This is a genomic window from Nocardia sp. NPDC006044, assembly GCF_042871115.1.
Taxonomy (GTDB): domain Bacteria; phylum Actinomycetota; class Actinomycetes; order Mycobacteriales; family Mycobacteriaceae; genus Nocardia.
The window spans coordinates 232,859-346,899 of record NZ_JBIAID010000003.1 but is presented as its reverse complement, the minus strand read 5'-3'; the positions used below and the strand labels follow the sequence as shown (position 1 = coordinate 346,899).

Here is a 114,041-nt window from a genome sequence, read left to right as displayed (position 1 = left end):
CGCCATCGGCGAACGGCAGATGTTGCCGGTACAGACGAACGACACATGCAGCTCACCCACGACAGCCATTCTGGCCGGTCCACCTACGGGCTCGCCACGTAGGGTGTGATCTCGTGCCCGAGGACACCGTCGATCCCGCGAAACTGCGCCACCACGGCGACGTGGACGCCCGCCCCGGCATGCTCGATTTCGCGGTGAACGTGCAGGGCAGCGCCCCGCCGGACTGGTTGCGGCAACGACTCGCGGCCCGGCTGGACACCCTCGGCCGATACCCCAGCGCCGAGGAGGATCACACCGCCCGCCGCGCCGTCGCGGCACGCCACGGCCGCCGCCCGGACGAAGTTCTCCTGCTGGCCGGCGCCGCCGAGGGCTTTGCCATGCTGCCTCGGCTCGCACCCCGCCTGGCCGCGGTGATCCATCCGTCCTTTACCGAACCGGAACTCGCGCTGCGCGAGGCAGGCGTAGCGGTGCGCAGGGTGCTGCTCGAACCGCCGTACACCGTCGACCCGGCCGCGATCCCCGCCGACGCCGATTTGGTCGTGCTCGGCAACCCGACCAACCCCACCTCGGTCCTGCACCCCGCCGAAACCATCCACGCGCTGCGCGCACCAGGGCGGATCATCGTCGTGGACGAGGCCTTCGCCGACGCGGTCCCCGGCGAACCCGAATCGCTGGCTGGTTCCACCGCCCCGGACCTACTGGTCCTGCGCAGCCTCACCAAAACCTGGGCCCTCGCCGGACTCCGCTGCGGCTACTTCCTCGGCGCCCCGGAACTCCTGGCCCGCCTGAATCACGGCCGTCCCCACTGGCCCCTCGGCACCCTGCAATTAGAGGCGATCACCGCCACCGCCGAACCCGCCGCTGTCGCGGAGGAACAGCGGCGCGCTCAGGTCATCGCCGCCGAACGTCACGCGATGATCGATCGGCTCACCGAACTCGGCGTGCAGGTCCACACTCCAGCCGAGGCCCCATTCCTGCTAATGCACGTCCCTGACGGTGCACTACTCCGAAAACACCTCGCGGACAAGGGCATCGCTGTCCGTCGCGCCGACACGTTCCCCGGCCTCGGACCCAACCACCTGCGAGTGGCGGTGCGCGGCGCCGCCGAAGTGGAGCAACTGGTAACCGCGATTCGAACGGCAGCGTTGTGGTAATCGGAACAGAGGGTGTGACGCGAATTCTGGATGCTGTATCGCGCTCGGGAAAATCGTTGCGGCAGTGTGTAACTGGAACAGAGAAGGGTGGACGATGACGGCGCTGGCGGATCTGATCGAGGTGCTCGACGCGGCTTACCCGCCGAAACTGGCCGAATCGTGGGACTCGGTCGGGTTGGTCGCGGGCGATCCGGGTGACGAGGTCACCCGCGTGCTGTTCGCGGTCGACGCGACGGCCGGCGTCGTCGACGAGGCGATCGATTGGCGGGCACAGGCTTTGGTGGTGCATCACCCGCTGCTGTTGCGCGGGGTCGACACGGTGGCCGCGGATACGCCGAAAGGCGCACTGCTGCACCGGCTTATCCGTTCCGGCTGTGCGTTGTTCACCGCGCACACCAATGCGGACTCCGCCGACCCCGGTGTCTCCGACGCGCTCGCCGCCGCACTCGGCCTCACCGTCATCGACCCACTCGATGCGAAACCCGAGCCCGCCGTGGATAACTGGGTGGTGCAGGTGCCGCCTGCGCATACCGAAGCGGTACTGAACGCGTTGTTCATGGCAGGCGCGGGCGGCAGCGGCGACTATCGTGATTGCGCGCTGCGGGTAGCCGCCAAGAGCCAATTCCGGCCGATGTCGGAAGCGAAGCCCGCGATCGGCGTGGTCGGTGAACTCCAGCAGGTCGACGAGGACCGGCTCGAGCTGGTTGCCCCGCCCGCCGCGCGCGCCACCATCCTCTCCGCCCTGCGCGCCGCCCACCCTTATGAGGATCCCGCCTACCACATCACCGAACGCGCCCTGCTGTCCTCGTCGGTCGGCATCGGCCGGGTCGGCATTTTGGCGGAGCCGGAATCGTTGCGCGCCTTCACCGATCGAGTTGCCCTCGCCCTGCCGCCCACCGCGTGGGGTGTCCGCGCCGCCGGCGACCCGGACCGCTCCGTCTACACGGTCGCAGTCTGCGGTGGTGCGGGCGATTCCTACTTGGACGCGGCGAGCCGCCGCGGCGTCGACGCCTACGTCACCGCGGACCTGCGCCACCACCCGGTCGACGAACACCTCCGCAAGGGCGGCCCGGCCCTCGTCGACGCCGCCCACTGGGCCACCGAATTCCCCTGGTGCGCACAGGCGGAAGGCGTAGTCCAAGCCGCCCTGCCCGATCTGGAGACCCGCGTCTCGACCCAGCGAACCGACCCGTGGACGGTCAGCGCGCGGAACTGACCGGGCCAAGTGCTGCCTCGCTGCGAGCCGCGAATCCATCCTGCCGCTTCTGAAGCGGCCGGGCATCCCATCCCGCCGCTGCTGAAGGCGGCCCGGCATCCTGCCCGCTGCCGCTGAAGCCTGATCAGACGAATGGCTGGCCGCTGCCGCCAGACATCCGGCCTCACTGGGTGCTGAGTCGCCGCCCCGGGTGCTGCCGAACATTTCGCGCGACCACTGCTGACGCTGGACGGTCCTAATGGCTGCCCAACTGCCGCTGGACATGTCGCTCGGTGCCGATCAATCCACCAGCCGAGCGTTCCTGCTGCCGACCAGGCCAACAGTCGCTTGGCGCAGCTCCTGCCGACAAGACCTATAGTCGTGCGCGTCCTGCTACTGGATGTCCCCAACGGGCTTGCCCGCGCGACCAACTCAATAGTTGCGCGGTGGCTGCCCCTGCCAGGACGGATCTGCGGGCTGCTGCATCCCCTGCATCTGCTGGGCCTGCGCTCGCCCGAGCAACTCGGTGACCTGCTGCTGCGCGAGATTCGACTCGACCCCGCACCAGGTGCACTGCAATGAATGCTTGGTGCTCAACGGGATCAGCGGGATGAAGAACAGCGTGAACTTGGTGACCAGCTTGTGCAGTGTGTGCGCGGCCGGATTCCCGCAATTCCCGCACACCAAGGTGAGTGCGGCCAGCCGCGTGACGTACCGGCGCCAACCCCAGATCAACATGCAAAACCCCCGAAGAATCGAACTGTGACGCAGCTGACCATACCGCGCTACGGCGTGTCGTGGCGTGTCTGCCGGATTGGTCTGTGCGCAGGGCGGTTTCCGCGAGTCGACCGCCGTTCCGGGGGTACAACTACCGCATGAATTTCCCGGTGAACTTCGGCATCGTTCAGGTCGGATTGATCCTGATCCTTCTGGTCGGCGTCGCGCTGCTCCTGTCCGGCCTGCTGCGGGCGCGCCGGGTCGGGATGCGAGCGCTGGTCGCGCGTGGCGGCAGCGGACTGGTACTGCTGCTCGTCGCGGTGCTGCTGCTGTGGCTGGCCACGCTGTTGCAGACCTATCTCGGATTGACCGGTGAAATCAAGGCGGCGCACGTGGTGGCCAAGCAGGTGCCGGGCCAAGAGCATCTGCTCGACGTCGACCTCACCCTCTACGGCGACGACCAGCACGATGACCAGCACCTGAAGTACCAGGTCGAGGGCGACATGTGGGTATTGCAGTCGGGCATCGTCGAGCTGGAACCCTGGGTGAACGCGCTCGGCTTCCACTCCGGCTACAAGATCACCCGGCTGTACGGCCAGCGCCTCGACGGCGTCTCGCCCACCCAGCATCAGATCTTCCTCAACGACGGAGACCAGGACTTCTTCAACGACATGCGGGAGGGTCGCTGGTGGACCGAGCCGTTCGTGCGCTCCGCCTACGGCAACGCGGTGATCGCCGTCCCCGGCGAATACGACGTCTTCGTCTCCAGGGACGCGATCAAGACCCGCGCGCCCGCGTGACCCGGGCCCGCGCGTAGCCGCGACATTGCCCGCGATCGGGGCCACGCCCGGACAACCGCCTCGGCCGCACCGAATGGTGCGGCGTCGGTCAGCGGCGCGGGGTCGGCGGGGTACGGTTGAACACCGACCCATCCACAGCGTCCAGGAGTTTGTCCGCGTTGAATGTTGACCCACCGATCCAGGCCAAGCTGCTTCAGCTCGCCGCTGTCGACGCCGAGCTGACGCGGATCGCGCACCGCCGCACCGTGCTGCCCGAACAGCAGGAGGTGGCCCGGCTGGAGGCCGAGCGCAACGCGCACAAGGACGCCGCCGTCGCCGTGCAGATCATGCTGGACGACCTCGATCGCGACATCCGCAAGCTGGAGGGCGAGGTCGACGCCGTCCGTAAGCGCGAGGAGCGCGACAAGGGCATGCTGACCGCCGGATCGGTGAACGCCAAACAGCTTTCGGAGATCCAGCACGAACTCGGCAGCCTGGAGCGCAGGCGCTCGGTGCTCGAGGACGAGCTGCTCGAGGTGATGGAGAAGCGGGAGGCCTCGGCCGACGACTACCAGCACGCGGGCGCCCGGCTGGACAAGACCGAGCAGGAACTGGCCGACGCGCTGACCCAGCGGAACGAGGCCCTGGCCGATCTCGAGGTGGCGCAGGGCCGGTGCGACGCCGACCGGTCGAAGCTGATTTCGCTGTTCCCGGCCGACCTGATGGCGATCTACGACCGGCAGCGCGCCCAGCACGGTGTCGGCGCGGCGCTGTTGCAGGCCCGCCGGTGCGGCGCGTGCCGGATCGAGCTGGATCGCGGCGAGATCGCCAGGATCGCGAAAACCGCTCCCGAGCTGGTCGTGCGCTGCCCGGAGTGCGGGGCGATCCTGGTGCGCACCAAGGAATCGGGGCTGTGATCGGGACCCCGCGGTGACCGAACGCGAGGTGATCGTCGAGGCCGACGGCGGTTCGCGCGGCAATCCGGGACCGGCGGGCTACGGTTCCGTCGTCTTCGCCGCCGACCATGTGCGGGTGCTCGCGGAACGGCGGGAGTACATCGGTATCGCGACCAACAATGTCGCCGAATACCGCGGGCTCATCGCCGGTTTGGAGGCGGCGGCCGAACTCGGCGCCGAGATCGTCGCGGTGCGGATGGATTCCAAGCTGGTCGTCGAGCAGATGTCCGGCCGCTGGAAGGTCAAGCACGCGGCCATGATTCCGCTCGCCGACCGGGCCCGCCGGCTCGTCGCCGGGTTCGAACGGGTGAGTTTCACCTGGATTCCACGCGCCGAGAACTCGCATGCCGATCGTCTCGCGAACGAGGCAATGGACGACGCCACCCTGGTCGACGAGGTGCGCACCGCCCGCGAGGCCGAAAAGCCCGCACCGGCAGCGGATCCGGTCATCTCGGCCGTCGCCGCGCAACCCGCGCCTGGCTGGACCGGCGCCACCGGTCGCCCGACCCGGCTGCTGCTCCTGCGCCACGGTCAGACCGAACTCTCTGTGCAGCGCCGCTATTCGGGCCGCGGCAATCCGCCGCTGACCGAACTCGGCCGCGAGCAGGCCGCGCGTGCGGCGAAAATGCTTGCCGCCAAGGGGGATATCACCGCCGTGCTGACCTCGCCGCTGAGCCGGGCGCGCGACACCGCCGAGGCCGCTGCCACGGCGCTGGGTGCGCCGCTCACCGTGCTGGACGGCTTGATCGAGACCGACTTCGGGGACTGGGAGGGGCTCAGCTTCCGCGAGGCCGCCGAGCGCGATCCGGAACTGCACGGTCGCTGGCTCGGTGACCCCGCGCTGCCCGCGCCGGGCGGGGAGAGCTTCGACCAGGTCCGTGAGCGGGTGGACGCGGTCCGGCGTGACCTGGTCGGGCTGTATCCGGGCGCGAACCTGGTGGTGGTCAGCCATGTGACGCCGATCAAGACGCTGTTGCAACTGGCGCTGGGGGTCGGGCCGTCGCTGCTGTACCGGCTGCATCTGGATCTGGCGTCGCTGTCGATCGCGGAGTTCTATCCGGACGGCGGCTCGTCGGTGCGTCTGGTGAACGACACTTCCTACCTGTAGTCGCTGGGCGAATTGCCCATTGTCTCAACGTGTTCGGGCTGTGCCATGCGCTCGACCATTGGGGTTCACTCGCCCGTCGCCGCATGCTCGGCAATGGTCATCCCGGTGTGCCAGCCTCCTGCCGAGGATGAGGTGGTCGTGCCTCGCGAGCTCCGGTCGGCCTGGTGATTTCCGTCCTGATTCGCGGTGCGGCGGTTGCGCAGCGTATAACAGTTGAGTCTCGTCGGCCGGGCAATTCGGCCGCAGCTGGGGTTGGGTGAGAGTGAAAGTCAGTTCGGGCGAACGTTTTTCAGAGCCGATCTGCCATCGTGTGGCTCGGGTCTCACTCGGGGATCAATTGTGGTGCGGCGCACAGGTCTGTTGCGGACCCGCCCGCCGCACGTCAATGCTGAGTTAGCCAGCAGATAACCAGCGTCGATGAAATTCCTCTGCGCAGGCGAATCCGTTTGCTGATCCGGCGACCGCTGAGTGTCTCGGGGGCGGTTCCCTCCCCGGTCCTGGCGAGCCAGGCAGTCAGTGCCGTGCTCGCTTTTTCGAAAAGGAGAGAAGTGACAACAAGATTCAGGTCGATGGCGCTCGCGACGGCGGCCCTCGCATCCGTGGTGGTCGGCGCCGCCGGCACCGCGTCGGCAGCGCCGACCGCCGTGCTCGGCGGCAGCTCCGGCATCGCCTTCGAGAACAACTCCGTGTGCTCGCTGACCACGATCGGTCACGACAGCGCGGGCAGGCTCGTCGGCATTACCGCAGGTCACTGCGCACCCACCGGCTCCCGGCTGGTGTCCGAGCGCACGCCGGAGGCCGGCGTGCTCGGCAAGGTCGCCTTCTCCGATGACGGCAACACCCTGGACTACGCGGTGCTGGAACTCGATCCGGCGAAGATCACCCCGGTGCGTACCGTCGGCCCCACCACCATCGCGGGCGTCGCCGACGCGCCCGGCGCCGGCGCCACCGTGTGTTCCAGCGGCCGCACCACCGGCACCGACTGCGGCGTCGTGTGGGGTGAGCTCGAGGGCACCAGCATCAACCAATACTGCTCGAAGCCAGGCGATTCCGGTGGTCCGGTGGTCGTCGGCGATCGGCTGGTCGGAATGAACCAGGGCCGGCTCACCGGCATTGGGCCGATCGGCTTCGACGTGCCGTGCACCACGGCCGCCAACCCGCTGCACTCGCCCGCGTTCTTCCAGCCGATCGTGGTGATCCTCGCCGCGATCAACGCCCAGGGTGGCGTCGGGGCCGGCTTCCAGCCCATCTAGCCGGATCGGGGATTCGCCGCGGCCGCCAGCTCACGCAGGGCGGCCGCGGTGAATTCGTCCAGCGGGTAGAACAATTCGATTGCCAGCTCGGAGAGGGTGACGTCGGCGGGTGCGCCGAAGGTGGCCATCGTGCTGAACATCGACATCTCGCCCACGGGGGTGCGGACGCGAATCGGGACTTCGAACGGGCTCGGTTGCGCGGCTCCGGTTTTCGATTCGCCCGGGGGATCGGGTAGTAGCGGATAGCGGCTCACCTCGTCGTAGAGCGCCGTCAGCTGTGCGTCGCCGCCGGCGCTGACCTGCCGGACCAGGCGCTCCAGGAACAACTCTCGGACCTGGATCGGATTCGCCAGCCGCGCGGCCAAGCCCTCCGGATGTAGCACCAGCCGACACACATTCGGTTGTGGCAGCAGCAGATGTTCCGGTATGCCGTGCATCAGCACACCCATCGCCGCATTGCCGGTGACCACATTCCACAGCCGGTCGACGACCACCGCCGGGTACGGCTCATGTGCGGTCAGCATCGTCTCCAGCGCGCTTCGCACCGGGGTCAGGTTCGTGTCGTCGAGACTGCTCTCCCGGTAGGCCGGTGCGTAGTCGGCGGCCAGCAGCAGCGTATTGCGGTCGCGCAGTGGGACTTCCAGCGCTTCGCACAGGCGCAGCACCATCGCGCGACTCGGTTTGGCGCGACCCGTTTCCAGGTACGACAGATGCCGGGCCGAGGTATCCGCCAGCAATGCCAGGTCGAGTTGGCTGAGCCTGCGCCGTTGCCGCCACTCGCGCAGCAGCAGGCCGGCTTGCGAACGGGTTGCCAGTCGAGGTTGTGCCACCTGAGCAGGCTAGTCACCGGTCGTATCGCGCGGCCATGACCTCCGAGGTTATTGAGACGCTCACCTCACGTCGGCAAGGTTGGGTTCCGGGAGCCGATCGGCCCCGACCAGAGATCAGGAGCTGGATATGAGCACGACCTTCCCACCTGCGCTGAGCACCGATTTCCTGCGCACCGCGCTGCGGGTCGACGGCTGGAGCACCGGCGCCTTCGGCATCGTCATGCTGGCCGGTGCCGCGGTCCTGCGTGATCCCCTCGGCCTGCCCACGGCCTGGTCGATTCCGTTCGGCGTCGCCATGCTCGGTGGGGCGCTCGCCCTGTTGCTCATCGCGGGTGCACCGCAGATCCCGTTCGGCCAGGCGTGCGCGGTCGTCGCGGTGAACGCGTTGTCGGCGGTGGGGATGGTCGTGCTCGCACTGTCCGGACTGATCGACCTGACCGGACTCGGTGTCGCGTTCCTGTTCATCGGTGCGGCGGTGGTCGCGACCTTCGCCGCGATCGAGTTCAGTGGGCTACGTGCCATTGCCAAAACCGTTTGCGCTGGAAGAGGACCGGCAAGTACAAAATTTGGGTGAACATCTCGACTATCGACCTGCGGCAGTTGACCGCCGACGAGTGGGAAGTGTTCCGGCGGGTCCGGTTACGGGCGCTGGCCGATACCCCGCAGTTCTTCGGGTCGACGCTGGCCGAGGCGCAGGCGCGCACCGAGGCGGATTGGCGGGCGGCGCTGGTCGATCGGGCGCAGTTCGTGGCCAGCGCCGGGGGAGTCGAGCTCGGCACGGTCGCGGGTATGCCGGATTCCAAACGTGATGGTGTGCACCTGATTTCGATGTGGGTCGCGCCGGAGGCGCGGGGCACCGGGGTGTCGGACCTGCTGGTGCGCGCGGTCCTCGGCTGGGCCAGGGCGGGCGGGCACACGGTGGTCCGGCTGCAGTTCGCCGACGGGAACATCGCGGCCGAACGGCTATATCTGCGGCACGGATTCGTGCGCACCGGGGTGAGCGGGTTCGTCCGGCCGGGCGAGCCGCGACTGGAATACGAGATGGTGCACCACCTGTAGCGCGGCGAGTTTGCCTGCCCGGCACCCGGGTATCCGCTCCCCGATCGGGAGGTGACGGGCATGCCGAAGCAGGCCGCGGCGCGGCGCGTACGCCGCTTGGTCGATTGGTCGAAGGGGCCGTCGGTGCTGCGCTGGCGGTCCTGGTGGGGTGTGCTGCGGCGGACCGTCACGGAGTTCCTGGACGACAACCTCATGGATTGGGCTGCGGCACTTACCTATTACAGCGTGCTGTCGATCTTCCCCGGGCTCATCGTGCTCACCGCGATACTGGGTGCGCTCGGCTCGTCCGCCACCCAGTCGCTGGTCGACACCATTCGGGAGATCGGACCCGGCAGTGGCACAGCGTTTCTCGTCGATGCGATCGACCAGCTGCACGGGTCTCCGCAACTGGCCGGTCCGTTCGCGATCATCGGTCTCTGCACCGCGTTGTGGACCGCCTCGGGATACATCGGCGCATTCATGCGCGCCGCCAACGCCATCTACGACATCGAAGAGGGGCGGCCGATCTGGAAGACCGTCCCGGTGCGTGTCGGCTTGACCGCGACGATGGTGGTGCTGCTTGCGTTGTGCGCCATCGGTGTTGTGGCCACGGGCTCGATCGCCGAGCGCCTCGGACGGTGGATCGGTGTCGGGTCGGCCGGTGTGATGGTGTGGGACATCGCGAAATGGCCGGTGCTCGCGGTGCTGGTCAGTTTGGCGTTCGCGCTGCTGTACTGGGCCGCGCCGAACGCGCAGCAGCCCGGCTTCCGCTGGCTGAGTCCGGGCAGTGTGCTCGCCGTGCTGTTGTGGATCATCGCGTCCGCCGGATTCGCCGTCTACGTAGCCAATTTCGGCTCCTACAACAAGGTCTACGGATCGCTCGGCGGCGTCGCCGTCTTCCTGGTGTGGCTGTGGATCTCCAACGTCGCGGTTCTGCTCGGCGCGGAATTCGACGCCGAACTAGCGCGCGGGCGGCGCATCGAACAAGGGTGGCCGGCGGACGAGGAACCGTTCCTGCCGCCCCGCGACACTCGTTGGATGTCCGATGAGGAAGCCGAAAAGCACAGTGGTGCTGAAGAAGACGCGGCCGCGGCACCGGCCGACGACTCCGCGGACAGGAGGAAACGATGAATCAGACCGAGCATCCGGAGCGCGACAGATTCCACGAGGTAGCTGACGCGGCCAGGGAAAAGGCGACCGAAGCCGAACATCGCGCGGAGGAGAAGGCCGCGGAAATGCGCCGGATCGCCGAGGAAAAGGCGGCCGAAGTCGTGCACCGGGCGGAGGCGAAAGCCGCGGAGGAATCCCGGAACGCGGCGACCACCGAGGATCAGCGCACGGCCGACGAAAAGACCGCGGCGGCAAGGGAGAAGGCCGCCGAGTCGATCCGCGCGGCCGTCGAACGCACCGATGAGGTGACCGCGAACGCTCGCGCCGCCACCGAACGAGTCGCTGATCCGGCGGAATCCGTTGCGGGACAACTGGGCTCACTGGTCGCCGCGGCGCGCCGCCGACCAGTGCCCGCCGCCGCGGTCGCCGCACTGGGTGGGTTCGTGTTGTGGCGATTGTTGCATCGCCGCTGACTCCGCGTCGGCTACCTGCTGGTGGCGGCAAGCTGACGGCGGAACCAGGCGGTCAGTTCGGCGTCTGCCGCGCGCGCCTGCGGTGACTGGGGTGCGGGCTCGAGGCCGGGCTCGTCGGCGAGAGGGTGTGCCAGGCCGGGGATGGCCAGCAGTTCGGCGCCGGCGCCTACCGCGGCGACGAGGTCGGAGGCGTCGGTGCGTAGTGCCGGGTGATCCAGTTCGCCGCTGATGACCAGCAAGGGCGCGCGGCCGGTGATCGCACCTGCTTTGGCGACGAAGTCCAGGTTGTCGACGGCCCGCTCGGATTCGGCGTCGTACGGGTACGGGCCCGGGAACAGGTCGACGACCGACCGCATTCGGACGGCGGCGTTGAGGATGGCGGCGGCGAAGATCGGGGTGTCGGTTTCGGCGAGGACGCGCAGAGCCACCGCACCGCCCAACGAGGCGCCGAGTATCCCGATCGGGCCGTCGGCTATCGGGAACTGCTCACGAATCGATGCCAGCGCGGCCGGGAACTCCTCGGCCGCCTGCCGGACGAACGGGGCCAAGTACAGCATCAGCGGGTCCTTGGTGGCCAGCTCCACCACGGCGTCCGTGCTGCCGTCGACCATGCGCGCTCCGCACATCGGCATGCCGAGATGCACCCGCCACGCGGGCACGTCGTGCATCGGCAGCGCGGCGGCGAACGCGGCGTCCGTGCGCGGCGCGTCCAGCATGTGCCAGGTGATGATCAACGGCGCGGGCCCGTCGACTGCCGGTGGCAAAGCCGTGAACGGTACGCCGGCCGCGGTGCCTGTGATCGGTGACTGCATGGGGCTAACCGTAGGTGTGTGCCGGCGTTCCGGGAATCGGTTGCGCTACCAGCGAAATCGCCGCTGTTTGCTTGCATATTCGGCGCGCATCACCCTCGGTGAGTCCCTTGGTGATGCCCGGCCAGGCGAGCGGGCTGTGCAGCGAACGCATCACCCCGCTCAGCGCGTCGTTGTAGTCAAGTCGGCCGTGGCGGTCGGCTGCTCGATTGCCTCGTCGCGGGGTCTCTCGCAGGTTCGGAAGCACGGGGTAGACGGTGAGGTGGACATTGGTGGGATTCAGGGGAGGGCGGTGTCGAGCTTCGCGAGGAAGCGGGGGAAGTGGGGGTCGGAGTCCGGGACGGCGAATTTGTCTATGTCCCACCAGTGTTGGGTGCTGAATTCGCGGGGGTCGAGGGGATAGGGGCGGGCTCGGGTGCCGTGGATGAGGTACCAGAGGCTGACGTCTTCGTGGCTGTCGGCGCCGTTGGTGGTGGTGATGGTGAGGAAGAAGGGGTCGGGGCCGGTGACGGTGAATTCGGGGTCGATGCCGATTTCCTCGGTTGCCTCGCGGCGCGCCGCTTCGAGCGGGCGTTCGCCGGGGTCGATGTGGCCGCCGGTCGGTAGCCACAGTCCGGCGAGGCGGTGGTGACCCAGGAGTACCGCTCGGGCATCCGGGTCCACGAGCACGACGTAGGCGACCAGATGCCGTGGTGGCGTTGCCGGTTTGACGCGGCGATACACGTCATCGGTGGATGCCAGCCAGGACAGGGCCTCGTCGATGTGTTCTTGTTCGAGGGCATCGAAGGGCACGATGCCGCTCACGATCTCGGCGACGACAGCAGTCGCAGGGTTCATAGCCGGGGACTGTAGCGGCGGGCACCGACATTGATGCGGTGACGGCGTGCCGCGCTCGTCGTGACTACGGCACCGATCGACGCCCTGCTGGGTTGTCCTCGATTGATCTGTCCGGCCGGAAGCATCGACTAACTCTCGCGACGACACGCAGGCATCGCTGGTCATCGGAGCGCCGCGAAAGAATTCGTGCGCCGCCACCGGGCACGGGGACGACGGTAAAGGGCTCAGTCGAGGACGACGGGGCGAAGCCGGGTCGTGTACATCCCCGCACGATCGAGAGCGTCGACGGCGGCGTCGAGTTCGATCACGGCCTCCTCGAACACTTCTCGGGCACCGGCCACACAGTAGGCAGGTGTGGTGAGCGCGCCGATCCCTTCGGTGTCGATGAGCAGCCCCGAGGTCCGCAGCGCGCCGTATCCCTCGGCGAGTTCGCTCACGCCGCGCCGCAGTTCGCGCAACTGGTCGAGCAGGTAAGCCCGCCGGGCTTCCAGGATCAGTGGATCGATCATCGCGGCTCCTCGATTCCAGCGAGTTTCCCGACAATCTACGTGCGCCGGGAACACCCTGCCGCACACCTGTTCCGACTGCCGCACCCACGACAGCGGAATGCGAAACGCTATTCGGCGAGCTGGCCCACTCGCTGACGTGCCACCCCGAGCAACGTAGCCACGTCGATATCTGGAACATCCTCGCGCCGAAGCTCTTTCACGAGTGCGACCTGCTCGGCCTTGAGTTCGCTCGACAAGCGATCTACCTGTATCCGAAGCGCGGCAATGCGTTCGGTACGTGGCTGAATGTCGCGTGCGCCGCCGAAATCGTCGACGATCAACGACGTGTCGACCTGAGAGAGGGGAACGTCGAGTTTGGCGGCGATGATGGTCCGCGCTTCGTATCCGACGTCGGTCAAATGACGTGCCTGCCCGCAGGGATCGTCTCCGTAGACATCGGGGATGATGATCTCCCACCAGCGGCCGACCCGATATGCGTGCACCTCGTAGTTGATTGCCTTGCTCATACTTCCTCCTCCGGGCAATCGCAGGATGCCATGGCTTTCCTGATGGTGCGGACGACGCCCGGCGAGATCGACGGGTATCCGTCGGGCACGCTGACATCGTGTTTGCCGCCACGGCAACCGTAAATGGTGTGGCTACCAGCACCATCGCGCAACCGGGACCAGCCCTCGGCCTTGAGACCCTTGAGGACTTTCCGGGTCGGCTGCTCCGCGATCACAGCGAAATGCTAGCAGAGTAGCCAAAAAAATGGCAAGCATGCTAGCGGTATCGGCGGCTCGGTTCTGGCGGCCTACGGGCGGAGGATGGAGACCAGGAATTCGGTTTGGTCCCAGACGGCCTTTTCGAAGACGTCGTCGAAGTAGATGTCGAAATGGCCTGCTTGGTAGCGCTTTACGACGGCGTGCTTGGTGCGTTCGGCGGCGCGGAGGGCGGACTTGACCGGGGTGATGGAGTCGTTGTCGCACAGCGCGTAGAGGACGGGCATCTTGAGCGACTTCGCGCGTTTGCCGGGGGAGTCGAACAGGGCCGAGAAGGCTACGCGGGCAGCGACCTTCGGCTTGTAGTGCTCGCTTTCCTCGGCCAGCCTGCCGTTGCCCTCGGGGACGTCGGCCGCGCTCATCAGGGCGGCGGAGCGTTTGCGTCCGGCCAGCCGGATGCCGACGTGCTTGCGCCGCAGCGGACCGATGAGCAGGTCGGTGGCGGCGATGGCGGTCACCTTGGTCATGCTGATCGGGCCCTTGGCCATCGCGCAGGACCAGCCGCTGGTGAACGGCACCTGCGCGACGACCGCGGCCAGGTAGTCGTCGTGCGGGGCGACGGCGAGCACGTGCCCGCCGCTGAACGAGGTGCCCCACAACGCGATCCGGGTCGCGTCGATGCCGCGGATGGTGCGCGCGTAGGCGATGGCGGACTGCCAGTCCTCGCGCTGGCGCCCGATCCGGATCACCTGCCGCGGCTCCCCCTGGCTCGCGCCGAAATGCCGGTAGTCGAACACCAGGACCGCCATGCCCGCGGCGGCGAAACGCCGCGCGTACCGGTCGAGTCCCATCTCCCGATTCGCCCCTAGGCCGTGCCCCATGATGACGAGCGGACGGGGCTTGGGCGCACCATCCGGACGGTAGAGCCAGGCGGCGCACTGCTCGCTTCCGGACGGGAAGCCGACCTCGACACGTTCCATGGCACCCAACCGTACTGTGTTGGCGGGGGTCGCACCCTGGTGGCGTGGGTGGCGACCAGTACTCTGGTACGGCGGACGAGTTGGCCGGGCGACCGCGGCATCGGGAACGGGCACGAATGTGCCGCCGCCCGGCGTCGAGGAAAGTCCGGACTCCACAGAGCAGGGCGGTTGCTAACGGCAACCCGGGGCAACCCGCGGGACAGTGCCACAGAGAACAGACCGCCCACGACCCTCGGGTCGTGTGGTGAGGGTGAAACGGTGCGGTAAGAGCGCACCAGCGCCCCGGGTGACCGGGGCGGCTAGGTAAACCCCGCCCGGAGCAAGGTCAAAGGTCGCACCGTTCGCGGTGCGGCTGCGCAGGTGTTCGAGGGCTGCTCGCCCGAGCCTGCGGGTGGACCGCTCGAGGCACCCGGCAACGGTGTGTCCAGATGGATGGTCGCCCCCCGGTGCGAACCGGGGACAGGATCCGGCTTACAGGCCAACTCGTCCGCCCGTCGGGGCTCTTCCGGCGAACTCCGGATTAACAGCCGAGATCCAGTCTGTGGCCGAATGATTGGGACAACCGGGACGCAGCGGATACCAGTACATTGTCGGTCGAGGTTTTGTGCGGTGTGCCCGATTCGGGGCCGCCGCGGGATCGACTGCTAGGAGATCGTCATCAACGTTCACACCATGCTGCGTCGCGCGGGGGTCCTCGCGTCGGCGGCCGCTCTGGCCACCGTTGCCTGTGCCGGTGCGGCCGCCGCGGAGCCGACCACCACCACCCCGGCCAAGCCCCCAACGACCAACGTCGACATCACCGGCGCCGAATTGAGCGGCGGCGGTGTGAACGTCTCGGTGGCCTACAAGTGCGAGGCGCCCGGCAAGACGGTGACGCTGCAAGTGTTCGTCCGCAGCACGGGGGAGGGCGCGCAGCAGACGATCGGTGCGACGACCAAGGCCACCTGCAATACCGAACGTCAGACCGTGTCCGTCACGGCAGGCAAGATCCCGGATGCCGAGCCGTTCACTCCTGCGGCGGGCGAAACCGTCAGGGTGTTCAGCACTTTGGTGTCGGGCGACAATCAGCAGAGTTTGGAGAGCGGCACCGCCGTCAAGCGGCTGACGCTGAAATAGTGGCAGTCTGATCTTCTGCCGCAATCGGTTCCGCGGTGCCATCATGGAGGTAGCCGCGGGGCCGGTGCGCCCAGGCGCCCGCTCCTGCTGCATGCGGGCGCGCTCAGGGGCCAGGCATGGACCTACTCGCTGTTCTCGGAAGCATATTAGGGGTGGGCGCGATCGCCGGCGGCGTGCTGACCGCCGCCGGCGCGCGGGTGGTCGCACAGTACGAGAAGGGGTTGATCTTCCGGTTCGGCCGGGTGGTCGCCACCCGGGAACCGGGGTTGCGCCTGCTGATTCCGTTCGTCGACCGGATGCGCAAGGTGTCGACGCAGATCGTCACCATGCCGGTGCCCGCGCAAGAGGGCATCACCAGGGACAACGTGACGGTGCGGGTGGACGCCGTCGTCTACTTCCGGGTGTACGACCCGGTGCTCGCGGTGGTGGAGGTGCAGAACTACCTGTTCGCCGTCGGGCAGGTGGCGCAGACGTCGCTGCGCTCGATCATCGGCAAGAGCGACCTGGACAGCCTGCTGTCCAATCGCGAGGAGCTGAACAAGGGCCTCGAGCTGATGATCGACAGCCCGGCGCTCGGCTGGGGCGTACACATCGATCGGGTAGAGATCAAGGATGTGGCACTGCCGGATTCGCTGAAACGCTCGATGTCGCGCCAGGCCGAGGCCGAACGCGAACGCCGCGCCAGGGTGATCTCCGCCGAGGGCGAGTTGCAGGCCTCGAAGATGCTGGCGCAGGCGGGCGCGCAGATGTCGGAGTCGCCGGCCGCGTTGCAGTTGCGACTGCTGGAGACCGTGGTTCAGGTTGCGGCGGAGAAGAATTCGACGCTGGTGCTGCCGTTCCCGGTGGAGTTGCTGCGTTTTCTCGAGCGCGCGACACCGGCGGCGGCGACCAATCCGCTACCGCCGCAACAGCAGTCGGCGCCCGCCGATCCGCTGCCGGTCGCACCCGCGGCGATACCCGCACCTGACGGACCTGCGGCGACTGGGGCACCCAATGGGCCTGCGGCGGTCGGCGCGTCGGGTGGGCCTGCGGCGGTGGGCGGGCCGAACGAGCCCGCGGCGGTGAGCCGACCGAACGGACCCGCGGCGGTTGACGAGCCCGATGAGCCCGCGTCGATTCCCGTGAGCCCGGGGCAACGCCAACTCGATCCGCCGGACGAATCGCCGGCGACGACGGAAAACGGCACACGCGCGTAACTCCACCGGCGTATACCGATACGGGTACCGCCGACACCGTTTTCGGCGCCGTACCACCCGCACCGGCAGCTCAACGTTAGGACCGGACCGATGTCCGTGCTCATCCCCGTCATCGCCATCATCAGCATGATCACCATCGGCTACCTGCTGAAGTACCTGCCCGACTATCTGCCGTGGCTGAAGGAGCGCTGACTCAGCACATCATCTTGGCCATCTGGTAGATGGCCCGCGCCTCCTCGGGAGTGGCCTCGACCTTGCCGGAGGACCGCTTGACGATGCTCTTGACGACATCGTCCTCGGACTTGTTCGCCTTGATCTCCTTGCAGGTGTCGCTGAGGATGGTGGCGATCTTCGCGTCGTCCTTGCCGTCGGCCAGTTTCGGGAACGCGCCGCGGAAGCTGACGACGAACGCGCCCGCCTTCACGTTGTCGACAACTTGCGCGTCACCGCTGGACGCCGCCGTGGGAGCCGAGGAGGAGGGGGTGGCACTGCTTGCCTTGTCGTCCCCGCAGCCGGTGAGCAGCAGGGCGACGAGGGTGGCGCTGGCCGCGATAGCGGCGGTAGTTCTGATCACGGAGCGGGATGCTAGCGGTCCCGGACGAAAGTCGCCTCCCGTCCGGTGAACGGGAGGCGACGTCTTGTGGCGCAAGACTTGTGGGTCAGACCGGCGCGATGACGAAGACCTGGGCCCAATACGCTGCCTGGTCTGCTCCGATGAGCGGCAACAGGTAGTCGTACAGAATCGATGACATAGTCGTGGAACTCCCAATTGTCGACGTACAGGACGTTTCGAAAAGTGCGGTCGAAGTGTGAGACCCGCTACGGCGGCCCACGTTAGCAGCCACGTCGCGGCCATGTCGGGGTGGTGAACTCGCCGGGCGTATCTGCCGGTAACTAGCCGGACCGTGATCGACGTCATAAAGTAGTGCGCGTTGGCACGGCCCGTTGCTTGGCCGCAACGAGCCCTTCACACTTCGAATGCGGGAAAGCAGGTCTCAACTCTATGCGGATTGTTCGCTCACTGGTCGCCGGCGCGTTGATCGCCGGGGCTGCTTCGGTTTTCGCCATGATGGGCGCTGGCTCCGCCAGTGCCGTAGCGGTGACGCCGCTGCCGGGTGGGGTGCAGGTCGACCTCAGCCCGGCTGACACGGTCTGGGTTGCCCAGAACCGTTTCGGACAGACTCTCGGTGGTCTGCCGCACCCTTCGGCGGCTTCGTTCGGTGAGGCGTTGGACGCGGCGGCCGCGGTGTCGGCCGCGGTTCCGGGCGGACATGTCACCTTTACCGTGTACGGCCCGCTCGATTCGTTGAACGGCACCATGCTGGCGCTGCAGTAGGTCTGGCGCCCCAGCGTGGAATTGCATCAGCGGATCGTCTCGGCGCCGGTAGATTTCGGCGCCATTCGTTCCGAATTCGGCCTGGCCTCGGCGTATCCCGCCGAGGCCACCGCGGAAGCCCGCGACGCGTCCGACGCGTTCGCGGGCGACCGGGCCGATCGCACCGACATCCCGTTCGTGACGATCGACCCGCCCGGGGCCATGGATCTGGACCAGGCTCTGCATCTCGAACGCACCGGCAGCGGCTACCTGCTGCACTACGCCATCGCCGATGTCGGTGCGGTGATCGATCCACACGGCGCGCTGGCCAAGGAGTCGAGCGCGCGGGGGCAAACCTTCTATCTACCCGACGGCACCGTGCCGCTGCACCCGCCGGTGCTGTCGGAGGGCACCGCGAGCCTGCTGCCCGAGCAGACCAGGCCGGCCGCGCTGTGGACCATCGAGCTGGACGAAAAGGCTGAGCCACAACGGTTTTCGGTCGAGCGAGCGCTGGTTCGTTCGCGGGCCAGGCTCGACTACGCGGGCGTGCAGGCCGACGCCGACGCGGGACGACTGCACCCTTCGATCGCGGCCCTGCCGGAATTCGGCACGCGGCGCATCGAGGCCGGGCTGCTGCGCGGCGCGATCGGGCTGCGCCTGCCCGCGCAGAGCATTGTTCGCGACGATCAGTCGGACGGGCATTGGCGGCTGATCGTCGAACCGCGCACGGCCGCGGACGATTGGAACGAGCAGGTTTCACTGCTGACCGGAATGTGCGCGGCGCGGATCATGATCGATGCGGGAGCGCCGGCATTATTGCGCACCATGCCGCCGCCCGCCGAGTCGGCGATAGCGTCCATGCATCGCACCGCAGCCGCGTTGGGCGTCGAGTGGCCCGCGGAGTTGTCGGTCGGGCAGATGTTGGCTCGGCTGGATCCGAATACCCCTGCCGCGCTTGTGCTCATGTCGGAGGCGACCAGCCTGCTGCGCGGGGCGTCCTACACCGTGGTGGACGGGGACACCCAGGTCACCACGCCGGAAAGTCTGCAGCACAGTGCGATTCGGGCACCGTACGCCCACGTCACCGCACCGCTGCGGCGATTGAGCGATCGATTCAGCATCGAGATCTGTCTGGCGCGTTGCGCGGGAACCGAAGTGCCGCAATGGGTTGTGGACGGGTTGGCCGAAACGGCCGACAGCATGCGCCGCAGCGACTCGATAGCGAACAAGGTCGAACGCTCCTGCATCGACCTCACCGAATCCACGCTGCTCGCCGAACGAGCGGGCACCGAGTTCGACGCGGTGGTCGTCCGCGAAGCCAACGGCAACCGAGCCGCGGAAATCTTCATCGCCGACCCACCGGTGCTGGGTCCATGCGTGGGCGAACCACCCGAAGGCGCGGCAGTGCGAGTCCGCCTGCTCTCCGCCGACCCCACCACCCGCAAGATCAGCTTCGCCTACCCCGCCGCACCCGACCTCGCGCCGCCGAACACCCACCCCGCCGGGTCCTGACTCACCAACCGCGCTGAGCACCGGCCGCCGTGCCGACGGTCATGCCCATCAGCCGACCGCGCCAGAGCCGAGTTCACAGTCGCACACCCTTCGCGCGGCACCTGATCCGCGCACAACCCCGATGGCCGTGATGCAACGCACCCGCACTACTTCTGCTTTCCCGCACCGAGAATTGCGTGCGAATTTCGGTGCGAGAAATCAAGAGTGGTGCGGGTGCTGTGACAGCGCCCCTGCTGCGTCAGGGTAGCGGCGGGGACCTAGCAGGCAGCGACACCTTCGCCGCCGGAGCCAAGCCATTGGCCCCGCAGCCGCACACCTCCTGATTCCCCGCACACGAATTCGCATGTCATTCCATGTGCGAGAAATCAACAGGTATGCAGCTACGCACAAATACACGCATCCCGCCGGACCGAAACCCGCCACGCGGATCGAGTCGAGTCAAAGGGTCGCTAGATGATCTTCAACAGCGACCTTTTGACTCGACTCGATGCGAGAACGACCTTTTGACTCGACTCGATGGGTGCGCATGTCCCTTCGACAACTCGATGAGCGAAGTGACCTGACTGGACCCGACCAGCAGTGAACGGCCCCTCGCTGTGCCGTGGTGGCTGAGTTGGCTTCTCGCCCTCTCGTTTCCCAAGCCTCTTTGAACCGGACCACAACCCGATGACCACGCTGGAACTCCCGCGTTGCCCATACCAACTGCGTAAGTAAGTCGGGGACCCCACCTGACGCGCTCAGCACTATCGATCATCTCTGGGAGCAGGTGTACCTGACTCGCCAGGCAGACCCCCGGCATGTCCCAACACAACCTGACGAGGAAAACTGAAGACCTACCCAGGTTTTCACTGAAGTAGTGCTGAGCACGTCGCCTGCCGTACCCGGCTTTAGGCGCATGTCGATCACGCGGCGTCGAGTTCCAGCGTGGTCATCTGGCTGTGGTTGCGTCACAAACACTTCGGATACGAGTGGGCCGGTCAGCGGCGGTTTCTGGGGCGTTCAGAGTGACCCGCACGGTGAACCCGCCTGCGAAGGCGGTCCGGGAGTCGGTCACCTCGAGGATCCGCGCTGCCTCTCGGGAGCGGCGCTGAGAAGAAGACCGTGGATTCGTGGGGAGGGTGCGGGTTGTGGGCCGGGTGTATTCCGGGAGTGGTGTATCTGTTCGGGCGGGGCGCCTGAGTCTGTAAACCTTTGGGGGCAAGGGGGACTCACTCACCCGCACTACTTCTGCTTTCCCGCACCGAGAATTGCGTGCGAATTTCGGTGCGAGAAATCAGGAGGGGTGCGGCTATTCGCCGGACAAGGCGGCGGCCGCGTCGGGGTAGCGGGTCAGGGCTTGGCGGGCGGCGGTGTCTTCGGCGCCGGCCAGGATTCGGTAGAGGGTTGTGTCTTCGCCTGCGGCGCCGGCGTCCGCGGCGATGCCGTAGATGGCGTGCTGGGATTCGACGGCGTCGCGGTGGTCGCCGAGGACGGTTTGCAGTCGTTTGGCGCGGCCGCCGAGGTCGGTGGCGGCGGTGCCGAGGACGGCTTCGGCGGCTTCGCACGAGTAGCGTAAACGCTTGGCGCTCTTGCGAATATCGTGCAGCAGTTCGACGCGTTCGGCGGGCGTGACGGTGGGTTCCCGCTCGATCAGCTCCAGCACGCGCTCGCGGTCGCGTTCCAGGACGACGCCGAAGAACTCCGCGGCAGGCACTTCGGCGCGTGCGGAACGCAGCGGCGGTTCGGTGCGCCACTCGGTGAGTTCATCCCGCAGCTCGCGGTAGCGCCCACTGTCCAGCGCGAGCAGCACATCCGCGTGTGCCGCGGCGTACTTGCCGTTCTCCGCCGTGACCAACCGCGCGGTCGCCGATTCGAGATCGTCGGCCGAATGCTCGCCCTGCGCGCCATGTTTCGTCAGCAACGTCTCGAACCGTTCCGCCCGCACCTCGGCATCCCTGGCGACGCCCAGCACACCGGCCAGCCACTTGAGCTCATCGCCCATCGTCCTGGCCGGTGTCCGTTCGAACAGCCCGCGATAAGAGCGCAGCACGCTGCGCAACCTGCGGGTGGCCACGCGCATCTGATGGATCGAATCCGGTTCGTCCGCGCGCACTTCGGGTTCGGCGGCCAGCAGCCGGTCCACATTGTCGCCGAGTGCCGCGACGATGGCCCTGCCTGCGGTGGCCGTCATGGTTACCCCGCCTTCGCGAATCTATCGGTGGCTTCTATCAAATGATGCGTGATGCCGGGCTCGAAGGAGGCATGTCCGGCGTCTTCGACGATGTGCAGCTCCGAAGCCGGCAACGCCTTGTGCAGATCCCAGGCGCTCACCGCGGGACAGACGATGTCGTGGCGGCCCTGCACGATGACCGTCGGAATGTGCGCGATGGTGTCGGCGTCGCGCAGCAGCTGCCCCTCGTCGAGGAAGGCGTGATTGCGGAAGTAGTGGTTCTCGATCCGCGCGAAGGCGAGCGCGAACCGGGGATCGGCGGATTCGGCGACCCGATCCGGTTGCGGCAGCAGCGAACTCGTCGCGCCCTCCCAGGTGGACCAGGCGATGGCGGCCCGCAGCGCGACCTGCTCGTCGGCGGAGTGCAGCAGCCGGTGATAGACCTCGACCAGGTCTTCGTCGCGCTCGGCCTCCGGTACCGGCGCGAGGTACTTCTCCCACTCGTCGGGGTACACGTAGCCGGCGGCGCCGTTGTAATACCAGTCGATTTCCTTGCGGCGCAACAGGAAAATGCCGCGCAGCACCAGCTCGGTCACCCGGTCCGGGTAGGTCTCGGCGTAGGCGAGCGCGAGGGTCGAGCCCCACGAGCCGCCGAACACCTGCCAGCGCTCGATGCCGAGATGGGTACGCAGCGCCTCGATGTCGGCGATCAGATGCTGGGTGGTGTTGGTCGCCAGGTCCGGGTTGTCGGCGAGGTGCGGGGTGGAGCGCCCGCAGCCGCGCTGATCGAGCAGCACGATCCGGTAGGCCGCCGGGTCGAAGAACCGCCGCTGCGCCGGTGAGGTGCCGCCGCCCGGACCGCCGTGCAGGAAGACCACCGGCTTGCCGTCCGGGTTGCCGCTGACCTCCCAGTACATCGCCTGGCCGTCACCGACGTCGAGCAGACCGGAGTCGTAGGCCTCGATCTCCGGGTACAGCGTCCGCAGCTGTGCCTCGCTCATCAGAACGCCAGACCCGAGGCGAGGTCGGGGAGCTCGAGTGCCTGGATCGCCTCTTTCTGCACGTCCGGGCAGCTCTTGGTGGTCAGCCGGTCGACGATCGGCTTGTCGGCGAGCACCGCGCCGTTGATGCCGCCGTTGCGCAGCGCCCACTCGTGCACCAGGGCATTGAGCCCGATCCGGCCGAGCGTGGGCCCCTGCACCCGCCAGTTCGACAGTTCGGGCTTGATCATGTCGCAGAGCTGGGCGGCCGCGGCATCGGAGATCTCCGGGGTGGTGCCGGGCTTGGGCGTGCCCGCGGTGCCGCCGGGCTTGGTGGTCGCCGTCGCCGACCCCGTTGTCGAGCTCGAGCTCCCGGTCGGCGCCGGGTTCGACGAGCCTCCGCATGCGGTCAGTGCTGCGGCGGCGAAAACGCCCGCCAGCAGCAGGGTGCTGCGTGAAATCCAACGGCTGTGCGGCATCGGTACCTCTGCTTCTTGATCGCGAATGTCCGCATCGAGTCTGCCATTGATTCGCCGTCGTGGCCCGGAGTGTGTGGCGCTCACACCCCCGTTCGCGGCTATCGGAATGTGACGCGCAGCTCGTCCAGCAGTGCTTCGACGAAACGGGCGAAGCGGGGAATCGACGTGTCGACGGTTCGCCACGGATTGAGCGCGATCAACGGGGCGAGACGTTCGGCGAGGGTGATCTCGGCGGCGGAGACCTGCCATTGCGCGAAGTAGTCCGCGCGACGCGGGCTGTGCAGGATGCGGTGGGACAGGAACGGGTGGGTGATCACGGCGTCGCCCCAGTCGAACAGCCGGCCGGTGCCGGGCGTCGCGCCGGCGAAGACGTTGCCGGGGTGGACGTCGTTGTGCTCGATGGTGAGCCTGCCGTACTCGGCCAGTTCGGCGGCGGCCTCCTCGATGCGGTGACCGAGGCCGGGCATGCGTGCTTCGAAATGCCGGTAGACCGTGATCAGCCGGCTGGGCGGAAGGTACGGGGTGCCGGTGGCGATCAGCGCGTCGATGTCCGGCGCGACGGACTGCTGTAGTTCGGCGTAGGAGCGGAACAGGCCGGCCCATTCGGCATCGGTATCGCGGGCGGTTTCGCCGCCGTGCGGGCTGAGTAACCACCCATGATCCGCCTGCACCGCAAGGGGTTCCAGGACGCTGCCGGGCCGGAGCCGGGCGAGCAGCTGAATCAGCGGGCCCTCGTGGGCGAAGGCGCGGGCATTGGCCTTGGCCCAGACCGGGCCGGTCTCGGTCGGCAGCCGGACGATCAGCGACCAGGCGCGGCGGCGAGTCACCGTCGGCGCGCCGGTCACCTCTATCTCGTGTGCCTTGAGCACACCCGACGCCCAGTCGATCAGCGGTTCGGGTGGCTGGCCGAGCAGTGCGGCTGGTGCGTGCACTGCTCGGCCGTTCATCGTTACTCCACTAGAAGCTGTGTTCTGGCCCCGGGTAGGTGCCCCGGGCTACCTCTTCAGCGTAGGCCGCCGCGGCGGTGCGCAGTTCATCGCCGACATTGCCGAACCGCTTGACGAACTTCGCGGTCTTGCCGCTGGTGTAGCCGGCCATGTCCTGCCAGACCAGCACCTGCGCGTCGGTTTCCACGCCGGCGCCGATGCCGACGGTCGGGATGGTCAGCTTGCGGGTCGCCTGCGCGGCCACCTCCGCCGGAACCATCTCCATGACAACGGCGAACGCGCCGGCTTCCTGCACCGCGATGGCGTCCGCGATGAGCTGCTCGGCACCGTCGCCGCGACCCTGCACGCGGAACCCACCGAGGGTGTTGACGCTCTGCGGGGTGAACCCGATGTGCGCCATCACCGGAATGCCGGCCGAGGTGATCAGCGCGATCTGCTCGGCGACCCGCTCACCGCCCTCGAACTTCACCGCCTGCGCCTGGCCCTCCTTCATGAACCGGGTCGCGGTGGCCAGTGCCTGCTGCGGCGAGGTCTCGTAGCTGCCGAACGGCAGGTCGGCCACCACCAGCGCGTGCGGTGCGCCGCGGACCACGCCGCGAACCAGCGGGATGAGCTCGTCCGCGGTGATCGGCACGGTGGTGTCGTAGCCGTAGACCACGTTGGCCGCGGAATCACCGACCAGCAGCACCGGGATGCCTGCTTCTTCGAACAGCCGGGCCGAGGAATAGTCGTACGCGGTGAGCATGGCCCAGCGCTGACCGTCGGCCTTCATCTGCTGCAGATGGTGCACCCTGGTCTTGCGCATAGCCTTCTTGGGCTGGGCGGGTGCCGCACCGTAAGCAGGGGTTTCCGAATCGGATACGGACATCTTCGTCCCTTTCGTCTGGTGTCTCCTCGGGGCCCATCCGGGTCCCCGGGTTCGTCTGACGAAATCCAGTGTGCAGCAGTTGGCAGGCCGGATTAAGAGCTTCGCCCGATGCGATTGATCACATCGGCGCGGCGCCGGTCCGTCGCCGGCGCACAAAGGAGTCCGGACCGCGCGCTCGGCTCAGCCGCGCCGACCGGGCTCTGACCGGTGCGTTGTGCCCGCCGTGGCGACGAGCTGCCACTATCAGTGGATGGCTTTGGTTCGGAGTGGGCGCGGCGGTGCGCTGATGGTGGCGGTGCTGGCGCTGGTGGCGGCGGGGTGCACGATCAACGGTCATCCGACGGGGCCGATGCCCGCGGCGCCCGCCGCGTTGACGAAGTTCTACTCGCAGACCGTGGAGTGGGGCGGCTGCTCCGGATTCGGTTCGCCGGACGATCGCTTCGCGCCCAACGCGCAGTGCGCGCGGATCACCGTGCCGGTCGACTACGCCAACCCGGACGGGCCGACCGCGCAGATCGCCGTCTCCCGGATCAAGGCGACCGGCCAGCGCATCGGCTCGCTGCTGATGAACCCCGGCGGCCCGGGGGAGTCCGGCCTGACCATGTCCTCGCTCGGCAACAAGACCCCGCTGGCCCAGCGCTTCGACCGGGTCGGCTTCGACCCGCGCGGCGTCGGCTCCTCGACCCCGGCCATCGTCTGCGAGACCGCGAAGGAGCAGGACGCCGAGCGCGCCGAACCGCAGAAGGACAACACGCCCGAGGGCATCGCGGCCGCGGAGAACGAGAACAGGCAGTACGCGGACCGCTGCACCGAACGCACCGGCCAGGAGTTCCTGGCCCATGTCGGCACCCGCGAGGTGGTGCAGGACCTGGACGTGATGCGGGCGGCGCTCGGCGACGCGAAGCTCAGCTACCTCGGTTATTCGTACGGCACCAAGATCGGATCGGCGTATGCCGAGAAGTTCCCGGACCACGTGCGCGCCCTGGTGCTCGACGGCGCCATCGACTCCTCGCAGGACCCGGTGCAGGAGTCGCTGCGCCAGGCGGCCGGCTTCCAGAAGGTGTTCGACGCCTACGCCGCGGACTGCACGAACAAGCCGGACTGCCCGCTCGGCACGGACAAGACGCAGACCGTGCAGCGGTTCCGCGCGCTGGTGAATCCGCTGTGGGACAAGACCGTACCGACCACCGACCCGCGCGGGCTCAATTACGGTGACGCGCTCACCGGCGTGCGCCAAGCCCTCTACACCAACGATCTGTGGCCGGTGCTCACCCTCGGCCTGTCCGAGTTGCGCGACGGCCGCGGCGACACCCTGCTGCAATTGGCCGACCTCTACGACGGCCGCCGCGACGACGGCACCTACAGCAACACCACCGACGCGTTCAACGCCATTCGCTGCGTGGACGATCCGCGGATCAGCGACCGCGGCATCACCGGCAAGCAGGACGCCGAATACCGCAAGGCGGCCCCGTTCCTCGACGACGGCCGCGGCACCGGCGCGGCCCCGCTGGACCAGTGCACGGTCTGGCCGGTGCCGAACACCAGTGAGCCGCACCGGATCACGGTGACCGGGCTGCCGAAGGTGGTGGTCGTCTCGACCACCGAGGACCCGGCGACCCCATACCAGGCCGGCGTGGACCTGGCGACGCAACTGGGCGCCTCGTTGCTGACCTACAAGGGCAACCGGCACACCATCGCGCTGTCGGGTGGATCGTCGTGTGTGGACGAGGCGGTGATCGACTACCTGGTCGACCTGGCCGACCCGGAGCCGGGCCTCACCTGTTGAGCCGACGGGCGGTGATGTCTTTTTCGCACAACAAGGTCAGCACACTCAGCGTGTATGTAACACGGATTTAACGCCGGGTGCTTACTCTCGCGGACATGGATCGCCAGAAGGAATTCGTGCTGCGGACGCTCGAAGAGCGGGATATCCGCTTCGTGCGGCTCTGGTTCACCGACGTGTTGGGCTACCTGAAGTCCGTTGCCATCGCTCCCGCCGAGCTAGAGGGCGCTTTCGAGGAGGGCATCGGGTTCGACGGCTCGGCCATCGAAGGCTTCGCCAGGGTGTCGGAGGCCGACATGGTCGCCCGCCCGGATCCATCCACCTTCCAGGTGCTGCCGTGGGCGACCAGCAAGGGCCACCAGCACTCCGCGCGGATGTTCTGCGACATCACCATGCCCGACGGCTCGCCGTCCTGGGCCGACCCGCGGCACGTGCTGCGCCGTCAGCTGAACAAGGCCGCCGATGTCGGCTTCAGCTGCTACGTGCACCCGGAGATCGAGTTCTTCCTGCTGGAGAACGGCCCGGTGGACGGCTCGCAGCCGATCCCGGCCGACTCCGGCGGCTTCTTCGACCAGGCCGTGCACGATTCCGCGCCGAACTTCCGCAGGCACGCGATCGACGCGCTGGAGTCGATGGGCATCTCGGTCGAGTTCAGCCATCACGAGGGCGCGCCCGGCCAGCAGGAGATCGACCTGCGCTACGCCGACGCGCTGTCCATGGCCGACAACGTGATGACCTTCCGCTACCTGATCAAGGAAGTCGGCATCGACGAGGGCGTGCGCGCGACGTTCATGCCCAAGCCGTTCGCCCAGTACCCGGGCTCGGCGATGCACACGCACATGAGCCTGTTCGAAGGCGAGGCCAACGCGTTCCACGATCCGGACGACCCGATCAACCTGTCCGGCACCGCGCGCGCGTTCATCGCCGGCATCCTGGAGCACGCGCCGGAGATCAGCGCGATCACCAACCAATGGGTGAACTCCTACAAGCGGCTCATCCACGGCGGCGAGGCGCCGACCGCGGCCTCGTGGGGCCGGTCGAACCGGTCCGCGCTGGTCCGGGTGCCGATGTACACGCCGAACAAGTCCTCCTCGCGCCGCGTCGAGATCCGCAGCCCAGATTCGGCCTGCAACCCCTACCTGACCTTCGCCGTGCTGCTCGCGGCCGGCCTGCGGGGCATCGAGAAGGGGTACACGCTGCCGCCGGAGGCCGAGGACGACGTGTGGTCGCTGACCGTCGCCGAGCGCCGCGCCATGGGCTTCCGCGAGCTGCCCGGAACGCTGGACGAGGCGTTGCAGGCGATGGAGCGCTCCGAGCTGGTCGCCGAGACGCTCGGCGAGCACGTGTTCGACTTCTTCCTGCGCAACAAGCGCCGGGAGTGGGCGGACTACCGCAGCCAGGTCACGCCGTACGAGCTCAAGGAATACCTCGGTCTGTAGAACAAGGCGCGTTTCTGCAACCGAACGTATGTCCAGGTGGGGGCGAGTCGTTGGCATCGAACCTGTAATTTGAGACCCATGGTCCGCCCACCGACTGCCCGCTCCGCGGTCCCCGGCGTCGGTCGGCTCGGTCTGCTCGAGCCCACCGCCGCCGCCTCGCTGCACGAATTGGGCTGGGACAACGTCGAAAGTATTCCGCTGCTGTGGGCGCTGTCCCGCGCGCCCGACGCCGATCTGGCGTTGAACACGCTGGTCAAGCTGCGTGAGCGGATGGAAAGCGATTGGGCAGCACTGGATTCGGCGATCCGCGCGGAAACGGCGTTGCGCGGCAGGCTGTTCGCGCTGCTCGGCTCGTCCAGTGCGTTCGCCGACCACTTGGTCGTCGATCCGGCGGCCTGGCAGATCCTGCGCCGCAAGGAGCTACCGACCCGGGACGAACTGATCGCCGACCTGCTCGATGCGGTGCACGCGGTGCCGGAGGACGGGCCGCCCGCGCCGGACACGGCGTCGCCGGGCGCCTCCGTGAGCCGGGCGACAAACGGGCTCCTGTTCCGGGCCGGTGAGTCCGGGCCGGAGGTGGTCGCGTTGCTGCGCAAGCGGTATCGCGATCAGTTGATGCTGCTGGCCGCGCTCGATTTGGCCGCGACCGTCGAGAACGAACCGGTACTGGCGTACCAGGTGGTCGGCCGCCATCTGACCGCGCTGGCCGACGCCGCGCTGACCGCGGCCCTGTCCGTGGCGGTGGCCAGGGTCTGCAAGGACGGCCCGGTGCCGGTGCGGCTCGCGGTGATCGCCATGGGCAAGAGCGGCGCGTGCGAGCTGAACTACGTCAGCGATGTCGACGTCGTGTTCGTCGCCGAGCCCGCCGACGCCACCGCGACCCGGCTGGCGGCCGAGATGATGAGCGTCGCCAGCGCGGCCTATTTCGAGGTGGACGCGGCGCTGCGGCCGGAGGGCAAGGCGGGCGCGCTGGTGCGCACGCTGGATTCGCACGTCGCCTATTACAAGCGCTGGGCGCGGACCTGGGAGTTCCAGGCGCTGCTGAAGAACCGGCCGATGACCGGCGACCTCGAGCTCGGCGAGGAGTACAAGGCCGCGTTGATGCCGATGGTGTGGACCGCCTCCGAGCGTCCCGACTTCGTCGCCGACGTGCAGGCCATGCGCCGCCGGGTGGAGGACCTGGTCCCCGCCGACATGCGCGAGCGGGAACTGAAACTCGGGCACGGCAGCCTGCGCGACGTCGAATTCGCCGTCCAGCTCCTGCAATTGGTGCACGGCCGGGTGGACGAGTCGCTGCACGTGCAGGGCACCGTCGAGGCGTTGACGGCGTTGGCCGCGGGCGGTTACATCGGCCGCGACGACGCCGCGAATCTCACTGCGTCGTACGAGTTTCTGCGTTTGCTCGAACATCGGCTGCAACTGCAACGGTTGCGCCGCACGCACACCCTGCCCGCCGCGGACGACGAAGAGGGCATGCGCTGGCTGGCTCGCGCCGCGCACATCCGCCCCGATGGCAGGCAGGACGCGGTCGGCGTGCTCGGCAACGAGATACGCCGGAATGCCGTGCGGGTGCGGCGATTACACGCCAAGCTGTTCTATCGTCCGCTGCTCGAATCGGTGGTCAAACTGGAGCCGGACGCGCTGCGGCTCAGCCCCGAGGCGGCGGTCCGGCAGCTGGCCGCGCTCGGCTATCAGGCGCCCGAACACGCGCTCAGCCACCTCAAGGCGCTCACCGGCGGGGTGTCGCGCAAGGGCCGGATCCAGGCGCTGCTGCTGCCCACCCTGCTCGAATGGCTCGGCGAGACACCGAATCCCGACGCCGGCCTGCTCGCCTATCGGCGGGTGTCGGAGGGGCTCGGCGATCAGACCTGGTTCCTGCGCGAACTGCGCGACGAGGGGGCGATCGCGCAACGGCTGATGATCGTGCTCGGCTCCTCGGAGTATCTGCCGGATCTGCTGATCAACGCGCCGGACACCATTCGGATGTACGCCGACGGGCCCGGCGGTCCGCTGTTGCTCAGTCCGCAGCCGGAAGACGTCGCGCGCGGGATCATGACGGCCGCCGCACGGTATGACGATCCGAAACGCGCTGTGGCGGCGGCTCGTTCGTTGCGCAGGCACGAACTGGCCCGGGTCGCCTCGGCGGATCTGCTCGGGATGCTCGAGGTCAAACAGGTCTGCCGGGCGCTGTCCTCGGTGTGGGTCGCGGTGCTGGAAGCGTCACTGGCGGCGGTGATCCGGGCGAGCGAGGCGGAAATGGGCGCGCCCGCGCCCGCCGACTTCGCGGTGATCGGGATGGGCAGGCTCGGCGGGCACGAGCTCGGGTACGGGTCCGACGCGGACGTCCTGTTCGTCTGCGATCCGCGTCCCGGCGAGGACGAGACCAAGGCCGTGAAGTGGGCCAACAGCGTCGCCGACAGGGTGCAGAAGCTGCTCGGCGCACCCAGCACCGACCCGCCGCTGCTGGTGGACGCCGGGCTGCGGCCCGAGGGGCGCAACGGTGCGCTGGTCCGCACCCTGGCGGCGTACGCGGCCTACTACCAGCAGTGGGCGCAGCCGTGGGAGGTGCAGGCGCTGCTGCGGGCGCACCAGGTCGCGGGCGATCAGCAGCTCGGACTGCGCTTCCTGCACGTCATCGACAAGGTGCGTTATCCGGAGGGCGGCGTCTCGAACGAGGCGGTGCGGGAGATCCGCCGGATCAAGGCCCGCATCGACGCGGAACGACTACCGCGCAACGCCAATCCGGCGACGCACACCAAACTGGGGCGCGGTGGTCTCGCCGACATCGAGTGGACGGTGCAGCTGATGCAGTTGCGCTACGCGCACGATGTTCCCGGGTTGCACAACACCTCGACGCTGGAATCGCTCACCGTCATCGAGGAGACCAAGCTGCTCGACGCGGCCGATGTCGCGTTGCTCCGCGACGCGTGGCTCACCGCGACCAAGGCGCGCAACGCGCTGGTGCTGGTTCGCGGGAAGCCGACCGATCAGCTGCCCGGTCCGGGGTTGCTGCTGTCCGCGGTGGCGCGGGTGGCGGGGTGGCCCAACGACGACGGCAGCGAGTTCCTCGATCACTACATGCGGGTGACCCGGCGGGCGAAGGCTGTGGTGGAGCGGGTGTTCGGCCAGTAGCACCCGCCCTAGAGGTTGGGGCCGATGGCCAGCCGGCTGATGGTTGTGTCGACGGGCAATTCGAGCACGAAGGTGACCGCATCGGCGACGCGGCGGGGCGGGATGAGCCACGGCTTGTTGTGGCCGTCTTCGGCCGACATGCCCGCGTTCACATAGAGATTCGTGTCCATGCCGCCGGGGAAGATCGTGGTCACCCGCAGTGGAGTGCCTTTGGCTACGCCTTCGATAGCTTTCGAGTACCCGGTCAGTGCGCCTTTTGTTGCGGCATAGACTCTTTCGCGGGCGCCCGTTCCGGTATGGAGCGGATCTCCGGCGGAGGAGTTGATGAAGACGATCTGACCGGTTTCCCGGCACAGGAGGCCCTGTTTTAGGACGGCATCGGTGATATTGATCGTTCCGTTGACATTGACCGCGATAGCCAGCGACGCGCGACCGGGGTCGGCCGCCTCGATGGCGTCGTTGGTGAATACTCCGGCATTGTTCACCAAAGCCGAGATACCGCCGGAATTCCCGGCGGCGATCATGGTGAGCGTGGCCGCGATCTGCTCACGATCAGCGATATCGCAGACGAACGTCGCGCACTGCTGTTCGCCCAGTTCGCGTCGGGCGTGCCGAAGCGCGACCGCATCGATATCGAGCAGGATTACCGAGGCGCCGCGCTGAACGCAACTGCGGGCGATTTCCAGCCCCAGGCCCTGAGCCCCTCCGGTGATGACGACGCGCCTGGACATCAGCGATCCCATGGGCTCATTCCCTCCACACAGCGGTGTGCGACGAGAATCAATCGTGGCACAGGAACTAGGTCGATGGCGCGGGCTCGACCAGTAAACCTGTTCGCTCGGCGCGCTTTTCACCCCACTCGTAGAGCGCGGTGAGGGCGGGGACCAGGGTCCAGCCCTCGTCGGTCAGGTCGTATTCGACCTGGGGCGGCACCGTGTCGAAGACCGTGCGGCGCACCAGGCCGTCCGCTTCCAGCTCGCGTAACTGCTGGACGAGCATCTTCTCGCTGGTTGTCGGCATCAGCCGGCGCAGCTCGCCGTAGCGCCGCACGCCTTCCTTGAGGTGGGCGAGGATCACCGGCTTCCACTTGCCGCCGATCAGGTCGACGGTCACCTCCACCGCGCAGTGGTAGCGCTTCTCCGGCATTGCTGGCCTTTCGGGTACTCACCAAAAAGTGCGTTCTTGTAACACTGTAATCATCGCGATTCCATGGACGGGACCACCGCATTCCTACCGCAGACATGGAGCCCGAATTCCTATGAAGGTCATCGTTTTCGACCGTTTCAAGCCCGGCGTGACCTTGGAGACCATCAACCCGTATCTGCCCGAGGAGGTCGCCAATGTGTGGCGGCTGTGGAAAGCGGGCATCGTGCGGGAGAACTACGCGCGCGCCGACGAGCCGGGCGTGGTGATCGTGTTCGAGGTGGACAGCGTCGAAGAGGCGCAGAAGTACGTCGCCGACTTCCCGCTCACCAAGGCCGGCTACCTGGAGTGGACCTATGTTCCCGTGCAGGCCCCGTTGCCGCTGGAGGCGCTGATGGATCCGCAGGTCGACGTCGCCGAGCCCTACGACCGGACCAAGTGAGGTCGCGCCCATGCGAAACGCCTTCGGCCTGAGCATTCCGCAAACGGTGGCCGACGCCTGCGATCCGACGCGGATGGCGTTGCTGATCTACGACATGCAGGTCGGCATCGTCGGCCAGATCCCGGATGGGGACACCATCGTGAAGCGGTGTGTTCAGCTGCGAGATGCCGCTCGGGCCAACGGCTTCCGTATCTTCTACACCCGGCACGTGTCGTTGCCGATCGCCGCGTCCGGCGTCTCGCAACTGCGCACCGCCATGCAATGGCAGCGAGTGGACGACCTGGACGAACTGCACGCCAGCTTCCCGCAGGGCTCGCCGCAGTACCAGCTCACGCCGGAGCTGACCCCCAGCGCCGACGAGGTGGTGTTCGACAAGATCACCATGTCCGCCTTCGCGGCCACTCCGCTGGATATCGCGTTGCGCGACTGCGGAATCGACTCCTACGCCATCGCGGGCATCGCCATGGAGGTCGGCATCGAACCGACGGTCCGGCACAGCCTCGACCTCGGCTACCTGCCGATCACGGTCACCGACGCGTGCGGCGCGGGCCATCCGGCGGCAGCCCAAAGATCGCACGCCACTTTGGAATTCGCCGGCGGCTCGCTGATGACCGAGACCGAGGCGCTGATCGATCTGATGAACCGGGGCTGACTTTCCCTGGCGCACAGGCACCCCGCCCGGGCAGGCGCGGGGACGAGGGATGTGCCTGTGCGTCAGGAGATCACCCGTCGGTGAGTTCCCGGAACCGGTCGACGAATGCGCGAATCGCACGGCGATCCTCATCGATCTCGGGGCGGTGACCGTGCTCGACGGTCACCGTCACCACGCTGCCGGCGCGCAGCCTCAGCACGTCCGAACAGGTCGGCAGCAGCGGCGCGTTGACGCTGCGCCCATTGCTGCTGACCGTGATCCGCGAGGTGTACCCCAGCATTGCCAGCAGGAGTTCTTCGGCATTGTCGGCGCTGAGCGGGCCTGCGACGCGGAACTCTTCGACGTACATCGGCCCTCCTCGGACGTTTGCGCCTCATTCTAGGCGGCGGAATCAATGGCAGCTGCTGGTCAACCGCTCTCGGTCAGTCCGGCAGCGCTGCCAACTGACTGCGCGCTGCCGACCGCGTTGGTGGCAGAGTCGCCGCCGCTCGACCTACCCCGTGCCACCCTTCGCACGGGCAGCGTCTACCGCTGCCTTCTCGGCCGCGTTGGCGGCGATGCGTTTGCGCACCAGCGACGAAACTTCGTCGCGCGTGCTGTCTGCGTCCAGATCATCGGAGGTGTCCGGTTCTTCCGGCGCACCGGACAGAGCGCAGTTGCCCAAGTGCGCGAGTGCTCTGGCTCAGCCTTCGGCACTGCCTACAGCGGTAATCCGCCGGACTGGCAGGCGACGGATATTCGGACCCGCCTTGGATGGACGAAAGCATGGACTGCCGCTCGAATGGCCGAATGACAGTGCGGACTGCCGATCTGCGCGCTGTCGCCGGGAACTCCACGGTCGGCGCACAACCTCTCCACATTCGCCGCATAGGGTCGGGGTATGCCGAAATGGTTGGAGCGAATAGCGCTCGGGGTGGGCTGGTGTGCGCTGGTGGCGGGGGTCGCCGGTGTCGTGCTGCACTTCGGGGCTTGGCAAAGCCGGACGCTGGTGCTGGCGCAGTCGGGGGCGTCGTATCTGATGATCGGTGCGTTGGTCGGGTTGGTGATCTTTCTGATCGCACGTGGCTGGCGCAGTGCGGGTGTGGCCGGGGTGCTGGTGGGGGTGGTGCTGTGGACGCTGGTGCCCGCGTTCGTCCCGGAGAGCAGGGCGGCGAGCGGGCCCGAGGTCATGGTGATGCAGTCCAATCTGCTGTTCGGGCAGGCGGACGTCGACGCGGTGGTGCGGGCGGTGCGGGATGACCGCATCGATGTGCTCACCGTGGACGAGCTGACGAACTCGGCGGTCGACCGCCTGGCCGCCGCGCGACTGGGCGAGCAACTGCCGTACTCCTACCTCCAGCCGACCGCCGATGGTGGCGGCGGCACCGGCATTTACAGCCGATACCCGTTGCGCGACACCAAGAAATACGACGGCTTCGTGCTGAATCAGGTGTCCGCGATCATGGATCACCCTGCGCGCGGGCCGATCACGGTGTTCGCCTTCCATCCGATCCCGCCCCCGTTCAACTTCGCCGACTGGCTGGTGGAGATGCCCAGAATCCGCGAAATCCTCGACGCGCAAACGGGTCCCGTGCTCGTCGGCGCGGACTTCAACGCGACTCGCGATCACGCGGCGTATCGCGATCTGCTGCACGGCCGGTTCGAGTCGGCCGCCGATCAGGTCGGCGCCGGCCTGCTGCCGACGTTCCCGAACGACCGGTCCTGGGGGCCGATCATCGGCATCGACCACATCCTGCTGGCCGATGCCACCGCCCAAGAGGTGCGCACGCTGAGTGTTCCCGGCTCCGATCACCGCGCGTTGATCGCCAGGGTGCGGTTGAATTGATCTCGCAGGCACGGTCCGCACCGGTCACTGCGCGTAATCCTCGGCCGAGGGTGATGCGTGCGCGGCGAATCCGGCGATTACCGTGTGAACGCTCGGCGCGCGGGTAGGGCGCTGGGTGTTGGTACTCGGAGAGGCCCGTGAATGGTGAATAGACAACGGTTGCGGCTCGGTGCGGTCATCGTGCTCGTCCTGTTCAGCGCGGGGCTGGCCGGGTGTGACAAGGGCGCGCAGCCTGCGCCGAATGCCAAGCCGCCGAGCACTGAGACCGTCTGGGAGGTGGCCGGATCGATGACGGCCAACGGGCCGAACGGACCGCGCAAGGGGGTGCCGGACGCCCCGCTCACCGCGGTCAACGGGGACGGCGGCAAGTACGACAAGCTTGCGCTCAACGCGATCGCCGATCTCCAGGAGTACTGGAGCGCGACCTACCCCAAGGTCTTTCCCGGCACGTTCACGCCGGTCTCGGTCTTCGCGTCCTGGGACGCGAAGGCACCCAAGCAGCAGGCGATCGAGTTCTGCGGCGAGTCCACTTATCACGTGGTGAACGCCGCCTATTGCAGCCTCGACCACACCATCGGCTGGGATCGCGGCGTGCTGCTGCCCGCGGTGGTGGAGAAGTTCGGCGAGATGGCCGTGGTGATGGTGCTCGCGCACGAGTACGGTCACGCCATTCAGGGGCAGGCCAGGCTCGCGGGTATGCGGACGCCGACGCTGGTGCTCGAGCAGCAGGCCGACTGTCTGGCCGGCGTGTTCTTACACCATGTGGCGGAGGGGAATTCGGCCCATTTCACCTTGAACACCACCGACGGGCTCAACTCCGTGCTCGGGGCGACGGTGGCGATTCGCGATCAAGATCCGAGCGATCCGCGCAACGCGCACGGCTCGGCGTTCGAGCGGGTGACGGCGGTGCAGATCGGCTATTCCGATGGCGCGCAAGGGTGTAAGTCGATCACCACGCAGCAGATCGCGCAGCGCCGCGGCACGCTGCCCATATCGTTCGAGCCCGGTGAGGAATTCGCTCAGCTTCCGGTGAACACCGAGTCACTGAACAGCGTGGGCCAGGCCCTGACCAAGATCTTCCCGACCGGCCGGAAGCCGAGGTTCGACTACTCCGGTGTGGTGAAGAACTGCTCGAATGTCACCGCGACCGAACCGGTTTCGTATTGCCCCGGCACGAACACGATCGGCACCGATGTGCCGGAGCTGGCCAAGCGCGGCGCACCGATGAAGGGTCGCGAGGACCCGCTCTCGGCGGTGGTGAACGGCGACTACAACGCCTTCGTCATCTTCGTGTCGCGGTATGTCCTCGCGGTGCAGAACGAGCGCAAGCTCGCCCTGACCGGCGCCGAGACCGCGGGCCTGCGCACCGCGTGCCTGTCCGGCGTGGTGACGACCAAGCTGAGCGAGCCGGGCAGCGACCCGCGCCTGTCCGCGGGTGACCTGGACGAAGCCGTCTCCGAACTGCTCGCCGACGGCCTGGCCGCCAGTGACGTGAACGGCAAGGTGGTGCCGAGCGGGTACCAGCGCGTCGAGGCGTTCCGCACCGGCGTGCTCGAGGGCGAGCAGGCCTGCCTGTCCCGCTACAAGTAGGTCGCTACACCGGCAGCGACCGCAGGGAGGTGAGCGTGGTCGCCAGCGCGCGGGCGGCCTCGGCCCCCTTGGTCACGAAGTGCTCGGTGAAGTACGTGACGTGCTCGCTGTGCTCGTGGAAATGGTGCGGGGTCAGCACGACCGAGAACACCGGCACGTCGGTGTCCAGCTGCACCCGCATCAGGCCGTCGATCACCGCGGACGCGACGAAATCGTGCCGGTAGATGCCGCCGTCCACGACCAGTGCGGCCGCGACGACCGCCGCGTACTTGCCCGAGCGGGCGAGCCGCTGCGCGTGCAGCGGGATCTCGAACGCGCCGGGCACGTCGAAGACCTCGACGGTCGCCGGGTCGTAGCCGAGGTCGGCGTACTCGGCGGTGAAGCCCTCGTAGGCCTTGCCGACGATGGAGCTGTGCCAGCTGGCGCGAATGAACGCGACGGATCCGGTGGTTCCCATCCCCGGATCTTACTTGTCGGTAACGTGCGTTTCCAGCCAGTCCACCACGTCGCCGAGCACCTTGTCCTGCTCCGGTTCGTTGAAGATCTCGTGGTAGAGGCCGTCGTAGCGGATCGCGGTGAGATCCTTCGAGCCCGCACCCCGCTCGATGAGGTCGGTGCTCGACGGTGCGGCGAGGGCGTCGGCGGTGCCGTGCAGGACCAGCACCGGGACGGTGAGCCTGGACAGGCGGCCCTTGACCAGGACGGAGGTGTCGAGGATCTCGGTGGCGGTGCGGGCGGGGAGTTTGCCCCGGTACACCAGGGGGTCGTTGTCGTAGGCGCGCCGCACCTCGGGATCGCGGCTGATGTGCGTGGAATCCAGTTGCAGCACACCGAGATTCGGAGTGATCCTGGTCAGTACCGGGGCGAGCGCGCGCTGGACGGCGTTGCCCGCGGAGATGTCCAGCGGCGGGGCGGAGAGCACGATGCCGGTGACGTCGATCGGGGCGCGGGTGGCCAGGTGCAGCACGATGAGGCTGCCCATCGAGTGGCCGATCAGGAAGCGGGGGATGCCGGGGTATTCGCGGGTCGCGATGTCGAGCATGGCGGACACGTTGTCGGCGGCGCCGTCCATCGAATCGATGTTGGCCTTGTGTCCTGCGGATTTGCCGTGGCCGATGTGGTCGAGCGCGTAGACGGCGAAACCCGCGGCGGCAAGGCGCCGGCCGACGTGGACATAGCGGCCGGAGTGTTCGGCGACACCGTGCACGAGGACGATGACCGCACGCGCCGCCGACTCGGGAAGCCATGCACGCCAAGCGATCCCGCTGCCCGTGCCGTCGAATCGGCCGGTATCGGTGCGGATTTGCGCGGCGTTGACCGTCGGCGATTCGACGGTGTCCGCCTGCGGTGCGGCGTTCGGCTCCGGCTCGGTGCCGCTGGGCTGCGGGCCGCCGTTGTCGTCGGGGCTCGGCTCGGTGACCGGGTGCGGCTCAGCGCTTCCGGTGGGCTGAGCGGCGGCGGATGACTCGCCGCTGTCTGTCTCGGCAGTGGTGACCTGCGGCGCGGAGCCGCCATCTGCGCCGGGTCGCGCGGTGCTGTCGGCCGAGGGCGCGGCGCTGCTGGTTTCGGCGGCGGTGGCCTGCGGCTCGGGACTTCCGGTGGCCTCGGGCTCGGCGGTCATGCATCGGCTCCTGACGTCTGCGGCACGGTGGCGGGCGACTGCGCGAACTGGGCGATCAGCCGCCGGTTGAATTCGATGAGTCGAGTGTAGTTGAGCCGGGAGAGGCGCTCGTCGGTTCCGTGGATCGTGGCCAAATCGCGTTCGCCGAGCACGATCGGGGCGAAGTTGCAGCGGGTGGCGGCGAGGTCGTCATAGTGCCTGGAGTCGGTGGCGCCGGGCACGATGCCGGTGGTGACGAGGACGCCGGGCACGATGGCGCGGGCGATGTCCGCGACGAGTTCGAAGGCGGGACCGGGGGTGAGATTCGCCGTCGGCTCCGAGGACATGCCTTCCGCGTCGATGTGAACACCCTTGTCCCGCACTACTTTCCGGCAGTGTTCCAGCACGGATCGCACCGAATCGCCGGGCAGGATGCGGAAGTTGACGGCGGCCTCGGCGTGCTGGGGGAGCACGTTGGACTTCACGCCGCCATGGATCACGGTGGGGGCGGTGGTGGTTCGCACCAGCGCCTCGGTGTGCGGGCGCAGTGCCATCACCCGGGTGATCAGCGGTGCGGCGAAACGGGCGGCGCCGAGCAGGTGGCGGCGCGACGCGGGCATCGCCTGACGCAACCGGGACAGCATGTCGGCGGTGATGGGGGTCAGGCGGAGCGGCATCGGGGTGTCCTGGATGCGGCTCACCGCGCGAGCGATCCGGCCGACCGCGGTCTGCCTGCCCGGCATGGACGAATGGCCACCCACCGCGGTCACCGACAGGTGCACTGTCGCATAACCCTTTTCGCCGACCATGAGGTTGGCGACCGGCTGGTCGACGCCGTCGGCGACGCCCTCGGTGATCATGCCGCCCTCGTCGAGCAGCAGGTCGGCGTGCACCCCGAGCTGGCGGAGGCGCTCGGCCATGTGCATCGCGCCGGTGTCGCCGAACACCTCCTCGTCATGTCCGAAGGCGAGGAAGATGGTGCGGCGCGGGCGAATTCCCTCGGCTAGGGCGGCCTCGACCGCCTCCAGGATCGCCAGCACCCGGCTCTTGTCGTCTATTGCGCCACGGCCCCAGATGAATTCGTCGTCGACCACGCCCGCGAAGGGCGGGTGGGTCCAGCGGTGCGGGTCGTCGGCCGGGACCACGTCTTGGTGCGCGAGCAGGATCGCGGCGACCCCGTCCGGCTCGATGCCTTGCCACCGGTAGAGCCTGCTGTAGCCGAATCGCTCCAGCTCGAGCTCCGCGTGCACCCGCGGAAAGGATTGCTCGAGGTGTGCCGAGAGTTCCGCGAACGCCGGATCGTCGACCTCACCCCTGGTGTCGGTGGACACCGTGGCACAGCGTAATGCGACGGCAAGGCGCTCGGCGGTGCGGTCGTCGACGGGTTCGGTCATCGGTGCTCGGCGCGGTTCGGCAAATTCATGGACACCTCTGCATTGTCCAGCATGCCGGGGGCGACCGGTATGGTCTTCTCGTTTCGCCACTTCACGATGCCCTCGGTGACGCCGCCCGGCAGGTCCGGCGTGCGGGGCGCGGTCAGCAGCGGGAGTTCGAGGCGTGCCTCGGTGACGGTGACCGGGGCGAAGGCGGGGGTGTGCGACCACACGTCGTCGACGACGTCGGTGACGCGCACGCCGATCCGGTGTCCGGCGGCGATCGGCCAATCCTGGGCGAGCAGGCGGACTTCGGCGGTGTCGCCGGTGATCGGGGCGATGCCGCGGGTGATGACGGTGGCCTGCCGGCCGGGGGTGATGTCGTAGAGCTCGACTGCGACTGTGGCGTTGGTAGGTCCGGTTACCTTCAGCGATACCGACGGCAGGCCGGCCAGGTGCTGGTCCTGGGTCAATGGTGCGGAGACGGACCAGAATTCGCGATCCGGTCCGGGCAGCAGGCCGCGGTCGGTGTAGCCGCCGGGGCGCAGCTCGACCGGGACTCGGGCGGCATCGGCGGGCGGCCAGGCGGTTTCGGCGCGCCAGCGACCGTCGAACTGGCCCACCGTGATTCGCGGTCCCGGCACCTGGACGTCGCGGCCCGCGACGTGCCTGTCGAAGAAGGCGAGCAGTTCGGTGTCGAACTGCGGTGTGTCGCATTTGTCGTGGCAGGTGCGGTGTCCCCACTGGCCGAACCACGCCTTGTGCTCACCGGGTCCCAGACCGTTCCACAGATCGAAGACGCGGTAGGGGCGGGTGTTGTAGTCGACGAAACCCTGGCCGAGGAACAGCGGAATCGTGTTGCCGCGCAAGCGGGGAATCAGGTCGCGGTCGCGCCAGAAGGGGGAGTTGCCGTCATGGTTGGTCATGTCGGCGAGGTACTGCTGGTAGCACTGGATCGGCAATTGTGCCGCGTCGGCGCGATATTCGGGCGAATCGTCCGGGCGGCCCGGAGTCGACGCGATCAGCAGGTGCTCCAGGCCCGCGAAATCGGCTGGGCGCACACCGCTCTCGGTGATCGGCTTGCCGGAGAACTTCCACGAGACACCCTGCATGTACAGGTAGGAGTACGGGTCGACCACCGGCTCGAACGACGCGACCGCCGCCAGCCCCTTCGGCTTGGTCGCCAAGCCCATCAGGCCGGTCCAGGCCTCGTAGGAGACGCCGAACATGCCGACCTTGCCCGTGGACCACGGCTGGTTCGCGGACCATTCGACCGCGGTCGCGACATCCGATCGTTCGCCCGGTCCGCCGAAATCCGGGCAGCCGGAGGAGCCGCCGAAGCCGCGCAGGTCGACGATGACGTAGGTGTAGCCCGCCTTCAGGAACATGTCCGCTTGCAGGTTGTCGGTGGACGGGCCGCCGTTCAACCGTGGTTCGCTCAGATACGCGAGGTGTGCGCGGTACGGGCTGACCGTGAGGATCACCGGGGTGCGCACGTCGTCGGCCAGGCCCTCCGGCCGCAGGACGTCGGCGTGCAGCCGCGTGCCGTCCGGGGCATCGATGAACGCCTGCCTCCACTGGAACGGCACCCCGAGCGGCTCCGCCGCAGCGCTCACCGGAGTAAGCACGGCCAGCAACAGCAACAGCAACAGTCCGCACAGGACCCGCAGCACGACGGTTCGTTCGCTCACCATAGGACTATCGAGTGTGCCCGGACGACCGTCCAGCCCATGGAACCGGGGTGGGCTGTTGCCGAGGGTGACTGGTGTCGAGCAGGCCGGTGGGTCGAGTGCGCTCGCCGAGTTGATGTGGTCTCGCGTTCGGCGCGGACAGCGGATTGCCTGGGGGATGTCGACGTGCAGTCGGCGGCCGGCAAGGCAAGAGCCGGGCTTTGCGCCGGGCGGCCTGCCGGAGGTGTTGCCGAGCCGCCGGGCGGATGCCATCCGGTGTTCACTCCCGCCCGCGAGCATGGACGGTATGCCGGAGGCCGTCGACACGCTTGGCACCGCGTCCGTGGATGTGCTCGCGGTGGGGACGATCTCGCTCGCGCTGTTCGCCGCGCTCCTGTTCGCGGTCTCCGCCGCGTTGCAGCAGGGGGCGGCGCGAGCGGCTGCGACCGAAGCGGCGCAGGGGCGGTTCCTGGTCATCGTCGGGATCGCTCGCCGGCTGATCACCGATCGGCGCTGGTTGGCCGGGCAGGGTGCGAACGTGGCCGGGTTCGTGGTGCACGCGGTCGCGCTGCGGCTCGGGGCGATCGCGGTGGTGCAGGCGCTGCTCGTGGTGCAGTTACTGTTCGCGTTGCCGTTCGCGGCGGCTCGGCGGAAACGGGCGCTGCTCCGGCGGGATTGGGCGGGGACGGTTTTCGTGTGCGGCGGGCTGATCCTGCTCGTCGGGCAGAGCGCGCCCGGGCACGCGGAGGTGCGACCGCAGATGCTGCCCGGCGTCGGCGCGGGGGTATTCGCCGCGATCGTCACGTTGATCGCCGTGTCCCGGCTGACCCGCTCGCCACAACTGCGCTCGGCTCTGGTCGCGGTCGCGGCAGGATGCTGCTTCTCGACCACCGCGGTGCTGGTGGTGATCGCCACATCGGCCCTACCCCACCCGAGCTGGGCATTGCTCGGCATCCCGATCTCCACCGTCCTCGGCGGCCTCCTCACCCAAGAGGCCTACGCCCGAGGCTCCCTGCCCACCGCACTCACCGCCATGACCATCACCGACCCCGTCCTCAGCTACACCGCCGGTCTGACCCTCTTCGCCGTAACCATCCACCCCCACCCCGCCCTGCTTGCCCTGGCCGCCGCCTCGGTGATCACCGGAATCGCCCTACTCGCCAATTCCCCCACCCTGCACGACGAACTGGACGGCTCTCCCGCGAAACCGCCTGTACTCGAGGCTGTTCCGTAGTGCTGGTCGGCGGGCTCTCGATCAGCTTCCGGTCTGCCCCGACGTCCACGGACCGGGTGGTGCCCGGATAGCGCTGAGCACGCCGCATGCCGTACCCGTTATTCCGCATCCGAAGGTGCCGAAGGTGATGTTCTCGACCGGGATGATCAGTAGCGGCACAACTGGCCGACTCCACCAACACCGCCGCGGCCGACGAGACGCCCGGCCGCTGGCGCGAGGCGAATAGTCCATGAGGCGTTGGTTTTCGACGAAAAGACCGGCTGTCCTCGCGTCACAAGCGTTCCGAGTCAGGCGAGAATGGGCTCAGAGAGTCTCGTCGCCAGGACTTGCTCATCCAGCCCCTGTCCACGCCCTGCACCAGCAACAACCAGCCACCCCGATCGTTGCCGAACTGCCCTGCCCGACTTGACGTACGAAGTGTGCTCGTCACGCACGCTGCAACCTACGTCAAGAGGATGGTTCGTACGTCATGTGAGCTCATTGGCCGGCTTCGTGGTTGAGGCATGGTGGCGGCCTTGAGGTTTGCTGAGCGAAGTGGCTTACTTCTTGGACGGGGGGGGGGGGGAATCCCTACTTGCGTTTGGGATTTGTATCCGCATAAGGGTGCAGATCCCGAGAGGTAGTGCGGGTGTTGCGGGTGGTCTCGGGTTCGCGGTCAGGGGGACGCGATGGGGGTGTCGCCGCCGCTGTGTTCGGTCTGCCGTGGGGTCAGGCGGTGCGGGCGGGGGTGTCGTAGTCGGCGTAGAGGGCGAGCATGCCGGCGACTGTGGCGGACCAGGGGAAACGTTCGGCGGCTGCGCGGGCGGCTTGGCGGCGTTGGGGAGGGGGGACGGTGAGGAGGTCGCGGACGCCTGCGGCGAGGCCGTGGGGGGAGCCGTCGGAGACGATGCCGGAGCCGGGGGCGTCGACCAGTTCGCCGGCGGCGCCGGCGGCGGGGACTACGACGGGGGTGCCGCAGGCGAGGGATTCGAGGACGGCCAGGCCGAAAGTTTCCGCGGGGGAAGGGAAAACCGCGATGTCGGCCTCGGCTATGCGGGTGGCCATGGTGGTGCGGTCGGTGAGGTGGCCGTGGAAGGTGACCGGGAGGCCGGCGGCGAGGCGTTCGAGGCGGGGGCGTAGTGGGCCGTCGCCGATGACGGACAGTTCGCAATGTAGGCCGGATTCGACCAGGACGCGCACCGCCTCGATGGCGAGTTCGGCGCGCTTCTCCTTGGACAGTCTGCTCACCAGTACCAGTCGGACAGGTTCGTCTGCGGCCCAGGGGTTTTCGCCTGCGGACTCGATCGGGTGGAAGGTCGTCAGATCGACGCCCAGTGGAACGCGCCGCACGTTGTCCGCACCGATGCGGGCGAACTCCGCCTTCGCGAAACTCGAAGTCACCACGACCTTTTCGGCCCGCACGCAGAGACGGCGGTTGGCCAGGTCGGCGGCCGTCGTCAGGGGGAAGCCCGGTGGAACGCGCGTGCGCAGGATCGCATCGATGCGTTCATGCGAGAACAACACGAGCGGTACCCCCGCTCCCCGCGCCCACGGCGCCAACCACCGCACACTCAACTTGTCACTGCACTCCAGCACATCCGGCCGCAGCCGATCGAGCACCGTCCGCGTCCGCCGCGCCGTCAGCACGTGGTACCCGCCCGCCCCGAACTTAGGGCTGTGCACCGTAATTCGCCGCCCGGACCCGGTCAGCTCATCCCCATCCGCGGGCCCGGGAACCACCAGCACCCGACTGTGTCCCGCCGCCAAATACCCCCGCCCGACCTCGTCCAGGCAGGTCCGCAGTCCACCGGACGCCGGTGTGTAGAAGTTCGCGATCTGCACGATGCGCACTAGCGGACCACCAATCCGGCCGGGTCGGGGCAGGCAATTGTCTGAGCTGGGAGATCCCGAACGATGCTGCGCCAGTTGACTGCTCGCATTCGTCGGTCGCCGTTCCGGCGGGTGCGGGTGGGTGTTCCGCTGCCCACATCGAGGTTTGGGTTGTGTCTGTTGGGTGTTGGGGCTGGTTGTGCGGTCTGGCGGGTGGGGGAGGGTGTTTTGCTGCCCACGTAGAGGTTTGGGTTGTGTCTGTTGGGTGTTGGGGCTGCTTGTGTGGTCTGGCGGGTGGGGGAGGGTGTTTTGCTAATCGCGTTGTGATCTGGGTTGTGTCCGTTGGTAGTTCGAGCCAGTTGGCAGTCCGTCGGGGATGCTGATCTCGAGCGCCGGACCGCAAGGGAGGCGACGTGTGCGCCGTCGAGCAAGCTCGCGCGATGGCAGGCGATCGGCGGCGCGGTCGTGGCGTAGCGGTTGATTGTTCGCATCACTTCACCGCTGATTCGACGAGGTCGGCGTAGGTGGTGGCCTGTGCGCCGGCTTGCAGGGCTGCTTCGATGGCGCGGAGGGTGGCTTCGCGGAGGCCGGGGTGGCGGAGGTCGTCGGGGTGCAGGGCGAGGCGGACGAGGCCGCCGCGGACCGCGTTGCGGCGGGCCAGGGTTTCCAGCATGGCGGCGCCGAAGCGTTCGGACCAGCCGCCGCCGGGGCGGTGCGAGAGGGCGAATCCGCGATGACGGCGACCGGTCCGGAGATCTTTCGCGCCGAAATGGTCGGTGGTGTGGGAGAAGCCTGCCGCGCGCAGTGCGCGTTCCGCGGCGGGCGAGGCCAGCCAGCCCGGCGGGGTGAAACCTGTTGTCGACAGCCCGGATTCGGCCATCACCTGCTGGGCGGCGCGCAACTTCTCGGTCGCCTTGCCGACGTCGAGCGCCGCGAATTCCGCGGCACCGCGCGCCACCGCCCGGCCGAGCGCGCGCCGCGGCCACCCACCCTCGGGTCCGGCCCGATGCGACCACCCGTGCACCATGATCTCGTCTCCACCGGCACGGCGTTCCCGCAGGAAACTCGCATAGTCCGGCTGCCCGGCCAGCGACGCACCCCGCCACGGCCCGGGAATCACCAGCAGTGACACCGGAATCCCGAACCCGTCGGCATCAGCACACCAACGCGCCGTCTCAGCCGCACTCGCCGGTGCGACGTCATGGACGCTCACCACCAACCGCGCACACACGCACCGCAAACTAACACCGCCCCATGACCACCAGCTGAACAGCACGATGCCACCACCCAACGGATAGGCACCGCCCCACCAGAACACCACCCCCGTCCCCGCTTCAGTTCCGGCCGGCGCCCTGCCAGCCAGGTCAGCCCCGCCCACACCCGCCAGTCAAGCGAGCGGGAGGCCGCCGGACCCTGCTCGCGATTGGGTGCTGTCATGTCCCGTCCGATGTGTGGCTATTCGCCGGACGGGACATCACCGGGGCCCTGCGTGCGATGGGGCGCCGTCATGTCCCGTTCGGTGCATGACTGTTCGTCGGGCGGGACGTCGCCGGGGCTCTGCGTGCGATTGGGTGTTGTCATGTCCCGTTTGGTGTGTGGCTGTTCGTCGGGTGGAATGTCGCCGGGGTCCTGCGTGCGATTGGGTGCTGTCATGTCCCGTCCGATGTGTGGGCCATTCGTCGGGCGGGACGCCACCGCGCCCTACTCGTGATCGCTGCCGTCATGTTCCGTGGTGCGCGGCAGGGCTGGCTGTTGGGCGGCCCAGTGCTTGTGCTGGGTGGAGCGCGGGCTCATGATTAGGCGGCGGGCGATGTTTGCGCTGGCGTGGTGCCGCCAACCTCACTGCCACAACGCGATTCGGTGGTAAGAATCGGCTCGAGCAACCCGACTCACGGCAGCGCGTTTCAACCTGAGTGCCATCGAGCGAGACAGCACGGCGAGTTCACTTGCGATTGGTCACGATTACGCCCCGTTAGGTGTGAGGCCGTTCGCCGGACGGGACGTCACCGGGGCTTCATTCGCGGTTGGTCACGATTACGCCCCGTTCGGTGTGTGGCTATTCGCCGGGCGGGACGTCACCGCGTCTTCATTTGCGATTCGCCACCGCCACGTCCCGTTCGGTGTCACTGCTCATCGGGTGGGACGTCACTGCGTGCTCGCGATTCGGCGGGGTCGTGGCTCGTTCGGCGAAGTCCGGCGGGAGCATGATGTTGCGCCATTTTTCGTGGGGCGGTCAGGTTCCGTCGGGGCTGGTCAGGGTTGGAGCAGGCCGATCTGGTTGCCGTCGGGGTCGGTTATGGTGGCGATCAGTTTGCCGTTGCCTACGTCGGTGGGGGGTTGGGTGATGGTGGCGCCCGCGGCTACGAGGGTGGTGAGGTGGGTGTGGAGGTCGGTGACGTGCCAGTAGCCGATGGGGGCGGTCATGCCTTTCCCGGTGTGGCCGTTGGGGTCCAGGGCGATGTCTTGGCCGGCGATCCGGTAGCCGACGTAGTGCGGGGTGTCGATGGTGGGTTCGGCGTGAAGGAGGGCGTTGAACAGGGTTTTCGCCTTGACGAGGTCGGTGACGGGGTAGACGATGGTGTGCAGTCCAGCGGTCATGATGTGCTCCTTGTCGGCTCGATCCGGTGTGGCCCGGTTCGTTTGCTTGACCGGAGCTATCGAAGGAATGTGACAGATGGACGCGAATTTTCTGGCCGCGCGGTTCGAGGAGCAGCGGGCGCACCTGCACGGGGTGGCGTATCGGATCCTCGGTACCGGCGCGGAAGCCGACGACGCGGTTCAGGAGGCCTGGCTGCGCCTGAGCCGTTCGGATGCCGACGAGATCGATAATCTCGGCGGCTGGCTCACCACGGTGGTGGCGCGGGTGTGTTTGAACATGCTGCAGTCGCGCAAAACCCGCCGTGAGGAGCCGCTGGACGACCACGAACCGGCCGAACTCGTCACCGGCCCGGAACACGAAGCGGTGCTGGGCGATTCGATCGGCCTGGCGCTGCTGGTGGTGCTCGACACGCTCACCCCGGCCGAGCGGCTCGCGTTCGTGCTGCACGACATGTTCGCGGTGCCGTTCGACGAGATCGCCCCGATCGTCGGCAAAACGTCCGCCGCCGCACGGCAATTGGCGAGCCGGGCCCGCCGCCGGGTACAGGGCGCGCGAGCCGGCGCCGACCGAGATCGGCAGCGCGAAGTCGTCGAGGCGTTCCTCGCCGCCTCCCGCGGCGGCGACTTCGGCGCGCTGCTGACCCTGCTCGACCCGGAGGTGGTGCTCCGCGTGGATGCCGCCGCCATCGCCACCGGCGCGATCGGCGCCCTCGGCGCGGACGCGGTCGCCCAGACCTTCTCCGGTCGCGCGCAAGCCGCGCGGCTCGCGTTCATCGACGGTCGCGCGGGCGCGGTCTGGTCGGTGGGCGGCACACCCCGGGTGGTCTTCGAGTTCACCGTGTCCAACGGCCGGATCGTCGCCATCGACCTCCTCGCCGACACCGACACCCTCGATCAGCTGGAACTGGAGATCCGAAGTCGGCAGAACTGACGACACCTCGTCACATTTCTGCCGACCAGCCGGTCAAGGGAGGTGACGGCGCACGGGATCGCGCCCTGGGATCAGCTAGGAGCAGGAAAGATGGGCAACGCACGATCGATCGGATATTGGGCCACTACCGGGGCGGTGGTTTTCGTGCTGGCGACCGGGGGTGTCGCCGATTTGATCCAGCGCGGGGGTACCGCGGACGGCATGGTGGAGCTGGGGTACCCGACGTATGTCATGGGCATTCTAGGGTTTTGGAAGGTGCTGGGCGCCACGGCGATTGCCGTTCCGCGGTTTCCGCTGGTGAAGGAATGGGCGTATGCGGGAGCGTTTTTCGATCTGACGGGTGGGCTGGTTTCGCACGTCGCGCATGGATCAGGGGTGAATCACCTGTTCTATACCGGGTTTTTCGCGTTGTGCGTGGTGGTTTCATGGGCGCTGCGCCCGGCCGGCCGCAAGCTCGCGGTGCCGGTGTTCCGCGATTACGGCCGCGCACCGGAGTTCGAGAAATCGCCGAACCCGAGGGCGTCGGCGACGGTGTGAAAAGCCGGAGAATGGCCCGCGTTCCAGCGAACGACGGGCCATTCGTTTTGGCTATGGACATTGCGAAGTATCAGGAGCTCCAACAGGATTCACCTGGTGTCCGAGGCGGGGCGGCGTATGATCGGGCCAGTGCGAGCGCCCGGGGGAAGAATGAACGAGCCGGTGACCGCGGACTGGGAACAGTTCGTTCGAGCACTGGCGCAATGTCTGTCCGAGCTACCTTCGCGGGCCACGTTGATCATCGCGGCACCCGGCAATCGGTACGTCCAGTTCATGCAGTACGACATCAAATTGTCCGCGGAACTGGCCGGTGATCATTATCTGACCGAGCCCATTCCCGATGCCGCAGCGCAGGAGTTGCGCGATCTCGGCTGGAATGAGCCGATGCTGCGCCGCGAGGTGGACAACTGGACCAGGACGATGTTCTGGCCGATCTCCCCGCGCAGCCTGATCGAGTTCGCCCGCTCGGTCGCGATCGGATTCCGGGACGCGCTCGGTGTCGCCACGCCGGTGGAATTGCGGGCAATGGGCTGGACCGAGGCGTCCGGTGATTTGGATCTCACCGTGCTCGGATCGATGGCCAGGCGCGGTTGGAATTGACGCCGCCGCGACGGCGATAACCGCCGCCGAGGTAGGCGTGGCGAAACTCGCACGACATGGGCACTATCCTGAGTGGCATGGCAGCAGGTAAGCCCACCAAGGAAGCGAAGGCCGCGGCGAAAGCGGCCCGCAAGCAGCAGTCGAAAGAGCGCAGGCAGCAGCTCTGGCAGGCGTTCCAGATGCAGCGCAAGGAAGACAAGCTGCTGCTGCCGTTGATGATCGGCGCCTTGCTCGGCATCACCGCCGTCTTCCTGGTCATCGGCCTGATCTTCGGTCTGACCTGGTTCCTCGTCCCGCTCGGCGTGGTACTCGGCGCGCTGGCCGCGTTCATCATCTTCGGCCGGCGGGTGCAGAAGAGCGTTTACGGCAAGGCCGAGGGCCAGGCCGGCGCCGCGGCCTGGGTGCTGGACAACCTGCAGGGCAAGTGGCGGGTGTCCAACGGCATCGCCGCGACCACCCAGCTCGACGCGGTGCATCGGGTGATCGGCCTGCCCGGCGTCGTGCTGGTCGCCGAAGGCTCACCGCAGCGGGTGAAATCGCTGCTCGCGCAGGAGAAGAAGCGCACCGCCCGGCTCATCGGCGACACCCCGATCTACGACGTCGTCATCGGCAACGACGAAGGCCAGGTGCCGTTGAAGGAGTTGCAGCGTTACCTGACCAAGCTGCCGCGCAACATCGACGCCAAGCGCATGGACCTGATCGAAGGGCGGCTGACCGCCCTCAGCTCGCGCACCGGCCCGGCGCTGCCCAAGGGCCCGATGCCCGCGGGCGCCAAGATGCGCGGCGTGCAGCGCACCATTCGCCGGCGCTGAGTCAGACCTTCCCGAAAGGCCCGTGTCCGTGGGACGCGGGCCTTTCGCGTGTCCATTCCAGCGTAGGTCTGACCCTGGCGTCACCGGTCGGCAGGAGGAATCGGACAGCCGCACACCTTCTGGCAAACGCACGCGTGTCAGTGCGGCAAGTCGCCGTGCTGGAGATCAGACGTTTTGCGGTTGCGGGGGAGACTTCAAGATCAGGGGGAATTGGTGCGGTTCGCTACTCGGCGGATACCTGCACCAGTTCCCGGTGATCATGCTTTGACGAGCCAGAGGATGCGGTCGTAGGCGAGGGCGTGGTAGACGACCAGGACGATGGCGGAGATGAGTGCCCACTTGGGGAGGCTTGCCGCCCAGAGTGCGGCGGCACCGCCACCGAGGACCGCGAGTTCGACGACCAACCGAACCGGTCCAGGCACCGAAACCGGCGCTTCCCCGCTGCGACTCGGATCGCCCGGCACCGCGAACGTCCCCCACACGGCCGCCGCGACCAGCGGTAACAGTACTACCAGGAGAAACTTCCACGGCGAATCGAAGGCTCGCCAGCCATAGACACCGAAGGAAGCGATAGCGACGAGCTCGAGCAGAAACCGGATCGCGAGCATGGCCGGATTGAGTGACACCGCCGGAGCGTAACCGGCTGAGTCGGGCAGTGTTCGCCGTCAGACGCTTTCCCGCGGTTCGCGCATGGGTTCGGCCAGGTGCCGTCGGGCCGGCGTGCGAGGGTGCGGCCGAAATCCGTGACACGCGGCCGCCCGGAGTCAGCGTGCGTGCTGGAGTCAGCGGGAGTGGACGAGCGCCGTTCCGGTCGCTCGGTCGTGCATCCCGCGCCCATCGGAATCGGTGAACAGCGCGGGCACGACGAACACCAGCAGCGCCTGCCGGGCGAGCGCGCGGACGAAACCGACGGTCACCGGCGCATCGATCCGGACCGTCCGCAACCGCAGGAAGTACTGCCCGGGCGTGAACCCGAACAACGTCACCGCCGCCACCCCGATCACGAACCAGATCAGCAACGTCAGACTCGACGCCGACCCGCCGCGCATGATCAGCGCCGCGATGCCGAGCGCGATCAACCAGTCCACGAACAGCGCGGCGATCCGCCGGGCCATCCCGGACAACGATCCCGCACCGGACTTCGGCAGCCCCAGCTGTTCGCCGGGGAACTCGGAGGTTGCCGGATCGCCCGCACCCTCCGAAGGGCCGGAGAGCCACGATCCCGTCATGCGTGCCATGCCTCCCACAATATGCGGCACCGACCGGCCGCCCGGCACCGCATAAGGGGAGTTCACGTCAGCGCACAGTGGTACGGATGGCAGGATTAGCATGCTGTTCGAGCCCGGGTGGGCCTAGTCACCCGGCCAGCCGTACGTGTAACACTGGCGAAACACAGACTTGACTGCCGGGAAACACCGCGTCCATACCGTCTGGACGCGACGAACCCATGCAATCGACACTCGCTGGGAACCGATCCGTAAGGAGAACAAGTGACGTTCAGCACGGCCGACGAGGTCATCAAATTCCTCGCTGACGAAGAGGTCGAATATGTCGACATCCGCTTCAGCGACCTTCCCGGCGTTCAGCAGCACTTCTCGATCCCGGCGAAGGCCTTCACGACCGACCTCGCAGAGGAAGGGCTAGCGTTCGACGGCTCCTCCGTCCGTGGCTTCCAGTCGATCGACGAGTCGGACATGCTCCTGCTGCCCGACTTCAGCACCGCGCGCCTGGACCCGTTCCGCGCCGCCAAGACGCTGAACCTCAACTTCTTCGTGCACGACCCGTTCACCCGCGAGGCCTACAGCCGCGACCCGCGCAACATCGCGCGCAAGGCCGAGGAGTACCTGCGCTCGACCGGCATCGCCGACACCGCGTACTTCGGCGCCGAGGCGGAGTTCTACATCTTCGACTCGATCAGCTACCAGTCGAAGATGAACGGCGCCTTCTACGAGATCGATTCGGTCTCGGGCTCCTGGAACACCGGTTCGCGGACGAACCCGGACGGCACCCCGAACCTCGGCTACAAGGTTCGCAACAAGGGTGGTTACTTCCCGGTCGCCCCGTACGACCACTACGTCGACCTGCGCGACAAGATCTCGACCAACCTGCAGAACGCGGGCTTCGAGCTCGAGCGCGGCCACCACGAGGTCGGCACCGCCGGTCAGGCCGAGATCAACTACAAGTTCGGCACGCTGCTCGGCGCGGCCGACGACCTGCAGCTGTTCAAGTACATCGTGAAGAACACCGCGTGGCAGGAAGGCAAGTCCGTCACGTTCATGCCGAAGCCGCTCTTCGGTGACAACGGCTCGGGCATGCACGTGCACCAGTCGCTGTGGAAGGACGGCAAGCCGCTGTTCCACGACGAGGCCGGCTACGGTGGCCTGTCGGATCTGGCCCGGCACTACATCGGCGGCATCCTGCACCACGCGCCGTCGCTGCTCGCGTTCACCAACCCGACGGTGAACTCCTACCACCGCCTGGTTCCGGGCTACGAGGCGCCGATCAACCTGGTGTACTCGCAGCGCAACCGGTCCGCGGCCGTGCGTATCCCGGTGACCGGGAACAACCCGAAGGCCAAGCGCATCGAGTTCCGCGCGCCGGACTCCTCGGGCAACCCGTACCTGGCCTTCGCCGCCATGATGATGGCCGGCCTGGACGGCATCAAGAACAAGATCGAGCCGCTGGCCCCGGTCGACAAGGACCTCTACGAGCTCCCGCCGGAGGAGGCCAAGAACATCCCGCAGGCCCCCACCAGCCTGGCCACGGTCATCGATCGCCTCGAGCAGGATCACGACTACCTGACCGAAGGCAACGTCTTCACCGACGACCTGATCGAGACCTGGATCAGCATCAAGCGCGAGCAGGAGATCGCCCCGGTCAACCTGCGCCCGCACCCCTACGAGTTCGAGCTGTACTACGACGTGTAAGTCGTTCGTACACCGAGTCGTTCGGCAACGGCCCATCCGCATCCGCGGGTGGGCCGTTGCCCGTTGCGGGGCGGTCAGTCGCGAAACTGCCACTACAGCAACTTCGTTTCGCAAGGCCTCGGGAGCGGATGCGCGGCAACTCGGCGATTGCGTAACTTCTCGACAAGACGATGACTTTCAGGCCCCGGTTGTCCGTCCTACACCGGGATAACGGACTACGCTCGTGGTTGTGACTGTGAACGCGTCAGAGGAAGGTCGATGCGAATTCTGCCGCGAGCAGTCAGGCGTGGCCCGTCGTGCTGAGATTGATGCTCACCTGGGTTCCACGAGTCGGATAACCCAGGTACATGGAATAACGGTATTTCCCTCGGTCTCCCCACTAGCACCCGGTCACCTTCTGTTAGCACCTGTTCGTCATGTCCGATCTACCAAAGAGTGCGTGCCAGCCGAAGTTCGGGCAGTATCGGCGGCCCTTGATTGGACGAGGAGCCTGCTCGCAGATCGCGACGCTATCGTCTCCTTCGAGCATGGGGTCGGCGCAACGAGCTCAGCTGGATGTGGAATCGTTCATGCACATATTCACGTACTTCCGTTGCCCTCGGAAGTGCGCGTCAGAACACTCCGCCGATTGATGGCTTCCTTGACCCTACTGGCTCGAGGTACCCGCGAAGAGGTATGCGCAGCGTTACGGCCGGGACAGTCTTACCTAATGTTCGGCGAGGTTGACGACCAGGTCGCGTTCGATGGCGAGAACGTTTCCAGTCAGCTAGTGCGGAAGATTGCATGCGAGCACCTCGGTCAATCTTGGGATTGGCGCCTTTTCGATCGTTGGGCTCAGTTTGATGAGTCCTTGCGTATCTTGAACGTTGGGATCCATAGTGTTTGATGCGCCAAGACTTCACGATCACTCGCTCAACGAGGCAGATCGCGCGGTTCTGGTGGCCTGCGCGCGCGATCGGAGGCAGAACTGTATTCACGTAAAACCGCTCGGTCGCTTCGGATACACACAGGCGCGACTCTTCGATGCTCGATTCGACTCGGATGGAATCGGCGCGCCGTACGTTATCAAAATTGACTCATCAGCAAATATCGAGCGAGAGTTCGATGCCTTGACCAGTGCGGCGAGGTATTTCCATGACGCCCTTGCGTTTTATAGCGCGCCAGAGCCGGAGAACGGAAAAGCGGCCATAATATACCGCCTCTTCGCGCGATCGGACGGAAATATCAAAGAGCTGCGGGAAGAGTATGTTCATAAGGACACGAACGATGATGACCTCTGTCGGTCGGTGGAAATGCTGTACTCGGCGTTTACTGCCGCTCACCGACCGAAGCTGTGTAGGAAAAAGTTGAAAGTAGAATATATCAGATATCTGCGAGAAAACCGGCCCGACAGAATCAAGGATTCACTGTCGCCAGACGATCGTACCATCGACTTCTTGGGCGCGGAGTATCGCAATCCAATCTTAATGCTTCAGGAGATATTGGAGCGCGAGGTGAATATCGCCTCAGGTTTTGTACACGGAGATCTCCATCCAAACAATGTTGTTCTCCAAGACGGTAGAACGCCTTCTCTGATAGATTTCGCCTGGGCGCATGACGGTGATATCTTTGCCGACTTTGTACTTATGGAATGTTCGGTCAGGTTTCTTCTGTTCCCGCATCATGTAAATTGGTCTCAGAATCGTTGGGTCGCGCAAAAATTAGCTCAAGAAGATGGCTGTCAAGAAGTTCTTGGGCGGTACGAATCGGACCGTTCTTTGATTCACGGGGAACGGTATCGGCGAATGGCGCGTGTCGTTGCGGTGATACGGTCTGCGGCAAAGAAACATGCGGGCGAATTGTATGACTTCAACAATTACCTAGCGGCGCAGTATGTGATGCTTTATGGCCTCTCTAAATTGGATGTATATCCTTTCTTTCAGGTACTTGATGCATTAGCGATTGTCGGTGAAGAGTTAGCGGGCGGAGGATGAATGTCTGAAACTATAGGTGATTGGGGGGAGAAGCGGCTTGTCGCTGAGCTCGGCAGGATTATAGGACAAGGCGCCGATGCTATAGTGGGAATCGGCGACGACGCTGCAGTGGTTGATTTCCCGCACCCGAATGCGCTGGTAGTTTCAACGGATCGGGTACCTGGTGACTTGCTGGCTTGGCGGCTGGAATTGATAAGTCCATATGAACTAGGTCGTTATCTTGTCGAAGTTAATGTCAGTGACATTATCGCGATGGGTGCAACTCCACATGCCTTCCTTCTCAATCTTGGTTTTCCTGCTGCGTACCCTGTCGAAGACTTTTTCGATCTGATACGCGGCGCAGCAGAGAGGGCTACTGAACTTGGCGCGCCAATCGTGGGTGGTGATACGAAGTCTGCGGCTTCGCCGGAGCTTGTCGGTGTAGCGATTGGTTATGTGAAGCGATCCCGAATGGTAACGCGCAGAGGAGCCATGCCGGGCGACGTACTTGCCGTGTCGGGCCCGGTTGGCGGTTTTGGTGCGGCAATTACGTATTACTACCGCCGCGATCGGGATTTAAAATTAGATGAAACAACCGAAGTGGAGCTTCGACGATGCCTCACTCGGCCGGTGGCCCGTGTAGATCTGGCCGCACTCTTATTTGACTCGTGCACGGCATGTATCGATATCACCGATGGTCTCGCCGAGTCTATCCGTGAACTTGAGCGAGCGGCATCTTGCGAGTTTGAAATTGACTTAGCGTTGATTCCGTTACATCCGGCTGTTCAGATGGTAGCCGACCTTCTTGCGATTGATCCATACGAGATCGCACTCGGTATCGGTCTGGATCTTGAACTATTATGTACCGTTCGGGCGGATTTTCCGCTTTTGCCGGGTATGACTTCGATTGGACATGCTCACGAATCTCGCGGTTTGGGGAGTCAGGTAAAATCCGGTAATGAACTATCGCCACTGACATCCCTCGGTTTTCAGCATTTCTCCGCCGACGCGGCTACTTTTATTGCGGGGAGTTCGTGAATATTCGTACGTCACGACTGCGGATATAGCTGTAGCAGCTCGTTTATTTGGCGGGCGATTTCATATCGGCTAGTGCCGACCTTGATTCGCTCATTTTTCAGTGCGAGATCTATCAGCTGACGTTGGTCGCTCGTTATGCTTAAATCTCTGCTCAAGCTCATACTTAGGGCTACGAGTGCTTGATACTGTTCGAAAGCCGAACGTGAGTTGTTGACCGTATGAGCAAGTCTTGATATATCTGCCAGCGATGGATTCGCCTGCATCAAGGCGATCGCCACGATACGGTTACCATCACTATCTTGGTCGAATATGTTTCGCACGGTCTGCCGGTCAAAGTTAATTATGCTCGAAAGATGGCGAGCGCTGCTAACGACTTCTTCCATTCTTCTGGTGCGTTCGCGACTGGGATCTTCGGTCTCGCGCAACCGTTCATAATCGGCTGCCGAGGATGCGACAGCTCCAAGAAGTTCAGCCGCTTCCCGCCTTAGTTCTGACGCACGCTCTGATTCGCCGTAAACCTCAGCGCGATCGGCTTCGTCGAGAAGCTCAATTGCTCGATCGGCTGCAGTTAGGGCTCGGCCGAGATACAGACGAGTGAATAACCACCCGCCGATGAAGCCTGCGATCGCAGAAAATACTATCAATGCGCCGCCAAACGAAGCGCTTCCGTCCATGCCGCCCAGAGAGGGCGCGACTGCGGTAAACAGATGCTGGCCGCCATCGGCGATGGTCCCTAACTGTGTCAGCGTGGCGCCGACGATTATCTTCGTCAGCCAGTCAGATATTTGCTCCAGGTTGGTGTTCCCGGCAAACCTGGGTGCCCTGCCACTCTCTGCGGTCGTTATATTGTCACCGTCACGGCTGAAAGTAAGTGCCCGCGGTATGCCGAAAAGGAATCCGAGAAGACCTCCCGCCAGCAGGCTGGCAAGTGCGTATCCGAGTGCGGATCCGATAACTTGTAATGGGTTCGGAGTGTTATAAGCGAAGAGCCCAATTGCAAGCATCAGCACTGATCCCCCGAGGGCTGCAGGCGCTATGCTCAGCCGAGAACGAGTGTGTCGGACGCGAGTGGAAGGTAAACGTTGCGTCCTTTTAGGACTCATCAAAATGCACCTCGACGGTCGCGATTCTGCACTTGATCTACGGTTGTGTAGAAACGATCTGCGACGGCAAGCAGTTTACCGCAACCATTGTGGCGACGGGGTGCTTTGGCCACTGCGAGATTCATGATGAAGGAGGCTGTCAGTCTAGGCGAGCTTGAGAGGGGCAGTGGTCCTGGTGGTGCGACAGATCAGGTCACGGCCGAAGTGGGTCGGAGATCGGGCACGAAGTACAGAGCGAATCTCGCTGACTGCCCTCTGAGTTCCGGTGAGTGGGGTGGATGGGCGCGAACGCCCCTACCTGACTGAAACGGGTTCTAGTGTCCGGCGTCATGAAGAGTTCGTTAATTTCATTGATAACTGCGGCTTTGGCGATATTCGCCGTGACGATGACTACCGCTCCACCACTCGCGACCGCGCAGCCGGAGGCCGAACTGGCGGTGGCGAGCGGGAAGATCGATCTGCAAGGGGCGGTGAATACCCGGGACATCGGCGGGTACCGGACCTACGACGGGGAGAAGACGAAGTCGGGCAAGGCGATTCGGTCGGACTCGCTGGAGAAACTGACCGACGCGGACGTGCAGAAGCTGGCGGGGCTGAAGGTGCAGACCGTCATCGATCTGCGCACGCCGGGGGGGGTGCAGTTCGCCGGCGCGGACAAGCCGATCCCGGGTGCGCAGGCGGTATCGCGGCCGATCGACGACACGGGACTGTTCCAGCAGATGCTGGCGGTGATCCAGACCCGCGACCCGCAGAAGCAGGAGGCGGCGCTCGGCAACGGCAAGGCCGAGCAGATCATGCTGAACATGTACACGACGTTCATCAGCCGCCCGGAGTCGCGCGCCGCGTTCGGGCAGACGCTGAAGGATCTTGCCAACACCGACAAGGCGACGCTGTACCACTGCACCGCGGGCAAGGACCGCACCGGCTGGACGACCTACGTGCTGCTGCGCGCGGTCGGCGTGCCGGAAGGCACTGCGCGGCAGGACTATCTGCTGTCCAACCAGTACCGTGCCGCGGCGGACGCGGCGCTGCGCCAGCAGGTGAAGCAGGCGGGCTTGATGCAGAACCCGGACCTGCTGATCCCGTTGCAGGAGGTCCGCCCCGAGTACCTCGACGCCGCGGTGAACAAGCTGGAGCAGGACTACGGCGATCTCGGCAAGTTCCTCACCAAGGGACTCGGCTTGGACGCGGGCACGATTCTCAAGCTGCGTAAGAACCTGGTCACGTAGCCGCTCGAAGACGTTCGGGCCCAACCGCTTACCCGCGGGTGGGCCCGATGTCGTCGCCACTGTCGTGCCCGGTCGCGGCGATCATCGACCCTATCCCCGCCTTCTGGGTTCCCGCTCCAGGACTCGCGGCGCAAACACCCGCGCGGATGTCAGAACCCTTGCGGCCGTAGCAGGCTCGCTACTTCTTTGCCTGCCCGCGCAGTGCGGCGGCCAGCTGGTCGGGCATCGATTCGTGCCGGGTGTAGGCACGGGTGAAATCGCCGGTCCCGTGCGACAGCGAACGCAGATCGATGGCATATCGGCTGAGTTCGAGTTCCGGTACCTCGGCATGGATTCGGGTCCGCCCGACCCCGTGCGGCTCGGTGCCGAGAACCCGCCCGCGACGGCTGGAGAGGTCGCTCAGCACCGGTCCGACGTAGTCGTCGGACACCACCACCCAGACCTCGGCGATCGGCTCCAGCAGCGAAACACCGGCGCCGGCCGCCGCTTCCCGCAACGCGAGCGCACCCGCGGTCTGGAACGCGGCATCGGAGGAGTCGACCGAATGCGCCTTGCCGTCGAACAGCGTCACCCGCACATCCACCAGCGGATAGCCGGCGGCGACCCCGCGCGTCGCCTGCGCGCGCACCCCCTTTTCCACCGACGGAATGAACTGGCGCGGAACGACTCCGCCGACCACCCGGTCCACGAACTCGATCCCGGAACCTCCGGGCAACGGCTCGACCTCGATCTCGCACACCGCGTACTGCCCGTGCCCGCCGGACTGCTTCACATGCCTGCCGCGACCGTTCGCCTTGCCCGCGAACGTTTCTCGTAACGCGACCTGATACTCGACCACATCCACCTGCACCCCGAACCTGGTCCGCAACCGCTCCAGCGCGACGTCACGATGCGCCTCGCCGAGACACCACAGCACCAGCTGATGGGTGTGCGCGTTGTGCTCGAGCCGCACGGCCGGGTCCTCGGCCGCCAGCCGGGCCAGGCTCTGCGAGAGCTTGTCCTCGTCGGCCTTGCTGTGCGCGGTGATCGCTATGGGCAGCAACGGATCCGGCATCTGCCACGGCTCGATCAGCAGCGGCTTGTCGGTGCCGGAGAGGGTGTCGCCGGTTTCCGCGCGATTGAGCTTGGTGACGTAGGCGATGTCGCCGGCGATGGCCTGGCCGAGCGGGCGCTGCCCCTTGCCGAACGGCGAGGAGACCGCGCCGACGCGCTCGTCCACATCGTGGCTCTCGTGGCCGCGTTCCTCCAGTCCGTGCCCGCAGACGTGCACCGTGTCGTCGGGGCGCAGGGTGCCGGAGAACACCCGCACCAGCGACACCCGGCCGACGTACGGATCGGACGCGGTGCGGATCACTTCCGCGGCGAGCGCGCCGTCCGGATCGCAGTCGAGGGTGCGCCGGGTGTTGCCGCCCGCGGCGGTGACGGCGGAGACGAGGTGCTCCGACGGCGTCGGAAAACCGCCGGTGATCAGGTCGAGCAGCTCGACGGTGCCCAAGCCTTGCTTCGCGCCCTCGGGCGCGGGCGCACCGAACAGGACCGGATGGAAACTACCCCTGGCCACGGCCCGTTCGAGATCGGTGACGAGGGTGGCGAGGTCGATCTCTTCGCCGCCGAGATAGCGCTCCATCAGGGTCTCGTCTTCGGATTCGGCGATGATGCCCTCGATGAGCCGGTTGCGCGCCTCGTCCAGCGTCGGCTGCTGCTCGGCGCTCGGCGTGGTCTCCACCCGCTGCCCGGAGGAGTAGTCGACCACGCAGTTCGGCAACAGCTCGATCAGCCCGGTGACCGGGCGATGGCCGTCCGCGCTCTTCGGTCCGTACACCGGAAGATGCAGCGGCAGAATGTTTTCCGACGCGCCGCCGCCGAGCACGGTGCGGCAGGTCTCGGTCATCTCCTCGAAGTCGGCCCGCGCGGTGTCCAGATGGGAGAGCACGATCGCCCGCGGCATACCGACCGCCGCGCACTCCTCCCACAGCGCCCTGGTCGCGCCGCTGACGCCCTCCGCGCCCTCGGCCGCCGAGATGACGAACAGCGCCGCGTCCGCCGCCCGCAGGCCGGCCCGCAGTTCGCCGACGAAGTCCGCGTAACCGGGCGTGTCCAGCAGATTGATCTTCATCCCCGACCAGGCCAGCGGAACCACGGACAACTGCACGGATCTGTGCTGCCGATGTTCGATCTCGTCGTAGTCCGAGAGCGAGGTTCCGTCCTCGACCCGCCCCGCCCGATTCACCGTCCCCGTGGTCAGCGCCATCGCCTCGACCAGCGTCGTCTTCCCCGACCCGCTGTGCCCGACCAGCACCACATTTCGAATCTGTTCCGGCCGCTCGGCCGCAAACACTCTGCCGTTGCCCCCTACGGTCCCACTCGACTTCTCCACTGTGCGTCTCGCTTCCTCGCGCCCCGACACCTGCGGTCCTTCGAGCTTCCCACCGGCGGTCGCCGCGCGTGCCCGGATCGGGAGATCCGATATGACGGACTGCGCGGTCCGTACCTGGTCAGCCGATCGCGACCACGGCCTCCACCTCGATGAGGAACTCCGGGCGAAACAGCCCGGCCACCTGGATGAGCGAGCTGGCAGGGTTGGGCAGGTCGCCGAGGACAGGGCGGAGGAACTCGTCGCGGACGTCGCGGATTTCTTGCAGTTTGCTGGTGTCGGTGACGAACCAGGTGAACTTGACCAGGCCGGTCCAGTCGGTGCCGAGGGCGTGCAGGATGTTCTGCAGGTTGGTCAGCGCCTGCCTGGTCTGCGCGGCCATGTCGTTCTCGCCGACCAGGTTGCCGTCCGCGTCCACCGCGATCTGGCCGGACACGTAGGCGAGGCCGTTGGAGGTGGTGATCGCGTGGGCGTAACCGAAGCCGGGGGCGACGCCGGGGATGTCGGTGAGCCGTTCGTTGATCTTCGCCATGCGCACAGCGTAGACGGCCTGGCCGGGGCCCGGGGGGAGTCTGAATCTTGCAGTCCTGCTATGAATTACGTGCATCCGGAGAACGCTCGAACTCGACCGCGCGGATGCGAGCCGGAGGGTTCGAGACATGCCGACCCCCGGTTGGGGGCTTGACCGGCGGGTGCCCGCGGGGTGAGAGTGCGGCATGGTTGTCACACAGGACGTGCCGCGCGCGACGCTGCGCAAAGTCACGCTTCGCCTGGTGCCGTTTCTCGGGCTGCTCTATTTCGTCAATTACCTCGACCGGGTCAATATCGGGTTCGCCGGGCCCAGCGGGATGAAGGCCGATCTAGGACTCACCGAGACGGCGTTCGGGTTCGCCTCCGGGATCTTCTTCCTCGGTTACCTGGTGCTCGAGGTGCCGAGCAATCTGGCGTTGCACAAGTTCGGGGCGCGCCGCTGGATCGCCCGGATCCTGGCGAGTTGGGGCGTGATCGCGACCGGCATGGCGTTCGTGCCCAACGAAACCGTCCTGTACATCCTGCGATTCGCGCTCGGTGTGGCGGAGGCGGGATTCTTCCCCGGCATCCTGCTGTACCTGACGTATTGGTTCCCGCAGAAGCAGCGGGCGAAGTTCGTCGCGCTGTTCATGGTCGCCGTGCCGATCTCCACCGCACTCGGTTCGACCATGTCCAGCTTGATCATTCAGTACGGGCACGGTGTATTCGGGCTCAGCGGCTGGCGATTCATGTTCCTCGTCGAGGGCGTGCCCGCGCTGCTGCTGGCCGTGGTCACCTGGTTCTTCCTCACCGATAGTCCCGCCCAGGCGAAGTGGCTCACCAGCGACGAACGGCGGTGGCTCAGTACCGAACTCGCCGCCGAGCAGGCCGCGGTGGAGCAGGCGGAGCAGTGGACGTTGCGCAAGGCGCTCACCGATACCCGGATCATCGGGCTCGCCCTCGTCTACGGCGGAATCGTGTACGGGCTCTACGCGTTGGGCTTCTTCCTGCCGACGATCATCAACGGATTCCAGCAGCAGTACGGCACGCACTATTCGGTGGTGCAGCGCGGTCTGATCAACGCGGTGCCCTACGTCATCGGCGCCGTCGTGATGGTCTGGTGGAGCAGGCACGGCGACCGGACCGGTGAACGTCCTTGGCACGTAGCGCTTCCGGCGCTGCTCGGCGGACTCGCCATCCCGGTCGCCCTTTATCTCGGCAATCCGATCGCCGCCATGACCGCCGTAACCGTCTGTGCCGTCGGCGTTCTGGCCGCCCTGCCCACCTTCTGGGCTCTGCCCAGCGCCTTCCTCACCGGCGCCGCCGCGGCGGGCGGCATCGCCCTGATCAACTCGATCGGCAACATCAGCGGCTTCGCCGCCCCGTACATCACCGGCGGACTGAAGGATTGGACCGGAACCCAGCGCGCCGGCCTCTGGGTCGTCGGTTTCGCCATGATCGGCTCCGCCATCGGCGCCCTGGTGCTGTGGAGGCGGACCGCCGTTGCCACACCGGAGGATTCGGTCTCGCTGAACAAACGGGAGTAAAGGTCTGACCGAGTCAGGTGCAGCCGAGGAGGATTCGCCTGGGAGGCTTTCGCCGACGTGGCTCTGATGGCGTACGCCGGATCACCCGCGGGGAGATCCGGCGTACGCACCGTGTTCAGTTGCCGAAGCGGGCCAGGACGGACGAGGCTTCCTGGGAGGCTGCGCCGCCCTCGGCGAGATGGGCCATGGCGGGGGCGATTTCGCGGCCGTGGTGGGCCATGGCCTGGCTGTACAGGCGGCCGGCGCGGTAGGACGAGCGGACCAGGGGGCCGGCCATGACGCCGGCGAAACCGATCTCCTCGGCCATCTTCGAGTGGTCGACGAATTCCTGCGGCTTGACCCAGCGGTCGACCGGGTGGTGCCGGGGGGAGGGGCGCAGGTACTGGGTGATGGTGAGGATGTCGCAGCCTGCCTCGTGCAGGTCGCGCATCGCCTGGGTGACCTCTTCCGGGGTCTCGCCCATGCCGAGGATCAGGTTGGACTTGGTGACCAGGCCGGCCTCGCGGGCCGCGGTGAGCACCGAGAGGGAGCGCTCGTAGCGGAAGGCGGGGCGGATGCGCTTGAAGATGCGCGGCACCGTTTCCAGGTTGTGCGCCAGCACCTCCGGGCGTGCGGAGAAGACCTCGGCCAGCTGATCGGGGACGGCGTTGAAATCGGGGATCAGCAGCTCGACGCCGGTGCTCGGGTTGAGTTGCTTGATCGCGCGCACGGTTTCGGCGTAGAGCCAGGCGCCGCCGTCTTCCAGATCGTCACGGGCGACGCCGGTGATGGTCGAGTAGCGCAGGCCCATCGCCTGCACGCTCTCGGCGACCCGGCGCGGCTCGTCCCGATCGAGTGCGGCGGGTTTGCCGGTGTCGATCTGGCAGAAGTCGCAGCGGCGGGTGCACTGCTCGCCGCCGATCAGGAAGGTGGCCTCCCGGTCTTCCCAGCATTCGAAGATGTTGGGACAGCCCGCTTCCTCGCACACCGTGTGCAGGCCTTCGCGTTTGACCAGGCCCTTGAGCTCGGAATACTCCGGGCCCATCTTGGCCTTGGTCCGAATCCATTGAGGTTTGCGCTCGATCGGGGTCTCCGCGTTGCGCGCCTCGATGCGTAGCAGTTTGCGTCCTGCCGGTGCTGAAGCTGAGGTCACTTGATCGACATTACGCCTACCGGATCAGGCGCTCGCGTCCCCTCCTGCCGGTGTGACGCGCGCAATATTGTGCGCGGTTACCGGCAGTTCGCCATTGAGCGCCCTGGCGATGGCGTCGGCGACGAGCGGCTTCACCTCGTCGACGGTTACTTCGCGGCCCAGCTCGCGCGAGAGCGTGGTGACGCCGGCGTCGCGGATGCCGCACGGGACGATCGCCTGGAAGCCGTCCATGGCCGAATTGCAGTTGAGCGAGATGCCGTGCAGGGCAACGCCGCGCTGCACCCGCACGCCGATCGCGGCGATCTTGCGTTCGGCGAACACGTCGGTCGCGGGCAGCCAGACCCCGGAGCGGCCCTCGATCCGGCCGCAGGTCAGGCCGAGGTCGGTGCAGACGGTGATCAAGGCTTCCTCGAGCCTGCGCACGTAGTGCACGACGTCGACCGGCTCGGCGAGCCGCACGATCGGGTAGCCGACCAGCTGGCCCGGGCCGTGCCAGGTGATCTTGCCGCCGCGGTCCACCTCGACCACCGGGCTGCCGTCGATGGGCAGATCCTCGGCCTCGGTGCGGCGGCCCGCGGTGTAGACCGAGGGGTGCTCGAGCAGCAGCAGGCGATCGGATCCGATGCCCTCGGCCCGTTCCGCGGCGATGGTGCGCTGCACGTCCCAGGCGCTGTGGTAGTCGATGAGTCCGAGATCCTCGACCACGATCGGGGTCGTATCGAATCGGGCGGACCACGTGGTGCGCGTGTCGTTCACGAGCTCGACGGTACGCCGGACGGCCACGTCTATTCCAGCTGTGCTCTGTGGAGCGCGCCACAAGGTAGCGGGTCTTCGCCGTCCCGCCTGCAACCGGCAGCCCCGCTAGCAAGTCGCCCACCAACGACGAATCGGGATTCAGTGGCACATGGTGGCGGTAAAACGCGAGAAGGTCCCGCCATGGTGTGCCACTGAATGTGGATTCAGTGGGCGTGGACCGGGAGGGTGAGTTGCATGAGGGTGAGGTCCATCCAGCGGCCGAACTTGTGGCCTACCTCGGGGAACTCGCCGATGACGCGGAAGCCGAAGCGTTCGTGGAGTTGGATCGAGCCGGTGTTGCCGGATTCGATGCCCGCGATGACCGCGTGCACGTGGCCGGACCGGCGTGCGCGGTCGAGCAACTCGGTGAGCAGAGCGGTGGCGATGCCGCGGCGCTGGAACCGCTCGTCGACGTACACCGAATTCTCCACGGTGAAGCGGTAACCCGCCTTCGGCCGCCACGGACCGTAGCTGGCGTAACCCGCGATCTCGCCGTCGACTTCGGCGACCAGGATCGGCAGCTGCGCGGCGGTGCGCGCCTCGAACCAGGCGACCCGCTCGTCCAGGCCGACCTGCTCCAGATCCCAGATCGCGGTCGAGGTGGCGATGTTCGCGTTGTGGATCGCGAGGATCGCGGGGAGGTCGTCGCGGTGCGCGTCCCGGATGCGGGTGGCGGGGCGGGTGTCGAGCTGGTCGGTCATCGATCGTCTCCGGGTCGGCCCGCCGTAGCGGCCAGTGCGGCGCCGATGGTCGGGTGCTGGAACTCGTAGCCCGCCTCCTCGAGGGCCGTGGGTATGGCTCTTGGTCCGCGCAGGATCGCCTCCTGCGCGAACTCGCCGATGAGCGCCCGCAGCGCGAACGCGGGCACCACCAGCGGGGTCGGCCGGCGCACGGATCGGCCGAGGGCCCGGCTGAATTCGGCGTTGGTGACCGGTGCCGGGCCGACGACGTTGAGCGGACCGGCGAGGGTATCGGTGCGGAGGGCGAAGACGATCGCGCCGATCTCGTCGGCCAGGGAGATCCACGGCGTGTATTGCCGCCCGCTGCCGAGTCGTCCGCCGAGGCCGAGCGAATACAGCGGGTGCAACATGCTCAGCAGACCACCGTGGCCGGACAGGACGACGGCGCTGCGCAACAGCACCGTGCGCACGCCCGCGTTGGCGGCGGGCCGGGTCGCGGCCTCCCAGTCGCGACAGAGCGTGGCGAGGAAACCCGAACCGGCGGGGGAGGTTTCGTCGACCACCCGGTCGCCGGTGTCGCCGCCGTAGAAGTGCACGCCGCTGGCGTTCAGCAGCGTCGGTACGCTCGCCTTGACGACCGCCGCGGCCAGCACGTCGGTGGGGGTGATCCGGCTGTCCCGCAGCTCTTGTTTGAAGCTGCCGTTCCAGCGGCGGCGCCCGATGCTCGCGCCGCACAGGTTGACCACCGCGTCCGCGCCGCGCAGTGCCCGCTCGTCCAGTTCCGCGCGGACCGGATCCCAGGTGAACTCGTCCGGCCCGGCCGCCCGCCGGCGAACCAGGCGGGCGACCTCGTGCTCGTCGCGGCGCAGGGCCGCGACGAGCGCTGTCCCGATCAGCCCGGACGAGCCGGCGATCACGACCTTCATGCGAACACGACGGCTAGAGACCGAGGTCGGCCTCGAACGCCGCTTCCTCGAGCCGGTGCCGGATCGTGGTGAGGAAGCGACCCGCGTCCGCGCCGTCGATCAGGCGGTGGTCGTAGGTCAGCGGCAGGTAGCACATCGAACGAACGCCGATGGACTCGCTGCCGGTGTCGTCCTTGACCACCACCGGGCGCTTGACGATCGCACCCGTGCCGAGCATGCCCGCTTGCGGCGGAAGCAGGATCGGGGTGTCGAACAGGGCGCCCTGGCTGCCGATGTTGGTGATGGTGAACGTGCCACCGGACAGCTCGTCCGGCTTGAGGCCACCGTTGCGCGCGCGGTTGGCGATGTCGGCGATGGCGCGCGCCAGGCCGGCCAGCGACAGGTCGCTCGCGTTGTGGATCACCGGGGAGAGCAGGCCCTGCTCGGTGTCGACGGCGATGCCGAGGTGCACCGCGGCGTGGTAGGTGACTTCCTTGGTCGAGTCGTTGTAGCTGGCATTGACGTTCGGGTGCACGCCGAGCGCCTCGACGACGGCCTTGGCGAAGAACGGCAGGAACGTCAGGTTGACGCCCTCGCGCTCCTTGAACGCTGCCTTGGCCTGGGCCCGCAGCGCCGCGATCTTGCTGACGTCGGCCTCGTGCACCTGGGTCAGCTGCGCGGTGGTGCGCAGCGATTCCAGGGTCTTGGTCGCGGTGATCTGGCGGATGCGGTTCGCCTTCTGCACGGTGCCGCGCAGATGGGCCAGCTTCGCACTGGCGGCCGCCGGAGCGGCCGGCGCCTTGGCCGCAGGAGCCGCGGCCGGTGCGGCGGCGGCCGGGGCCGGCGCCTTCTTGGCCTCGGCGGCGGCGAGCACGTCCTGCTTGCGGATGCGTCCGCCGACACCGGAACCGGTGAGCGCGGACAGATCGACGCCGTTCTCGTCGGCCAGCTTACGAACCAGCGGGGTGACGTACGGTGTCGCGCCGTTGCCGCTGGAGTCCGACTCGGCCGGGGCCTTGGCCGCGGCGGGCGCCGGAGCCTTGGGGGCCGGGGCAGCGGGCTTGGGCTCCGGCTTCGGCGCGGGTGCCGCTTCCTGCTTGGGTTCGGGCTTCGGCTCGGGCTTGGGTTCCGGCTTCGGCTCGGGCTTGGGCTCGGGCTTCGGCGCGGGGGCCGCCGCCTTGGCCGGGGAACCGCTGCCGATCACGCCGAGCTGTCCACCCACAGCGACGACATCGTCTTCCTGCGCGGTGATCTCGAGCAGCTTGCCCGCGACCGGCGAGGGGATTTCGGTGTCGACCTTGTCGGTGGAGACCTCGAGCAGCGGCTCGTCCACGGCTACGTCGTCGCCGACCGCCTTGAGCCACCGGGTCACGGTGCCCTCGGTGACGGACTCGCCCAGCTCGGGCATCTTGACCGGGGTGCCGTCGCCGGACGACGCGGGCGCGGCCTCGGCGGCGGGCGCGGGTGCCTCTTCTTCGGCGGCAGGCTCGGGCTCGGCGGCGGCGACCTCTTCGGCGGGAGCCTCCTGCGCGGGCGCGTCAGCGGCTTCGGGGGCGGGAGCCGAACTCGGCTCGGGCGCCTCGCCGGCCTCGCTGATCACGCCGAGCTCACCACCGACCTCGACCACATCATCTTCCTGGGCGACGATCTTCGACAACACGCCCGCCTGCGGGGACGGGATCTCCGTGTCGACCTTGTCGGTGGAGACCTCGAGCAGCGGCTCGTCGACCTCGACCGTGTCTCCTTCCTGCTTCAGCCACCGGGTGACCGTTCCCTCGGTGACGCTCTCACCAAGAGCTGGCATCTGGACGGAGAAGGCCATGTCCTCTGACTCCTCTGACTGCTCGACGGGTTTCTACAACAGTTGATCTCTCTGCGGACCCCCGGCGCGGGTTGCGGCGCGAGTCCGAAAGCCACCGATCATTGTGCGTGGCACCGGAGATCTGTGTGGTTCTTGTACCGCGATCCATCCTTGCACTCGTCCGCTCGGCGCGTAGCACAAGGGCGGCGAACTCCACAGAGCTGGCAAGATAGAGGTACCGATGCGTTCGAGGTATCGGGGTGCGAAAGGAGGTGCGCGTCGTTGGGTTTGCTGGATCGTTTCCGAGGCGGCGCGACCCGGGGTGGCAGCGCATTACGTGCGGGTTCCGGGGGTAGCGAGGATGCCCGTTATCTGGCCGAGTGGGTGCGTGCCCACGTGGGCGTCGAAGGCTATTTGGAGCCGAAAACTACCGTGACGGATGTCACTGTCGTGTTGGTCGCGGCCGACGGTGAGTGGACCCGCCGGATCGTCGGCGAGCGCGGAGCGCGACGGCTTGCCAAGGATTTGCGGATTCCCGTTTACGAGGCCGCGAAGACCGGATATCCGCAGCGGATGCGCGACTACGACGCGCGCAAACGGATCGAGCGGCAGCGCGCGTTCGAGGAAGATCTGCGCGAGCTATAGCCGCTGGCTACCGCCGGGCGACCCGTTTTCGTGCCGGAGTTGTCCTGATTTTTCGGGCCGGAAATCCAGGGTGAATCGGCGCCCGAAGCAGATCGCAAACCGGTCAAGCGCTCGACCTTGCCACGCCCGCGCGTCGTTGATCGAGAGGGAACTGGTGCTGTTTGCTTCCCGGCCGATGCCAGCACCAGTTCCCCATGATCATTCGTCCAGCTCTACCGGATCTGCGTCGTCGGAGTCGCTCGACTCCGGCGACGGTTCGATCACTCTCCGGCGATGTCCTCGATGACCGCGATCAGCGTGCGGACCGGAACGCCGGTGCCGCCCTTGCCGATGTAGCCGAACGGGCCGCCGGTGTTGTATGCCGGGCCCGCGACGTCCAGGTGCGCCCACTGCACGCTCTCCGGGACGAACTCCTTCAGGAACAGGCCCGCCGAGAGCATGCCGCCCCAGCGGTGCGGTGCGACGTTGGCCAGGTCGGCGATCTTCGAGTTCAGGTCCGCGCGCAGTTCGGCGGGCAGCGGCATGGCCCAGCCGTTCTCACCGTTCGCCCGGGAGATCTCGGCGACCCGGTCGCGGAACTCCTCGGTGCCCATGATGCCGGGGGTGCGGGTGCCCAGCGCCACCATCTGCGCGCCGGTTAGGGTCGCCACGTCGATCAGGTAGTCGGGCTCGTCCTCGCTCGCCCGCACGATCGCGTCGGCCAGGATGAGCCTGCCCTCCGCGTCGGTGTTGATCACCTCGACGGTGGTGCCGCCGTACTGGGTGAGCACGTCGCCGGGGCGCTGCGCGGTGGCCGAGGGCATGTTCTCCGCCATCGGCACGGTCGCGGTGACCGTGACCGGCAGGCTCAGCCGGGCGGCGAGCAGCGCGGTGGCCACGACCGCGGCGGCGCCGGCCATATCCGAGGTCATGTTCTCCATGTTCTGCGCGGGCTTGATCGAGATGCCGCCGGTATCGAAGGTGATGCCCTTGCCGACCAGCGCGACCTTCTTCGGGCCGCCCGCGTAGGTGATCCGGACGAGCCGCGGCGGGCGCGAGGAACCCTTGCCCACACCGAGCACGCCGCCGTAACCGCCTGCGTCCAGGGCGGTTTCGTCGAGCACCTCGACCTCGAGACCGGCTGCCTCCGCCAATTCCTGTGCGCGGGCGGCGAATTCGGCAGGATAGAGGTGGCTCGGCGGCGTGTTGACGAAATCCCTTGCGGTGGCGATGGCTTCGGCGACCAGCTGGGCGCGGAACAGCTCCTCCTCGCCGAATTCCGGTTCGGGGACCAGGAATTCGACCCTGGCCACCGGGCGCTCGTCCGGCTTCGGCGCGGATTTGCCTGACTTGAACGGCGTGAACGTGTAGGCGCCGAGGTAGAAACCCTCTGCGGCGGCGCCGATGTCGAGGCCGGACAGCGTGGTCGCCACCAGTTCGGTGCCGGACAGCGTGCGCGCGGCGACACCGGCCGAGCGGCGGATCTGCTCGGCGTCGATCTTCTCCGCGGCGCCCAGGCCGACGGCGAGCACGCTGGTCACCCCGTCCAATCCGGCCGGAGCGGGCACCCGGGTCAGCTCCTCGGCCTTGCCCTTCGCGCCGACCGCGCCGAGCTGATCCAGCAGTTCCGCGCGGAGGTCGGCGGGCAGCACGTCGCCGAACAGGTCCTCGGGCACGATGGCCGGGCCGTTCTCGGACGAGGTGAGGCCGACGACGAGGACATCGGTATCCGCGGCGATGGTCTGCGTACGGGCGAGCTCCGGTCCGAGGGAGCGATCTGCAACAGCGGTCATGGGCTCAGGCTACTGGGCAGTCGGATTGCGATTCCGTCGAGGAGTAAGGCGAGTCCGGTGTCGAGGATTCGGTCCAAGTCCAGGTCGGGGCCCGGCTCGCCGCCGGAGAAGAGGCGGTGCAGGACCGGGCGGACGGCCGGGTCGAGCAGCTCGGGGAGGTCGGCCGGGCGCTCCGGGTGCTTGCCGCGCTGCCGGTCGGCGCGTTCCGAACCGGTCAGCAGGGCGAGGCCCTGGACCAAGCCCGAGAAGGACAGGTAGATGGCGAGCATCTGCTCGCGGGTCAGGCCGTGGTGGTCGAGGGCGGTGAAGGAACGTTCGAGGATGTCGAGCAGGGCGGGGCCGATCGGCGGGCGGGTGCGGGCCAGGATCGGCAGCATCCACGGGTGCCGCTGGTAGAGCTGCCATTCTGCCTGCGCCTCGTAGCTGAGTTTGGCTCGCCAGTCGGTGAGATCGGTTGCCGGCGGGCCGATTTCGGCGAGTACCAGCTCGGCCATGCCGTCGAGGAGCGCCTCGCGGTCGGGGAAGTAGCGGTACAGGCCGGCGGTGGCCGCGCCGAGTTCGCTGGCCAGGCGGCGCATGGAGAGGGCGTCTATGCCGTCGCGATCGGCGAGGTCGACGGCGGTGCGCAGGATGGCGATCGTGGTCAGTTTCGCTGGTCGCGCGGGACGGGGCGCGGGGGTCACGTCGTCGCGGCGGGCGCGGTAGGCGCGGGCCTGGCAGGCGCGGGAGCAGTACCGGCGCTTGCGGCCGCGCGACGGTTGCGCGAGGGCGTTCCCGCAGATCCCACAGGCCATGCCGGCCTCCATTTCGACACACGAACACTTGTGACGAAACAGTAGCTGTATCGCCGTGACCTGCCTACCTTGGCGAAAGCACACAGCGTTCACGACGAAAGGGTCAGCGGATGGAGATCACGGTTCGACAGGCGAGCAAGCAGGATCGCGATGCGGTGATCAAGGCCTTCGCGATCGCCAGCCCCGATGAGGTGGTGACCGCCTGGATCCTCGACGGACACCCGATCGAGCAGTTCAGCGATCAGTACGTGCCCGCGCTCATCGACCGTGCGCTGAGCGACGACGAGATCTGGATTGCCGGCACCGAGTCGGAAATCTGGGCGATATCCATTTGGCAGCACGTGACCTCGGCCGGCCGGCTCGAGCGCGAGGCAGCCGAAGCCCGCGCACTGGCCGAGTCCGTTCCCGACGTCCGCGCGCTCCAGCGAGCCGCCATCGTCAGCGACCTACTCGAGCACTCCCACCCCCGCGAATTCCCGCACCGGTATTTGCAGGTCATCGTCACGGTCCCCGAACACCGAGGCAAAGGCGCAGGCGCCGCCATCCTCGCGGCCCAAACAAAAGCCGCCTCTTCCGCCGCGGTCCCCGCCTACCTCGAAGCCAGCACCGACCGCTCCGCCCGCCTCTACACCCGCATGGGCTTCGCCCAAACCGGCACCACCCACGACCTCCCCGACGGAGGACCAACCCTGCGCCCCATGTGGTTCCGCGGATAGAAACCGTCGAACGGGACATGGTCGAGGCAAAGCGCGAGTGCCACCCCCACCACGTCCCGTTCGCTGAATAGCGAGCCGTCGATCGGGACGTGGTGGTGGCGAAGCGCGAGTGCAGCCGCCCTGATGTCCCGTTCGCCCGGATCGTGAATTGCCGACCGGGCCATGACATCGGTGAGGTGCGAGTGTCGCCGCCATGATGTCCCGTTCGTCGGATCGTGAGTCGCTGAGTGGGCGTGGTGGCGGTGAAGTGGGAGTGGCAGTGTCGTCGGGTTCCATTCGGTCGGCTCGGAAGCGTCTGGCTGGGCCGGATGTGATGGGTTGGTGGGTGGTTTTGATGGTGGTTGGTGACGGGGTCCGATGACGTCGGGGAGGGGGTGTCGTCTGGGGGATCAGACGGTGGGGGTGAGGGAGCGGGCCCGGAGTGCGGGTGGGGCGGATAAGCTCGCCGAGTGACCGACTCGAACCTGCTGCAAGGCCCTATCCATGGTGTACACGTCGAGCTGGGGGCGACTTTCGCGCCGTTCGGCGGGTGGGAAATGCCCGTCTCCTACGAGGGGACGGTGGCCGAACATCAGTCGGTCCGCACCACGGTCGGGTTGTTCGATGTGAGCCATCTGGGCAAGGCGACGGTGCGTGGTGCGGGCGCCGCGGCATTCGTGAACTCTGCGCTCACCAACGATCTGGGCCGGATCCGCCCGGGCAAGGCGCAGTACACGCTGTGCTGTGCGCCCGATGGCGGCGTGATCGACGACCTGATCGCCTACTACGTGAGCGACGACGAGATCTTCCTGGTCCCCAATGCCGCGAACACCGCGTCGGTGGTCGCGGAGTTGCAGAAGGTGGCGCCCGAGGGCATCACGGTGACCGACGAGCACCGCGAGTACGGCGTCTTCGCCGTGCAGGGTCCGCGCTCGACCGAGGTGCTCGCCGCACTCGGCTTGCCGACCGACATGGAATACATGGCCTACGCCGACGCCGAATGGGACGGGCGTCCCGTGCGCGTCTGCCGCACCGGTTACACCGGCGAGCACGGTTACGAACTGCTGCCCCGCTGGGCCGACGCCGAGCCGCTGTTCCGCGCTCTCGTCACGCAGGTGAAAGCCGCCGACGGCCAGGCCGCAGGACTCGGCGCCCGCGACACCCTGCGCACCGAGATGGGCTACCCGCTGCACGGCCACGAACTGTCGCTGGAAATCTCCCCCGTCCAGGCCCGCACCGGCTGGGCGGTCGGCTGGAAGAAGCCGGAGTTCTGGGGCAAAGCCGCACTGGAGCAGGAGAAGTCGGCCGGTCCGCGCCGCACCCTGCTCGGCCTCAAGGCCCTCGACCGCGGCGTCCTTCGCCAAGGCCAGAGCGTTCTGCGCGACGGCGAACCAGTCGGCGAAACCACCTCCGGCACCTTCTCGCCCAGCCTCAAGATCGGCATCGCCCTCGCCCTGCTCGACACCGAAGCGGGCATCGAACCCGGCACCGAGGTCGAGGTGGACGTCCGCGGCCGCCGCCTCCGCTGCGAGGTCATCCGCCCACCGTTCGTGGAGACGAACACGAAGTAGGTCGTGGTCGCCGCGCAAGATGACGTAGTGGTGCGCGGCCAAAGCGCGCACCCACTTCACCGATTGCGCGACGGCCACGCGCAGGACCGCTCGAAAACACACGCGCTCCCTGTGAGGTGCTGTGCATCGTGCGGCCATTCAGCACATGACGTGCGCGAGATCGTGGGGACGTGCGCGAGACCGGGAGGACGTGCACGAGACCGAGGTGCGGCGTGAGATGGCGGGGGCGTGTGCGATCGCGGGGACGCGGGGTGCGGCGCGAAATAACGGGGACGTGTGCGAGATCGGGTGCGGCGTGAGATGGCGGGGGCGTGTGCGAGATCGGGTGCGGGACGTGGGACCGGTGCGACGTGCGGGCACGAGGTGAGGTGTGGCGTTGCGTCGCGGGGAGATACGTGGGCTCAAGGTGTCGCGTCGCGGTCCGGTGCGGTGCGGTGCGGTGCGACGTGTGGACTTGAGTTGAGGTGTGGCGTCGCGGGGAGGTGCGAGGGCTCGAGGCGAGGTGTGGAGTCGTGCGCAAACTCGGGTGAGGTGCGTGCCTACCGAGAGTTCCGCTCGTCCACCGTGTGTCGCGTCCTCTTCGAGGGTCGTGTCTCATTGTTGAGGGGGTGACGCGCATTTGCGCACAGAACCTGCCCCGGGGGTCGTGGGATGACCTCAGCGGCGTGGCGTTGGCGCGACACGGTGTGTCGTACGGCAAGTCGCGGCGTGGCGTACTCCTCGGTGCGCAAGGTGCGTACTGGCCGGTGTGATTTCCTGGGGCGAATTGGGACGCGGGGTGCACATTGGTGCGCGAGTGGCGGGGGTGGCGGGAAGTTCTGCGGTACGAGGGGCAATCGGCCGCAAAGCTTGAAAGCGGCTTGGCTAGGATCAGGGCCATGACCGTTGCTGCACAGTTTGCCCGTGTCCCGCATCCCGCGCCCGCCCCGGCGCAGCGGGTACAAGAGGTACTGGCGGCGCCCGGGTTCGGGCGGTTCTTCACCGATCACATGGTCTCGATCGACTACATCGATGGCGAGTGGACCAACGCGCGCGTCGAACCGTACGGACCGCTGGCCCTCGACCCCGCGACCATGGTCTTCCACTACGGCCAGGCCATCTTCGAGGGACTCAAGGCGTACCGGCACGGCGACGGCAGCGTCGCCTGCTTCCGCATCGACGCGAACGCCGCACGGTTCCGCAGGTCCGCCCGCCGGATGGCGATGGCCGAACTGCCCGAGGAACTGTTCATCGAATCCGTGCGTCAGCTGCTCGAGGTGGACCGCGACTGGGTGCCCGCCGCGGGCGGCGAGGACTCGCTGTACCTGCGCCCCTTCATGTTCGCCACCGAGGCGGGGCTCGGCGTGAAGCCCGCCGCCGGCTACAAGTACCTGCTCATGGCCTCTCCGGCCGGCGCCTACTTCCCGCGTGGCGTGAAGCCGGTGCGAGTGTGGCTGTCGACCGAGTACGTGCGCGCCGCGCCCGGCGGCACCGGCGAGGCGAAGGTCGCGGGCAACTACGCCGCGTCGCTGCTCGCCCAGGCCGAGGCGACGGAAAAGGGCTGCGACCAGGTGGTCTGGCTGGACGCGTGCGAGCGCCGCTACGTCGAGGAGATGGGCACCAACAACCTGTTCTTCGTCTTCGGCGCCGGCTCGGACGCGCGGTTGGTGACCCCGGAACTGTCCGGTTCGCTGCTGCCCGGCATTACCCGCGACTCGCTGCTCACCCTCGCCGCCGACTCCGGATTCAAGGTCGAAGAGCGCAAGGTGTCGGTCGAGGAATGGCGCAAGGGCGCCGAATCCGGTGAAATCACCGAGGTTTTCGCGTGCGGTACCGCCGCGGTGATCACCCCCGTCGGCTGGGTCCGCTCCGACGACGGCGAGTTCACCATCGGCGGTGGCGAGCCGGGCGAGGTCACCATGGCGCTGCGCGACACGCTCACCGGCATCCAGCGCGGCACCTTCGCCGACATCCACGGGTGGATGCGCAGCATGTAGTCGATCGAGTGGCACACCACGGCGGGGGTCTCTCGCGATTTGCCGCCATGGTGTGCCACTCGATTCGGTGGTTCTTGGCGTGACGTACTGGGCTCGCTCCAGGATTGCCTGTGCTGTCGATTCGGTTACGTGGCCATGGCCGAGCCGTGGTGCGCGGGCGGGTCGATATCGTGCGTGTCAACTCAGTTGCGCGTGAACCTGTGTCGCTCGATTCGGGTGGGTGGCCATGGCTGAGCTGCGGTATGCGCGCGGATCGGCATCGCGCGTGTCAACTCAGCTGAGCACACTCGACTCGGTTGTTCTCGTCGTGACGTAGGGGGCCCGCTCTAGGTGAAGCAGCGGCGTTGATTCTGGCGTGTGGCGATGGGCGACCGGCGTGGTGCTCGGCGGCATCGTGTGCCAATTGGCTGGGCGTGCACGTTGTGCCACTCGATCAGGTGTTCTTGTATTGACGTAGTGATGCTCGCGTCAAATGGGTTCTTGCGGCGTCGATTCGGGCGAGTGACGATGGCCCGACCCGGCGTGGTGCTCGGGTCGGCCATCGTGCGGGCCAATCAGCTCGGCATGAACATGTGCCACTCGTCGAGGGTTTTGGGGCGCAAGACGTAGTTCTTGTCCCGGACAGTGGAGAGCGGGGCGAAAGGCTCCTGCGAATACCAGTGGCCTGGGTAGACGACCGGAGCGCCGGATAACTCGGCCAGATACCGGAGGCTGCGGAACATTTCGTCGGAATCGCCGCCCGGGAAATCGGTGCGGCCGCAGCCGTCGACGAACAGGGTGTCGCCCGCGATGAGCCGGTCGTCGAACAGGAAGCATTGGCTGCCCGGCGTGTGCCCGGGGGTGTGCAGCAGTTCGATATCGAAGGCGCCGACGCTTACCTTGTCGCCGTGCTCGTGGCCGGTGAGTTCGCTCGGCGCGATGCCGGTGACGTTGGCCACCCAGGAAAGCTCCTGCGCGTTGATATGCACTGGGACACTTGTCTTTTCGAGCAATTCACGCACCCCGCCCAGGGTGAACCCGAGCATCGTCCCACCGACATGGTCCGGATGGTGATGGGTCGCCAGCACCCCCGTCAGCCGCAGCCCGTCCCCCTCGGCGATATCGACCAGATCGCCCGCCGCATAGGCCGGATCGACCACCAGGCACTCGCCGGTCTCCTGATCCCCGATCAGATACGCGAAATTCCGCATCTGCGTCGCAATCGGATCGCCGACGGCGTAGTCCCTCCCCGACAACAGCTGGCGAAAATACAGGCGCTCAGAAGACATACCGCACACCTTATTGCCCGACCCAGACGATCCGCGCGTCGCAGCCGCAAATAGTTTGCTGCGCCGTGCCCTCCGGCCCCGGAAACCTGGACATCCTTGGGAGTGGGGCGGTCAGAGGTTGAGGGAGAGGGTGGCGGCGGTTAGGGAGACGGTTAATTCGATGGTGGCACCGAGGGGGTCGCCGGAGAGGCCGGCGAAGCGGCGGACGGTGTGGCGGATGAGGATGGTCGAGGCGGCCAAGGCGATGAGGACGGCGAGCGGGCCTTGCCAGTGGTTGAGGGTGGCGAGGGTGGCGGCGGCGAGGGCGGCCACGGACCATGCTGCGCCGGTGAGCGGGGGTTGGGTGCCGGCCACGAGGGCGCCGAAGCCGGCGTCGGGGGCGGCGGCGATTCCTTCGCGGCAGGCGAGAACGACTGCGACGCGGCCGACGGTTACGGCGAGAGCTACGGCGAACCAGCGGTCCGCCTCGGCCAGCGCGGCGAAGGAAAACGCTTGGACGCCAATGGAGAACACGATGGCGGCTACCCCGAACGGGCCCGCACCGCCGCTCTTCATGATCTGCCTGGCCCGCTCGGGCGGACCGTAGCTACCGAGCCCGTCCATAGTGTCGGCGAGCCCGTCCAGATGCATGCCCCGCGTGATCAACGCCAACGCCCCGACCACCAGCAGCCCGGCAAGCGCCGCACTGGCCCCCGCCCACACCAACACCCACAGCAGCCCGGCCGCCCCGGCTCCGAGCAGTCCACCAACCAACGGCGCCAACGCAATTGCCCGCCCGGCCACCGCCCGGTCGACACTGTCCGGCCCGCGCACCGGCAAAACAGTGAGCCACGAAACCGCGAGCCGCAACCCGCTCATCCGGACAATCCCAGGTTTGCCCGGCCGCATCGCGCACCCGGAACACCTTGTGCGGCAATCGAATAACGGAAGGCGGGGACCCGACCGGCGGGCGTTGGAGCTGAAGTGCCGTAACCGCAGGACCTCGGCGTTCTCCACGGAGGATGTTGTGCGACAGGTGAATACCGGAACGTATCGTCCTGATCAGCCACTGTCGAGGCTGTGCCGCAACCGTTCGACTTCACCGTTCCACTCGAAAGAGATTGTGCGGCAATAGAACTATCACGATCGGGCCGCCGAACATGGCGAGTTGATCGCGTGGATCGTGCAGAGCGAGCCGCGTGGCCGTCGATGGACTTGCCGACCACGGTGGTGCCGGCTTCGATCAGCGACGGCCAGCGGCTCATTTCCGCAAGTCCGGGGGAGTGTCTGTGGGCGTAGCGGTTTCGGAGTCGATGTCGGCGGGCACGGTGAGGTCCGTGTTTTCAGCGGTGTCGGTGTCCGGGGTGCTCACGCCCGCTTCGGCGAACGTGGACATCTCCGCGAGAGTCGCGACGGCGGCGCGGACCAGGGGGAGGGCGGTGAGGGCGCCGGAGGCTTCGCCGAGGCGCATGTTCAGGTCGAGGAGCGGGTCGAGGCGGAGGCGCTGCAGGGCGAGGTTGTGTGCGGGTTCGGTAGACCGGTGGCCGGCCAGCCACCACGCTGACGAACCTGCGGCCAGCTCCTCGGCGACCAGGGCGGCCGCCGTGACGACCACACCGTCGAGGATGACCGGCGTGCGTCGGGCAGCGGCCTGCGCGAGGAACGCGGCCATGGCGGCGAAGTCCGCGCCTGCGGCAACGCGCAGCAGTTCGACCGGATCCTTGACGACCGGGCGCGCCCGGCGCATCGCATCCCGGATCGCGGCGACCTTGCGCGCCCAGCCGGCATCATCGACACCGGTGCCGCGACCGACGGCGGCAACGGGTTCGGTCTCGGTCAGCGTCGCGATGAGGGCGGTGGCGGGCGTGGTGTTGCCGATGCCCATGTCGCCCGCGATGAGTACGTCGGCGCCGGCGTCGATCTCCTCGTCGGCGATCGCCTTGCCCGCGGCGAGGGCGGCCTCGACCTCCTCGGCAGTCAGCGCGTCCTCGCGATCGATGGACCCGCTGGAACGCCGCACCTTGTGCTTGGCGATCAGCGAGTCGGTCTCGCCGTCGACGGAGATGTCCGCGACCCGCACGGTCGCACCCGCCACCACGGCAAGCGCGTTGACCGCCGCCCCACCACCGAGGAAGTTCGCCACCATCTGCGCGGTGACCTCACTCGGATACGCCGAAACCCCATGCCGCGCAACACCATGATCCCCGGCGAACACCACCACCCTGGCCCGCTCGAACTGCTTGGGCGGGCACACACCCTGACAAGCCGCGACCCAGTTGCCGATCTCCTCCAGCCGCCCGAGCGACCCGCCGGGTTTGGTCAACTGCGCCTGCCGTTGCTCGGCCGCCACCCGAACCTGTGCGTCAGGAGGCGTCACCGGTCCAAATCCGTGTGTCACTGTCGAGCCTTTCCGGTCAGGACGGTCCAAACACTCATACGCCGCTCAATCTTGCCCGCCGCGGCCTGTGCGCCGCACATCACCCGTCCCCAACTCGCCGACGCCCGCGATCCCGCACCGGCGGTGGACCGATCGAAGCGCCGGCCGGAGCTGTTCGGTCTTGCTCGCCGCGGGCTGTGCGTCGCACGTCACTCGTTCCCAACTCGCCGATGCCCGCGGTCCGCACCCATCGGGGGACTGATCGAAGCGCTGGCCCGAGCTGTTCGGTCTTGCTCGCCGCGGGCTGTGCGTCGCACGTCACTCGTTCCCAACTCGCCGATGCCCGCGGTCCGCACCCATCGGTGGACTGATCGAAGCGCTGGCCCGAGCTGTTCGGTCTTGCTCGCCGCGGGCTGCGCGTCGCACGTCACTCGTTCCCAACTCGCCGATGCCCGCGGTCCGCACCCATCGGTGGACTGATCGAAGCGCCGGCCTGAGCCGTTCGGTCTGGCAATGATCCGATGCGCGACGCGCTGATCCCGATGCGGCGAACATCCGATCAGGGCGAGGCATCGCGGCCTCGGCGAAACTCACCGTGGCGGTGCTCGGCCTGGTCGCCGAGTAGAACGCCCTGAATTCACTTGAGCCGCAGAGGTAGTCCGGCCACGACGAGGAAGGCTTCGTCGCAGGCTTGTGCGAGGCGCTGGTTCAGGGTGCCGATCTCGTCGCGGAACAGGCGGCCGGAGCGAGTGGCGGGGATGATCCCCATGCCGACCTCGGGGCTCACGATGACCAGGCGCCGCGGGTATGCGGTCACCGCGGCGACCAGGGCGTCGGCGTCGGGCGTGACGGTGCCGCGCGGGGATTCCCAGGCGTCGCGGGCGTCGATGCGCGCGGTGAGCCAGGTGCCGATGTCATCGATAAGCGTGGTGCCGTCGACCCGTTCGCCCAGAACCGCCGCCGGATCGGCACTTTCGATCACGGTCCAGTCGGCGGGCCTGCGCTCGCGATGCGTGGCGATGCGCGCGGCGAAGTCGAGGTCGGCCGGGTCGGGAATCGAGGTCGCCAGATAACGAACTGGCCCGGCCGCCGCAGCCAACTCTTCGGCGTAGGCGGACTTACCCGACCGAGCGCCACCGAGGACGAGGATCCGGCGCGGCGCGGACGAGACACTGTGCGACACGTCAGCACGGTATCAATCCCAGTCGCGCCGACCTGGACGAGAGCGTGCGTCGGGATGCGAGTCGCCTCCACAGTGCCAGAGATCGCGGCCGCCTGCGGCTATCGGGGATCTGGCGATGGTCTGAGGATCGCGCCGGCAGTTCGCGCGCTTCGCGGGTGGCGTCGCGCCGGCCTGGATGAGAATGCGTCGGAATGCGAGTCACCTCCACGTTGCCAGAGATCGCAGCTGCGCACGGCTATCGGGGAACCGGCAATGGTCTGAGGATCGCGCCGGCAGCTCGTGCGCTTCGCGATTGACGTCGAAGCGACCCGCCTACTCGGTGGCGTACGCCTACGTCGGAGCACCGCCCTGCCGGTGTACGGGCCAGCAGGATGTCTCGACGGCTTCGAGCGTGGTGCCGAAGCTGCCGTATTCGGTGAAGGGGGACGTCGACGACGAGCTCGGCAGCTCGAACGTCTCGACAATGCGTTACTGGATGCCGCCGGTGCGGACGGACGAGCCGCTGTTCGATGATCGGGGTTGAAGGCGGTGCCGCACAACGTCGCGGAATCCGGGACCGCCTCGGCGAGGTCTGCGATGGGGCATGCGGGCGGCGCCGCGCAAGGCCGCAGAATCCACCCCCGGCTTCGGCGCGATCCGATTCGAGGACGAGTCTCGCGGCGCGCGTATCAGGCAGGCGTCTCCACGGCTTCCAAATTCGCGCCGAAGCGGCGGCGGTACTCCGTGGGTGCGATGCCGACCAGGCGTTGGAAGTGGTGCCGCAGCAACGCTCCTGAACCGAATCCCGCGCGGGTGGCGATCTGTTCGAGCCCGAGGTCGGTTTCTTCGAGCAGCTGCTTGGTCAGCAGGACGCGCTGATTGGTCAGCCACTTGACCGGGGTCGTTCCGGTTTCGGCGGCGAAGCGGCGGGCGAAGGTGCGGGTGGACATGGTCGCGCGGGCGGCCAGGTCTTCGATGGTGTGCGGGAGGTCGAGGTTTTCGTTCATCCATTCCAGCGTCGACATCAGGCTGTCGGAGGTGCAGGTGGCGACGGGGCGTTCGATGAACTGACGCTGGCCGCCGTCGCGCTGCGGCGGCACGACCATCCGCCGGGCGATCGCGTTGGCCACGGCGCTACCGAGTTCGCGGCGGACCAGGTGCAGGCAGGCGTCGATGCCCGCGGCGGTGCCCGCGCTGGTGATCAGGTTGCCCGCGTCGACGAACAACACGTCGGGATCGACGGTCGCCTCCGGGTACAGCGCGGCCAGCGCGTCGACGTGCGTCCAGTGCGTGGTGCATTTGCGTCCGTCGAGCAGCCCGGCCGCGCCGGCGAGGAAGGCGCCCGAGCAGACGGTCAGCACGATCGCACCGGCCGCCGCGGCGTCCCGGACGGCGTTGACGAGGCGCGGATCGATCCCGTTCCTGGACGAGAAGGCCGGGATGGCGACCAGATCGGCCCTCGCCAGCTCCTCGAGCCCGAACTCCGGCGTGAGCGTGATGCCGGGCGTGCTGGAGTGCAGCGGCTTCCCCGGTTCCGCGCCGCAGACCTTGAAGTCGAACGCGGGCAACCCGTCGGCGGACCGGTCGAGGCCGAAAACCTCACAGACGACCCCGAACTCGAACATGGCCATGCGTTCGGACAGCACGACCGCAACCTTCGACAGCATGGCTCCAGTATGGCTGGATATTTACGAACTATGTCAGTTCAGCCACTTTCGGCGGGAACTGACCGAGCGCAAAATTACTGCCATGCTTACTTTTCTGATCACCATGGCAGTCATCGTCACCTTCGCCGCCGCAGTGGCCCACTACTCGGCGCCGGCCGGTTCGTCCAACGTCACCGATCGCGATATGCAGCGCCTGCAGGCCGATCTGTCGGCAATGCACGGCCGAACCACCAACATCTGATCCTCATGTGTCCGCAACCGACCGCGGCCCGGCTCGAGTACCCGAGCCGGGCCGCAATCATGTTCAGGGTGTGTCAGGTGGTCAAGGGTGGTTAACGTGCGGATCCGGCAGGCGGAACACGCCGGACCACTTAAATGGCGTCTCCCGGACTGACCCGAGGCTTCGGCGCCCGCATCTTCCGGATCTGCGACGCCCGCACGAACGCGTACCAGCCGAGCTTGTACCCGGTGTCCTCGGAATCCGGGAACCGCTCCCTGACCCGCCCGTTCACGATCCGCCCGAGCAGGAACCCCTCGGCGATCATGAAGAACATCATCACCAGCATGGCCAGCGTGACGATCGTCTGCAGCGCGGGCGCCACGAACATCGACAGGATCAGCACGAGCGCCATCGGCATGAACAGCCCGACCAGGTTGCGCCGGCCGTCGACGATGTCGCGGACGAATGCCCGCACCGGCCCTTGATCGCGCGGCAGCAGGTACTTGTCCTCGCCGGCGAGCATGCGCGTGCGCCGGTCCTGGACCGCCGCCTTGCGCTCGGCCGAGGCCTGTTTGCGCTCCTCCTTGCTGCCGCGAGTGGCCTTGCGCCGGGCGCGGGCCTCCTTCGCGGTGAGCGGTGCCGGAGCGATCGGGCCGCGTCGCTTGCCTTGCGCGTCACGGCGTTTCGGAGTGGGACGGCCCTTGCCCGCGGTGGCGGTGACCGCCGTGCGAGTGGTGCCCGCGGTCGAGCCGCCGTCCACGACCGCCGTCTGATCGGCGGCCGCGTCGGTGGTGCTGGACTCGCCGCGACGGAACAATTTCACATCGACCAGGCTATTCGATGGAATACGCGGCGGGAAATGCGGTCCGATTCGCGCAGGTGCGCCGGGTCACGTAGGTTGCGTGTTCCTGCGCGCGCGGTGGTGGCAAGATGGGGAATAGCAGCCCGCCGAGTGGTGTTGACCGACACGACCCGTGCGCTGTTCACGGGTCGACGACAGGTTCCTCGAGGAGAGTTCATGACTGTGCAGAACGAGACCGCCACCGAAACCCACGGTGCCGTGCTGACCGATGCTGCCGCCAGCAAGGCGAAGGCGCTGCTGGACCAGGAGGGTCGCGACGACCTGGCGCTGCGGATCGCCGTGCAGCCCGGCGGTTGTGCCGGCCTGCGATACCAGCTCTTCTTCGACGATCGCTCGCTCGACGGCGACATCGTCGTTGACTTCAACGGCGTCAAGCTGGCCGTCGACCGGATGAGCGCCCCGTACATCCAGGGTGCCTCCATCGACTTCGTCGACACCATCGAGAAGCAGGGCTTCACCATCGACAACCCGAACGCCACCGGCTCCTGCGCCTGCGGCGATTCGTTCAACTGACCGAACCCGTCCGACTCGTCGTAAGCGGGTTCACCGCGTAACAGCCCGGCCCCACGTGAGAAGTGCTCACGTGGGGTTTGCGCGTTCCCGGGCGGTGTCCGCGCTGAGGCGGGCCGAGATCGACTTCGCGGCCCAACGATCGCGTACCGCCGGGCATCTCGCCGAGCGTGTCCCCCTATCGAGGGGGTCCGTGCCCTCCTGCGACATTGGTACGGTGATGCAGGGACTTCGTTCCCGGTCTGCACCGCCTGCCGCCTACCGTTGAAGGGCCAGCCTCGTGTCCATCGCCGTTTCCGCGTCCATTGCCACCGACCACCTCATGCGTTTTTCCGGACGGTTCCGTGACGCACTGCTGGCCGATCAGCTCGATCACGTGTCCCTCAGCTTCCTCGTCGACGATCTGCAGATCCGCCGGGGTGGCGTCGCGGGCAACATCGCCTACGCCATGGGGCTCTTGAACCGCACGCCCCTGCTCGTCGGTGCCGTGGGCGCCGACTTCGCCGAGTACCGGCAGTGGCTGGAATCGCACGGCGTCGACTGCTCCGGCGTGCTGATCTCCGAGCGCGCGCACACCGCCCGCTTCGTCTGCACCACCGACGACGACATGGCGCAGATCGCGTCGTTCTACCCGGGCGCGATGAGCGAGGCCCGCGACATCTCCATCGGCGAGCTCGCCAAGGCACACACGCTGGACCTGGTGCTGGTCGGCGCCAACGACCCCGACGCGATGGTGGCCCACACCACGCAGTGCCGCGAACTCGGCATCCCGTTCGCCGCCGACCCGTCCCAGCAGCTGGCCCGCCTCGACGGCGAGCAGGCCGTGCAGCTGATCGACGGTGCCGCATACCTTTTCACGAACAAGTACGAGTGGGCGTTGCTGCTGCAGAAGACCGGGCTCAGCGAGGCGGAGGTCGCGCAGCGCGTCGGCATCCGGGTGACCACGCTCGGCGCCGACGGCGTGCAGATCGTGGACAAGGACGGCACCGAGCTGACCGTCGGCGTGGTCCCGGAGACCACGAAGGTCGAGCCCACCGGTGTCGGTGACGCGTTCCGCGCCGGCTTCCTCACCGGACACACCGCGGGCCTGAGCCTGGAGCGTTCGGCCCAGCTGGGTTCGCTCATCGCGGTGCTGGTCCTGGAGACCATGGGCACGCAGGAGTGGACGCTCAACAAGGAGACCGCGCTCGAGCGTCTGGCCGGCGCGTACGGCGCCGAGGCCGCCGCCGAGATCAAGCCGCTGCTCTGAGGTTGTTCGCCGCCCACAGCTCGCCGTGACAACGCGAGCATCCCGCGCGTTGCTCCGCCCACCGCGCACGAGACATTCAGCGATTTCGCGCGCTGCGTGCGCGCGATCGTCGTTCGGTATCGCGTGAGACGGAAAGTGCCCCTCGACCTTTCGGCGAGGGGCACTTTCGGGACGACCTACAGCGAGACCGGGTACACCGGCTCCTGGATCTCCGGCTTGATCCGGTCCTCGACGAAGATCCCGTGCCACACCATGAACACCAGCAGCGTCCACAGCCGGCGGCTGTGGTCCGAGGTGCCCGCGCGGTGGGCGACGAGCATGTCGGAGATCGCGGCCTTGTTCAGCAGGTGATCGGTCTGCGATTCGAGGATCTGCTGGTGGGCCCAGTCGTAGAGTTCGGTGCCGCGCAACCAGTGTCGCAGCGGGACCGGGAAACCGAGCTTGGCACGGTGCAGCACGTGCGGCGGCACGATGCCTTCGAGTGCCTGGCGCAGTGCGTATTTCGTGGTTTCCTTGGTGATCTTCTGCTCGAACGGCAGCCCCTCGGCGACCTTCAGCACCTCGGAATCCAGGAACGGCACCCGCAATTCGAGCGAATTGGCCATGGTCATCTTGTCGGCCTTGACCAGGATGTCGCCGCGCAACCAGGTGAACAGGTCCAGGTGCTGCATGCGCGCCACCGGGTCCCAGCCGCGCGACTGCGCGTAGATCGGCGCGGTCACGTCCTGATGGGTCCACTCGGGGCGGAATTCGCGCAGCACGGAACGCAATTGGGCGTCGCTGAAGCTGCGCGCGTTGCCGTAGTAGCGCTCCTCCAGGCCGAGCGAGCCGCGATGCAGCAGGCTCTTGCCCCTGGTGCCGTCCGGAATGCGCTCGGAGAGCTTGCCCGCCAGCCTGCGCAGCCCACCGGGCAGGTACTCGAAGGGCTTGAGCGACAACGGCTCCCGGTAGATCGTGTAGCCGCCGAACAGCTCGTCGGCGCCCTCACCGGACAGCACCACCTTGACGTGCTTACGCGCTTCCTTGGCCACGAAGTACAGCGGCACCAGCGCTGGGTCGGCCACAGGATCGTCGAGGTACCAGACGATTTCGGGAATCGCGGCGGCGAACTCGGCGGGGGAGACGGTCTTGATCACGTGCTTGGCGCCGATCGCCGCGGCGGTCTCGGCGGCGACGTCGGCCTCCGAGTAGCCCTCGCGTTCGAAGCAGCTGGTGAAGGTGATCAGCTTCGGGTTGTGCCGCATGGCCAGCGCCGCGACCGCGGTGGAGTCGATGCCGCCGGACAGGAACGAGCCGACGGTCACGTCCGCGCGCATGTGCTTGGCGACCGAATCCTCCATCGCCTCGGCGATCTCCCGGTAGCGGGCGGCTGCCGAACCCGGGGCGAACGGGCGAATCTTGAACTGAGGGTTGAAGTATCGGGTGACCTTCGGGGCCTGCCCGAGGCCGACCGTCGCGTAACTGCCGGATTCCAGCCGCCGGATGTCCTGGTGCAGCGTCTCCGCCTCCGGCACGTACTGCAACACCGTGTAGTGCTCGAGCGCGCGCGGATCCAGCGCATCGGTCAGGCCGAGCGCGGGCAGCAGTTCCAGCAGGCTCTTCTTCTCGCTGCCGAACGCGGTCCCGCCGGGCCCGGTGGCCAGGAACAGCGGCTTGATGCCGAACGGGTCCCGCGCCAGGAACAGTTCCTGGGTCTCGGTGTCCCAGATCGCGAACGCGAACATGCCGCGCAGCTTGCGCACCGCCTCGGGGCCCCAGTAGTGGAACGCCGCGACGACGGCCTCGCCGTCACCCTCGGTCAGGAAGATCGAATCCTCGCCGAACTCCGCGGCGTGCGCCTCGGCCAGTTCCTTGCGCAGCTCGATGTAGTTGTAGATCTCGCCGTTGAACGTCAGCGCATAGCGCTCCCGGTTCTCCGGCGGGCCCCACCGCAGCGGCTGGTGCGAGTGTTCGATGTCGATGATCGACAGGCGGTTGAAGCCGAAGATCATGTGGACAGGAGCGGAGCCCGCGGCGTGACCATCGCCGCCGTCGTGCCACGTCCCTCGTTCGTCGGGGCCGCGGTGGCGCACGCAGTGCAATGCGTCGTACACCTGCTCCACCACGCCAGGCGCTGCCTCGTCAGATGTCAGAAACCCGAGCAGTCCACACACGGCGTCGGCAACCTCGTTTCTCCGGTCGGGACGCGGCCGAAAACCGGCGCGTCCGAATGTCTTGCGGGGGCGGTGCGCGGTGTCTGCCGCGAGTGGTCGATCCGGGACGTGCCGGAGCCTGCCCTCGCGGTGAGCACAGCGGCCGAAATGTTGTGTCCGAGTATGCCGCACACGCTCCCTCCGCGCGTCGCGCGCACCCTGTGCAGGGCTTTTGAGCACGGATGCGCTGGTGACCGCGATCGGCGGAGTGTCGAATGCGACCCGACGACAATGACGGCCCCCGTTTGGTCTACGCTGCGTAGTACTCAGGCCATTCTCAGGCGGCGTACGCGCCCGACCCGGGACCGGCCTGACATGTGCTTAGAACGTATCGCCGGGCGGTCGCAGCCCAGGCGGTGCAAATGTCGGAATGTGTGGCGACCAGGAAGGCGTGAGCGTGGCGCACAAGGCGAGCGAAGAGATCGGGGCACGTCCGGCCCGGGGACGGATCCTTCGGCGGGCCGGGCTGGCGGTGTCCCTCGGGATCACCGCGGTGCTCGTCTCGGGCTGCTCGATCGACAATGTCTGGCTGCGGTTCGGCTGGCCCTCGGGCATCACGCCGCAGGCCACCCGGATGCGGGAGCTGTGGACCTGGTCGGTCGTCGCCGCCCTGCTGATGGGCGTGCTGGTGTGGGGTCTGACCTTCTGGACCGTCGCCTTCCACCGCAAGAAGGCCGACTCCCCGGAGTTCCCCCGGCAGACCGGCTACAACGTGCCGCTGGAGCTGACCTACACGGCGGTGCCGTTCGTCATCATCGCGGTGCTGTTCTACTTCACCGTCGTGGTGCAGAACTACGTGCACGAAAAGGTGGACAACCCCGACGTCACGGTCGACGTGACCGCCTTCCAGTGGAACTGGAAGTTCGGTTACCGCAACGTGGACTTCAAGGACGGCTACTCGTTCAAGGGCATCGACACCACGCGTGAGGCGTCGAACCAGGAGCAGCTCGAGGAGTACAAGGAGCGGACCAAGGACGGTCACCCGCAGCCGGGCCCGGTGCACGGCAAGCCGGAGAACGACATCCTGTCCTACCTGCACTACGACACCGTCGAGACCTACGGTTCCAGCACCGAGGTGCCGGTCCTGGTGCTCCCGACCAACAAGGTGATCGAGTTCCAGCTCGCCGCCGCCGACGTGGTGCACGCCTTCTGGGTGCCGGAGTTCCTGTTCAAGCGCGACGTGATGCCGAACCCGAAGGAAAACCACTCGGACAACATCTTCCAGATCACCAAGATCGAGAAGGAAGGTGCGTTCGTCGGCCGTTGCGCGGAAATGTGCGGCACCTTCCACTCGATGATGAACTTCGAGGTGCGCGCGGTCTCGCCGGACAAGTTCACCAAGTACCTGGACGCGCGCAAGGCGGGCAAGACCAACGCCGAAGCGCTCGAAACCATCGGTGAAGCGCCGGTCGCCACGTCGACCCGGCCGTTCAACACCGATCGCACGACCAAAACCGCGGCCGAGGCAAAGTAAGGGACTGATCTGATATGAAGATCGAAGCGCGGATTTTCGAACTGCTGACGGTGTTCTTCATCATCGTCGCGATTGTCTACGGCTACTTCACCGGCGTGTCCCGCACCGGCGTGGAATGGGCGGGTACCACCGCGACCGTCCTGACCGCAGGCCTGTCGCTGATCATCGGCACCTACTTCCGCTTCGTCGCGCGTCGCCTCGACCTGCGTCCGGAAGACTACGAGGACGCCGAGATCGTCGATGGCGCAGGCGATCTGGGCTTCTTCTCGCCCGGCAGCTTCTGGCCCATCACCCTGGCCGGCGCCGGCGCGATCACCGCGCTCGGCCTGGCGTTCTTCCAGTTCTGGTTGATCGGGCTCGGCGTCGTCTGCATCCTGATCGCGGCCGCGGGCCTGGTTTTCGAGTACTACCTGGGTCCGGAAAAGCACTGAGTTAGTTGGTGAAAGCCCCCTCCGCTGTGTGCGGAGGGGGCTTTCGCCGTTTCCGAACCACAGGTCCGCGCCGCGTCCAGGACCCCGTTCGGGTCAGGTCATCGTTCATCATCAGATGGGGCTGACACAGAGGTGTGGCAGGGTTTCGTCGAACGGCGCTGACTTGACGTAGCTTGCGTGCTCTTGGCGCAGGATGCAGTGTGCGTCAAGAGGGTGCTGGGTGCGTCGAGTGGGAGTGGGGCTAGATGCCGAAGGCGTGCATGAGGCGGGCGGTGGAGCGGGGGGCTACGCCGGCCAGGGCGTAGAGGGTGCGGGTGAAGCGGGGTTCGAGGCGAGGGGCTCGGGTGTGGATGGCGGAGTGGATGCGGTGGGCGGTTTGATCGGCTTCGAGGGGGGACTCTTCGCTGTAGTGGGCGGTGTCGGTGCGGAAGGCGGGGTAGTGGACGGCGGTGACCTGGATGCCGTGGGGGGAGAGTTCGGCGTCGGCGCATTGACCGAAGGTGGTCCAGGCGGCTCGGGCGCTGGCGTAGGAGGCGAAATTCGGTGCGGCGCCGGTGTTCGCGTTCCACGGGCCGACGTTGATCACATGGCCCGAACCGGAGCGCAGCATCGCGGGTAGTAGGCCGAGAGTGAGGCGTAGCGGGCCGAAGTAGTTGGTGGCCATCATGCGCTGATAGTCGCGGAATCGGTGCAGCGACTGGGTTACCGGCCTGCGCACGGGGCGGCCGGCGGTATTGATCAGCACGTCGACGGTGCCGAACTCGCCGAGCACCCAGGTCACCAGCTGATCGACGTCGCCGAGGGCCGAGATGTCGCAGCGATTCCAGTCCGCCACACCACCATCCGAGCGGATGTCCTCGCAGGCGGCGATGAGTTCGTCACTGCCGCGCGCCACCAACAGCAGTTGAGCGCCTTGGGCGGCAAGCACATTCGCGGTGGCCCGGCCGATGTCGGAACACGCGTCGGTGATCAGCACGCGCTGCCCGATCAGCGATCCCTCCGGCGGACGATGACGTTGACGATCAGCGGATCTCACCGGGGCAGCACGAAATTCGGGCATCGGCACAGCAACCTTCACACGTGAACGGCTGAACACACGCACGGCACCCACCAACTGCGCCGGACCGCCCGCCGCCGCTACCACCTGGCGACCATCTGCGGCCGGTCACAGTATAAAGTTTGCCGCCGATTTGATGGGAGTGTTCGCCGAATGGGTTCGGGCGGGGTTCTGTTCCCATCGTTGGGTGTTGGGTGTTGGGTGTTGGGTGTTGGCGTCGGGCGTTGGGCGTTGGGTGTTGGGCGTGCGTGGGCGTGGCGTGTGGCGCGTAGGGCAGGGCGCGTGGGGAGGGTGCAGGGCGCGTGGGGTGTGGGGCGTGGCGCGGGGGCAGGCACGCAGGGCGCGTGGGGCGTGGCGCGTGAGGCAGGCCGCGTGGGGAGGGTGCGTGGCGCGTGGGGCAGGGCGCGGGGGCAGGGGCGCGTGGGGCGTGGGCAGGGCGCGTGGCGCATGGTGCGTGGGGCAGGGCGCGGCGCAGGGTGCGTGGCGGGTGGCGCGTGGGGCAGGGCGCAGAGCGCAGGGCGCGTGGGGCAGGGTGCGTGGTGCGTGGAGCAGGGCGCAGAGTGCAGAGCGCGTGGGGCGTGGCGCGTGGAGCAGGGCACAGAGTGCAGAGTGCAGAGCGCGTGGCGCGTGGGGCAGGGCGCGTGGGGTGTGGCGAGAGGGGCGTGGCGCGTGGGCAGGGCGCGTGGCATGTGGGGCGTGATGCAGGGCCACCGCTAGGTTCACGCATGACGCCGCAAGTGAGTGCTGAAAGTCCGGGTGCCGGTAGCAGTTTCGACCCTGTCCGCAGGTTCGAGAATCGCCGCGAGCGATGGCAGGTCGGGCGCGCGATGGACGATTGGGCTGGTTGTCGATCGAATAGGCCGACGATCCGCGTCCGCGCGATGCCTACCGGCAGGTGCGGTGAGTCTGCCGCTGCCAGCTGTGGTGGCACGACCACAGGAGCCATGATCGGTCGCCCGGTTGCCGCTCAATGTGCTCGTTGACCACAACGCGACGAGAGGGCACTCGTTGCTCGTCGACCACAAGTTCGGGTCACCTCGTCGTTTGGCGCGAGCATGTCTCGTTGGCGCGACCATGTCTCGCTGGGTGCATCCTTGTCTCGTTCGGCGCGATCGCATCCCGTTCGGTGCGACCTTGTCTCGTTTGGCGCGGCGGTGGTTACCGAGCGGGATGGCACGGTGTTGCGTCCTGCGTTCTCGAGTCGCAACTTTCAATCGCCGTGGCCCTCGACATCTTTCGGTCGTTCAGCGATGCATGCGCCGCCGAACTCGTGCGAGTGAAGCGGTTCAGGTCAGGCGGTGGGCCTCCGCGGGCGGCTCTCGCTGAGTGTGATCATGTCTCGTTCGGCGCGACCGCGTCCCGTTCGGTGCGACCTTGTTTTGTTTGGCGCGGCGGTGGTTACCGAGCGGGATGGCACGGTGTTGCGTCCTGCGTTCTCGAGTCGCAACTCTCAATCGTCGTGGCCCTCGACATCTTTCGGTCGTTCAGCGATGCGTGCGCCGCCGAACTCGTGCGAGTGAAGCGGTTCAGGTCAGGCGGTGGGTCCCCGCGGGCGTGCGGTGGACCGAATTGAAAGATAGATCAGGAGGCCGATATCGTTCGCCGGCCGGAGCCGGATGTGAATGGCGCTGTCCGAGTTCCTCGGTGTCACGGCGTGAGCAGCAGCACCGCCGACGCACCACACAATGCGGGCGTCGTCCCGAACGCTTAGCCAGCTGCTGTGCGACACTTCAGCCCGGGATGGCGCGGTTGGCTAGGACGTTTCCGTTATCCATCGACCTGCGCGGTGAATTCCGTACGGGTCCGGTTGGTTACGTCAGTGCCCCGGCAGATCACATACGACGGCGGTGATACCGACATGCCGTCGGCGCGGCGTGCGGGCACCATGGACAGCGATGGGTCGGCAACTGGTCGACCCATCGCTGTCAGCGGGTTAGGGTTCCATGCGCAGGACTATGTTGTCCGTGACAGATAGAAGCAATTCACGCGCGGAAATTCGGCTTCCCCGCCCTAATTTCCGCTGAATACAAATGCGACTAAACGGAGGTTTTACCTACGCGGCCGCCCGGACGATTGATTCGAACTCTGTTCGCTGGACGTACCGAAGTCTTGTGTCCAATACGGCGTGCGATTTCTACTCGTGGCAAATCCGACACCGATATCACGAAGACTGCAATTGAGAATGTTCGCGCGATGACCCGCACTGTGCATCCATCCGTCGACCACGGCGGCAGCGCTCGATTGACCCGAGGCGATATTCTCCGCCCACGCGCTCGCGCGGTAGCCAGCCGCCTTGATCCGGTCGCCCGGGCTGCCTTCGGGCGAATTGTGGTCCAGGATGCCACGGGCAGCCATGCCCTCCGTATGGGCCTGAGCGGCCTTGATCAGGCGGCTTTCGGCCTTCAGGGCGGGGCATCCGACCTTTGCGCGTTCGGCGTTGGTGCGGCTGACCACCTCTCCGGTGACGGACTGAGCTTGTGGCGCAGCCAGTGCTGCCGGCCCCAGTGCGACTAGGCAGGCGGCGGAAGTTGGTATGACGAGACAAGTAAGTAAGGAACGGATCAGAGCGGGAGAAAGACGCATAATTCAGACTCCACGGTTCGTATTACGTTTGAATAACATTAACATCTCGGCGCGAGCGGAGGCAAGATCTTCGTGCCGTCCAGCGGCCTGGCGGCAATCGGTCTGTGAAAGCGCAAGATTCGACCGCATAACGTAGCGGAGAAGGCGAACCGTCCGATACGATGCGTGGCATCCGAAATGGCCGCATCCCAGGACACCGGACGTTTTCGATCTTCATCCCCATCCATGCTCGACCATGGGCGAACGTGCGCGAGTAGCAGCGCCCGATTCGTCGCATCCGGTGACACCGACGTGCGGGCACAACTGAATCGATCGATTCGTTACTAAGGACGACAACTGATGGGCAAACACAACGCAAGACGGAACCCTCTCGGTTCGATGCGGTTGGCCATGCTCTCGATGACCGCACTGATCGCTACCGGTATCGCCACCGAACACGGGCCGTCCCCCGAGAACCAGGCGGCGATCCTGACCGCCACCATGGCCGACCTACCTCCGCAGGCGCCGGTCGCCGAACCCGCCGACACGCAACAGCCGGTTGTCGCAGGCAAGCATGCGTGGCCGATCCGGCCGCCGATCGACGCGGACGCGCTACCTGATCAGTCATCCAGCGAAAAGGTGGGGCCGGCCGGACTCGGACTGCCGCTTACACCCTTCGAGCCGACGGCGCTGCCCGGCCGGACGAACACACCCCGCCCGCACCATCGGACCGACACCGCCGTCCGGCCCAACGCCCAAATCGCTCTGCCCCCAATCGATCTCACTGTGCTACTGAACAACATCAGCGCCGCTCTCAACGCAGGAGCGGCATTCGCCGAAGGGCTGGAGTCTGGCAGCGCCGCCTTGACTCCCTCGGCCGGCAAACCGGCCGCGCCGAGCAGCGCTGACGCCGCCGCCGACACCGCGAACCCCGAAGCCGCGCCCGTCGAGCATGTCCAAAAGCTGGCTCCAGCAACAGATCTCACGTCATTGCTCGCCACCGTCACGGCCGCGCTGAAAGTGGGAGCCGCACTGGCCCAAGGCCTGGAATCCGGCAGCTCGATCCTCGACCCGGGCAGCGCCGCCCTCAGCTCCGGCAGTGCCGCCCTCGACGGCGGTAGCTCGATCGCCGGAGTCGGCAGCTCGATCCTCGACGGCGGCAGCTCGATCCTCGGCCCGGGCAGCGCCGCTCTCAGCTCCGGCAGCGCCGCGCTCGACGGCGGTAGCTCGATCGCCGGAACCGGCAGCTCGATCCTCGGCCCCCTCGCCGCAATCCTCACCCCACTAAGCGCCGCAGCAGCAGCCTCCGCCTAATCCTTCCCTCCTAACGGACGCCCATCGTCTCCCTAGTCTCGATGGGCGCCAGTACCAGGCCACAACGTCGCGATAACGCATCGCCGGTGTCCCGCTCCAATCGATGGTCGCCAAGCGGGACACCAGCTATGCCTTTGCGATTCAGCGCAGTGATGTCCCGCTCGTCGTGAGTGTCATTTGCCCAGGGGGACATCAGCGAGCCCTGTCCTGCGGTTTTGCGGGCGAGGTCTGTTCGGCGTGAGTCTTGGTGTCGGGCGGGGCGTTAGCGTGTTGAGTCCCAAGGTTGGGCGTCGTCAAGTCCCGTTCGGAGCGAATGGCTTTGTCGAGTGGGACTTCACCGTGGCCTGTCTCGCGGTTTCGCGCGGTGATGTCCCGTTCGGCGTGAGTGTCGTTGTCGAGTGGGACTTCACCGTGGCCTGTCTCGCGGTTTCGCGCGGTGATGTCCCGTTCGGCGTGAGTGTCGTTGTCGAGTGGGACTTCACCGTGGCCTGTCTCGCGGTTTCGCGCGGTGATGTCCCGTTCGGCGTGAGTGTCGTTGTCGAGTGGGACTTCACCGCGGTCTGTCTCGCGGTTTCGCGGGGTGATGTCCCGTTCGTGGTGAGTTTCATTGTCGAATGGGACTTCACCGGGGCCTGCCCCGCGATTGAGCGCAGCAAGGTCCCACTCGATGCGAGACCGGTTGTCGAGCAGGAATTCACGTCCAGTGCCTAGGCGGAGTCGCGTTCCTGACCAACGCCCAACTGCCGAAACCTCTTGCCAAGCGGCACATCGCTGCGCCGTGTTGCGGTTAGGCACGGTAAGCCCCGTTCGGCGAAAGCGCCGCTGTCGAATGGGACATCACCGTGGCCGATCTCGCGATTCAGCTCAGCCATGCCCCGTTCGGCGCGAAAGTTGTGGTCCAGCGGGACCTTGTGGTGGCTGTTCTCGCGATTTTGCGCGGTGATGTCCCGTGCGACGTATAGGTCGTTGTCGGGCGGGGCGTCAGCGTGGATTGTTAAGCGATTTGGTTGATTGAGGTCCCGTTCGGTGTAGGACCGACACGGGTAGTGACGTCGAGGGGCGATCTGGCGCGCAGATTGGAGGCGCGTCGATGTGGCCCGACTCGCATTTGTAGTGATGTCCCGTTCGTCGTGAGTGTCATTGGCGAGGGGGACATCAGCGAGCTCTGTCCTGCGGGCTGGCGCGGCGAGGTCTGTGCGGCGTTAGTCTTGGTGCCGGGGAATCAGCGTGTCGCGGTCCAGGGTTCGGCGTCGTCAAGTCCCGTTCGGCGCGAAGGGAGTTGCCGAACGGGACACTGCGGTGGCGGGTCTCGCGATTTTGCGCGGTGGTGTCCCGTTCGGCGTGAGGGTCGTCGTGGGGGTGGGTTGGTTCTGGCGCGCTGACTGGGGTGGGCGGCGCGCCGGAGGTCCTACTCCTCCGACTCGTAGCGTAGAGCGTTTTCCGAGCGGCAGATCTCGTCGATGCCGGCGACTATGTCGCGCAACAGTTCTGAGGGGAGGGCGGCGGGGCGGAGGCGACTGGTGAAGGTGATGAGGCCGTGGTCTTCGGGGGAGAGGCCGCGGGCGGCGGACTCGGAGCGCAGGTAGCGGGAGCGGACGCCATAGGTCATGGCGGAGATGACGGTGAAGCAGCCGGTGCGCTCGCGGTGGCCGGCGAACAGATCGTGCAGGCGGTAGAAGACCGACGTGTAGCTGGACAGGGGCGCGAAAATGCCGACGCGGTAGGCGGGGCCGCGCTCGGACGAGCTGAGGGCGGTGTCGGCGAGGTATTCGGCATCGCGCAGGGTCTGCACCTTGGGCGCGAACAGCACCGCGCCCGCGGCGGCGTTGCGCAGCGGCATGCCGGCGGGACCGGTGGCGGCGGAGGCGATGACGCCCAGCGATTTCCGGGCGCGCGAACCGACCTCACGCCGGGCCCGCACGGAACGGGTCGGCGTGGTGGGATGCAGGGTCGACCACTGGCCGAATCGCACGGTGCCCAACTGCACATGCCCGACACCGCCCGGGCGCGCCACCTTCAACGGCGCGGTGTCGACCCAGCGACCCACCTGCAACGCCGCGTTGCCGGGCCGCATGATCTCGGCGTAGGCGTGTTCGACGAAGGAGTCGAAGTCGAGGAACCGGTCGGCGTTGGTGGTCAGCCAGGTGCGGTCCTTGTCGATGTCGATCACGTCGAGGGTGAGCGCGGTGATGATGCCCGCGCGCCCGCCCGCGCCGAGGATGCGATGGAACCGCTCGGCGTGGTGGGTGCGCCCGCAGGTGCCGATGCGTCCGTCGTTGTCGACGTATTCGAGATCGACGACCTGGTCGATGAACATCCCGTACTTGTGCGACGCCGCGCTCACCCCGCCCACAGACGCGAATCCGCCCGCGGTGATGTCGCGGTGGTCGCCGACGATCGGCAGGCCGAGCCCGTGCGCGCCGAGTCGCCGGTCGATGTCGGACAGCTTGGCACCGGCCTGCACGCGCACCGTCCGCCGCCCCAGATTGATGTCGAGCACCTGATTCATCCGGCGCAGCGACACCACCGTCGGCTGGGCCGGCAGTGTCAGTCCGTCGTCGAGTTGCTCGCCGCCGCGGACGGTCAGCGGTTCCGCGCGGCCGCGTGAATCCCGAACCGTGCGAACGACATCCGCCGTATCGCGGGGTAGGTATTCCTCGGCGGAGACAAACTGCGGCGTGCTCATGGCACGAAAGCTACTACAGCGCGGCCCGCGCCGCCTCCCCGATCTCGAGAGCTACCGGACGGTCGGTTCGAGTCGCTGGCTGAACAGCACCGATCCGCTCGCATCGCACAGATTGACTGTCAGTTCCCTTGACTTGCCGTCGATCAGCACCTCGCCGAAATGCTGGAAGGCATCCAGCGGCGAACTGTTCTGCACGGTCGGCGCGTGCACGAAAACCGCCTCCGGTCCGAAGGTCGCGTCCAGCGGGTTGGGGCCGAACGCGCCGGCGTTGAGCGGTCCGGAGACGAACTCCCAGAAGCCGTCGAAGTCGGTGAACGCCGCGCGCTCGGGGGCGTAGTGGTGGGCCGCGGTGTAGTGCACGTCGGCGGTCAGCCACACCACGTCGGTCACCTTGTTCGCCTTGATCGACGAAAGCACCTGGGCGATCTCGGTTTCGCGGCCGGACGGCGCGCCGGGATCGGCGTTCGCCGGACCCTCGAACGCGGTGGTGTTCGGCTGCTCACCATCCTTGACCACCACGCCCAACGGCAAATCGTTGGCGACGATCTTCCAGGTGGCCTGTGAATCGCGCAGGCCCTCGATCAGCCACTTCGTCTGTGCCGGACCGAAGATGCGGCCCTCGGGGCCGTTGTTCGCGTCGTTGGTGTCCTTGTAGGTGCGCATGTCGAGCACGAAGATGTCCAGCAGCGGGCCGTAGGAGATCTTGCGGTACAGGCGGCCGTCGACCGCTTCCTTGGGCTCTACCGGCATCCACTCGTGGAAGGCCTGCCAGGCGCGGGTGGCCAGGACGTCCATGTTGCGCTCGGTGTAACCCTTGGACTCCGCGACCAGGCCGCCGGGGTACCAGTTGTTGACCGTCTCGTGGTCGTCCCACTGCACGACCTGGGCGACCGAGGAATTGAAGCGGAGATAGTTTTGGTCGGTCAGGTTGTAGGCGTAGGCGCCGCGGTACTGCTGGAGGGTTTGCGCGGGAGCGCTTTTCGCCTCGGAGACGAGGTTGCGCCAGATTCGCCCGTCGGGGAGGGTCACCGATTCCTTGACCGGGTTGTCCGCGTAGATGGAATCGCCCGAATGCAGGAACAAGTGCGGGTCGCGGGCGGCCATGGTGGAGAAGATCTTCATGCCGCCGAGGTCCGGATTGATGCCGTAACCTTGGCCGACCACGTCGCCGGACCACTGCAACCGGATGTCGGACGCGCCGGTGGGGACCGTGCGGAACACACCGGTGATGGGTTCGGACTTGGCGCCGTCGTCGCCCTCCAGAGTTACCCGGTAGTGCACCTGTTCGCCCGCGGGCAAACCGTTGATCCGCACCCGGCCGGTGCCGTCGGAATCCGGGGTGAGCAACGGTCCGGTGAATCGCTTGGCATTGGAGAACGATTCGGTGGCCGCCGTTTCCACGATCAACTTCGCCGGCCGGTCCGCGCGCGCCCAGATCAGCGCGCCGTCGGTACGCGGGTCACCCACCGCGACACCATGTGTCAGCACCGGCCGCGGCCGGACCAGCCCCGGACCGTCGTTCGACGAGCACGCGGCCAGCGCGGGAGCAGCCACCAGGCCGAGAGCGGAGGTGCGCAGCAGGGTGCGGCGGGAGATCGAACCAGTCATGGGATCACCCTGGACCAGCTATCTCAACGCAATGTGAACGGGTTCGGTCCGGTTGGGTAACGGGGCGGCCTGGGCGGACAGTTTCGCGCCGGTCAGGGGGAATTTCCGGTTGGAGGCGGGGAAATTGTCCGCGTAGGCCGGGTCTCTCCCCGAGAGGACTTGCATAGGTGCGCGGAGGTGCGAACGCCGAGTTGCGCGGAGGTGCGAACGGCGAATTACGCGGAGGTGCGAACACCGCATCATAAAGCTGAGCGCTCGGCGTTCGCCGCAGCCATATGCCACTCGCGACCTGAAAGGGTGGTTCCAGCTCTGCATGACGAGGTATGGCCTCGCCATGAAAAGGTCGGGCGAACAGCACAATTGCCCTCGTCGCGGCCGGTGAGTAGCCCACGCCGGGGAGGTTACCTGGAGCTCGCCGCCCCCACACGCGAGTCGTGGATGTCGGCCGGCGGTTCGGCGGCCTTTGCCGCACGCACCACGGTCTGATGCTTTGACCGCAACACGGTTCCTATGCATGGACCAAGGTCCGGAGTCTGAGCCGCGGCCGCTTCGGCAAGCGAGTAGGACCGGGCGACCGGAAAGGCGTTGCCCGCCACCATCCTCGACGGGTCCGGCCTGGCCGGATTGCCGCCTGCCGCAATGTGTAGCTTCTCGCGGGTGATGAGATCGACCGTCTCGGCGAGCGCCGCAGGCATGTTGCGTGGCTAGGCGATCCGGTATTACGCCCGCCCCCGCCCGCTCCCGCCCCGCTCCCGCCCCGCGCAGGCTGCGGATGCAGACGACGTCGGCGTCGCGCAGGTCGAGAGTGTGGGCCAGCCGATGGTGCGGGCGAGGACGAAGATGGCCCTCGTCGCCTGGATGCCGACTGGATCGGTGGGCGCTTCTGCCTGAATTCGAGGTTCGGCAGGCTCGCGGTCAAGGGGGTGGAAATCGAGTGGCACACCATGGCGGGGTCTTCTCGGCGTTTGCCGCCATGGTGTGCCACTCGATGGAACGGGCTTGGGCGGCGACGTGTCTTTGATGGAACCAAAGCTGACCGGCATGTCCATCGCCCGGCGCAGGGCTTCGACGTTGCGAGCCAGGCTGATGCAGAAGAACAGCGGCCGGTTAAATGGCTTCCGAGCAGGCTTCGAAACGGGTGGCTGGTCATCCGGTACCCCTGGAAACCGTGGGTACCGGCTCCTCAGATCGGCGGCCGCCTTTCCGCCCGAATCAATGGCCGGATGGCGCGCGATCGAGAAGTGCTGGACATCGAGTGGCACACCATGGCGGGGTCTTCTCGGCGTTTGCCGCCATGGTGTGCCACTCGATGGGACGGTTTGGGCGGCGACGCGTCTTTGATGAGGCCCAAGCTGACTGGCATGTCCATCACGCGGCGCAGAGTTCGACGTTGCGAGCCAGGCTGATGCGGGAGAACAGCGGCCGGTTCGATGCCTTCCGGGCAGGGTTTCGAGTCGAGTGGCGGGCCGCGGGGCTGAAGGGGCACGTAGCGCGAGGGGTGTGTCGGAACTCGGGTCGTTGCTGTAGGGACGGTGAATTCGATTGCATCGCTTGGGGTTTCGCTACCGGGCGGTTTTTGGGCTCGCGTTTACGACCGCGTGTCGCGTGGGTGTGCGTCGACTGACGGACGGTTGCCATCATCATGGGCGATTGACATACCGGATACCGTCATCGATTTATGCTCATCCAATGGATGCTGTCGATCGTGGGCTGATTCACGCACTGCATATCGACGGACGGGCTGCTTTTCGCGATATCGCCGCTGTGCTGGGGGTTTCGGAGAACACCGTTGCTCGCCGGTATCGCAAGCTGCGGGGCGAGGGCACGATGCGGGTGGTCGGGATGGTCGATGGGCGGCGGCTCGGGTACGTGTCGTGGACGGTGCGGGTGCGGTGCACGCCGGATGCCGCGATGTCGGTGGCCAAGGCGCTGGCCGATCGGGCGGACACCTCGTTCGTGTATCTGCTGTCCGGCGGCACCGAGGTGTCGTGCACCGTGCAGGCCGCGAGCAGCCAGGAACAAGACGCGTTGTTGCTGCACAAACTGCCGCGAACCAGTCGGGTGGTCTCGGTGACGGCGCATCTCGTGCTGCGTGGATTCGCGTTGCCGTCGGGATGGCAAGGCGTGGTGGCGCTTTCGCCGGAGCAGGTGGCGGGCCTCAAGCCTCCGCAGGTCGAACCATCAAACGCGCCAATCGAATTGGACGCCGGGGATCGGGCACTGCTGCACGCCCTCAATCGGGACGGCCGCACGTCCTATGCCGAGCTGACGGCGGTGACCGGATGGTCGGAGTCCACGGTGAAGCGCCGCCTGTCCGCGTTGCGCCGCACCGGCGTCCTCCGATTCCACCTCGACCTACCGCCCGCCACACTCGGCTTCCACACCGAGGCCCGCCTATGGATCAACACCCGACCCGCCCAGGTCGTCGCCGTCGCCGAAGCCCTGTCCCACCACCCCGAAATCACCTTCGCCGCCCTCACCACCGGCTCGACCAACCTCCTCGCGGCAATCAACTGCCGCGACACCACCCACCTGAGCACCTACCTCACCGAACGAATCGCCCCACTACAAGGCATCACTTCGATGGAAACCGCCCCCATCATCAAAACCATCAAACGCGCCGGCGCCCTCCTCCTCTGAACCCGGAACCATTGCCCGACAACGGCTCTCCCGGACCCCACTCGGCACCCCAGGACACCGACCTCGGACGTCAACGGGTTCCTGTCGCGCCGAATCGCGAGTAGACGTTTCGCAATGTCCCGTTGGCCGGGCGAGTGATTTGATTTGCGCGCGATTGGCGCTGCCCTGGTCCAGCTCTACGTCCACGCGCAATTCACGGCCGCTGTGGACCACGGACACGCCGATCCTGGTGTTGCCCAGCCGGATGAGCGAGCCATCGGCCGCGACCCGATGCGAGCCGGGGGCAGGTAGCCGATTACTTCCAGCAGGTCCGTCTTACCGTTGCCATTTGATGGAGCGCCGTGCGGTGGCCGGATCGTTCTGCGGTGGTGTGAAGTCGAGCGTTGGGGCTCCCTGCCGGTTCGGCGTGAGGTGGCAGCCGAGCGGGGGATGGCTGAGCCGCAATGCGAGTAGTCGCTTCGTGGTGTCCCGTTCGGCGGTCGCCAGGGTCGAACGGGCCAGGGACGACGAAGGCCGCTCGCGGGCCGGGGATCGGCTGGGGCGAGCGGCCTGATGGTCGCGGGGTTAGCTGGCGGCGGTGTGGGGGATGCGGGTGGCTTCCTGGGGGGTGCCGCCGGTGGGGACGTTTTTCTTGAGGCTGGCGGCGTAGACGTCTACGTATTCTTGGCCGCCGAGTTGCATGAGTTCGTACATGACCTCGTCGGTGACGGCGCGTTCGACGAAGCGGTTGCCGCCCATGCCTTCGTAGCGGGAGAAGTCGATGGGGGTGCCGAACTTGACGGTGACCTTGCGGCGGCGCCAGCGGAACGGGCCGGGCGGGCTCACCTCGTCGGTGCCGATGACGGCGACCGGGATGACCGGGACGCCGGTCTCCAGGGCGAGGCGGGCGAGGCCGGTCTTGCCCTTGTACAGGCGGCCGTCGGGGGAGCGGGTGCCCTCGGGGTACAGGCCGACGAGGCGACCCTGATCGAGCAGCTTGCGGGCGGCGTTGAGGGCGTCCTCGGCCGCGTCTGCGCCGGTGCGGTCGATCGGGAACTGGCCGGAGGTGGTGAAGAACCACTTCTGGAACGCGCCCTTGATGCCGGGGGTGTTGAAGTATTCGGCCTTGGCCAGATAGTTGATCCGCCGCGGACTCAGCAGCGGCGCGAACAACCAGTCCGCGAAGGACAGATGGTTACCCGCCATGATCGCCGGACCGTCCGCCGGAATGTTCTCCACACCCTCGACCGTCGGCCGATTGTAGAGATGCATGAACGGTCCCAGCAGCACGTACTTCAGCAGCCAGTAGAACATGACGTCCTTCCCCCGGGACCGGGATAGAGGCGGGCACCTGCGTCAGCTGCCGACTTTACCGCTGGAGCCAGATCACATCCAAGCGCAGCGGCGAATCTCACCACACTCTGCCATGAGCAGGCGCGCACACCGCAATCGGCGACCGGAAGCAGATTCCTCGGCGACCGGAATGGAGGTCATCGGCGACCGAAGCAAGCTTGTATCAATCGAATACCACTGCCGCAGCAAATGAAACGTCAACCACGGGACAGACACTCATCCGGGCCCGATCGCCGTCCGCGGCGGACGACGAGGGTGCCGGTACGGCCCCCGCCCGAGACTCGGCCTGGGCGAGCAGCATTGCCGCCGAAGCGGTGCAACCAAGCGTCTGTCCCAGTCCTGACCGCAACCTGCGATCGGCGACACCGATCGCCACAAGTTGGGCCGGCCTCGGGCAAGCCCATGCGTTCATGATCATCGGGAATTGGTGTCGGTCGAGAGAGCACCGACACCAGTTCCTCTTGATCTTGCTCTTCTGCGGAAGCCCCGGCAGCGGGCAACCGCGTGGCCCGCAGCTCAGTGGCTGCGGGCTACGCGGGAGGACTTGTGTTCGCTCTCGATCAGCGCGGCGCGGGCGAGATCGGCGGCGCCGATCATGCCTGCGGCCTCGCCGAGCTGGGTGGTGCGGATGCGGGCGAGGGGGCGGTGGCCGGCACCGGTGACGGAGCGCGCGTACTCCTCGCGGGCCTCGTCGAGGAACAGCGGCGCGGAGCTGCTGACGCCGCCGGCGATGACGACCAGGTCCGGGTCGAAGATGTCACTGACGAAGGCGAGGCCGAGGCCGAGCCAGCGGGCGAAATCCGCCATGACGCGAACGGCGAGCGGGTCGCCGTCCTGCGCGGCATTGGCGACCCGGCGGCCGGTCAGCGAGCCCGGATCGCGGAAGACGTCCTTGGCGAGCACGGACCGAACCGGGTCGGTGGCCAGCATCTCGATCGCGGTATCGGCGAGTGCCGTTCCGCTGCAATACCTTTCCCAGCAACCGTGCTTGCCGCACGGGCAGGCGCGACCCTGCGGAACGACCTGCAGGTGCCCGAGTTCCGGTGCGACACCATGGGTTCCGCGATACAGCTTGCCGTCGATGAGCAGCGCCGCGCCGATGCCGGTGCCGATCGCGACGAGTACCACGTTGTGACCACCCGCGGCCGCGCCGAACCGATATTCGGCCCACATGGCGGCATTCGCGTCGTGTTCGAGAATGACGGGCAGTTCGAGCCGTTCGGTGAGCCGTTGCGCGACCGGTGTGTTCTGCCAGGGCAGGTGCGGTGCGAAGCGGACGGTGGAGCGGTCGCCGTTGATGAATCCGGCGACGGCGAGTCCGACCGCGCCGATCGGATGTCGTTGGCACAGCTCGCGCACGGAGCGGGCGAGGGCGTCCTCGAGTGCCTTGGCCGAATGTGGGGTCGGCGCCTGGACGGTGTCGAGGACCTCGCCGCTGGTATCGATCACCGATGCGCGAATGTTGGTGCCGCCGACGTCGATTCCGACGGTCAGCGGTCGCGCACCTGCTATGCGGTGCGTCATGCCTTGATCGTCACAGGAATGCCGACATAGCGGGAACGCTTGCCTGTCCGCGATGTGTGTTGTCCGGCAGTGGATTCCGTACCTTTCGAGGTGCTGGCTGAATGATCCTGTGGCACACCGTGATTGTGCTGATGCGCACCTGGTTCGGGCATGACCGGGTCGACCGGGACTCCGGCCAGCGCTTCGCGCAGCACGGTGACCAGGGCGGTGCCGTGGTCGGCAACGGCTTGCAACACCTCATGGTGCTGACCGCGCATCAAGGCGGCGGCCGCGCAAACGGGGCACCAACTGCAACTCGACCACTCCACCTGCCCGTCGGCGGCCTGGCGCAGCACCGGCTCGACCCGCTCCAGCACGGCTTCGGCGAGCAACTTCAACTCGGCCGCGAACTCGGCCAGCCCGTGCTCCGGAACACCCTCGCCCGCAGCACCTTTCGCCCGAGCGGACGTCGGCTCGTCATCGGCCACCCCCGAGTCCGCGGGGTCGGTCCGGTCACCGCCGGCCGGTTGCTCATGCTGGAATCCATGCTCGGTTCGGTCACCGCTCGACCTGCCGGCACGCCACCTGGAACCGCCGGTTCGATCGTGGGTGCCCGGCTCATCGGCGCGGATGTCGTGCGCGGATCGATCGCCGGCACCATCCTCCTTCGTGCCGGGCTCGTCGGAACCCTGCCGGTCCGCATCTGCGCCCCAGCTACCGCTCTCCGACTCGCGCACGTCGCGTTTTCCGGCCCCCCGCCGGAAGAACCCGCCCGTCCGATCACCGCTCATCGCCGCTACCTTCGGGCCATAACTCGGGATCGGGGCGGAAACGCACCACGAGTTGTCCTCCGTCGAGTTCGGCACCGTCGACCGTGCACCGCCGCAATACCGGCGCAAGACGAACTCGCCGCCGGACACCGTCCGCTCCCACGATCAAATCGTCCTCCACTCGGCCAAGTCGCAGCGTTGCCGCGTCGACAACGGGCAGGGGCATCCGCAGTGTGTATATCGCGCGCAGGCCGGTGCCTGATTCACATCGAACCACCGGTTCGCCGGAACTCGCGTCAACCTCCGCCGGACTGTCGCTCAGCATAGGTCCTGTGCCGGCGATGTTCCTGTCCGCGTCCACCGCGTACGACAGGGCCGCGAGCGAGGTGAGCCCGATCGGCTCCGGTCCGGTGTGCTGGGCGATCAGCAGCGGGATACCCGGCATCGAGCGTTCTAATTCGGCGATGACGGCGAGCTGCTCGCCGCGCCGGTTCAGATACCAGTGCACGGCGGGATGTTCGGTGTCGAGCGGGGAGGTCGGCGGCAGCACCTTGTTGACCACCACCGCGTCCAGCCGCAGCCCGAGCAGTGCGGCGGCGGAACGGACCCGCTCGGATTCGGCGAGGGTCACCCGTTCGGCGACGGTGATCAGGCGCGCGCCGGTACGCCGATGGTCGGCGAGCAGATCGCGGACCTCGGTGACCGCCTTGACGATCCGTTCGACGGTCGCGGCGAGGACGGCCTGCCGCAGATCGGTGCCGACCGTGCTCATCGCCCGCGCGTGCGGCGGCCACACCCGATCGAGATAGCCGAGCAGCGTGTCCGGCGCGGTGATGATGCGCAGCATGTCGGCCGACGGCGGGCAGTCGACGACGATCACGTCCCAGTCGTTCTCGTTGGCGAACTGGGTGATCTCGACCAGCATCAGTAGTTCCTGCACGCCGGGCAGGCCGGTCAGCTCGGCCGGATCCAGCGCGGCCAGGTCGATGCCGTGCTCGTGGCCGGTGCCGGGGGACAGCACGCGAACCACGTCGCGGAACCGATCCTCCAGCAGCGCAAGCGAATCCACCTCGATCACGTCGAGGCCGGGCAGCATGTTCGCGATCCCGGCGACGGTGCCGGGATCGTGCGGGAAACGGAAGCCCAGCGCGTCGCCGAGCGAATGCGCCTGATCCAGCGAGGCCACCAGCACGCGCTCACCCGCCCTGGCGTAGGACATGGCGGTGGCGCACGCCAGCGTCGTCTTGCCTACCCCGCCTTTGCCGATGAACAGTTCGACCCGGGTCGTGTGCGTCGTCAGCCTTCGACCCGTTTCTTCAGTTCCTTCAGCGCGGTATCGGTGATCACCTTCTCGGCCTTGCGTTTGAACATGCCGATCATCGGGATGTTCAGGTCGACGGTCAACGTGTAGACCACCTCGGTGTTGCCGTCGGGCTGGTCGATGAGCTCGTAGGTGCCGTTCTGCGCCTTCTGCAACTCACCGCTGACCAGCGTCCAGCTGACCGCCTTGTTGTCCGGGCTCCAGGTATAGGACAGGACGTAACTGTCCTTCACCACGCCCGCGTCCAGCACGAATCGCGCGGTGCGCGCCCGGCCGTCCGGCCCCTTCTCCTGCACTTCGACCGATTTCGCCGCCGAGACCCACTCCGGGTAGGACTCCAGATCGGCGATGACGGACATCACCTGCTGCGACGGGGCCTCGATGATGATCGACCTCTGGGTCCTGTCGGCCATGGCGGACAGCGGTTCCTTTCAGCGGTGAAACGTGGGGACGGCGACCGGTGAAACTGAGTCAGGAGGCGTGCGCGGGTGCGACACCGGCCGGGCGACCTGCCTCCAGCCGGGATTTGAGTTCGAAGGACACGTTGCGGCCCGCGACGCGGCGCGCGCGGTTGGCGGCGGCCAGCCGGTTCGGTGGCAGTGCGGGTCGCGGCTCGGCGTGCAGGAAGTAGTGCACGATCACCCCGTCCAGCATGGGTTGCAGCCAGACTTCCATGGTGCCGTCCAGCGCGCCGGACACGGTCCAGCGGATTCCCTTGTCGCCCCGGTCTTCCCGGACGACGAGGGTGAGGTCCGGCCACCAGCGGCGCCAGTTGTTCGGTGCCGACAGGACATCGGCGACCGCGATCCCCGGCGCGGCCACGAACGTTTGGTCGGCGACCTGGATGGTGCTCACGACAGCGCCTCGCTAGCGGTCGTGCCCATCGGCGCTGCGTCTCTGGTTCGCTCGCTCACAGGGTGAGCGTATCGGATCGCGGGCTGGACGCAGCAGTGGTGATCACCGCAGGAGTTGCCGGAGCCGGACACCGTGGGTGTCCCAGCGCCAGCGGTCCTCGACGAACGCGCGGCCCGCGGCACCCATCCTGGCGGCAGCATCGGGGTCGGAGAGGATGTCTACCAGGGCATCGGTGATCTGCTGGACCGAGCGTCCGTCGACGACGCGCCCGGTTTCGCCCTCGATGACCGTTTCCGGGGCGCCGCCGGAACGGCCCGCGACCACCGGCACACCCGACGCGGACGCTTCGAGGTAGACGATGCCGAGGCCCTCGACGTCCAGACCGGCGCCGCGGGTGCGGCACGGCATGGCGAAGACGTCGGCGAGGGTGTGATGCGCGGCCAGCTCGCCGGAGGGGACGCGGCCGGTGAAGATGACGTCGTCGGAGACGCCCGCGGCGATCGCGAGCTGACGCAGTTTCTCCTCGTACGGTCCACCGCCCGCGATGACCAGGACCGCGCCGGGAACTCGGTCGCGGATCTCGCGCATGGCGACGATCAGCGCGTCCTGACCCTTGCGCGGGACCAGTCGGGACAGGCACAGGATGGTCGGGCGGTCGTCGAGCCCGTACCGGTCGCGCAGTTCGGCGCGCGCGGCCGGATCCGGGCGGAAGGCGTCGGTGTCCACGCCCGGCGGCAGATACTCCAGCGCGGCGTTGCGGCCGAACGCCGAGGCGAAACGCCCGCGTGTGTACTTGCTGACGTAGGTGATCACGTCGGTGTGCTCGCCGATCTGCCGCAGCGCCTGCCGCGCTCCGGGCAGCATCGACCAGCCGACCTCGTGCCCGTGCGTGCTGGCCAGAATGCGCTCGGCCCCCGCTCGGCGCAGCATCGGCGACATCAGCGCGAGCGGGGCGGCGGCGCCGAACCACACGGTGTCGCACTTCTCGCTGCGCAGCAGTCGCGCGGCCCGGCGCATGACCAGCGGGGTCGGCAGCATCAGCGTCGTCGGGTGGCGGACCACCTGAAACTTCTGTTTGGCATCGTATTTCAGGTGACTGTCGCCGCGCCAGCGCGGGGCGTACACGACGAGATCGTCCGGCGGGAGCTGACCGGCCAGGGCATGCAGATAGGACTGAATACCACCCGGCCGCGGCGGGAAATCATTGGTCACCAGCAGAGTTCGGGCCATGGTGACAACCTACTGTGTTGCCCGTTTCGCTACTTCGCGCGGCGTGTTCTCACACGGGGGTCAGACCTAGCGACGTCGCGACAACAGCCGCACATCTTCTGATTTCTCGCACGCCGACTTGCCGCCCTGACACGCGTGCGTATGTCAAAAGGTGTGCGGCGGTGGTGCTGACTTGCCGCGCTGGTACGGGTGCGGATGTCAGAAGGTGTGCGGTGGCGACGGTGCTAGACGCGGCTGCTGCTTCGTGTCGCGTCCTTCTGCCCGCCGGGTCGCATAGATGGGCGGCGGTGGGGTGTAGAGACAACGGCCGCAGACCTTCTGTTTTCTCGCACATCGGTTTGCCGGGCTGACACGCGTGCGGACGTCAGAAGGTGTGCGGGTGTGGCGGGTTCAGGCTGTTTGGGTGGAGAGCCACGTGCGCCAGGCGGCGATGAAGTCGGTGCGGTTGGTGCCGAGGACGTTCTGGAGGATTTGGTCTTCGGTGGCTGGGGTTTGGCGGGACGCGGCGATCTGGCGGTAGAGGTCGACCAGGCGGGGCTGGTCGTATTTGTCGGCGATGAAGGCGCAGACGGACCAGGCTTGTTCGTAGGTGGCGGCGGCGTTGCGGCCGGAGAATTCCGCGTCGGCGGGCAGGTCGCCGGGGAGGTTGCGAAGGGTGACCTGCGCGGTGAGGGTCGGGGCGATGTCGGCGAAGCGATGGCCTTGGCCGCGATGCGCGGTGTAGTCGGCGAAGCCCTCGAGCATCCACAGCGGGGCGCCGTCGCGGGTTTCGGCGCGGGTGGCGATGTGGGTGAGTTCGTGGCGGAGCAGGGTGCGCAGGCCCTCGGGGTCGAGGCGGCGGCCGGCGTCGGGGCTGAACACGATGCGCTGACCGGTCGGCCGACTGCCCGGCGCGAACGGGTCGGCGACCGAGGCGGCGGCGACCTCGGGGGACAGGCTGCCCGCGTGCACGAGGCCGGCGAATTCGGCGGGGGAGGAGGCGACTACGACCGTGGTCGCCTGTGCCCAGTCCTTGCCCCACACCTCGCTGACCGCAGCAGTGGCGGCGGCGAGTTCGCGTTCCAGGATGTCGATTTCGACGCGCTGGGCCGGATGGCCGACGACCAGGGATTGCTGCCCGTCGCCGGTCGCCACCTGGCGGGCGACGAGCGGGCCGAACGGTTCGATGCTGCGCCGCACCTCGGCCAGCCGCGGATCGCCGGCCGGCGCCTGTCCCGCGATATCGGCGGTCGCCTGTGCCGCATGCGGTTTCGGTAGCGCGGAGTTCGGCAGCATCACCAGGGCCCCGCAGAACCCGGTCAGCGCAACGACCATCGCCACCGTCACACAGAACTCGAACCGCCGCCGCGCCGACCACCACGCCCGCAACCGCCCCACGCCACTCATCGCCGTGCCTCGGTGCATCTGCCCGCAGCGCCACGATCCGTACGCCTGTCACTCGGGGCGCCGAACCTGTCTGCCCGATCATGCGCAGCCCGCACAGCGTCAACAATCGACAGGCCGAACTCGCGTGGGCTGTTACCTTGCTGGCGCTCACTCGAAACAGCGCCGAGCTGTGGTGCTGGATCTCCAGCGGATCCCGTGTATCGCCGGACGGTTGCGCCGTCGCTGGTGCACTCGCCGCGGATCGCAATCATCAGCCCCGCACCGACAGCGGAGATGAGATCGCCGTCGACCACGCGCGGTGCACACTGCATTACGACCCGCGGGTTGAATTCGTGTGGGCTGGCGCCCTGCTGGCTCGGCCGCGTGCGGCGTGCGGTCATGCCGGTTCCCGTGCGGTGGCGTTCGCTCAGCACTGTGCCGCCGCTCGGGTCCGGCGGTTCACAGCTTTCGGCGGGCAAGGGGTTGGACAGGTTATGTCCATTCATAGTTGGTCAGTATCGCCGAGCGGAGTTGTAGGGCGTCGAGCCCATGGGGGCGACGGCAACCGGGACACCGAAGGTGGAGGCGTGCAGCATGAGTCCGTTGCCCGCGTAGATGCCTACGTGGGAGATGTCGGAGTAGAAGAACACGACGTCACCGGGTTGCAGTTCGTCCTTGGACACCGGGGTGCCGTAGGTCGCCTGCGCGGAACTGGTCCGCGGCACGTTCTTGCCGACCTGTTTGAACGCCCACTGCACGAGCCCGGAGCAGTCGAACTGGTTCGGGCCGGTCGCGCCCCAGACGTAGGGGTCGCCGATGCGGGTCAGGCCCGCGGCCAACGCGCTGGTACCGCTGCCGGGAACCAGTCCCTGCAGCAGGGTGTCGCGGTCGAAGCCGGGCGGGAAGGGCGAACCGGCGAGCGCTGATTTGTCCTTGGCGGACAACGAACCCCACGCCTGCACCACCTGGGCGATGGCGCCGCCGAGGTCGCTGCGTTTGCGTTCCAGGTCGGCGCGCACGGTGTCGGCCTTGTTGGCGGCCGCGCGGGCCTCGTCGTCGGCTCGGCGCGCGACCGCCTCGGCCTTGTCGGCGGAGTCGGTGGCGACCTTGTACTGATCCAGTTGCGCGGAGGTCTGCGCGGCGAGCACGTCCAGCGTGGACATCTGGTCCAGCAACTGCTGCGGGGAATCGCTGACCAGTACGGCGAACAACCGGTTGGTGCGTGCGCCCTGATAGGCGGCGATCGCGGTCCGGTTGATGATCGGCTGGTACTTGCGTACTTCGTCGCGGGCTCGGTTGACCATGTCGGTGGCCGAGGCCAACTTGGCGTCGGCGTCGTGCTGGATGACGAGCTTGGCGTCCAGATCGGACTGCGCGTCCAAGGCCTGCTGATTGAGCTGCTCGGACTGCCGGGAGAGGTCGATCATCCGCTGCACGGCCTCGGTGGCCGTGGCCGGTAACGCGACCGGATCGGCGCCGGCCGGATTGCCACCGTAGAGGGCGGTGGTGGCCAGGACTCCGGCCACCAGTGCTCCGCCGACCAGACGTCGTGAGCCATGTCTCCGGTGAGCTGCCACAGCCTGCCTTGCCCCGCTCTCTCGTGAAACGATCTGGGTGGAACCGACGATCCGAACCGATGAGCACCTTCATCGAAAACAAGGTTTGCGCGGTGCACGCCTCGGGTAATTCCAGAAGGTCTCGATTAGGTTACGGAACGGCCTGCGTCTGTGTCCAGTAGAGAACGAAATGATCACAGGGGCCGTCCGGTGGTCGGGCCGCAACGTACGGCCCGACCAGCGGTTTGTCAGAAGCGACGGGCTCCGGCGACCGGCATCGAGGAGATCGGGGCCACCTGCACGGGCGTGCCCGCGGTGGAGGCGTGCACGACATTGCCGTCGCCGGCGTACAGGCCGGAGTGGCCGCCGCCGTAGAACGACACCAGGTCGCCCGGCTGCAGGTCGTCCATCGAGACCGGGGTGCCCGCGGACAGCTGGGCGCCGCTGGTGCGCGGCAGCTCCAGGCCGGCCTGCTCGTAGGACCACTTGACCAGGCCGGAGCAGTCGAACGCGTTCGGGCCCGCGGCACCGTAGACGTACGGCGCGCCGAGCTTGCTCATGGCGGCGTCGAGGGCTTCCTCGCCGATGGTCCGCTTCGGGGCGACGAACGGCAGCGGGGCCTGGCCCGGCAGTTCGATGCCCGGGATGCCCTGCGGGATCTGGATCTCGTTCGGCACCTCGAAGGTTCCGACGCCGGGGATGTTCACCGGCTGCGCCGATGCGGGGGCGGCCGGAAGCAGGAACGCGCCGATGGTGGCAGCGCCGACGGCCCCGGCGGCGACGGCACGCTGCGCCGAACGCTTGACGGAATTGGTCGTCATGATGCGGTACTCCCAATCTGCCCCACGACGCCGCACCCTGACTGGTGCCGCGGACTTCGTGTCGTTCGCACCGGGTTGGTGCGTCGGACTCCGTGAGGTCTCGAAAAGGTTACGAACACATCACGGGGGTTTGTAAAGTCCGCCGCCTGCCGAATGCGTGCGCGGGTCTGAATTCGGGCTTAATCAGTGTGAGATATGTCCCAGCAATCACGAAAAGATAACGACGGGCGATCTCCGGCGAGCTTCGCGGCCGCTATCCCGGTCAGCGATGCCATGCCTGACCGAGCCCTGGAAGTGAACCGATTGGACATTTCCCCAGGTCGCTACGTTCATCTCGGAGACATGTGCGGGTCGAACGCTGGTCGGTCGGCCAACTCGCTGTGATCCGTCACAGCGAGCCTGAAGCGGCCCGTCCGCGTCGGCCGACACGCCCGGACGATTGATACGTTTTATGCGACAGTGTGACCTGTATCACTTTTTGACGTTCTAGATCATTTCATGGGTACCGAAACATAAATACGCACCGTGTCATTCGGACATTTCGTGGGGTTTTCGTGTGCGCCCAACCCGGCTCGCGCGCGCTCCGTTCTTGTCGGACCCACCGCCTACGCTCCAGCCCGTGTCCGACCCCGCACCGCGCAAGGCCGCCGCTCGGCAGCTGGTCTTCGACGACCTCGACACGCCCCTGTTCGACACCACCTTCGTGGTGGTCGACCTGGAGACCACCGGGACCAGTCCGGGGGGTGACGCGATCACCGAGATCGGCGCGGTCAAGGTGCGCGGGGGTGAGGTGCTCGGCGAGTTCGCCACCCTGGTCAATCCGGGGCGCGCGGTGCCGCCGGCCATCGTGCAGGTCACCGGGATCACCACGGCGATGGTCTACGCGGCCCCGGACATCGCGTCGGTGCTGCCCGGATTCCTCGAGTTCGCGGCCGGTGCGGTGCTGGTCGCGCACAACGCGCGGTTCGACATGGCGTTCCTGCGGGCGGCCGCGGCGGCGCACGACATGGCCTGGCCCGCGGCGACCGTGTTGTGCACCGTGAAGCTCGCCCGTCGGGTCCTCGGGCGGGACGAGGCGCCCTCGGTCCGGTTGAGCGCGCTGGCCCAGTTGCTCGGCGCGAGCACGCAACCGACGCACCGGGCGCTGGACGACGCGCGAGCGACCGTGGACGTGCTGCACGCGTTGATCGCGCGGGTCGGCAATCAGGGCGTGCACAGCCTCACCGAGCTCGTCGACTATCTGCCCGACGTCACCCCGCGCCAGCGCGCCAAGCGGGTGCTGGCCAACGACCTGCCCGCGAGCCCCGGCGTGTACCTGTTCCGCGGGCCTGCCGACGAGGTCCTCTATATCGGCACCGCGGTGAATCTGCGCCGCCGCGTACGCAATTACTTCACCGGCTCGGAGACCCGCGGCCGGATGAAGGAGATGGTCTCCCTCGCCACCCGGGTCGACCATGTGGTCTGCGCGCACGCGCTGGAAGCCGGGGTCCGCGAACTGCGCCTGCTCGTCGCGCACACCCCGCCCTACAACCGTCGTTCCAAGTTTCCCAAGCGCGCCTGGTGGATCACGCTCACCGACGAACCCTTCCCGCGCTTCTCGGTTGTCCGCGCGCCGAACCGAGATGCCCTGGGCCCGTTCACCTCTCGCGCCGACGCCACCGAGCTGGCGGTGATCATCGCCGAATACACCGGCCTGCGCACCTGCAGTACCCGCCTGCCCCGCCGCGCCCTGCACGACTGCCCGCCCGCGATCGTCGGCGGCTGCCCCGCCTCCGCGCTCGGCAGTCCTATAGATACAGAGGAATACGCACCCGCGCCCGCGCTCGTCCGCGCCCTGTTCGCCGGCTACTCCGACGCCCCGCTGCGCTCGATGCTCGACCGCATCGAAACCCACTCCCGTGCACAACATTTCGAAGCGGCCGCCCGCCTCCGCGACCGAACCGCCGCCGTGGTCCGCGCCCTGCACCGCACCCAGCGCCTCGCCGCCGTCGCCCGCATCGCCGAACTGATCGCCGCCCACCCCGACGGCGCGGGCGGCTGGGAGTTCGCCGTCATCCGCTACGGACGACTGGCGGCAGCGGGCAACGCGGTGCGCGGAGTCCCGCCGATGGTGGTGGTCGAACAGCTCGTCGCCGCCGCCGAAACCGTGATCCCGGAAGGTGGCGTCGCCGCCCAAGCGCAGATCGCGGCGGACATTCTGATTCCCGCGCCCGGTCCGGCCCCCGCGCCCGGTCCGGCCCCCGCACCCGGTCCGGTCTGCGCGTCGGGTCCCGCCTACGCCCCCGGTCCGGCCCTCGCGTCGGGTTCGGCCCTCGCGTCGGGTTCGGCCCTCGCGTCGGGTTCGGCCCTCGCGTCGGGTTCGGCCCTCGCGTCGGGTTCGGCCCTCGCGTCGGGTTCGGCCCG

Annotated in this window: 104 protein-coding genes, 1 other RNA gene and 1 pseudogene (1 of these 106 cut by a window edge); 47 read left to right on the top strand and 59 right to left on the bottom strand. The window is 67.3% G+C overall.

Annotation, left to right across the window (positions count from 1 at the left end; translation table 11 throughout):
• A protein-coding gene (locus tag ACFYO1_RS26245) for a low molecular weight protein-tyrosine-phosphatase (protein ID WP_387236206.1) crosses the window boundary here: on the bottom strand, positions 1-69 show its start. 432 nt of this gene lie to the left of the window's left edge; 69 of the gene's 501 nt are visible here — the first part of the coding sequence; its start codon is at positions 67-69; its stop codon lies beyond the left edge, outside the window.
• Between the two features lie 44 nt (positions 70-113).
• Between ACFYO1_RS26245 and cobC the strand changes: the two genes are divergently transcribed.
• Positions 114-1,154 carry an Rv2231c family pyridoxal phosphate-dependent protein CobC gene (gene cobC / locus ACFYO1_RS26240; RefSeq protein WP_387236203.1) on the top strand — a complete coding sequence of 347 codons (1,041 nt, stop codon included), beginning with the start codon at positions 114-116 and terminating at the stop codon, positions 1,152-1,154.
• A 94-nt stretch (positions 1,155-1,248) separates the two neighbouring features.
• On the top strand, positions 1,249-2,370 hold the full coding sequence (locus ACFYO1_RS26235; RefSeq protein WP_387236201.1) for a Nif3-like dinuclear metal center hexameric protein: 1,122 nt from the start codon (positions 1,249-1,251) through the stop codon (positions 2,368-2,370).
• Positions 2,371-2,781: 411 nt separating this feature from the next.
• On the opposite strand, the gene ACFYO1_RS26230 is transcribed toward ACFYO1_RS26235, so the two are convergent.
• Positions 2,782-3,087, bottom strand: a complete 306-nt coding sequence (locus tag ACFYO1_RS26230) for a hypothetical protein (RefSeq protein WP_387236198.1) — start codon at positions 3,085-3,087, stop codon at positions 2,782-2,784.
• A gap of 137 nt (positions 3,088-3,224) precedes the next feature.
• Here ACFYO1_RS26230 and ACFYO1_RS26225 point away from each other — a divergent pair, with 137 nt between their 5' ends.
• From ACFYO1_RS26225 to ACFYO1_RS26210, 4 genes are all read left to right on the top strand, one after another.
• The gene (locus tag ACFYO1_RS26225; protein WP_387236195.1) at positions 3,225-3,866 is read left to right on the top strand and encodes a hypothetical protein; all 642 of its coding nucleotides are present in this window, start codon (positions 3,225-3,227) and stop codon (positions 3,864-3,866) included.
• A 158-nt stretch (positions 3,867-4,024) separates the two neighbouring features.
• Entirely contained in the window at positions 4,025-4,762 is a 738-nt protein-coding gene (locus tag ACFYO1_RS26220) for a zinc ribbon domain-containing protein (protein WP_387236192.1), read from the top strand.
• A gap of 13 nt (positions 4,763-4,775) precedes the next feature.
• Positions 4,776-5,909, top strand: a complete 1,134-nt coding sequence (locus ACFYO1_RS26215) for a bifunctional RNase H/acid phosphatase (RefSeq protein WP_387236189.1) — start codon at positions 4,776-4,778, stop codon at positions 5,907-5,909.
• Positions 5,910-6,457: 548 nt separating this feature from the next.
• Positions 6,458-7,162, top strand: coding sequence for a S1 family peptidase (locus ACFYO1_RS26210; RefSeq protein WP_387236186.1), 705 nt, complete (start codon positions 6,458-6,460; stop codon positions 7,160-7,162).
• Here ACFYO1_RS26210 and ACFYO1_RS26205 read toward each other — a convergent pair.
• Positions 7,159-7,992 carry a helix-turn-helix domain-containing protein gene (locus ACFYO1_RS26205; protein ID WP_387236183.1) on the bottom strand — a complete coding sequence of 278 codons (834 nt, stop codon included), beginning with the start codon at positions 7,990-7,992 and terminating at the stop codon, positions 7,159-7,161. The genes ACFYO1_RS26210 and ACFYO1_RS26205 overlap by 4 nt on opposite strands.
• Positions 7,993-8,119: 127 nt before the next feature.
• On the opposite strand from ACFYO1_RS26205, the gene ACFYO1_RS26200 reads away from it, so the two are divergent.
• From ACFYO1_RS26200 to ACFYO1_RS26185, 4 genes are read left to right on the top strand one after another with little or no spacing between them, the layout of a single operon-like run.
• Positions 8,120-8,566, top strand: coding sequence for a hypothetical protein (locus ACFYO1_RS26200; protein ID WP_387236180.1), 447 nt, complete (start codon positions 8,120-8,122; stop codon positions 8,564-8,566).
• The gene (locus ACFYO1_RS26195; RefSeq protein ID WP_387236177.1) at positions 8,563-9,051 is read left to right on the top strand and encodes a GNAT family N-acetyltransferase; all 489 of its coding nucleotides are present in this window, start codon (positions 8,563-8,565) and stop codon (positions 9,049-9,051) included. The genes ACFYO1_RS26200 and ACFYO1_RS26195 overlap by 4 nt, the downstream gene beginning before the upstream one ends.
• A gap of 60 nt (positions 9,052-9,111) precedes the next feature.
• Positions 9,112-10,161: a YihY/virulence factor BrkB family protein gene (locus ACFYO1_RS26190; protein ID WP_387236174.1), complete on the top strand. Its 1,050-nt coding sequence runs from the start codon at positions 9,112-9,114 to the stop codon at positions 10,159-10,161.
• Positions 10,158-10,613, top strand: a complete 456-nt coding sequence (locus ACFYO1_RS26185) for a hypothetical protein (protein ID WP_387236171.1) — start codon at positions 10,158-10,160, stop codon at positions 10,611-10,613. The genes ACFYO1_RS26190 and ACFYO1_RS26185 overlap by 4 nt, the downstream gene beginning before the upstream one ends.
• A gap of 11 nt (positions 10,614-10,624) precedes the next feature.
• On the opposite strand, the gene ACFYO1_RS26180 is transcribed toward ACFYO1_RS26185, so the two are convergent.
• The 6 genes from ACFYO1_RS26180 to ACFYO1_RS26155 form a co-directional block, all read right to left on the bottom strand.
• A complete protein-coding gene (locus ACFYO1_RS26180; protein ID WP_387236168.1) occupies positions 10,625-11,425 on the bottom strand; it encodes an alpha/beta hydrolase family protein in 801 nt (266 codons plus the stop codon).
• A 276-nt stretch (positions 11,426-11,701) separates the two neighbouring features.
• The gene (locus ACFYO1_RS26175; protein WP_387236165.1) at positions 11,702-12,259 is read right to left on the bottom strand and encodes an NUDIX hydrolase; all 558 of its coding nucleotides are present in this window, start codon (positions 12,257-12,259) and stop codon (positions 11,702-11,704) included.
• Between the two features lie 224 nt (positions 12,260-12,483).
• Positions 12,484-12,768: a hypothetical protein gene (locus tag ACFYO1_RS26170; protein ID WP_387236162.1), complete on the bottom strand. Its 285-nt coding sequence runs from the start codon at positions 12,766-12,768 to the stop codon at positions 12,484-12,486.
• A gap of 107 nt (positions 12,769-12,875) precedes the next feature.
• A complete protein-coding gene (locus ACFYO1_RS26165; protein ID WP_387236160.1) occupies positions 12,876-13,274 on the bottom strand; it encodes a hypothetical protein in 399 nt (132 codons plus the stop codon).
• Positions 13,271-13,489, bottom strand: a complete 219-nt coding sequence (locus ACFYO1_RS26160; protein WP_387236157.1) for a type II toxin-antitoxin system HicA family toxin — start codon at positions 13,487-13,489, stop codon at positions 13,271-13,273. Before ACFYO1_RS26160 ends, ACFYO1_RS26165 begins: the two co-directional genes overlap by 4 nt.
• Before the next feature lie 72 nt (positions 13,490-13,561).
• On the bottom strand, positions 13,562-14,449 hold the full coding sequence (locus ACFYO1_RS26155) for an alpha/beta hydrolase (RefSeq protein ID WP_387236154.1): 888 nt from the start codon (positions 14,447-14,449) through the stop codon (positions 13,562-13,564).
• Positions 14,450-14,525: 76 nt separating this feature from the next.
• On the opposite strand from ACFYO1_RS26155, the gene rnpB reads away from it, so the two are divergent.
• The 3 genes and pseudogenes from rnpB to ACFYO1_RS26140 all read left to right on the top strand — a co-directional run.
• An RNA gene (gene rnpB, locus ACFYO1_RS26150) (RNase P RNA component class A) lies at positions 14,526-14,939 on the top strand.
• A gap of 182 nt (positions 14,940-15,121) precedes the next feature.
• On the top strand, positions 15,122-15,565 hold the full coding sequence (locus ACFYO1_RS26145) for a hypothetical protein (protein ID WP_387236151.1): 444 nt from the start codon (positions 15,122-15,124) through the stop codon (positions 15,563-15,565).
• Positions 15,566-15,681: 116 nt separating this feature from the next.
• Positions 15,682-16,494: pseudogene (locus ACFYO1_RS26140) on the top strand (slipin family protein); the annotation flags it as partial.
• Between the two features lie 460 nt (positions 16,495-16,954).
• Here the strand turns inward: ACFYO1_RS26140 and ACFYO1_RS26135 are convergent.
• Positions 16,955-17,335 (bottom strand): hypothetical protein, encoded by a 381-nt coding sequence (locus ACFYO1_RS26135; protein WP_387236148.1) that lies wholly within the window; start codon positions 17,333-17,335, stop codon positions 16,955-16,957.
• A gap of 429 nt (positions 17,336-17,764) precedes the next feature.
• Here ACFYO1_RS26135 and ACFYO1_RS26130 point away from each other — a divergent pair, with 429 nt between their 5' ends.
• Both ACFYO1_RS26130 and ACFYO1_RS26125 read left to right on the top strand, forming a co-directional pair.
• On the top strand, positions 17,765-18,097 hold the full coding sequence (locus tag ACFYO1_RS26130; protein WP_150408191.1) for a hypothetical protein: 333 nt from the start codon (positions 17,765-17,767) through the stop codon (positions 18,095-18,097).
• Between the two features lie 15 nt (positions 18,098-18,112).
• Complete coding sequence (locus ACFYO1_RS26125; protein WP_387236145.1) at positions 18,113-19,588, top strand: RNB domain-containing ribonuclease; 1,476 nt, start codon at positions 18,113-18,115, stop codon at positions 19,586-19,588.
• 1,288 nt (positions 19,589-20,876) lie between these two features.
• On the opposite strand, the gene ACFYO1_RS26120 is transcribed toward ACFYO1_RS26125, so the two are convergent.
• From ACFYO1_RS26120 to panB, 5 genes are all read right to left on the bottom strand, one after another.
• Entirely contained in the window at positions 20,877-21,758 is an 882-nt protein-coding gene (locus tag ACFYO1_RS26120; RefSeq protein WP_387236142.1) for a CHAD domain-containing protein, read from the bottom strand.
• Between the two features lie 2 nt (positions 21,759-21,760).
• Positions 21,761-22,738 carry a prolyl aminopeptidase gene (gene pip / locus ACFYO1_RS26115; protein WP_387236139.1) on the bottom strand — a complete coding sequence of 326 codons (978 nt, stop codon included), beginning with the start codon at positions 22,736-22,738 and terminating at the stop codon, positions 21,761-21,763.
• Positions 22,738-23,196: a hypothetical protein gene (locus ACFYO1_RS26110; protein WP_387236136.1), complete on the bottom strand. Its 459-nt coding sequence runs from the start codon at positions 23,194-23,196 to the stop codon at positions 22,738-22,740. Before ACFYO1_RS26110 ends, pip begins: the two co-directional genes overlap by 1 nt.
• A 98-nt stretch (positions 23,197-23,294) precedes the next feature.
• Positions 23,295-24,143 (bottom strand): phosphotransferase, encoded by an 849-nt coding sequence (locus tag ACFYO1_RS26105; protein WP_387236133.1) that lies wholly within the window; start codon positions 24,141-24,143, stop codon positions 23,295-23,297.
• 10 nt (positions 24,144-24,153) lie between these two features.
• Positions 24,154-25,011 carry a 3-methyl-2-oxobutanoate hydroxymethyltransferase gene (gene panB, locus ACFYO1_RS26100; protein ID WP_387236131.1) on the bottom strand — a complete coding sequence of 286 codons (858 nt, stop codon included), beginning with the start codon at positions 25,009-25,011 and terminating at the stop codon, positions 24,154-24,156.
• A 250-nt stretch (positions 25,012-25,261) separates the two neighbouring features.
• Here panB and ACFYO1_RS26095 point away from each other — a divergent pair, with 250 nt between their 5' ends.
• The 3 genes from ACFYO1_RS26095 to ACFYO1_RS26085 all read left to right on the top strand — a co-directional run bounded on the left by ACFYO1_RS26095 (position 25,262) and on the right by ACFYO1_RS26085 (position 31,365).
• Entirely contained in the window at positions 25,262-26,797 is a 1,536-nt protein-coding gene (locus tag ACFYO1_RS26095) for an alpha/beta hydrolase (RefSeq protein WP_387236128.1), read from the top strand.
• Positions 26,798-26,892: 95 nt separating this feature from the next.
• A complete protein-coding gene (locus ACFYO1_RS26090; RefSeq protein ID WP_150408211.1) occupies positions 26,893-28,233 on the top strand; it encodes a glutamine synthetase family protein in 1,341 nt (446 codons plus the stop codon).
• Positions 28,234-28,311: 78 nt separating this feature from the next.
• A complete protein-coding gene (locus ACFYO1_RS26085) occupies positions 28,312-31,365 on the top strand; it encodes a bifunctional [glutamine synthetase] adenylyltransferase/[glutamine synthetase]-adenylyl-L-tyrosine phosphorylase (RefSeq protein WP_387236125.1) in 3,054 nt (1,017 codons plus the stop codon).
• Between the two features lie 8 nt (positions 31,366-31,373).
• Here ACFYO1_RS26085 and ACFYO1_RS26080 read toward each other — a convergent pair whose 3' ends face one another.
• A complete protein-coding gene (locus tag ACFYO1_RS26080) occupies positions 31,374-32,108 on the bottom strand; it encodes an SDR family oxidoreductase (RefSeq protein WP_387236122.1) in 735 nt (244 codons plus the stop codon).
• 55 nt (positions 32,109-32,163) lie between these two features.
• Positions 32,164-32,511, bottom strand: a complete 348-nt coding sequence (locus ACFYO1_RS26075; protein ID WP_387236120.1) for a winged helix-turn-helix transcriptional regulator — start codon at positions 32,509-32,511, stop codon at positions 32,164-32,166.
• A 112-nt stretch (positions 32,512-32,623) separates the two neighbouring features.
• Between ACFYO1_RS26075 and ACFYO1_RS26070 the strand changes: the two genes are divergently transcribed.
• Positions 32,624-32,950: a hypothetical protein gene (locus ACFYO1_RS26070; RefSeq protein WP_387236117.1), complete on the top strand. Its 327-nt coding sequence runs from the start codon at positions 32,624-32,626 to the stop codon at positions 32,948-32,950.
• 10 nt (positions 32,951-32,960) lie between these two features.
• Positions 32,961-33,602, top strand: coding sequence for a cysteine hydrolase (locus ACFYO1_RS26065; protein ID WP_387236113.1), 642 nt, complete (start codon positions 32,961-32,963; stop codon positions 33,600-33,602).
• 70 nt (positions 33,603-33,672) lie between these two features.
• Here the strand turns inward: ACFYO1_RS26065 and ACFYO1_RS26060 are convergent, their stop codons facing one another.
• Positions 33,673-33,951 (bottom strand): hypothetical protein, encoded by a 279-nt coding sequence (locus ACFYO1_RS26060; protein WP_387236110.1) that lies wholly within the window; start codon positions 33,949-33,951, stop codon positions 33,673-33,675.
• A 531-nt stretch (positions 33,952-34,482) separates the two neighbouring features.
• Between ACFYO1_RS26060 and ACFYO1_RS26055 the strand changes: the two genes are divergently transcribed.
• Both ACFYO1_RS26055 and ACFYO1_RS26050 read left to right on the top strand, forming a co-directional pair.
• On the top strand, positions 34,483-35,427 hold the full coding sequence (locus ACFYO1_RS26055) for an endonuclease/exonuclease/phosphatase family protein (protein ID WP_387236107.1): 945 nt from the start codon (positions 34,483-34,485) through the stop codon (positions 35,425-35,427).
• A gap of 141 nt (positions 35,428-35,568) precedes the next feature.
• The gene (locus tag ACFYO1_RS26050) at positions 35,569-37,017 is read left to right on the top strand and encodes a metallopeptidase (protein WP_387236105.1); all 1,449 of its coding nucleotides are present in this window, start codon (positions 35,569-35,571) and stop codon (positions 37,015-37,017) included.
• Between the two features lie 4 nt (positions 37,018-37,021).
• Here the strand turns inward: ACFYO1_RS26050 and ACFYO1_RS26045 are convergent, their stop codons facing one another.
• The 4 genes from ACFYO1_RS26045 to ACFYO1_RS26030 are packed head-to-tail and all read right to left on the bottom strand — an operon-like array spanning position 37,022 to position 41,684.
• The gene (locus ACFYO1_RS26045) at positions 37,022-37,474 is read right to left on the bottom strand and encodes a 6,7-dimethyl-8-ribityllumazine synthase (RefSeq protein ID WP_378721870.1); all 453 of its coding nucleotides are present in this window, start codon (positions 37,472-37,474) and stop codon (positions 37,022-37,024) included.
• Between the two features lie 9 nt (positions 37,475-37,483).
• Entirely contained in the window at positions 37,484-38,638 is a 1,155-nt protein-coding gene (locus ACFYO1_RS26040) for an alpha/beta fold hydrolase (RefSeq protein ID WP_387236101.1), read from the bottom strand.
• The gene (locus ACFYO1_RS26035) at positions 38,635-40,011 is read right to left on the bottom strand and encodes a M20/M25/M40 family metallo-hydrolase (RefSeq protein WP_387236098.1); all 1,377 of its coding nucleotides are present in this window, start codon (positions 40,009-40,011) and stop codon (positions 38,635-38,637) included. The genes ACFYO1_RS26040 and ACFYO1_RS26035 overlap by 4 nt, the downstream gene beginning before the upstream one ends.
• Positions 40,008-41,684: a CocE/NonD family hydrolase gene (locus ACFYO1_RS26030; RefSeq protein ID WP_387236095.1), complete on the bottom strand. Its 1,677-nt coding sequence runs from the start codon at positions 41,682-41,684 to the stop codon at positions 40,008-40,010. The genes ACFYO1_RS26035 and ACFYO1_RS26030 overlap by 4 nt, the downstream gene beginning before the upstream one ends.
• A 283-nt stretch (positions 41,685-41,967) precedes the next feature.
• Between ACFYO1_RS26030 and ACFYO1_RS26025 the strand changes: the two genes are divergently transcribed.
• Positions 41,968-42,894 carry a DMT family transporter gene (locus ACFYO1_RS26025; RefSeq protein ID WP_387236092.1) on the top strand — a complete coding sequence of 309 codons (927 nt, stop codon included), beginning with the start codon at positions 41,968-41,970 and terminating at the stop codon, positions 42,892-42,894.
• Positions 42,895-43,602: 708 nt separating this feature from the next.
• On the opposite strand, the gene ACFYO1_RS26020 is transcribed toward ACFYO1_RS26025, so the two are convergent.
• The 3 genes from ACFYO1_RS26020 to ACFYO1_RS26010 form a co-directional block, all read right to left on the bottom strand.
• On the bottom strand, positions 43,603-44,724 hold the full coding sequence (locus ACFYO1_RS26020; protein ID WP_387236089.1) for a glycosyltransferase: 1,122 nt from the start codon (positions 44,722-44,724) through the stop codon (positions 43,603-43,605).
• A 469-nt stretch (positions 44,725-45,193) separates the two neighbouring features.
• Positions 45,194-45,916 (bottom strand): DUF2334 domain-containing protein, encoded by a 723-nt coding sequence (locus tag ACFYO1_RS26015; RefSeq protein WP_387238573.1) that lies wholly within the window; start codon positions 45,914-45,916, stop codon positions 45,194-45,196.
• A 1,040-nt stretch (positions 45,917-46,956) separates the two neighbouring features.
• Complete coding sequence (locus tag ACFYO1_RS26010) at positions 46,957-47,301, bottom strand: VOC family protein (protein ID WP_387236086.1); 345 nt, start codon at positions 47,299-47,301, stop codon at positions 46,957-46,959.
• 76 nt (positions 47,302-47,377) lie between these two features.
• Here ACFYO1_RS26010 and ACFYO1_RS26005 point away from each other — a divergent pair, with 76 nt between their 5' ends.
• The 4 genes from ACFYO1_RS26005 to ACFYO1_RS25990 all read left to right on the top strand — a co-directional run bounded on the left by ACFYO1_RS26005 (position 47,378) and on the right by ACFYO1_RS25990 (position 50,181).
• Positions 47,378-48,232, top strand: coding sequence for a sigma-70 family RNA polymerase sigma factor (locus tag ACFYO1_RS26005; RefSeq protein ID WP_387236083.1), 855 nt, complete (start codon positions 47,378-47,380; stop codon positions 48,230-48,232).
• 90 nt (positions 48,233-48,322) lie between these two features.
• Positions 48,323-48,769: a DoxX family protein gene (locus ACFYO1_RS26000; protein WP_387236080.1), complete on the top strand. Its 447-nt coding sequence runs from the start codon at positions 48,323-48,325 to the stop codon at positions 48,767-48,769.
• 150 nt (positions 48,770-48,919) lie between these two features.
• Positions 48,920-49,369: a hypothetical protein gene (locus ACFYO1_RS25995; RefSeq protein WP_387236078.1), complete on the top strand. Its 450-nt coding sequence runs from the start codon at positions 48,920-48,922 to the stop codon at positions 49,367-49,369.
• A gap of 77 nt (positions 49,370-49,446) precedes the next feature.
• A complete protein-coding gene (locus ACFYO1_RS25990) occupies positions 49,447-50,181 on the top strand; it encodes a DUF4191 domain-containing protein (protein ID WP_191094453.1) in 735 nt (244 codons plus the stop codon).
• A gap of 257 nt (positions 50,182-50,438) precedes the next feature.
• On the opposite strand, the gene ACFYO1_RS25985 is transcribed toward ACFYO1_RS25990, so the two are convergent.
• On the bottom strand, positions 50,439-50,807 hold the full coding sequence (locus tag ACFYO1_RS25985; protein ID WP_387236075.1) for a YrdB family protein: 369 nt from the start codon (positions 50,805-50,807) through the stop codon (positions 50,439-50,441).
• Positions 50,808-50,963: 156 nt separating this feature from the next.
• A complete protein-coding gene (locus tag ACFYO1_RS25980) occupies positions 50,964-51,419 on the bottom strand; it encodes an RDD family protein (RefSeq protein ID WP_150408232.1) in 456 nt (151 codons plus the stop codon).
• A 252-nt stretch (positions 51,420-51,671) separates the two neighbouring features.
• On the opposite strand from ACFYO1_RS25980, the gene glnA reads away from it, so the two are divergent.
• The 4 genes from glnA (at position 51,672) to thiL (ending at position 56,098) form a co-directional block, all read left to right on the top strand.
• The gene (gene glnA / locus ACFYO1_RS25975) at positions 51,672-53,108 is read left to right on the top strand and encodes a type I glutamate--ammonia ligase (protein WP_378726115.1); all 1,437 of its coding nucleotides are present in this window, start codon (positions 51,672-51,674) and stop codon (positions 53,106-53,108) included.
• Between the two features lie 223 nt (positions 53,109-53,331).
• Positions 53,332-53,994 carry an HIT domain-containing protein gene (locus tag ACFYO1_RS25970; protein WP_387236070.1) on the top strand — a complete coding sequence of 221 codons (663 nt, stop codon included), beginning with the start codon at positions 53,332-53,334 and terminating at the stop codon, positions 53,992-53,994.
• The gene (locus tag ACFYO1_RS25965) at positions 53,987-55,081 is read left to right on the top strand and encodes a phosphotransferase (RefSeq protein ID WP_387236066.1); all 1,095 of its coding nucleotides are present in this window, start codon (positions 53,987-53,989) and stop codon (positions 55,079-55,081) included. The genes ACFYO1_RS25970 and ACFYO1_RS25965 overlap by 8 nt, the downstream gene beginning before the upstream one ends.
• On the top strand, positions 55,082-56,098 hold the full coding sequence (gene thiL, locus ACFYO1_RS25960) for a thiamine-phosphate kinase (protein ID WP_387236063.1): 1,017 nt from the start codon (positions 55,082-55,084) through the stop codon (positions 56,096-56,098).
• A gap of 11 nt (positions 56,099-56,109) precedes the next feature.
• Here the strand turns inward: thiL and ACFYO1_RS25955 are convergent, their stop codons facing one another.
• Entirely contained in the window at positions 56,110-57,108 is a 999-nt protein-coding gene (locus ACFYO1_RS25955; protein ID WP_387236060.1) for a hypothetical protein, read from the bottom strand.
• Between the two features lie 479 nt (positions 57,109-57,587).
• Between ACFYO1_RS25955 and ACFYO1_RS25950 the strand changes: the two genes are divergently transcribed.
• Entirely contained in the window at positions 57,588-58,430 is an 843-nt protein-coding gene (locus tag ACFYO1_RS25950; RefSeq protein WP_387236057.1) for a tyrosine-protein phosphatase, read from the top strand.
• A 178-nt stretch (positions 58,431-58,608) separates the two neighbouring features.
• On the opposite strand, the gene ACFYO1_RS25945 is transcribed toward ACFYO1_RS25950, so the two are convergent.
• Both ACFYO1_RS25945 and ACFYO1_RS25940 read right to left on the bottom strand, forming a co-directional pair.
• Positions 58,609-60,807, bottom strand: coding sequence for an elongation factor G-like protein EF-G2 (locus tag ACFYO1_RS25945; RefSeq protein WP_387236055.1), 2,199 nt, complete (start codon positions 60,805-60,807; stop codon positions 58,609-58,611).
• Positions 60,808-60,925: 118 nt separating this feature from the next.
• Positions 60,926-61,336 (bottom strand): RidA family protein, encoded by a 411-nt coding sequence (locus ACFYO1_RS25940; RefSeq protein WP_387236052.1) that lies wholly within the window; start codon positions 61,334-61,336, stop codon positions 60,926-60,928.
• A 184-nt stretch (positions 61,337-61,520) separates the two neighbouring features.
• On the opposite strand from ACFYO1_RS25940, the gene ACFYO1_RS25935 reads away from it, so the two are divergent.
• Positions 61,521-62,861, top strand: a complete 1,341-nt coding sequence (locus ACFYO1_RS25935) for an MFS transporter (RefSeq protein ID WP_387236049.1) — start codon at positions 61,521-61,523, stop codon at positions 62,859-62,861.
• 115 nt (positions 62,862-62,976) lie between these two features.
• Here the strand turns inward: ACFYO1_RS25935 and lipA are convergent, their stop codons facing one another.
• The 5 genes from lipA to sucB form a co-directional block, all read right to left on the bottom strand.
• Positions 62,977-63,993, bottom strand: coding sequence for a lipoyl synthase (gene lipA / locus ACFYO1_RS25930; protein ID WP_387236046.1), 1,017 nt, complete (start codon positions 63,991-63,993; stop codon positions 62,977-62,979).
• A 24-nt stretch (positions 63,994-64,017) separates the two neighbouring features.
• The gene (gene lipB / locus ACFYO1_RS25925; protein WP_387236043.1) at positions 64,018-64,749 is read right to left on the bottom strand and encodes a lipoyl(octanoyl) transferase LipB; all 732 of its coding nucleotides are present in this window, start codon (positions 64,747-64,749) and stop codon (positions 64,018-64,020) included.
• 203 nt (positions 64,750-64,952) lie between these two features.
• Positions 64,953-65,489: a GNAT family N-acetyltransferase gene (locus tag ACFYO1_RS25920; RefSeq protein WP_387236040.1), complete on the bottom strand. Its 537-nt coding sequence runs from the start codon at positions 65,487-65,489 to the stop codon at positions 64,953-64,955.
• On the bottom strand, positions 65,486-66,394 hold the full coding sequence (locus tag ACFYO1_RS25915) for a TIGR01777 family oxidoreductase (protein ID WP_387236037.1): 909 nt from the start codon (positions 66,392-66,394) through the stop codon (positions 65,486-65,488). Before ACFYO1_RS25915 ends, ACFYO1_RS25920 begins: the two co-directional genes overlap by 4 nt.
• Positions 66,395-66,407: 13 nt before the next feature.
• Positions 66,408-68,195 (bottom strand): 2-oxoglutarate dehydrogenase, E2 component, dihydrolipoamide succinyltransferase, encoded by a 1,788-nt coding sequence (sucB, locus tag ACFYO1_RS25910; RefSeq protein ID WP_387236034.1) that lies wholly within the window; start codon positions 68,193-68,195, stop codon positions 66,408-66,410.
• A 261-nt stretch (positions 68,196-68,456) separates the two neighbouring features.
• Between sucB and ACFYO1_RS25905 the strand changes: the two genes are divergently transcribed.
• On the top strand, positions 68,457-68,819 hold the full coding sequence (locus tag ACFYO1_RS25905) for an oxidoreductase (RefSeq protein ID WP_387236031.1): 363 nt from the start codon (positions 68,457-68,459) through the stop codon (positions 68,817-68,819).
• Positions 68,820-69,079: 260 nt separating this feature from the next.
• Here ACFYO1_RS25905 and ACFYO1_RS25900 read toward each other — a convergent pair whose 3' ends face one another.
• Entirely contained in the window at positions 69,080-70,591 is a 1,512-nt protein-coding gene (locus ACFYO1_RS25900) for a leucyl aminopeptidase (RefSeq protein WP_387236028.1), read from the bottom strand.
• Positions 70,588-71,385 carry a TetR/AcrR family transcriptional regulator C-terminal domain-containing protein gene (locus ACFYO1_RS25895; protein ID WP_387236025.1) on the bottom strand — a complete coding sequence of 266 codons (798 nt, stop codon included), beginning with the start codon at positions 71,383-71,385 and terminating at the stop codon, positions 70,588-70,590. Before ACFYO1_RS25895 ends, ACFYO1_RS25900 begins: the two co-directional genes overlap by 4 nt.
• A gap of 110 nt (positions 71,386-71,495) precedes the next feature.
• On the opposite strand from ACFYO1_RS25895, the gene ACFYO1_RS25890 reads away from it, so the two are divergent.
• The 3 genes from ACFYO1_RS25890 (at position 71,496) to ACFYO1_RS25880 (ending at position 75,627) form a co-directional block, all read left to right on the top strand.
• Positions 71,496-72,101 carry a GNAT family N-acetyltransferase gene (locus ACFYO1_RS25890; protein ID WP_387236022.1) on the top strand — a complete coding sequence of 202 codons (606 nt, stop codon included), beginning with the start codon at positions 71,496-71,498 and terminating at the stop codon, positions 72,099-72,101.
• A gap of 449 nt (positions 72,102-72,550) precedes the next feature.
• On the top strand, positions 72,551-73,651 hold the full coding sequence (gcvT, locus tag ACFYO1_RS25885; RefSeq protein WP_387236019.1) for a glycine cleavage system aminomethyltransferase GcvT: 1,101 nt from the start codon (positions 72,551-72,553) through the stop codon (positions 73,649-73,651).
• Positions 73,652-74,529: 878 nt separating this feature from the next.
• Positions 74,530-75,627: a branched-chain amino acid aminotransferase gene (locus ACFYO1_RS25880; protein ID WP_387236017.1), complete on the top strand. Its 1,098-nt coding sequence runs from the start codon at positions 74,530-74,532 to the stop codon at positions 75,625-75,627.
• 554 nt (positions 75,628-76,181) lie between these two features.
• On the opposite strand, the gene ACFYO1_RS25875 is transcribed toward ACFYO1_RS25880, so the two are convergent.
• From ACFYO1_RS25875 to ACFYO1_RS25860, 4 genes are all read right to left on the bottom strand, one after another.
• Positions 76,182-76,895, bottom strand: coding sequence for an MBL fold metallo-hydrolase (locus tag ACFYO1_RS25875; RefSeq protein WP_387236015.1), 714 nt, complete (start codon positions 76,893-76,895; stop codon positions 76,182-76,184).
• A 111-nt stretch (positions 76,896-77,006) separates the two neighbouring features.
• Positions 77,007-77,753 (bottom strand): adenosylcobinamide-GDP ribazoletransferase, encoded by a 747-nt coding sequence (locus ACFYO1_RS25870; RefSeq protein ID WP_387236013.1) that lies wholly within the window; start codon positions 77,751-77,753, stop codon positions 77,007-77,009.
• Positions 77,754-78,135: 382 nt separating this feature from the next.
• The gene (gene cobT, locus ACFYO1_RS25865; RefSeq protein WP_387236011.1) at positions 78,136-79,272 is read right to left on the bottom strand and encodes a nicotinate-nucleotide--dimethylbenzimidazole phosphoribosyltransferase; all 1,137 of its coding nucleotides are present in this window, start codon (positions 79,270-79,272) and stop codon (positions 78,136-78,138) included.
• A gap of 616 nt (positions 79,273-79,888) precedes the next feature.
• On the bottom strand, positions 79,889-80,434 hold the full coding sequence (locus tag ACFYO1_RS25860) for a bifunctional adenosylcobinamide kinase/adenosylcobinamide-phosphate guanylyltransferase (protein WP_387236008.1): 546 nt from the start codon (positions 80,432-80,434) through the stop codon (positions 79,889-79,891).
• A 292-nt stretch (positions 80,435-80,726) separates the two neighbouring features.
• Here ACFYO1_RS25860 and ACFYO1_RS25855 point away from each other — a divergent pair, with 292 nt between their 5' ends.
• Complete coding sequence (locus tag ACFYO1_RS25855) at positions 80,727-80,957, top strand: hypothetical protein (protein ID WP_387236006.1); 231 nt, start codon at positions 80,727-80,729, stop codon at positions 80,955-80,957.
• Positions 80,958-81,102: 145 nt separating this feature from the next.
• Here the strand turns inward: ACFYO1_RS25855 and ACFYO1_RS25850 are convergent, their stop codons facing one another.
• The gene (locus ACFYO1_RS25850; RefSeq protein ID WP_387236004.1) at positions 81,103-82,080 is read right to left on the bottom strand and encodes a helix-turn-helix domain-containing protein; all 978 of its coding nucleotides are present in this window, start codon (positions 82,078-82,080) and stop codon (positions 81,103-81,105) included.
• Here ACFYO1_RS25850 and ACFYO1_RS25845 point away from each other — a divergent pair.
• Entirely contained in the window at positions 82,079-82,321 is a 243-nt protein-coding gene (locus tag ACFYO1_RS25845) for a hypothetical protein (RefSeq protein ID WP_387236002.1), read from the top strand. The two genes, ACFYO1_RS25850 and ACFYO1_RS25845, sit on opposite strands and share 2 nt — an antisense overlap.
• A 130-nt stretch (positions 82,322-82,451) precedes the next feature.
• Here ACFYO1_RS25845 and ACFYO1_RS25840 read toward each other — a convergent pair whose 3' ends face one another.
• Positions 82,452-83,060, bottom strand: coding sequence for a DUF3043 domain-containing protein (locus ACFYO1_RS25840; RefSeq protein WP_223885608.1), 609 nt, complete (start codon positions 83,058-83,060; stop codon positions 82,452-82,454).
• 258 nt (positions 83,061-83,318) lie between these two features.
• Between ACFYO1_RS25840 and ACFYO1_RS25835 the strand changes: the two genes are divergently transcribed.
• Entirely contained in the window at positions 83,319-83,675 is a 357-nt protein-coding gene (locus ACFYO1_RS25835) for a HesB/IscA family protein (protein WP_387236000.1), read from the top strand.
• 277 nt (positions 83,676-83,952) lie between these two features.
• Positions 83,953-84,921 carry a carbohydrate kinase family protein gene (locus ACFYO1_RS25830; RefSeq protein ID WP_387235998.1) on the top strand — a complete coding sequence of 323 codons (969 nt, stop codon included), beginning with the start codon at positions 83,953-83,955 and terminating at the stop codon, positions 84,919-84,921.
• Positions 84,922-85,097: 176 nt separating this feature from the next.
• On the opposite strand, the gene asnB is transcribed toward ACFYO1_RS25830, so the two are convergent.
• A complete protein-coding gene (gene asnB, locus ACFYO1_RS25825; RefSeq protein ID WP_387235996.1) occupies positions 85,098-87,074 on the bottom strand; it encodes an asparagine synthase (glutamine-hydrolyzing) in 1,977 nt (658 codons plus the stop codon).
• Between the two features lie 409 nt (positions 87,075-87,483).
• Between asnB and ACFYO1_RS25820 the strand changes: the two genes are divergently transcribed.
• Positions 87,484-88,587: a cytochrome c oxidase subunit II gene (locus tag ACFYO1_RS25820; RefSeq protein ID WP_387235994.1), complete on the top strand. Its 1,104-nt coding sequence runs from the start codon at positions 87,484-87,486 to the stop codon at positions 88,585-88,587.
• Positions 88,588-88,601: 14 nt separating this feature from the next.
• On the top strand, positions 88,602-89,018 hold the full coding sequence (locus tag ACFYO1_RS25815) for a cytochrome c oxidase subunit 4 (protein WP_378722150.1): 417 nt from the start codon (positions 88,602-88,604) through the stop codon (positions 89,016-89,018).
• A gap of 241 nt (positions 89,019-89,259) precedes the next feature.
• Here ACFYO1_RS25815 and ACFYO1_RS25810 read toward each other — a convergent pair whose 3' ends face one another.
• On the bottom strand, positions 89,260-90,054 hold the full coding sequence (locus ACFYO1_RS25810) for an SDR family NAD(P)-dependent oxidoreductase (RefSeq protein WP_387235991.1): 795 nt from the start codon (positions 90,052-90,054) through the stop codon (positions 89,260-89,262).
• A gap of 2,070 nt (positions 90,055-92,124) precedes the next feature.
• On the bottom strand, positions 92,125-92,529 hold the full coding sequence (locus ACFYO1_RS25805) for a CAP domain-containing protein (RefSeq protein ID WP_387235989.1): 405 nt from the start codon (positions 92,527-92,529) through the stop codon (positions 92,125-92,127).
• Between the two features lie 528 nt (positions 92,530-93,057).
• On the opposite strand from ACFYO1_RS25805, the gene ACFYO1_RS25800 reads away from it, so the two are divergent.
• Together ACFYO1_RS25800 and ACFYO1_RS25795 are read left to right on the top strand one after the other, a co-directional pair.
• Entirely contained in the window at positions 93,058-93,951 is an 894-nt protein-coding gene (locus ACFYO1_RS25800; RefSeq protein ID WP_387235987.1) for a hypothetical protein, read from the top strand.
• A gap of 237 nt (positions 93,952-94,188) precedes the next feature.
• Positions 94,189-94,662 (top strand): hypothetical protein, encoded by a 474-nt coding sequence (locus tag ACFYO1_RS25795; RefSeq protein WP_387235985.1) that lies wholly within the window; start codon positions 94,189-94,191, stop codon positions 94,660-94,662.
• 697 nt (positions 94,663-95,359) lie between these two features.
• Here the strand turns inward: ACFYO1_RS25795 and ACFYO1_RS25790 are convergent.
• The 3 genes from ACFYO1_RS25790 to ACFYO1_RS25780 all read right to left on the bottom strand — a co-directional run bounded on the left by ACFYO1_RS25790 (position 95,360) and on the right by ACFYO1_RS25780 (position 98,940).
• The gene (locus ACFYO1_RS25790) at positions 95,360-96,637 is read right to left on the bottom strand and encodes an FAD-binding oxidoreductase (protein ID WP_387235982.1); all 1,278 of its coding nucleotides are present in this window, start codon (positions 96,635-96,637) and stop codon (positions 95,360-95,362) included.
• 51 nt (positions 96,638-96,688) lie between these two features.
• Positions 96,689-98,245: an alkaline phosphatase D family protein gene (locus tag ACFYO1_RS25785; RefSeq protein WP_387235980.1), complete on the bottom strand. Its 1,557-nt coding sequence runs from the start codon at positions 98,243-98,245 to the stop codon at positions 96,689-96,691.
• Positions 98,246-98,646: 401 nt separating this feature from the next.
• A complete protein-coding gene (locus ACFYO1_RS25780; protein ID WP_387235977.1) occupies positions 98,647-98,940 on the bottom strand; it encodes a hypothetical protein in 294 nt (97 codons plus the stop codon).
• Positions 98,941-99,934: 994 nt separating this feature from the next.
• Here ACFYO1_RS25780 and ACFYO1_RS25775 point away from each other — a divergent pair.
• Positions 99,935-100,885: an Lrp/AsnC family transcriptional regulator gene (locus ACFYO1_RS25775; RefSeq protein ID WP_387235974.1), complete on the top strand. Its 951-nt coding sequence runs from the start codon at positions 99,935-99,937 to the stop codon at positions 100,883-100,885.
• Between the two features lie 564 nt (positions 100,886-101,449).
• On the opposite strand, the gene ACFYO1_RS25770 is transcribed toward ACFYO1_RS25775, so the two are convergent.
• The 10 genes from ACFYO1_RS25770 to ACFYO1_RS25725 form a co-directional block, all read right to left on the bottom strand.
• Positions 101,450-102,178, bottom strand: coding sequence for a lysophospholipid acyltransferase family protein (locus ACFYO1_RS25770; RefSeq protein WP_387235971.1), 729 nt, complete (start codon positions 102,176-102,178; stop codon positions 101,450-101,452).
• Between the two features lie 555 nt (positions 102,179-102,733).
• Entirely contained in the window at positions 102,734-103,741 is a 1,008-nt protein-coding gene (locus tag ACFYO1_RS25765; protein WP_387235968.1) for an ROK family glucokinase, read from the bottom strand.
• The gene (locus ACFYO1_RS25760; protein WP_387235966.1) at positions 103,738-104,511 is read right to left on the bottom strand and encodes a hypothetical protein; all 774 of its coding nucleotides are present in this window, start codon (positions 104,509-104,511) and stop codon (positions 103,738-103,740) included. The genes ACFYO1_RS25765 and ACFYO1_RS25760 overlap by 4 nt, the downstream gene beginning before the upstream one ends.
• Entirely contained in the window at positions 104,501-105,763 is a 1,263-nt protein-coding gene (locus ACFYO1_RS25755; protein ID WP_387238569.1) for an ArsA family ATPase, read from the bottom strand. The genes ACFYO1_RS25760 and ACFYO1_RS25755 overlap by 11 nt, the downstream gene beginning before the upstream one ends.
• Before the next feature lie 23 nt (positions 105,764-105,786).
• Positions 105,787-106,224 carry an SRPBCC family protein gene (locus ACFYO1_RS25750; RefSeq protein ID WP_387235963.1) on the bottom strand — a complete coding sequence of 146 codons (438 nt, stop codon included), beginning with the start codon at positions 106,222-106,224 and terminating at the stop codon, positions 105,787-105,789.
• 58 nt (positions 106,225-106,282) lie between these two features.
• A complete protein-coding gene (locus tag ACFYO1_RS25745; RefSeq protein WP_387235960.1) occupies positions 106,283-106,666 on the bottom strand; it encodes a polyketide cyclase / dehydrase and lipid transport in 384 nt (127 codons plus the stop codon).
• A gap of 102 nt (positions 106,667-106,768) precedes the next feature.
• The gene (locus ACFYO1_RS25740) at positions 106,769-107,896 is read right to left on the bottom strand and encodes a glycosyltransferase family 4 protein (protein WP_387235957.1); all 1,128 of its coding nucleotides are present in this window, start codon (positions 107,894-107,896) and stop codon (positions 106,769-106,771) included.
• Positions 107,897-108,286: 390 nt separating this feature from the next.
• Entirely contained in the window at positions 108,287-109,282 is a 996-nt protein-coding gene (locus ACFYO1_RS25735; RefSeq protein ID WP_387235954.1) for a hypothetical protein, read from the bottom strand.
• Positions 109,283-109,773: 491 nt separating this feature from the next.
• Complete coding sequence (locus ACFYO1_RS25730; RefSeq protein ID WP_387235951.1) at positions 109,774-110,787, bottom strand: NlpC/P60 family protein; 1,014 nt, start codon at positions 110,785-110,787, stop codon at positions 109,774-109,776.
• 278 nt (positions 110,788-111,065) lie between these two features.
• Complete coding sequence (locus ACFYO1_RS25725) at positions 111,066-111,638, bottom strand: C40 family peptidase (RefSeq protein WP_387235948.1); 573 nt, start codon at positions 111,636-111,638, stop codon at positions 111,066-111,068.
• A 619-nt stretch (positions 111,639-112,257) separates the two neighbouring features.
• Between ACFYO1_RS25725 and ACFYO1_RS25720 the strand changes: the two genes are divergently transcribed.
• Positions 112,258-114,041, top strand: a 1,784-nt coding sequence (locus ACFYO1_RS25720) for a DEDD exonuclease domain-containing protein (protein WP_387235945.1), incomplete at its 3' end; no start/stop codon positions are given.

Bases quoted from the DNA above. Each gene is read 5' to 3' on its own strand.
- ACFYO1_RS26060 (WP_387236110.1), bottom strand. From the start codon at position 33,951: ATGTACGTCGAAGAGTTCCGCGTCGCAGGCCCGCTCAGCGCCGACAAT.
- ACFYO1_RS25780 (WP_387235977.1), bottom strand. From the start codon at position 98,940: ATGCCTGCGGCGCTCGCCGAGACGGTCGATCTCATCACCCGCGAGAAG.
- ACFYO1_RS25895 (WP_387236025.1), bottom strand. From the start codon at position 71,385: ATGGCCTGTGGGATCTGCGGGAACGCCCTCGCGCAACCGTCGCGCGGC.
- ACFYO1_RS26120 (WP_387236142.1), bottom strand. From the start codon at position 21,758: ATGACGGCCACCGCAGGCAGGGCCATCGTCGCGGCACTCGGCGACAAT.
- ACFYO1_RS26085 (WP_387236125.1), top strand. From the start codon at position 28,312: ATGGTCCGCCCACCGACTGCCCGCTCCGCGGTCCCCGGCGTCGGTCGG.
- ACFYO1_RS25845 (WP_387236002.1), top strand. From the start codon at position 82,079: ATGGCTCCAGTATGGCTGGATATTTACGAACTATGTCAGTTCAGCCAC.
- ACFYO1_RS26090 (WP_150408211.1), top strand. From the start codon at position 26,893: ATGGATCGCCAGAAGGAATTCGTGCTGCGGACGCTCGAAGAGCGGGAT.
- ACFYO1_RS26130 (WP_150408191.1), top strand. From the start codon at position 17,765: ATGCGGATTGTTCGCTCACTGGTCGCCGGCGCGTTGATCGCCGGGGCT.
- ACFYO1_RS25765 (WP_387235968.1), bottom strand. From the start codon at position 103,741: ATGACGCACCGCATAGCAGGTGCGCGACCGCTGACCGTCGGAATCGAC.
- ACFYO1_RS25935 (WP_387236049.1), top strand. From the start codon at position 61,521: ATGGTTGTCACACAGGACGTGCCGCGCGCGACGCTGCGCAAAGTCACG.
- ACFYO1_RS26005 (WP_387236083.1), top strand. From the start codon at position 47,378: ATGGACGCGAATTTTCTGGCCGCGCGGTTCGAGGAGCAGCGGGCGCAC.
- ACFYO1_RS25760 (WP_387235966.1), bottom strand. From the start codon at position 104,511: ATGAGCGGTGATCGGACGGGCGGGTTCTTCCGGCGGGGGGCCGGAAAA.
- ACFYO1_RS26180 (WP_387236168.1), bottom strand. From the start codon at position 11,425: ATGCAGTCACCGATCACAGGCACCGCGGCCGGCGTACCGTTCACGGCT.
- ACFYO1_RS25770 (WP_387235971.1), bottom strand. From the start codon at position 102,178: ATGTTCTACTGGCTGCTGAAGTACGTGCTGCTGGGACCGTTCATGCAT.
- ACFYO1_RS25775 (WP_387235974.1), top strand. From the start codon at position 99,935: ATGGATGCTGTCGATCGTGGGCTGATTCACGCACTGCATATCGACGGA.
- ACFYO1_RS26175 (WP_387236165.1), bottom strand. From the start codon at position 12,259: ATGAACCCTGCGACTGCTGTCGTCGCCGAGATCGTGAGCGGCATCGTG.
- ACFYO1_RS26145 (WP_387236151.1), top strand. From the start codon at position 15,122: ATGCTGCGTCGCGCGGGGGTCCTCGCGTCGGCGGCCGCTCTGGCCACC.
- ACFYO1_RS25800 (WP_387235987.1), top strand. From the start codon at position 93,058: ATGACCGCACTGATCGCTACCGGTATCGCCACCGAACACGGGCCGTCC.
- ACFYO1_RS26075 (WP_387236120.1), bottom strand. From the start codon at position 32,511: ATGCCGGAGAAGCGCTACCACTGCGCGGTGGAGGTGACCGTCGACCTG.
- ACFYO1_RS26105 (WP_387236133.1), bottom strand. From the start codon at position 24,143: ATGAACGGCCGAGCAGTGCACGCACCAGCCGCACTGCTCGGCCAGCCA.
- ACFYO1_RS25815 (WP_378722150.1), top strand. From the start codon at position 88,602: ATGAAGATCGAAGCGCGGATTTTCGAACTGCTGACGGTGTTCTTCATC.
- ACFYO1_RS25980 (WP_150408232.1), bottom strand. From the start codon at position 51,419: ATGGCACGCATGACGGGATCGTGGCTCTCCGGCCCTTCGGAGGGTGCG.
- ACFYO1_RS26050 (WP_387236105.1), top strand. From the start codon at position 35,569: ATGGTGAATAGACAACGGTTGCGGCTCGGTGCGGTCATCGTGCTCGTC.
- panB (WP_387236131.1), bottom strand. From the start codon at position 25,011: ATGTCCGTATCCGATTCGGAAACCCCTGCTTACGGTGCGGCACCCGCC.
- ACFYO1_RS25940 (WP_387236052.1), bottom strand. From the start codon at position 61,336: ATGGCGAAGATCAACGAACGGCTCACCGACATCCCCGGCGTCGCCCCC.
- ACFYO1_RS26185 (WP_387236171.1), top strand. From the start codon at position 10,158: ATGAATCAGACCGAGCATCCGGAGCGCGACAGATTCCACGAGGTAGCT.
- ACFYO1_RS26045 (WP_378721870.1), bottom strand. From the start codon at position 37,474: ATGGGAACCACCGGATCCGTCGCGTTCATTCGCGCCAGCTGGCACAGC.
- ACFYO1_RS25725 (WP_387235948.1), bottom strand. From the start codon at position 111,638: ATGACGACCAATTCCGTCAAGCGTTCGGCGCAGCGTGCCGTCGCCGCC.
- ACFYO1_RS26035 (WP_387236098.1), bottom strand. From the start codon at position 40,011: ATGACCGAACCCGTCGACGACCGCACCGCCGAGCGCCTTGCCGTCGCA.
- ACFYO1_RS26225 (WP_387236195.1), top strand. From the start codon at position 3,225: ATGAATTTCCCGGTGAACTTCGGCATCGTTCAGGTCGGATTGATCCTG.
- ACFYO1_RS25785 (WP_387235980.1), bottom strand. From the start codon at position 98,245: ATGACTGGTTCGATCTCCCGCCGCACCCTGCTGCGCACCTCCGCTCTC.
- ACFYO1_RS26030 (WP_387236095.1), bottom strand. From the start codon at position 41,684: ATGGTGAGCGAACGAACCGTCGTGCTGCGGGTCCTGTGCGGACTGTTG.
- ACFYO1_RS26000 (WP_387236080.1), top strand. From the start codon at position 48,323: ATGGGCAACGCACGATCGATCGGATATTGGGCCACTACCGGGGCGGTG.
- ACFYO1_RS25735 (WP_387235954.1), bottom strand. From the start codon at position 109,282: ATGAGTGGCGTGGGGCGGTTGCGGGCGTGGTGGTCGGCGCGGCGGCGG.
- ACFYO1_RS26095 (WP_387236128.1), top strand. From the start codon at position 25,262: ATGGCTTTGGTTCGGAGTGGGCGCGGCGGTGCGCTGATGGTGGCGGTG.
- ACFYO1_RS26235 (WP_387236201.1), top strand. From the start codon at position 1,249: ATGACGGCGCTGGCGGATCTGATCGAGGTGCTCGACGCGGCTTACCCG.
- ACFYO1_RS25920 (WP_387236040.1), bottom strand. From the start codon at position 65,489: ATGACCGACCAGCTCGACACCCGCCCCGCCACCCGCATCCGGGACGCG.
- ACFYO1_RS25750 (WP_387235963.1), bottom strand. From the start codon at position 106,224: ATGGCCGACAGGACCCAGAGGTCGATCATCATCGAGGCCCCGTCGCAG.
- ACFYO1_RS25890 (WP_387236022.1), top strand. From the start codon at position 71,496: ATGGAGATCACGGTTCGACAGGCGAGCAAGCAGGATCGCGATGCGGTG.
- ACFYO1_RS26230 (WP_387236198.1), bottom strand. From the start codon at position 3,087: ATGTTGATCTGGGGTTGGCGCCGGTACGTCACGCGGCTGGCCGCACTC.
- pip (WP_387236139.1), bottom strand. From the start codon at position 22,738: ATGAGCGAGGCACAGCTGCGGACGCTGTACCCGGAGATCGAGGCCTAC.
- ACFYO1_RS26190 (WP_387236174.1), top strand. From the start codon at position 9,112: ATGCCGAAGCAGGCCGCGGCGCGGCGCGTACGCCGCTTGGTCGATTGG.
- ACFYO1_RS26040 (WP_387236101.1), bottom strand. From the start codon at position 38,638: ATGACCGCCGAGCCCGAGGCCACCGGAAGTCCCGAGCCGCAGGCCACC.
- ACFYO1_RS25875 (WP_387236015.1), bottom strand. From the start codon at position 76,895: ATGTCTTCTGAGCGCCTGTATTTTCGCCAGCTGTTGTCGGGGAGGGAC.
- ACFYO1_RS25820 (WP_387235994.1), top strand. From the start codon at position 87,484: ATGTGTGGCGACCAGGAAGGCGTGAGCGTGGCGCACAAGGCGAGCGAA.
- ACFYO1_RS25880 (WP_387236017.1), top strand. From the start codon at position 74,530: ATGACCGTTGCTGCACAGTTTGCCCGTGTCCCGCATCCCGCGCCCGCC.
- ACFYO1_RS25870 (WP_387236013.1), bottom strand. From the start codon at position 77,753: ATGAGCGGGTTGCGGCTCGCGGTTTCGTGGCTCACTGTTTTGCCGGTG.
- ACFYO1_RS25950 (WP_387236057.1), top strand. From the start codon at position 57,588: ATGACTACCGCTCCACCACTCGCGACCGCGCAGCCGGAGGCCGAACTG.
- ACFYO1_RS26165 (WP_387236160.1), bottom strand. From the start codon at position 13,274: ATGAGCAAGGCAATCAACTACGAGGTGCACGCATATCGGGTCGGCCGC.
- ACFYO1_RS25900 (WP_387236028.1), bottom strand. From the start codon at position 70,591: ATGACCGCTGTTGCAGATCGCTCCCTCGGACCGGAGCTCGCCCGTACG.
- ACFYO1_RS25915 (WP_387236037.1), bottom strand. From the start codon at position 66,394: ATGAAGGTCGTGATCGCCGGCTCGTCCGGGCTGATCGGGACAGCGCTC.
- ACFYO1_RS26200 (WP_387236180.1), top strand. From the start codon at position 8,120: ATGAGCACGACCTTCCCACCTGCGCTGAGCACCGATTTCCTGCGCACC.
- ACFYO1_RS26025 (WP_387236092.1), top strand. From the start codon at position 41,968: ATGCCGGAGGCCGTCGACACGCTTGGCACCGCGTCCGTGGATGTGCTC.
- ACFYO1_RS25790 (WP_387235982.1), bottom strand. From the start codon at position 96,637: ATGAGCACGCCGCAGTTTGTCTCCGCCGAGGAATACCTACCCCGCGAT.
- ACFYO1_RS26010 (WP_387236086.1), bottom strand. From the start codon at position 47,301: ATGACCGCTGGACTGCACACCATCGTCTACCCCGTCACCGACCTCGTC.
- ACFYO1_RS25740 (WP_387235957.1), bottom strand. From the start codon at position 107,896: ATGGCCCGAACTCTGCTGGTGACCAATGATTTCCCGCCGCGGCCGGGT.
- ACFYO1_RS26065 (WP_387236113.1), top strand. From the start codon at position 32,961: ATGCGAAACGCCTTCGGCCTGAGCATTCCGCAAACGGTGGCCGACGCC.
- ACFYO1_RS25835 (WP_387236000.1), top strand. From the start codon at position 83,319: ATGACTGTGCAGAACGAGACCGCCACCGAAACCCACGGTGCCGTGCTG.
- ACFYO1_RS26170 (WP_387236162.1), bottom strand. From the start codon at position 12,768: ATGATCGATCCACTGATCCTGGAAGCCCGGCGGGCTTACCTGCTCGAC.
- ACFYO1_RS26055 (WP_387236107.1), top strand. From the start codon at position 34,483: ATGCCGAAATGGTTGGAGCGAATAGCGCTCGGGGTGGGCTGGTGTGCG.
- thiL (WP_387236063.1), top strand. From the start codon at position 55,082: ATGTCTGAAACTATAGGTGATTGGGGGGAGAAGCGGCTTGTCGCTGAG.
- ACFYO1_RS26070 (WP_387236117.1), top strand. From the start codon at position 32,624: ATGAAGGTCATCGTTTTCGACCGTTTCAAGCCCGGCGTGACCTTGGAG.
- sucB (WP_387236034.1), bottom strand. From the start codon at position 68,195: ATGGCCTTCTCCGTCCAGATGCCAGCTCTTGGTGAGAGCGTCACCGAG.
- ACFYO1_RS25990 (WP_191094453.1), top strand. From the start codon at position 49,447: ATGGCAGCAGGTAAGCCCACCAAGGAAGCGAAGGCCGCGGCGAAAGCG.
- ACFYO1_RS26155 (WP_387236154.1), bottom strand. From the start codon at position 14,449: ATGGAACGTGTCGAGGTCGGCTTCCCGTCCGGAAGCGAGCAGTGCGCC.
- ACFYO1_RS25995 (WP_387236078.1), top strand. From the start codon at position 48,920: ATGAACGAGCCGGTGACCGCGGACTGGGAACAGTTCGTTCGAGCACTG.
- ACFYO1_RS25850 (WP_387236004.1), bottom strand. From the start codon at position 82,080: ATGCTGTCGAAGGTTGCGGTCGTGCTGTCCGAACGCATGGCCATGTTC.
- ACFYO1_RS26110 (WP_387236136.1), bottom strand. From the start codon at position 23,196: ATGCCGCACAGCCGTTGGATTTCACGCAGCACCCTGCTGCTGGCGGGC.
- ACFYO1_RS26080 (WP_387236122.1), bottom strand. From the start codon at position 32,108: ATGGGATCGCTGATGTCCAGGCGCGTCGTCATCACCGGAGGGGCTCAG.